This window comes from Marinobacter albus, from assembly GCF_030238305.1.
In the GTDB taxonomy this organism is placed as follows: Bacteria; Pseudomonadota; Gammaproteobacteria; order Pseudomonadales; family Oleiphilaceae; genus Marinobacter; species Marinobacter albus.
Map to the genome: position 1 here is coordinate 1,825,352 of NZ_JASSQD010000001.1, position 115,343 is coordinate 1,940,694.

Below are 115,343 nucleotides of genomic sequence, written 5' to 3' on the forward strand. Positions count from 1 at the left end.
TGACCGCCACCGCCGGTTGAGTCGTAGTTGAATCCCTCGGGAAAATAGGTGTTGACGCTGAACCAAACTTCATCGCCCTTTCTTAACAACTCCGGGTAATTGATGATCCCTCCCCACTCACCAAAGGCCGTCGAGCCTCCGGTCACAGTCAACTTAGCGGCCTTGCTGCCAGTCAGAACCCGCTCGTCGGTAATGTAGGATCCTCCGGCTGCGTCATCGAAATCCTGATCACTGCCGCTCTGCGCTTTGGAACCGATCGCCCCTTGCTCGAAAGTCAAAGCTCGCGTCCAGGAGTAAGCGGGAAGGGAAAGGGCCACTAACAGCGAAAGTACCGCTGTTTGGACGAAAACATTGGAGTGTTTCATGTTAACTCTCTCCATGTTGCGGACTTGGGAGGCGTGTCTGATGCAGAGGCAGAAACGCGGTTTGACGTTGGAACAATTATAGCTGATTGTCCTTTAGTCGGAGCAATAAATTTTCTGGTTTCCGTCGCAACTTTAATTGTTCGTTCTGGTTCTCCCGGACAATAGAAATCTCACTATCTGAGTCGTATAAAAGACGGTTTCATATAACCTCTTGTTTTTAACCGAGTCTGTGTGGGGCGTTTATCGGTGAAGTTGGCTAGTAATCGGTCATTAAGGAATTGTCATCATTAAAAGAGCATTACCAAAATGCTAATCATTTGGTGTCGAGTACTACGTAAGTGCAGACAATATTACGACTCTACGTAATGGTCATTTCGGTCTCCGGAATGGGAGAATTTGAAACTTTTCGAAGTATTTAATTGAGCGCTACAGAAGAATCAGTTAATGTTTCTTGAAAAATCCTATTACATAGTCTTTCGATCCTGAGAGTTCATTTTTCTCAAACAGTGAGAAAAGAACTGCTAGTGAGAATGTTATTGCAAGTAAAATTTTACTGGATATTGAAGGGATAGATAAATCTTGATTAATAAAGGACTGGTCAACTATTTCAGCTAGCAATAATGCCACAATGCCGGTAAGCAATGATTTTTGGTTTATCTTCATAGGATAGATTTTATTTGCAATATGTAGTGCATACGCGTATTGGACAATAGAGCCAGCTGCCAGCGCAATTGACGCCCCAACGAAACCATAATCGGGTATTAAAACGAAATAGAATATGGTAATAAAGGCCGCGGTAACGATGTTATTCTTGGTGAGCTCGAAAGTTCGGTTTCGATACATAAAACTGAAGTTGTTGAAGATCGTCAAGCTTTGAAAAATCCCCGCCAGTACAAGAAACGGGACGGCGTCAGTTGCAGGGTGGAATGGCGGGGCAGACATAAACTGAATAATTATCGTCGAGAATGTGTTTACGCTGATGCCTGAAACCAGCAAGAGTGCAGTGATCATCCGAAATGCCAGTGAGTATGAGGGGTAGGGGTTAGCCGTTTTGGCAATGGCAAAGCGCTCAGTTTGCCAGTATTGCGAGAACGGACTCCAGACTAGGACACCTACAATCGCACCGAATTTTGATGCTAATTCGAAAAGTCCCACATCATCCAGGGACGAGAATATACGGATAAAATAACGGTTGGATGAACCAATATAAAGTCCAATGAGGCCTGATATCCACAATGGCCAGCTGAATTTTAAAATTTTAACGGCCAGAGATTTTGTTAAATGGAAGCCGGTATGATATATCGTGTAGGTCGTTAAGGTAATAGATATAATGACTGAAGATATAAGGCTGCTTAGTGCAAGGCCCATTAGGCCCCAGTCTAATATAACGATTGTCAGAATGTTCAGGCTTAGCTGGAGGGCAAGCTTAGCCATGCTAAAGTTAAAGAAGGTCCATGGCTTTTTAACTATTCGTAAATAGGTGAGGCTATATTGCTCTAAGGCATGGGTAAGTATCAATGCGGAGAAGATGATTATGTAGATGCTGTATTTTTCGTCTCCGAATACGAGTGACGATAGGGGAGTTGAAAAACTGGCCATTATCAAGCAGGCAAAACCACTGAAAAAAGAGGTGATCAAAAAAGCAGTAGTGACTACGGAGTTTTTTCGTCTCCGACTATCTTCTTCGTGAAAAAACTTCGGTACGGCCTGAAACATGTGGCCACCTAAAATAATTTCAAAAAGGCTTACCAAGAATATTAAAAGGCCAATAACACCATAGTCGGCAGGCGTTAAGTAACTTGTGTAGATTGGGAGCATCAAGAACCCAACAAGCTGTCTGGATATATTTCCGACAGCGTAGATTGTTGAGTGTTTGACCATTTGTTGGGTTTGGCTCACAACACAAGCTCCTGCTCGCGTTCCAGTTCTCTGAAAATATTGATTATTCCCTTCGCTTGAGCGGTTCGGGAGTAATGTTTGATGACACGTTCTCGGCCTTTACTTCCCATGGTCTCGAGAAGTTCTGTTTGATTGAGAAGAGTATTCAGTTGCTCTGCTGCCGCGACATGATCGTTAACAGGGAATTTTCTACCAGTGTCTGATGCTACCGCTTCATTCAACCCCGGAAGATCTGATACCAGGAGTGGTAATTCGGTTGCCGCCATCTCAAGTGAAGACATAGGGAAGGAGTCCCATTCAACTGAGGCGATCATCCCAACGGAGCAACTCTTTAGGAGGTCAGGTACATCGGCCCGGTATCCGCCAAAGGTGATGTGTTCATTGACCTCAGGGTCCTGCAGATATTCCAGGAAGTTCTCACGCTCTCCCGGTCGGTTTCCGAGGATAAGGAACTGAACGTTCTTTTGTTTTAGCTTGCGGGTCAGGATTTCTGCGGCCTGAAGGATAACGTGCACACCCTTTCTTCTTTCCATATGCCCCGAAAATACAACGATTTTTCGGTCCCTTGGTATGTCAAAACATTCGTGGGCGTACCAACGTCTTGACGGGTCCGGTGCATACTTCCGAGTGTCTATTCCGGTTTTAACAATGGAGGTTTTCGAGAAGGGGATTCCTCTACCATTAACAGCGGTATCACGCATTCCGTCAGATTGAAAAACATAGTGATCGGGGCCGTAACGTTTGGTTGAAACCTCGAGCTTTTTTAGGAAGAGTTTTAGGCCGCTGTTTAGTGAGCTCATTGGCGCCCCCCAATATGATACGAAGGTTTTTACACCGCCCTTCCGAAGCGCCTGATACATCGGACGTGAGACAGGCTGATCAAATCCGAGGAGGCGCTGGATCCGGTGTTTCCTGACATAGGATTCGATGCTCCTGAGTTGATCGGGGTCTGACCACTGTGTATCAAGGTGAAGGATATTGGTCAGCTCCGCCGGCAGTGAAGAGGTCATTCCGCCGGTCAAATCTGAGTAAGCGTAATGCACGTTTTGAATATCGCCCGCCAGATTCCTCGCAACATCTAGGAACGTGTGTTCATGGCTTGATGCTGCATACCCGGGGTTCGACTCACAGTGAAAAAGAACCATCATTCCTGTCACGAGCCCTTTGCCTCCGTTGGCTTCCCGATGGAATCGGCGAGCGGTTCCTCCAATACATCTGCGAGTAATCGGTAGGGGCGCTCGCTGACTTTTTTTTCTTCCTGCTGAATCTTGTGAGCGGCGGCTTCGAAACTCTCCCGGGATTCAAGAGCCTCGGACACCAAGGCGTCCAGATTGTCATCGACGTGATTTATGGATGTAACCAATGGCTTTAGCCCCAGGGCCTCAAAAGACCCCGTAAGTTTTGCCTGGGTATACTCATCAACATAAATTCCGACCGCTGGGACGCCTATCGACAGGGCAAATACGAGCTGATGGTACCGCATGGATATAACAAACTGACTGTCTGCGGTGAGAGCCTTTAGTTCGGATGCCAGAGGTATGGGATCCACGAGGTGGAAGCTCTCCTTCTTCCACAAATGCTTTATTTGATTCGCCAGCGCGATGTCACCCTTGGTACCCATGGGCGCATGGTGAGGAATAAAGACACTATTTAGGTTATGCGACCGAACGGCTTGTTCAATGGCTGCAGCCACTCGGAGAACGTCGGAGTCATCCATGTCCCCAAATTTCCGCATGGAGATACAAGCGAAGTCACCGCTATCGGCGCTGATTGACCGGCTGTACTCGCTGTGACGTTTCTCCAGATAGCAGGCATCATCCAGAGCAAAGTGAACCGGTGAGCTGACTTGCGTGTGGGAAAAGTTGATGTCCCGAACACCGATCCATTTTGCTTTGCGCAGAGCCCGATCGACGGCTTCTCTGTGTGGCTGTTCAAAGGGTCCGATCGTTTGGCTGACGAGGATGACGTCTTTCTTGAAAAAATTGGCGACTTTCAGAAGCCGCAGCCGAGCCTCAAGAACCCCAGGCCAGACACTCGTCATATTCCCGCCACCGCACACCAGGACTTTGTCGCAACGCGCCACCTGGTATACGTTCATGGCAAAGGCTTTGAAATAGGACAGTGGTTTGGTCCAGAGCATGCTTCTGAATTGGTTGTCCGTTATGTGGTAGAACGCAAAGGCGCGAATTCCATAGGTTTCCGGAACCTGGGCGGGACTGGCGCAGCCCAGTATCAGGTTCTCCTTTCCTACCAACTTGCCGAGGCGTTCTATAGCCACCTGCGCCATTGCTTCGTCCCCGACATGGTAATCGGGTCCGAGTCCAGTGATGTCCGATAACATGAGAATTTTTGGCATTTCCCTATACTCTGTAATTCACAAACAAGTTAACGATCCTTGTCGCTCTCGGAGCTTCCGGGTAGTGTAAATCCCTGGATCGGTATTTAAGTCGCTTCAAACTCGCTCAGGCCTGTATATCTATTGTAGAGCCCCAAGTACTTTTCTGTATTCGATTGCTTTCCAAAAATGCCGGTGGCGTGTGCCAATCCTCTCTGGCATTTCCGCGCGCGCTCCTCGCAGGCGTTGAGGGCCATTGACGTAACTGACGCATAGGCTTCCGGTGTTTGCTCGTCCACGAGCCAACCACATGCTCCCTGATCGAGCACTTCGGGTATTCCGCCTACTCGATGCCCGATAACCGGAATCTCAAGCGAGAGGGCTTCCAACAGGGTCAGCGGCAGACCTTCGTGGTCCGATGTCATCAGAAGGGCATCAAGCGTTCTTAGTTCCGTAAATGCGGGGTTCACAAAGCCTCTAAATTCAATTTTTGTAGTGACCCCCAAGCTTTCAGCCAACTCCCGCAGTTCACTATCCAGCGGCCCGGTTCCGATGATGATCCCTCTGCAGTTTTCGCCCGTCCGATTAAGGAGGGCAATTGTTTTGATGAACAGATCCACTCTCTTTACCGGAGTAAGACGGCCAATGATCCCTAACCGTTTTGTTTCCCCAGCTTGCCTGACCAATTTCGGCCACTGAGCCCGGATAGCTTCGACATCTACAAAGTTGAATATCTTGTGTACCTTGCCGGGAAATACCGGCGAGAGACGTTCCTCTAACTGTGTCGACACGGCTACAACAGCCTGCTGCCTAAACCGGCCAAGGAAATGATCAAGCTTGTGAATCAACCATTTGTGGGGGGCGCTCAATTTAAACGCGGATTCCGGATTGCCGTGGACAGTTCGGACTGAGTAAGGGACATGAGCGAGATCTTTGCCGACTATCCCCAGGATGTTTTCCTTGAACCCGTGGGTGTGCAGCAATTGTGTTTGATATTTCCGGCAGTGATCCCGTATTACCTGGATCATCTGGAGGGCGTTCAGCCGGGATTCGTCAGCCAGGTCCACTGGGATGCCGAGCTCGCGAAGCTTTTGACTGAGTATGCCTTCGTTAAAAACGATAGCCGTCAGGTTTAGTTCGTTGGATGCCTTCAATGCCCGACACAGGCTAAAGACCTGTACTTCGGCGCCAGCCCACAGGTCTCCGGATACGACATGAGTGACAACGCCGGGAATGTTCATAGCTTTCATAAAATTCCCCGACCGATCGTGGCCAATAAGTGTCGGGCACTGCCACTGTTTCCGTCATGTAGATTGAATCGGTGTAGGTCAAACGGATCGCGGTTTCCGAGATTCCACCCTGTCTTGGTGGTACAGGCCGCTCGATAGCGATCTTCTACCAGCTTCCTGCCTTCAGCGGTAATGTCCCCATTGGGGTAACAAAAAATGGGCACTATTCCCGTCCCGAATTCGTTCAAGTCATCCAGACATCCAAGAATCTCTCGCTTCAGCGTGGCGGGATTATCAAGACGATTAAGACGGAAATGATGCTGAGTATGAGCGCCATAGCGAACAAGATCGTCAGAGGCCATTTCCGTTAGTTCCTGACGATTCAGTATCGACCTGCCGTCTCCGCTGGCGTCTGAGGACGGGGATCTTTGGCTGGCCTCACTGAGGTGGGCCATGATCGTGGCGTCATCAAGGCTCTTCAGTCGGTTTATAGCCTGGTCAGCCTGATACAGTGTCAGCGGCGATTGATTAGACTGGGCATTCGGCAAGTACGGGGTGAGCCATTGGTATTCAGGCCCTGCCTCATTGATGGGCTTTGAAGTAAGCAGTTTAAGGACCTTCTCCGGCCAGAAAACGTCGTTTGTATCGACAAGGCGCGTCACCAAAAAAACTGTTGCCGGCACATTCTCTGATTTGAGGATAGGGTAGGCATACTGGAAGTTGTCTTTCCAGCCATCATCAAACGTCAGGGCTACGGAAAGCTTCGGCAATGCCCGGTCGCTTGCGCGAAGCCGCAGCCACTCGTCGAGATGTATCGGGATGGCCCCGAGAGATTTCATAAGATGGATGTGGCGCCTTAATACCTCTGGCGCCGTCACCATTCCCGGTTGTTCAAACTCACGGTCGGGATGATGTTTAGGCAGGATCCGGTGGTACGTCAGGATGATCAGTATTGGCTCAGATGCCAGCTTCACTCTCAGCCAGCCATAAACAGCGAGAGCGGCAATGACCAAAAATTTCAAAGCAGAGCGTAAATAGGCCAAGACCATGCCTCCTTGAAAGCCACCAGTGGTGTTGGCTTTATCGTCCCTGTATAGTCTGTAACCATGATTCTGCCAGTAGAAGGCGGAGTTGTCATTAATGCCGGTGCACAGGGATTGAGAGCTATGCTGGTTTTATTGTTTTGGTTGGCCGTCTTCGGCGTTTCGTTCAGCTATTTTATTTATCCCCTCCTGTTAGCTCTGGTCCCTAAACGAAAACACACCGGTCACAAGCGGTCCAGCCCGGAAGACGAGTCTCCAGCGGTTTCCCTCATCGTGACTGCCCACAATGAAGAATCACGAATACGTGAAAAAATCGAAAACTGTCTGCAAATCGATTATCCCAACCTCGAGATATTGGTCGCTTCGGACTGCTCTACCGATGCTACCGATCAAATCGTAGGGGATTATGAGAAAAATAACGTTCTGCTTGCCCGCGCGGAGGAGCGAAAGGGTAAGGAGCATGCGCAGTTGCAGGGAATCCTGAAATCCTCCGGCCAGATCTTGGTGTTCTCCGACGTTGCCACCTCTATTCCGAAAGATGCGCTTCACAAACTCGTTCGATATTTTAAGGACCCTGCTGTCGGCGCGGTCTCGAGCGAGGACCGATTTTTCAGTCGGGACGGCAGTATCGTTGGGGAAGGGGCCTACGTGCGCTACGAGATGTGGTTGCGTGGGCTTGAGTCTGACCGGGGCGGTGTTGTGGGCCTGAGTGGTTCTTTCTTCGCAGCCAGAAAAGAAGTCTGTGAGCGCGACTGGGATATTTATTCTCCCAGTGATTTTAACACCGCCTTAAACTGCGTGAGAAAGGGGCTGGTAGCAGTTACCGCGCCGGATGTTCTTGGCTTCTACCAGGATGTCAGTGATCCGTCTCGAGAGTATCAGAGGAAGATACGGACAGTAATCCGGGGGCTTACGGCCCTGAGTCGGCACCTGGAAGTGCTGAACCCAAAACGTTATGGACTTTTTTCGTTCCAGGTTTTTGGGCACAAAGTCATGCGCTGGGCAGTGCCGTGGTTTCAGCTACTATTGCTCGGCACTTCTTTGCTCTTGTCGAGCGAGGGGGTTACCTATTTCGTGGCGCTTCTCGGTCAAATTGCGTTCTATGGTTTGGTCATTTTGGCGCGTTTTGTTCCGACAGTAAGGGGCAAGACCTGGGGAAAGATCCCGTATTTCTTCGTTCAGGTTAACCTTGCCATAGCCCAGGCGACTCTCTCCTTCCTGACTGGTCGAAGGATGACAGTGTGGACTCCCTCGAAACGTTAGATACTCGGAAGGTAGGTCTATGTTGGGCAAGCTAAGACCGGTGGGCAGCCGGATCCCGAATCCAGATGCTGTGTCGACAACCGAAAAGTTTCCCTGGCATCGCGATTACCGTGCCGAATTCACCAGTTCTGGAACTGCGGCGCTCGCAATGGCTATTTCCCTGGCCGTTTCCCGAAAGGCGGCGATTTCGCCTCCTGAAGTCATTATTCCAGCGTATGGCTGCCCTGATTTGGTGGCAGCAATTGTGGCTAATGGGGGAAAGCCCGTTCTGGCTGATCTCATTCCCGACACCGGTGTCATGGACGAATCTCAGGTGAGAGGTGCGGTGACGTCCCAAACGGTTGCCGTGGTGGCGGCGGGACTGCTTGGGTTTCCGGAACGTCTTGAGGTGCTTGCGAAAATCTGCAATGACCTTGAGCTTTTCCTGATTGAGGACTCCGCCCAGTGCTTTCCTCCGGCGAGCACTGAGAACCCCTGGGCAGATGCCGTTGTAGTCAGTTTTGGGAGGGGAAAACCGATTAACTTGATGGGAGGAGGGGCTCTGCTGGTCAGGGTTGAACTCGAAAAAGACGCGAGGGACGTTATCGAACGATTTCCACTGCTAAAAGCCAAAGCCGGAGTGATTTGGCGGCTCAAACGGCGCCTCTTTCACCTGCTCATGGCCCGTTACCCTTTCTTTGTCTTGGAAAAACTTCCTTTTTTAAACATCGGCGACACGAAATATCAGGAATGTTCCGCGATATGTCGAGTTGCAATGTCTGAGTTAATGGTTCTTGCGGGAATTGATGATTTTTTTTCTCGGCCCCTGACTTATCCGCTTTATGATCGAGAGTTAAAGCCCTTGGAGCAATTCGGCTGGAAAAAACTGGAAGGAGAGGGCGCCTCAGTTCAAAACCCGCGGATTCGCTATGGTTTGCTCGCGCCAACGGAAGATGTTCGTGACCAGGCTTGCCGGGCACTCAATAGCTCAGGAATTGGCGCAAGTCGTTTTTATGGGCAGACTTTGGCGAAAATCGAAGGCTTGCAAGACCTCTGTGGCTCCGGATATTTCCCGGTTGCCGAGGATTTTGCTTCCCGATTGTTAACCCTGCCATGCCACGAAGATGTCAAGGCAGATGACGTGGCCCTGGTAGCCCGGATCCTTTTAGGTTTATACGAGAACTAAGTCCAAAGGGCCATGAGGCAGGGACTGGCCGTCTCGCCTATATCACCACCTTCAATTTCAGTTACTGGACAATACTCGTTTCTACACCTGAGTATTCTCCAGCCACACCATCGGTATCAATTGCCCTGATCTTGAACTGCCATTCGCCTGCTTCAAGGTCTTTGACCAGGTAGCTGTTGGTTCCGGTAGGCTCTATTATTTGCGTTTGCGCCGGAGCTCCCTCTGCATTCACTCTTATCGCGTCGGCAACTACGTAACCATCGGCGTCGTTATCGATCCGAACAACGACCCCGACATCGTTTGTGGTGAAGGTGCCCAACAACTGGAACGAACCGCCGTTTTCACGTTGGTCAACGGTTGCGGCATCGGTAGTCTCACTGCCACTGCTGTCTGTGTAGGTGTACTCGTAAGTCGCATTGGACGCGCGCAGACCTGACGACACCCAATGGGCGTAGAGTTCGTAGGTGGTTCCAGGAACCAGGTTTGTGACGCGCCACTCCGCTGCGGTTTCTCCGGAACCCGGCTCCATGATGAAGTAGTCGCTGCCAATAAATCCGCCATAGCTGCTTGAGGTCCGTCCGCCTCCTGAACTCATAAAATTGCCTGATTCGTTGTCAACGACTATCTCCGCTCCAGCCACGGCCAACTGATAGGAGAGTTCATACTGGGCGATATCGCTCTCGCTTAGAGGACTACCATCGGTACGCTGAGTGGGTGGAGTCCATGTCACCAGAACAGAAGTAGTGTCCGGTACGCTAGAGGCGTCATTCGGGTCAGTTCCGGCGGTGTACTCCTCTAAATTGGAGAAGCCATCGTTGTCCGAGTCGGCACCTGAATCGTCGGTCGTTGGGTCGAGGCCGACGGAAACCTCATAACCATCCGGAGAACCATCGCCGTCCGTATCTGAATCGGTGGGATCAGTCAGGGTCAGGAATTCGTCGAGATTGGTCAGATTGTCGCCATCAGGATCGAGATCGGCGTCTGCGGCAGAGTTCGGATCAAGTCCATAGGTGAGTTCCCACTCATCAGGAATACCATCACCATCCGAGTCATCGGTTACTTCGCCGCCAGAGATCCCTACTTCCCTGAAAAGAACGGCATCGGCGATTACGTAACCATCCGCATCGTCGTTTACGGTTACCCGCCCGGTTAAAGTCGACATTCGGTAAGTACCAAGCTTGAACCACTCGCCCCCGTTTTCTCGCTGATCGACGATCACCGTCTCTGTTACCAGGTTGTTTCTGCTGTCCAAGTGGTGGACAGTGTATTTGACATTCGATCCACGTCTTGGTGTTGACGACCACTTTGCGTAAATATCAAAGGTTCTGATTATGTTTAAGTTCCAGGTCGCGACATTGTCTCCCTGACCGGGAGGCACGATCAGATAGTCACTGCCCTGATAGCCTGAAATAGAACTTGATATTCTCCAGTCGCCGTCGGCGTAAAAGCCGATATCCTCCCGGTCAATAATGTGTTCAGAGAGGTCACCTGCCGCAGGGGGACCAAGTTCTTCGACGTCTAAGGGCGTTTGAATGGCACAACCGGCGAACAGTGAGCTCGAAATAGACAGAAGTAAAATCCTATTATTTCTGACCATGAGAGCATCCTCAGACCTAAATAGAAAGTGCGGGGTAATTCACTGAAGCATGGCACAGGGCTGTGATAAATAAATATGTAGGTTAGTTTTTCTACTTTTATAAAATGGGTTTTGATGAAGAAATAGAATTTCCAAATACTGTCATAGCCAGTCCTTGATGCTCGCGAAAAGAATTTTGCCGGAGCATCCGGTTTTCCTGACAATCTTTCAGGTTGGATTGTATGCGATACGCCTTGGCTTGAGCCGATCCCGCATAGGGGCTTCGAGGAGATGGTAGGTTAGGTGTGACAGTCCCAGGACAATCAGCGTTAGCCCTGCCATAACGATGAGCTGCTCAGAGAAAGACAGCGCCTCGCTCACGGGCACCCCCGTAAAAAACACAATACTTTCTCGAACCAAGTCCATGATGAACCAGTGTACGAGGTAAATTGAGTAGGAAATTTTGCCTAGATAGACCAGTGCCGGGTGATTCAGTAAGTGCGGTTCAGAGCCTGGTAGTCTGGCCGCACAGAGTACCAGCCACATAAACCCGGCGACGGAAATCACGCCGGGGATGGGGAGTGCAAGCAGGACCAGATTCACGGCCAAGGCCGGCATAAGAAGCCGGCCGGAGGCAAAGTCACTGAAAAGCCCCACTTGATAGCATCGGAATAACATCAAACCCAATGCCGCCTCGCTCAGGCAGCGGACCAGCATCGGCCATCCCGCGTATTCAAGGCCAAGGTCGCCAAAATTCCATTCAATGATGGCCAGCGGTAGTAGTGCAAGGCCAGTCAGGAAAGCGGGGCTTCTGTGGGCAACTGGGAGCAGCCAGCGCATCAGGAAAGGAAGCGAAAAATAGATGATCCATTCGGCGCTGATGGACCAGGCAGGCTGATTCCAGTAAGCCTTCCAGTGTAGCGTTTGCACCAGGAACACGTTCGTCAGAAGGGTGTCCGCACTCTGGTCGCTGGTGAAGGGTTCGGTCAGATTATTCATGCCCTCGGCGCCAAGCACGCTCAGGAGCCATTGAAGGCTTTCAAACCCGACGAACAGTAGCAGGACGAACAGGTGTAACGGGTAAATCCGTGCAAACCGGGTCTGCATAAACCTTCGATAGGTTGAGCCGTCAACGCCTGCACGGAAATGGTTCTGATAGACATAGGCAAGTACGAAACCGCTGAGGATAAAGAACAGGTCAACCCACAGGTAGGATTTGTAGAAGAGTTTTGATGGGATTATTCGGCCGATGTCGAGGAGCAGGACAAACATGAAGTGATGGCACATCACTAGAATCGCGGCAATCCCCCTCAGAGAGGTTAGGGCAGATAGTTCCGATCTGGTTTGGTGGGGCGCCTGCGTTGCTGTTTCCATGGCCTTTAATGTAACCCATTCAATAAGCTGGCAATTTTTCGTTTACCCAGTCCGTAATTGCCTCAATGACACGCCTTCGATCCTCTGGTTCCGAGAGGATGTGCGTTGCATTGGGGCGATGAATGACGGTGAGATTGTCTTTGAACGATACGTCGTCGAAACAGTCCTCGAACTGTTTGTGGTATTTGTAGTGTTCGTTGCCAAGAAACACATACAGCATATCCAACCCCCTATCATTCAGGGTCTTGAGACCTTGTTGTACGTCTTCCTTCGGCGGGTAACTGGCAAAATCCGGGACCTCGAAAAACTGCTCTTCGATACCTGAAACTTCCACCCCCTTCTTGACCTTCCGCAAACCTAGTTTGCGTAATAGCCAGGTCAGCCATCGGGTAGGTGAGAGCAACCTCGGTGAATAGTGCATCATATGGCTCTTCCAGGTCGTGTAGCAGTAGCCGTCCAGTTGCACTGTGCCTAGAACCCGTTCGTCAGCGATGGCGGTGCGGTAGGCTGCGAATGCCCCGGAGCAGAGGCCGTAGAGGATGAAGCGGTCAATCTTCTTCCATTTCCCGAGGTAATCCATCACTTCCTGCACTTCCTCAATCGCCGACTGGTTCGCGGTCAAGGTGCCCCGCCGTGCGTCACTGTCACCAATACCGGAAAAATCGAACCGAAATGTGGCTATGCCCGCGTGTTCGGCCAGCGCCCGCCCCAACGATACCGACAGGCGGCAGGAACCAACCCGGTGGATAACACCTGAGTTCAGTAAAATCACGGCCGTTTTGGAATCCGACACCCGATCGGCGTCTGGTTCACAGAAGATGCCCACCAGAGGCAGATGATCTCCAACTGTGACTACCCGTTCTCGCATGATCTTCCCTTTATGAAGAGGTTGTCCGGCCGAAATACTGCTCGATCGCATCGATCACCGGCTTTGGCCACAGAATTCCTCCGACGTGATCAACATAGTTCCAGTCGTGGGGCGCCGGGGCCAGTTCTGAGTAAAAGCCCGGCTGGCTGGACAGGAAACGTTTCAGTTGAGCGAAGGTCTCGGATTCATGAGACATGATCTGTGCAATAGGAACCCCGACCCGGGGTGCCAAGTCCTCGAGATGCCAGCTCGAGATGGATTCTTGAAAAAGTGGCGGCATACAAAAGCCATTGAAATGCAGGGTTCCATCCGAAGCGATGATTCGGGATCGGCTGCCAAGAGGTTGGGCATCAACAATTGCGGACCGAATGCCCTCAACATAGGCTGAGCCATCAACGACGGGATCCCACATTACCAGACGGGAGACCTGATCGTTCTCCAACGTTGCCTTTGCCGCCAGTAAGGCCCCCAGTCGCAGTCCTATCAAGGCAACCCTGGGTACCGCGGCCATGTCCTGTAGTTCCTGGATGGCGTGTCCGATGTCGGTTACCCATTGATCGGCGGATACGCCGGAAATATCACCCGCGGAATCCCCCGTCCCCCGGTAGTCGAACCGAAGCACCGGGTAGCCGAGGCTTGCCAGATTAATCGCCAGTCGTCGTATGGACTTGTGCGCCCTCAAATACTCCTGGCCGAATGGATTACACAGGACAATGGCCTCATTGCGGCTGGCACCCTGTCTGGGGTGGAACGCCCCGAACAGATAGCTCTCAGACGGACCGAAGTAAAACGCTTCCAATATGCTCTCCCGATCACACTGCAATTTGGCACGAGGAACGTTTATCGACTTGTTGGGAGCACCAAGAGGAACCGAAGCCATCACGATGCACCGAAAAGTCGCCTGAACATACCTCGTCCGGTTTTCATGGGTTTATTGTTATCTGACTGCGCCCCGGACTCGGCTTTCACCGAAGCCTGTTTCTGGTCGATCAGGTTGGCTAGTTGCTCCAGTGTATTCACCCAAAGGTCCTGCGGCATTAACCTCGCACCGAAGGCTTTCTCAATATCTACGATAACCTTTAACGCGAGAAGGGAATGCCCTCCTATGTCAAGAAATTGATCGTTCAGAGCCACTTCGTCACGCTTGAGTAGTTCCTTCCATATGGCCATCACGCGTGCTTCGGTTTCGCTCGGTTCCCGATGGGATGCGACACGACTTGGAGACTGGTTGCCATTGGCTTCGGCCAGTAGTTTCCGGTTGACCTTACCTGAAGGCAGCAACGGAAGGCCCTCATGGGCCGAAAATTGCTGCGGAATCATGTAGTCCGGCAAGAACTTGCGGAGGTGTTTGCGCAACTCACTCCCGGTAGGCTGTTCTTCGCCGCAATAGGTAACATGCGCGACAAGGCGCTGGTCATCCGAGCTGAAACTCTGGACGACAACGGCCGCATCGGCGACGTTTGGATGGGCGCGGAGATTGATCTCGATTTCCCCAAGCTCGATTCGATATCCCCGCACCTTTACCTGATTATCGAGACGATCTGCGAACTCGATCTGGCCGTCCAGTGTCCAGCGAGCCCTGTCTCCGGTGCGGTACAGCCGCTCGCCATCCGGAGCTTTGGGAAATCGCTCTGCTGTTTGCTCAGGCTGGCCACGATACCCGTTAGCGAGCCCGGCACCGCCAATCCATAGCTCGCCATAGACACCGATAGGGAGTGGGGTGCCCTGCTCATCAAGAACATGCAACTGAGTGTTTGCCAGTGGCCTTCCAATCAGGATTTTTGGCCAGGTTCCGGCTTCACCCTCTGGAATTCGGTAACAGCTGGTCCAGACGGTTGCCTCGGTTGGGCCATACATATTCCATAGCTCAACGCCCTGATCGACCAGGCTTCCTGCCAGGTCCGGGGGAAGCTTCTCTCCCCCGATCAAGCCCTTGATAGAGGTTTGAGGCTTGAACCCCGCGTTGATCAACAAACGCCAGGTTGCGGGAGTTGCCTGTAAGGTCGTGATGCTGTGCTGTGCGATCAGCGGGAGGAGTTGGTGAGGGTCCGCACTCTGGTTTGCCGAAGCCACAAACACGGTCGCGCCGACACTGAGTGGCAGGAAAAGCTCAAGCAAAGAAATATCGAAGGCCAGAGTGGTGATGGCTAGCAACCGATCATCCGCGTTGAGGCCGGGTTCCACAGCCACGGCCTTGATAAAGTTATGCAACGCGCCGTGACTGATTTCCACACCCTTTGGTATGCCGGTGGACCCGGAGGTGAAAATTACATAGGCCAACTGCTCTGGTTTAAGCAATGTGGAAACGGTGTCCGATCTCTGATCGGCAATATCAGACGCCACCTGATCCAACAGGATAGTTCTTCCCTCATGTGCCGACTGGGCAGCAGCGTAACCTGAGTAAGTCACCAGTACCTGAGCCTGGGCGACTCCGAGTATGGCTCTGATCCGCTCTTCCGGGTAAACCGGGTCCAGGGGGACATAGGCGGCACCGAGTTTCCAGAGTGCAATGACGGTTGCGGGCAAATCGACATTCCGGTCGAGCAGCAGTGCGACAATATCGCCCTCTCCAACGCCGTTGTTGGAGAAGAACCGCGCAAGTTGGTTGGCACGCTGTTCGAGCGTGCGGTAACTGTAACTCGAACGTTCGTCCTGGCAGGCTGGTTTATCGCGGTTAACAGCAACCTGCCGTTCAAAGTCGGTGAGAAATCCCTGTTCAAACTTCCATGAGGTGTCGGTCTTATTCCAGACTGAAATTTGCTCCAGATCCTGCGCCGTGGCACCAACCATTTGCCGAAGATCCAGATCATCCTGCTGTTCGGTAAGTGCCAGAACGCTTTCTTTAAAATTCGTCACTAAAGCCTCGATAGTTTCGCGTTTAAAGAGTTCGATCGGGTACTCGAAACCGGCCTGCATCCCGCTGACCTGTCTCTTGAACCAGACATCAAGGTCTGTCTCGACTCCCACCCGGTCGAGGTTGATCTGGGATCGATGGATGCCGGTCATCTGGTCTTGGCGGTTACGTACATCCTGATAATTGAATAATGTCTGGGCAATCGGATTGCGCGACGGATCCCTGGGCGGATTGATCGTGCGCACCAGAAGATCGAAAGGTACGTCCTGATTGTCTATGGCATTAAGAATGGTTTCCTTTACATGCTGCACAATGTCATCAAAAGACTGGGTCCCGGCCAGCCGGAATCTGCAGACCAGCACGTTGATCATTGGCCCGATGACGTCACGCAGTTCGTCCTGGTTTCTGGCATAGACCGGGACATTTATGATCAGATCAGACTGTCGACTGAATCGATGGAGCATCAGGACATAAAGGGACAGGAGGACCATGAAAAGGGTGGTTTGATGCCGGGTTGCAAGTGACTCGAGTGCATCCACGGCCGTCTCGTCGATGTCGAATTTGACCCCCTCCGATCGGTGAGCCTGGGTGAGCGGTCGATCAAAATCAGTTGGCAGATCCAGCACCGGCAGTTCTCCGGCCAGCTGCTCTTTCCAATAGGATAATTGGTCATTAACGGCATCGCTGTGCAACCAGTCCCGCTGCCAAAGAGCGAAATCCTGGAACTGAACGGGCAGGGCGGGAAGGGGATTGCCCAGTCCTTTGCTGTACGCGTTGTAAAGCGCACACATCTCTTTCAGGAGCAGATCGAACGACCAGCCATCGAACACCAGATGGTGAATCATCAAAAAAAGTATGTGGTCGTGATCGTCGATACGGATCAGCCAGACCTTGAACAAGGCACCTGACGCTACGTCAAAACTCTCGGCAACTTTCAATCGCAGGGCCCGCTCCAGAGTTTCGAGGTCCTCGGCACCATAGTCCGACAGGGTTTGTGGTTCGAGGCACACTGACCGGGACTCGTCGATGAGTATCTGTACCTCGCCATCGGGATTGATAAAGTTGGCCCTCAGTATCTCATGCCGCTGCAGGATCGTATTGAAGGCCCGCTCAAGCGCCGCGGTATCCAGATCACCCTGAAAACGGAACACAGCTGGAAGATTAAAAGCATAGGAGTCCGGGACGATCTTTTCGTAGAGGTACCAGACCTGCTGTTGGGGGATTGCATAAACGGTGGCATCTGGCTGGCGCTTTTGAATCTGTTGCACCTGCCGGCCACTCTGCAGTTCCTGATCTATTAGTTTAGCCATCGTTCGGACCGTCGGTGCTTCGAACAACTTACCCAGGCCCAGGGTAATGCCGTAACGGCTTTTGATCTGAGCCAGCATTTGTGTCCCCAGAAGGGAGTGCCCACCCAAGTCAAAGAAATTGGCGTCCACGCTCAAAGTGGGAACACCAAGTACTCTGGACCAGATGTCACAAAGATCGGACTCCGTCAGGGTTGCTGGCGGAACGTAATCGGACTCTGCCGCCATGGAGAGATCCGGTAAGGGAAGCGCGTTGCGATCCACTTTGCCGCTGGAGGTAAGGGGCAAAGCGGTCAGCTGAATGAAATGTTGTGGCATCATGTAGTCGGGCAAACTTTGCCCGATATGCGCTTTCAGCTCTGCGAGCGAATCCGCGACCTTTGATTTTGCCACAAGGTAAGCGACCAGGCGCTGATCATTCTTGCGATCTTCCCGAGCGAGAACTGCGCATTGGGTAATATCGGGGAACCGGAGAATGACGGATTCAATTTCGCCGAGTTCGATCCGCAGTCCTCGAAGCTTGACCTGGAAATCGTTTCGCCCGATGTATTCAAGCACCCCATCCGAACGCATTTTCACCAGATCCCCGGTCCGATAGGCTTTGAACGGCTCATCGGAGAACGGGTCCTCAATAAAGCGCTCGGCCGTGAGGTCGGGGCGGTTCATGTACCCCCTAGCAACCTGAACGCCGGCAATCAGAAGCTCCCCAACCAGGCCCGGAGCAAGCAGCTGCATCTGGTTATTCACCACATACAACCGGGTGTTGGGCGGTGCTTTCCCCATGGGCACGGTATGGGCAAAAATTTCTTTGCCGCATTGCCACAGACTGGCGTGCACGGCGGCCTCCGTCGGTCCGTAGAGGTTCCAGCACTCGGCATCTGGAAACGCTTCGGTTAACCGGGATTCCAGTTCCGTACTGACGGCTTCGCCCGCCAGGATGAACCGGCGAATGGAGGGGCAGTCGGACTGCTTGCAGATATCAAGGAACAGGTACGCCAGGGAAGGTACAAAATGAATGTGAGAGATCTGGTGTTGGTTAATCAGGGCTGCGAGATACTCTGGATCCTTGTGACCTCCGGGGCGGGCAATGATCAGCCGGCTTCCCACCATCAGAGGCAGGAAAAGTTCGCACAGCGATACATCAAACGTGTATGGGGTTTTCAGCATCACAGAGTCCGTTTCATCAAGTGGAAACGTCTCCTGAAGCCATAGCATGTGATTGCAGATAGAGCGGTGTTCCAGCATCACACCTTTGGGTGTTCCAGTCGATCCGGAGGTATAGATCACGTAGGCGAGCTGAGAGCAGGAAAAGGGCACGTCGGGGCGCCGTTCTGGATACTCCGTCAGGTCAATGTCATCGGCATCCAGGGCGATGGCTTGAGCGTCAGCGGTAATCCGGTCTGCGAGAGCTGATTGTGTCAGTACAAAGCGGGCGCCAACCTCTTCCAGGATAAACGCCAATCGGTCGTGGGGATGATCTGGATCCAGTGGCAGGTAAGCGCCACCCGCCTTCAGAATGCCATTAATTGCGATCAGCATATCGAGGGAGCGGTCCATCAGAATGGGGACGACCGTTTCCGTCATGACCCCCCGGTCTATCAGCCAGTGTGCGAGCCGATTAGCCTGTCGATCCAGTTCTCCGTAGGTCAGTTCGACGTTCTCGAACACCAGTGCCGTCCGATCCGGGAACCGTTCTGCCGCAGATTCGACCAGTCCGTGCAGGCTTGTGTGCTCAAGATCGTACGGGCGATAAGCCGTTGCCCACTGGCTGCGATAGAGCAACAGGTCCTCGTTCCTGATCAGGTTATGCCGATTAAGAGGGGCGTCCGAATCGTCGAGAACACCCCGCATGAGAAGCAGTAACTCCTCCATACGGCGATCCATGGTCTCGGTATCCCAGAGCTGCAGATTGTGAGTGCACTCCATTACTGCAGCGGAATCCGACAACGTAATATTGAGGTTCAGGTCGAAATTTTCGAACGCGCGAGGATTGGATTGAAACGAGGCCGTCAGGCCAGAGAACTGGAAATCCGATTCGTTGGCCTGATCCACATTGAAAATGACGGAGACCAAGGGCGGTTTCGAGGGATCACGGGCAACCCCCAAGGTCTTCAGAAGCGTGCCGTAGGTCAGGTACTGGTGCTCGAACGCTTCGAGCATGTTCTGTTGGGTCTTCTGGAGCAGTGTCTTGAATGAATCGTCCCCCGAAACAGTGATGTAGAGCGGGATAATATTGACGCAATGGCCGACCAGGTTGTGCTCTTCTTTTGCCATCTGCCCGGCAAACGGGATACCGAGGACGATATCCTCGCACCCTGAAATACGATTCAGGTACGCGACGAACGTTGCAATCAAAGCCGTGGTAATGGTGCTGCTATTTCTCGCTGCCAGCGTTTTCATACCACCCAGAAGTTCCATGGGCAGGTCTTTGTCCAACCGGAATGCATCAAAGCTTCGGGAGAATGAGCGGGGTCGGTCATAGGGAAGATCAAGCGCCGGGATTCCCTGGGCAAAACGTTTCGTCCAATAGTCGATGCTTTGTTCCCGCAAGGGCCGGGTATCCTCGCTGCGCTCCCAATCGGCGTAGTTGCTGAATCTTGGCGCGGGGTCCAGCAAGGATGTTTCCGATGGCTCAACAAAGTCGGAGTACAACTTGCCAAGCTCGCTGGCGAGGATATAGAGCGACCAGCCGTCACAGATCGAATGATGTAGGGTCAGCAGGACGCGGGTCTCCAAAGCGGAGCACTGAATGACGTCCATTCGGGCAAGGGGGCCGTTAAACAAATCAAACGCATCGACAACGGCGCTGCGAGCCAGTGCCGCGATCTGTTCATTTCGCAAATTGGGCGGCTTTGATGAAAAGTCGTGTGTGTAGATCGGGGCAGGGCGATTCTTGTAGATCACCATTTCTTCCCCGTCATCGCTGAAACACCCACGCATGGCCTCGTGACGGTCCCAAAGTGCCTTCAGCGCGTTGGTCAATGCGGTTTCGTTGACCTGTCCCTGTAGGTTGACGAAAACCGATTCGTTGAAGGCCGCACTTGCGCCTTCACCGAACTGTGCCGCCAGCCAGACTTCTCGCTGGGATTCGGTGGAGATGATGACCCCTTCCAGTTCACCGAACTGGAAGGGGTCATGTCGGTCAACGTAATTCAGAACGGCAGTATTCATAAGCGGTTAACCTGCCCATTTCTCGAATTGGTTCTTGTTCGTTTTGGAAGGGATATACCAGGCGGCCTTTCCGGATTCATCACGACCGAGTCGAGCACCCTCGACCGGAGGCCGTTGACCGCTCCCGTTTGCCGCCTGTACCGAATCCTGGGTGGTCGGGAAAAAGTCCATGGCAATCATCTCGTCCATGGCCTGTTTGAAAGCGTTGACGATACCGCTTATGTCTTCGTCACTGTGGGCGGTGGTGATGAACATTGGGCGCGCATCCCAGATATGGATGCCTTTCTCGCGCAGGAGGATATAGATCAGCTCCTCGAACGCTATGTCCTGCGGAATCTTTACCTTGCACATAGATCCGCAATTTTCGATTTTCAGCGGGGCGCCAACCAGTTGGGCGTAGTGGTTGATATCGCTCACCATCTGACTGGCACGCTGGTTCAGGTCGTCCTGAAGCCCTGGCTCTTCGGTCAGGCGCTGCAAAACAGCAACTGCGGCGGCCAACACCAGGGGGTGACGAACGAATGTGCCGGCAAAATAGGTCACACCGACCTCGGGAGCAGAGTCGTCACCGAATTGCCATTGGCCGCCGTCCAACGCGTCCATGAACTCGGCTTTTCCGGATATGGCGCCGATAGGGAGACCACCGCCGACAATCTTGCCGTAGGTACAGATATCGGCATCAATACCGTAATAACCCTGTGCTCCGCGTGGGTGGATTCGAAACCCGGTGATTACTTCGTCAAAAATGAGCGCAATCTGCTTTTCTGAACACAGTACCCGGGCCTTCTGAAGAAAGCTTTTTGGCTGCAGGTCAGGGTTGCGGCTTTGAACAGGCTCAACCAGAATGGCCGCGATCTCTTCAGCATGCTCTCGAATGTAGGCGAGCGAGTCGTCATTACCATAATCGAGGACAATCATGTTCTCGACGGCAGCTTCGGGAATGCCCGCCGCCGCCGGAACGGCGAATCCGCTGCTTCCCCGGGTAACGATAACGTCGTCGTGGATGCCATGGTAATCGTTCTCAAAGATGACGACTTTCTCCTTGGCGGTCACCGTCCGGGCCAAACGCATGGCCCCAAGAACCGCTTCAGACCCGGTATTGCAGAAGGCCACGCGTTCGTTGCCCGTGATCTGGCAAAACAGTCGGGAGGCATCGGCAACAAGAGGGTGTTGAGGGCCAATCTCGTAGCCGAGATCCAGTTGCCGCGAGATCGCATCCTTGATAAAGGGCGCAGAGTTGCCGAAGAAATTACTGCCAAAACCACAGGTGACATCAATCAGTTTTCCGCCGTCGATATCCCAGAGGTAGGGGCCCTCGGAACGCTCAACCACAATCGGATAAATGACTTCCTTGATCACATTACGAAACCCCGAAACAACCCTTGGGTCCGCCAGTTGCTTGCGGTTGTTCTGGGCAAACTTCTTTGAGCGTGCAAATCGGTTGTTGTAGCGAGTTGCCAGTTCGTCGAAGTTCGCCTGCTGCTTGGGCGTCATCTCATTACTGCGTTTGACATTGATGCGTGTGCCGGCTCCGAAAGGCTTGATCGGCGAAGTCGTTGGCCTCGTCTGGTCATGACTGCCGGTTACACCCTCAGAAGAGGAATGAGTCGAGCCACCCTGGGAGGGCTGGCTCGATAATGACGAAAGCAGTGCCAGCTGGCCTTGGAGAATCTGCATTTGTTGATGCAGTAACGACTGAATCTCGCCGGATACCCCTGCTGTATGGGCGAACGAGGGCAATGGACTGGGTTGGCCGGAAGAAACTGTTGCATTGGCTTCGCCTGGCGTGGCGGTTTGACGCGGTGCCGGAACATCCGCGGAAACGCTCTGGGTCACAGTGTTGACGCCGGTATCGGCCCCCTGACTAATGAGATACTCGCCCAGCTTATCGAGGTTTCCATAATCATTGAGAAGTTGTCGGAAGGTGATGTTTACCTTGAACTTCTTCTTGATCTTGATGGTTGACTGCGTGAGCAATAAGGAATCCAGACCGAGTTCGAAGAATGTCGCGTTTCCATCGGCCTGACTGAGATCAATACCGGATAGGTCAGAAAACAGAGTGCGCAATTTTTCAGCGATGTCATCGTTCATGCTTTGCCCAGCCGAATTCTGTGAAGTAGCGATTGCAGTGACCTGATCGGTGTCAACTGCGTTGATAGCGGTACTTGCCGCCGCCGGGGCAACCGGCTCGGGTTCGATTACGTGGGTCCGATGCTGGAAAGGGTATCCCGGCAATTGAACCCGCAAAGACGGGTTTGCCAATTCGCAGGGCCAGTCGATCACCACGCCTTTGGACCAGGCCTGACCCAGCCCCCGAGAGAATGAAGCGAGTTCTTTGTCGGAGTTGCCGGCCTCTATGGCCAGAGGAATCAATGCAAGATCGGATTTATCGTCCAGGTTCTGCAGAGCCATCCCGGAAACCGTGCCTTGTGGTCCACACTCCAGGACGACCAGATTCTTGAGCGTTCCGAGGGTCTGGCAACCTTTGCGGAACTGAACCGGCTCTCGAATCTGCCGGGCCCAGTAACGGATGTCAGTTGCCTGCTGATCGGTTATCCATTCGCCCGTGACGCAGGAGATAAAAGGCAGGCTAGGGGCGTTAAGTTCCACACCCTTCAAACGCTGACTGAAGGCCTCACTGGCAGCATCCATGGCGGGTGAGTGAAAGGCGTGAGAGGTATTCAGCGCCCGGAATTTGATGGAATTCTGTTCCAGTATTGCTGCTGCCTCATCAATCCCATCATGGTCTCCGGACAGGGTGCAGGCGTCGGCGGTATTTTCAGCCGCAACGACGACTGTCTTAGGCAACAGCGGAGACAGTTGGTCGATACCGGCACGCGCTGCCAACATTGAACCCGAGGGTTGTGCCTGCATGACTTCGCCGCGGGTCATGACCACTCGAATAGCCGTGGGCAGGTCAAAAACCCCCGATATTGTCGCTGCTAACAACTCACCGATACTGTGCCCAATAGCGGCACTTGGCTTTATCCCGATGCTGTGCAGTGCAGCGAAAAGGGCATATCCGAAGCAGAACAGGCTGATCTGGGTTTTCTGGGTATCCTTCAGGGGATCGCCGGACTCAAACACCAGTGAGAGGATATCCAGATCATGTTGACGCCGGAGGATTCCGGCACACTCGTCAAAGGCCTCACGAAACGCCGGGATGCTGGCATAAAGGGCGCGCCCCATGCCCGCTACCTGACAGCCCTGGCCGGGGAAGGCAAAAGCGACTGTGGGGGCTGTGAATGCCGCCTCGGTATCCTCGGCCTCCTCAATCATGGCGATAAGGTCGTGAACCTCGATGTCCTGTGGGAGTGCAATGCGGTAACGAAATTTGCGACGGTTGTGGATCAACGCGGCGGCTAGCTCGGCTCGATACGTTCGGTCGTTGGACTCGTTCAGGAACGGTTGATAGCTTGCCAGCAGTGACGACAGGGCACTGGCAGAGTGCGCACTGAAACAGAGTGGCACCCATTCCGGTGTGGCCGAGTGGTCGGGCCCGGCCATGGATTCGGTGCCCTTGAGCAGAACATGGGCATTGGTGCCGCCAATCCCGAAAGAGCTGACCCCGGCAATGCGCTCTGACCGGGGTTTATTCCAGTCGGTCGCGCTATGCGCGACCATAAACGGAGTCTGGCTCAGGTTCAGTTCCGGGTTAGGGGTCTTGAAATTGATTGTTTGTGGAATCTTGGCGCGATCAACGGCCAGGGCGCATTTGATAAGTCCCGCGACCCCCGCGGCAGCAGTCAGGTGACCAAAATTACTCTTCACTGACCCCAGTTGGCAGAATTGTTTGTTTGGCGTGTACTCGGCAAACGCCGCACTCAGCGCCGAAACCTCAATCGGGTCACCGATCGGGGTAGCGGTGCCATGAGCTTCAACGTAGCCGACGCGGTTAACATCGAGGCGTGCATCATTGATGGCGGCCTGAATGACGGATTTCTGGCCTTGAACGCTGGGCCCGGAAAAACTGCCTTTCTCCGCCCCATCGTTATTGACCGCAACGCCGGTTATGGCCGCGTAGATGTAGTCCCGATCTTTCTGGGCTTCATCCAGCCGTTTCAGTACGACGATGCCGCCGCCATCGCTGAAGACCGTGCCTGAACTGTCTTTATCGAAAGGACGCGTGTGACCGTCACGGGTATAAATGCTGCCTTCCTGGTGGGTATGGGGCTGTTGCTGCGGAAATGTAAGGGATGCGCCCCCAGCGATGGCAATATCACAACGGCCTTGTCGGATGGCTTCAACGGCCTCCGCTACAGCTACCAGTGAGGTCGAACAGGCACTGTGAATGCTGAGAGCCGGTCCGACCAGGTTCAGTTTGTGGGCGAGGCGGGTTGCGGCGTAATCCTTTTCATTCGCCACCATTGCCTGAAGTGCGCCATAATCTTCGAGTTTCTCCTGATTTTTCAGAACATTGTTGAGGTAGTAAGTGTTGTTGCCAACGCCACAATAGACGCCAATCCGACCGGCGAACTGCTCCGGATCGTAGCCGGCATTTTCCAGGCCGTGCCACGCGAGTTCGAGCAGCAAACGCTGTTGCGGATCTATGAACTCGGCCTCGATCGGACTGATCCCGAAGAAGCGATCATCGAAGCCCAGGGGATCGTCCAGGATCCCGCGGGCATTAACGTAACCACTGTCACTGTCTGTGGGCGTGAAGAAGGTGATGCTCTCTGTGCCTTCAAGGAGATTCTGCCAGAAGGTTTCCAGTGAATTCGCGCCGGGAACTCGCAAGGACATTCCAATGATCGCGACATCCCGGGCTGCAGCGTCGGTGCTGCTCTTTGTCTGAGCCGGGCCGTCAGCGGTGCCCGTTACCGGAACACTGTGGCGGGTCACTGCATAGTTCAGGAACTGCCCCAGGGTTCGGTACTGGAACAGGGAGTACACAGGGATGGAAAGCCCCTGCTGCTCATAGAACGACGCAGCAATCCGGTTAGCGGCTAGGGAATCCATTCCGCGATCCTGCAGGTTATCCTCAGTGACCAGATCGGCGAGATCCAGTTCTCGTCTGATAATGGTCAACAGGGATTCGGACAGGTCTTCCTGCCGGCTGGAGGATTCCGTGGCGACGCCGTCCAATGATTCCAGCATTGATTTCCGGTCTATCTTTCCCGAGGGCGTCTTCCTGAGCTTATCAACCCAGTAAAACCGGCTCGGAATCATGTAGCCCGGCATCAGTGCCTGAAGTCTCCGTTTGAGGGAAGCTTCGATGTCGCCGGTCCCGGAGTCAGCAGTGACGAAAGCCACCAGCTTCTTCTGCCCGTTGATTTCCTGAACTGCGGCGGCAGCTTCCTGGATCAGGCCAGTGTCCAGCAGTCGGGCTTCAACTTCACTGAGCTCCACCCGGTAACCACTGATTTTGACCTGGTTGTCGATGCGTCCGCGGTAAAGAAGGTCGCCCGCAGCGTCACGACTAACAAGGTCGCCCGTGCGGTAGGCTCGCTGTCCGTCGAGATTCGAAAGCGTGATGAAGCGTTGTTCGGTCTGTTCGGGGCTGTTTATGTAACCGTGTGCCAAGACCGGGCCCGCGATGTACAGTTCGCCGACTTCGTCTTGATCAACCGGGTTTCGCTCCTCGTCCAGAATTAAGAGTTCTGCGTGGTCGATGGCTTTGCCAATCGGTGGCAAAGCTGGCCAGTCATCCGCCGGCCAATGGAGCGCATATTCGCTTACCACATGGGTTTCGCAGGGCCCGTACTGGTTAATCAGGGTCGCATTTTTCAATGCGTTAAAGGCGGTACGTAATTCCTTGCTAATGACCAGCTGTTCGCCCGCAGTGATAACTTCCCTCAGGGAAACCGGGTATAGCCGCAGGCGGTTCGCCCACATGACCAATTGAAGCAGCGCGATGTAAGGGAGGAAGATCCGCTCAATTCGTTGCTCTTCAATGAACTCAAGTAGGCGGCGGAAATCCTGTTTGAGCTCCTGGTCGATGAGATACAGGGTTCCACCCTGACTCAGGGTGGAAAAGGTTTCCTGAAACGAGACATCAAAACTCAAAGCTGAAAATTGCAGGGTCCGGTAGCGCGTACCGGGCTCATAATGGTTGTTTTGCCAGAAAATCAGGTTGTCCAGCGTGCCGTGATTCATCAGAACGCCCTTGGGCTTGCCTGTTGAGCCGGAGGTATAGATGACGTAAGCATCAGTTTCCGGCGTAATAGGGGCACTCTGCGGCGCTGACTCTGAAACAGGGCCAAAAGCAATATCACGAAGATCCAGGTGGCTACCGACAGGGGATCTGAAATCATCGTTATCGGTAACGGTAAGGGCCGCGCCGGCGTGGCTGACCATATAGTTAAGGCGATCCTCCGGATACATGGGGTCCAGAGGAAGATAAGCACAGCCATGCCGAAGAATGGCGATCATTGCCGTAATGGCCAACTCACGATTGTGGGTGTGGATGGCTATCGGGGTGCCTCGGGGGACGCTTATTGCTGCAATTTCTTCCTGAATGATGAGCGCATTGTTGTACAGGTCCCCATAGGAAACCGTTTGCCCGGATACCCACAGGGCAGGATCTCCGGCACACTCGCGGACCGTGTGTTCAAACTGGGCGAGGAAGCCGGGTACGACGGGGGGAGACTCTCTAGCATCCATCTCTCTGCCTTCCCTAGATAGAGATCAACGAACACAGCTCGGCGGGACTCCATGCCAAGAATCAGGTGGCCTGTAAGACAGCGCACAGACCGGTTGTTACAATATGTAAACTAGCATAGCAAAGAGCATTGCGCTATATCCCGTGCGGGCATCCTGGAGGTATGTCAGGTGGTATAAGCTTTCAGTTCCTGAGGCGGAAAAAGCACGCGCTCAAGAGTCCGAATTCTGTCGCAATTACGATGCAGGGTATCGGGCGAGGGAAGCCATTGACCCGGGCACTGATCCCCTGATCCGAGGCCGTCAGCTGGATGTCCAGAAAATCCATGAAACGGCCAATGTGTACGGAGACAGCTTTAACCACTGCTTCCTTAACACTGAAAGCGACCGCAGGGGCAGGCAGCTCCGGAAAGCGGGCTGCCAGCAGTAGTTCTTCCTCAACGTGCATGATCAGGTGGTCGATTTGGCGGTCAACCTTGCCCGGGTTCTCAATCAGATCAATGCCGATACCCTGAACTTCACTGTCGTGGGTAACAACTGCCATGCCGAAGTGCTGGTCGTGCGTTATCGAGCCGATGATGTGCGCAGGCCAGATCGGGTTACCCAGGGGGCCACGATCAAGCGCCTGGATTGGCCATCCTGCGCGTTTGAGCGCTAGGCGGGCCAGGCAGCGACCGGAAAAAAACTCTTTCTTTCGTTTGGCACCCGCCCTGCGCATCAGTTCTCTTTCAATGACATATTGGGACTGGTCTTGCGTCAGTTCCCCTGCGCAGAGGTAGAGATTTGCCTGGCTGAAGGACCTCAGTCGCCGTTCAATCGCCACAATACTGTCTGCATTCATGAGAGGGGCATTCGCTCGATTGGCGTTAGAAAAGAGTTCGCCTGTCTCCCGGATGAATTTTCCGGGGAAGTATCCAGACTGATGGGGGTAAAACTCCAAAAAAGAAAGCCAGTATTACAAACATTAGGATGTTGACTAGGCTCGATCAAGCGAGGGCCGGGATACTTTATCCAGTTTAAGCGGGCAGGTTGTAGGTTACACCGGTATAAATACGATGAAAAATTGATTCAGCGCTAGCCGTTAATCGCTCAGATCGGATAAGGTTCAGGGAACAAACTGGTTGAGAAGCTGTTGAATATGAAAGCCGTTGGTAGTGCTTGCAGCTTTAGGGACCATGGCATATCGTTAAATTGTCCCTCGCCATCCGGTGAAAAGCAGGGCTAGGCTTTTAAAGGGAATTCGAACAGTTCCAGTTCGTTGAAAAGGGATGTCATGATGAACTTATTTGATCTGTCTGCGCCGGAAGCTATTGAAACCATTCCTTTTCCCTCCGATCAGGAGGGCTTGACCAGATTTATCCAGAAGCGACAACCTGTTTTGCTGGACGGTATCCGGGAGGCGTTGCCGTTTACGCGAAACTGGGACTATGAATTTTTCAGGAATTCACTGAAATCGATCCGGATTCAGCGTAAGTCCGAGGATGGGATTTATCATTACCTTGGCTTCGAACGTATCCCGATGCCCGATTTTGACCAGGTCATGGAGACGACTCAGAACGGTTATGCGCTTGAACCGCTGAGGGGACAGGGCGTGTCGGGCGATCTTCCCCAGGAAATTGACGTCTCTCTACCGCCGTTCGTTCCAGAATCCCGGTTCCGGGTTTCCAACCTGTACATCGGACCGGGGCAGAACAAATCCCTTCTTCACTACGATGAAACCCACAGTCTCTTGATGATGTTGGAGGGACGGAAGCGCTTCATTCTTTTCTCTCCGGATCAAAGCGACTGCATGTATCCATACAGTCCCTTCAGCCTGAAGGCTCTCCTTGAGAACCGGGTGGTTGACAGCAAAATTGATTGTCAGAATCCGGACTTCAGTCGGTTCCCGAAACTGAGCCAGGCAAAGGGATTGTCTGGTTGGCTGGAAGAAGGGCAGGCCCTTTTCATCCCGGCTGGAACCTGGCACTTCATTGAAGCCGAAGGGCGTAATGTGTCGGTCAATTACTTCTGGCTTCAGAACAGCCTGAAGGACTGGCTGAATCAGCCGTTGCTGGACTTCTGGATCAAACGCCGGGCGATCGATGTACTCGACCAGCTTCGCAAGGTCAAACACCGGCTATCTGCAGCCTAGATCCAGCAGAGCACTTGCCAATGACAGGAATGATTCATTTTCCCAACGAGAAAAACGATGGTGGTTTTCTGGATAGGAGAATATCTCATGTTTGGCGCTAACCTCTTATATATTGGCGGGAAAACCTAATACTGTGGAGTTAAAAAGAATCAGGGGGGAGGAAGAGTTTAATCGCATACAACCAGAATGGGATGAATTTGTCGCCAAGCTGGCTCCGACTCCTCTACCACTGACCCATGGCTGGCTTCTTGCCTGGTGGAAAGCGTTTGCCGTCGATATGGAGATGGAATTCAGGTGCGTCTATAGAAACGAGGCGCTGGTTGGCATTGCACCTCTGATTCGTACCCGGGAGCGCTACCGTGGAGTGCCTATTACGCTGTTGAAATTGGCAGCTAACGGTCATAGTCCCTATTCTTCGGTAATTGTTGATTCCGCACTAACCCCCTCTGAAACTGAGGAGGTCTATTCAGCACTGACTCAGATTAGCTCAAAGGAAGTTGGTCTTTTCTTCAAGATAGACCAGACAAGTGAGCTCAAACGCTTTCTTACGGATAGGTCAAAGCCTGGCCATGAGAGGGTGCTGGAAAAGCCCAGTCTACGAACCCCGGTCATTGATATTGATGGCAGTTGGAAAGAGTTTTATCAGTCAAGGTCACGAAGCCTGAAGAAAAGCCTGAATCACAAACTTAACAGGTTTAGGAACGACGGTGACTTTACGATCGACCACGAGATGATCACTGGCGCCGATCAACCAATCATTGATGAGCTCATCGCGATCTCAGCCAATAGCTGGAAGGCCTCTATCGGAAATGACTTGCGATCGAATCAGCGAAGCCGGCATTTTTTGCTCAATCTGGTGGGGACGTTTGGTAAGTCCGGGGATCTTAGCGCCTGGATCGTTCGTCATAAAACCACCCCCGTCGCTTTCGAGGTTCACCTGACTTTCGACAATGTCGTTTATCCCATTCGGGCAGACTACGATGAGCGGTTCAAGGCGTATTCGCCTGGATCAGTCCTGGAGTATTCCGCGCTCAAAGACCTTTTCGAGCAAGGGCTCTATCGGCAGTATTACACCTGCGCCGACGATTACTGGTACCTGAGCAAATGGACCAGCGACTACCGGAGTTTCTGTTCAGTTGAGCTGTTTGGAGACAGCCTGAAGCTGCGGGCTATCTATTTTGTTGAACGCCGCGTGATTCCGGTAATTAAGCGGTTGATCAGATCGACGAAAACCAGGCCTCGGACCGCCTGAATACGCCATAAGGAGATTGGATCAATGCGCACAGTGGTAGTGGTCAGTCAGGACAAGTCGGATATTTTCTTCGCGAATCAGCTCATGAAATCCCTGAATGTCGTCGGGATTGTAGTTGAGAACCAGATCCCCGAGAGGGATGGGTCGTCACTTCTCAGTAAAGCCATGAAGTATGCAAGCAATCCCCTCGTATTTTCGCGGAAAGTCGTGGAAGTCGTGGACCGGAAGTTGATTGAGGGAAAGCAGGATTACAATCGGGAAGAGAATGCCCTCGACTTCGGTGAAGAAGGACGTGTCCTGCATCCGGTGGATGGGGTCGAGGTTCTGCGTACCGAAGGGGTCAACGCAATTAATTCGCCGGAATATCGAGATTGGATCCAGCAGTTGGCGCCCGATGTCATTGCAGTCTGTGGCGCCTCGATTATGAAGTCAGAGATACTCGCCATACCGCCACATGGCACTCTGAATCTGCATGGTGGTTTATCCCAGTTTTATCGGGGATTGTTTACGACGGATTGGGCTATTCACAACCGGGAGCCCGAATGCATTGGTGCAACCGTCCATTTCGTCTCCGAAGGCGTAGACGACGGTGATGTGGTTTACCAGGGAAGGCCGAGCATCAGCGATGGCGACAACCCGAACAGCCTTTACGAAAAGGTGGTGAGATTGGGAGTCAGCATGATGATAAAAGCGATTGAAGATATTGAGAATTCGAGATGCCGCCCGACCCGGTTAACAACAAAAGGACGACTGTACCTGCATGGTATGTTCGACACCCGCGCTAAACGCGACACTTGGCGTCGGATTCGGGAGGGTGTCATTGGTGACTACCTGGTGGAGAAGTCTGAAAGGGATGAACGCGTTTTGGCCGCGCTGATCAACGAGTTCCCGGTGCAGGGAGTTCCTGTGACCCGGCTTTCAGGCGCTGTCTGATTTACTGGAGAAAGCTTTCAAGAAATAGTGTGAACGCCTTTCTCTGCTGTTCACACTCTGAGCTTTTCGAAACCTCGCAACGTCCGGCTAGTGCCCAAAGTGCACCGCGGCTGTCCCCGGTTATTTTTTTGAAGGCTCCAGCCACCTTGGCCTCAAATTTGGAATCGGTCAGGAACCCACCGACGTCATACCAGGACCAGACAATAACCTGCGCCCGGTCTACCTTGTTCCGGATGACCGTCTCATTGACGTGATTGGGGCTTTGGCGGTAAGCATCCCCGATTTCACGTTTCTCAGTTGAAATAAGCTGCCAGTCAGCACTGTCAAAAAGTCGATTCTTATAAAAGATCAACTCCTTGTTCTGGGACTGGTTTCGGTACCCGGTGATCTGTAATTGAACCTGCTTGAGATCATTGGAAACATAGACACCACTGAGATCGATGTCTGGATCTGAGAAGTCGGGCTGCCAAACGTTGGCGTGTTTCAGTGGGCCTCGCCAGTCGGAATCAGCCTCCACCAGCGTCGGATGCCAGGATTGCGCCACTTTCTCGGTTTTCGCTTGAAGGGCGATGGGGACGAGTGGCGGCCAGATAAGCAGAAAAGACGCCACAATGGGCCAGAAGACCGAAGTGTGTTTTCCGCCAACCCGCCCCGATGTCGTACCGGATATCTCGTCTTTCGTGGTTTCCTGCGGCGAGCTCTCCAGCCTGGAAGAGATCAGGAAAACTGGAACCAGGGTAAAGATGATGAAGATAACCCAGCCAAACAGCTCATGGTCCTTCACCAGCGAGGTTTGCATATTGGTATAATGGCCTGCGGCAATGATCCCGAAGACCCTGATCCAGTTAGCCAGCAGGGAAAACAGGCCTGCCGTGATGATCAATAGCACCTTTGACCTTAATGAACGGTAGTAAAGCTGCCCATAGAAGGCGCCAAGGAAGAGCGCAACCATGAGGTAACGTACGCCACTGCAACCGCCTTCAACCAGGAAGGCTCCCACTTCCAGGGTGATCAGAAATTCGTTGATGGTTGCTTCGATATCGGCTATTTGAAGAAAGATATTGTTGAAAAAAACCGTGATGTGCTGGAGCAAAGGTGAGAAATCGTCCCAGATGGGAGCAGCGAAACACAACAGCAAGATGGGGCCGCCGGCTACTTTCAGGAAATCCCGCCCCCAGATGGACCAACCCCAAAGCAAAATGATAATGGGCGCCAAGAGAAGCCGGAAAACCTGTATATCCGCGGCCTGAGAGAACAAAAGGGCGACGCTGGCACCCACCAGCAGAACGATTGCCAGGGGTGAGCCATTGATGGTGAGCTTTTGGAGGGCATGTCTGCGGACAAACAGCAGATACAGCGTACCGGCAAGAACCAGGTAGCCGTGATTGTAAATGATGGAGTCATACCAGAGGCTGAAAAAATCCTGCCATTCCGCCCACAGGCCAAGGATCAGCAGCGGGATAGCAAGTACCCACAGGTAGTGGCGTGAAAACCCGGGACTGGCACTCATAAATTCCTTTTACTTCGACCGTCTTCTGGCTAAACCTGTTTAAAGATACCCCAAAATGACACCTTATCACAGGTTTCGCGAGTCCCGGTTTTGCCGTCGCTGTTAACCTTGTTCGCCAAACTTCTTCAGGATCCTCTGAGCGGCGGAGTTCATACCGACAACACGGTAGGCTTCGGCAAGATGTCGGGCGATCTCTTCTGAATCCGGCTGAAGTGCATGAGCTTTTTCGAGAACCGGTACGCTCTCCCGATGGTTGCCCGATTTCAGCATGATCCAGCCATAGGTGTCTGCGATTGCGGCGTTCTCCGGACTGAGCTCGTACGCACGCTCAGCCAGAGCAACGGCACGCTCGTCGCCTGTTTTGTGGTAAAGCCACGCCAGATTATTCAGAACCACGGTATTGTTCGGCATCGATTCCAGCAGCACCTCGTAATTGGACCTGGCGCTGTTCTCTTTTCCAGTCGACTGCTGTAAAAGGGCGAGGTTGAGTCGGAGCTTGCTATTGCCGGGGGAGTTTCCGAGTTCAGACTCCAGATAGGCCAGGGCGTCGTTGGTGCGTCCGGACCTCTGCAGATTTCTTACGTAACCGGTGATGATGTCCGCACTCGAGGCCTTATCCAGTGCCTCATGATAGAGTTGAGCGGCGCGTTGGTACTCGGCCTCTCTTTCACGAAACTCGGCCTCGGTCAGGTAAGGGCGAGGAGAGTTTGGAAACTGTTCTTTGGCCTTGTTCAGAATATTCATCGCCTCATCGGTCCGGCTATATTCGAACGCCTGCTGGGCAGCCTGGAGCGTTATCTGCTCATTGTCCGGAAACAGAACCTGCGCCCGTTCAAGAACTGAAGCCGCTCTCTCATCATTGCCGGTGCCCTTCAAGTTCGACACAACGTTACTGTAGATGTCTGCAACCAGATGTGAGGCAGGCGAGGGGGTATCCTCTTCCGCGCGTTCCAGCAGCGAGGCCGTGAGAGTGTTCGCGGATTCATTGTCGTTTTCGAGCAGGGCGATTTCCAGCAGTATCAGGCGGGGACCGGTCGCATCTGGACGCTGCTCCAGAATCTCGCTCATGAATTGTTCGGTTTCTCCTCGGTCCTGAACGGAGATCAGCCCCTGCAAGGCCTGCGCACTGTCGGGAGCCAATTGGGCCGCCTTCTGGAACTGTTCTCGGGCTTCCGCTCGGTCATTCTGCGCCAGGGCCAGCTTACCGAGGGCGATCACGGGCGCAACGGACTGGGGCGCTTTTGCTTTGGCGGCCGCAAAATACTTACGGGCTGCCTCCGGATCACCAGCATTCAGCGCAAGATTACCTCGCATAATCAGCGCTGCAATACTTTCAGGCTTGGCTTTGATCCAGCTGTCCGCCGTTTCAACGGCAGCCCTTCTGTTCCCGGAGCCAAGGTGGGCCTGGATGATAATGCTTCGGGCCTGATCCAGATCTGGTGCTGCTTTTCTGATCAGATCGGCCTGGTTGATCGCGCGCTGATACTCGCCGCGTTGATTGAGGTAGCTGGCATACCGTAACCTGAGTTCATGGTTGTTGGGGTTGATGCTCAGCGCTTTTTCCATCAGTGCTTCGCCTGTTTCCACGTCTCCGTTTTCCAGTGCAGCAATCGCCACCAACGTGAGAATTTCGGGGTCGGAATCGCCGTTTTCCAGTTCCGCCAAGGTGGTCTGTGCGCCTTCGGGATTCCCCATCTGGAGCATGGTGGCAGCAAGCATCTTACTGGCGATCTCGGAGTTGCCCATTTTTGCGATGGGACCCAGCAGTTCCTGTGCCTCTTCAGCCCTGCCTTGCCTGAAGCGCACAAGGCCAAGCATCAGAACCGATTGTTCGTGGTTAGGTGCCTGGGCCAGAATCTCCTCAAGGTACCGTTCTGCCTTGGCCAGATCACCTTCCTTAAGGGCGTCATCCGCTGCAATCAGATTGCTTCGGATTTTACCCGGTGGTGATTTGGCCAGGATTTCTTCGTAGACAAACGCTTCCGAGAATTTGCTCTGGGCGCGGAGTACGCGAATCAGCGCTGAAATCGTGGAGTATTTCCGGGCGGTCATCACATCGAACTGGCCAATATCCTCCAATGCCCTGATATAGGCGTCTTCGGCTTTCTGCCACTCTTCTTCGAGGTGGGCAAATTGCGCTTTCCACAACCACAGCTCGGCGTTTTCCTTGTCAATTTCTTCCGCTTCCGCCAGGAATTCCTTGGCCTTGGCCTTGTCGCCCTCGGCCAGGGCAACCTTCGACAGACCGATCAAGGCTTCAACTGAAGCTGGATCGGTTAAGCGAGCCTCCCCGAAGGTCTGTCCTGCTTTGGCGAGGTTACCCGCGCCCAGGAGGATCTGGCCTTTGAGCAGGAGTTCCTTGATTTTGGTGTCTGTGTCTGTCGAGGAGAGTTTGTCCAGGGCTTCGAGAGCGTCGTCGAATTTACCTTGTTTCAGTTTGGCTTCCGCCAGAATGAGGTTGGCCCGGTTCCGAATGGTCTCGCTGACGTCTTTCTCGGAGATTCGCTCCATCAGGCGCCCCAGCTGCCGCTCAGCGTTGACGGCGTCACCGGCCGTAAGCAGGTTGTCGATGATCAGGAAGTAGGGTTCAAGATTATTTGGCTTCAGTTCTATGGCGCTTCGTGCTTCCTGTGTGCTGGCCTTGAGTTCTCCCTGGCGCTGAAAAAACCGCGACTGGTCCAGATGGCTCAGGAACTGAATGTCTGTCTGGGTCATATCGTTGTCGTCATTGCCACAGCCCACCAATGACAATGCGATGACGAGGGAGAGGAGGGTGGCACGTACTGCTAAAACTGATTTCATGGCCCTGGTCCTTTTCCTTTCGGGTCTTATTATGAACATCCTGATGTTCAGGTCTTTGACGGCGCGGTCGATGTCTCAATCCGGTACTTGTCCGTCAGGTTGTAAAGAGTCGGTCGAGTCACGCCAAGTAACCTGGACGTCTGGGCGATGTTGAAATTACAGGTTCTAAGTGCCTGAACAATGGCCTGGCGTTCAGCATTTTCGCGGACCTGTCTCAGGTTCAGTTGGTGATCTTTTGTTGGATTTTCGGTCGGAAGTTCCAGGTCCTCCGCGGTCACTCTTTTTCCATCGGCCATGATGGTGGCCCTTTTCACCTTGTTGATCATTTCCCTGACATTACCTGGCCACGAGTAGTTGTTGATGGCATCTATGGCGTCCTCGGTGAAATTGAGGTTGGGGCGATCCATGTCCTTGCTCAGTGCCTTGAGGAGAGATTGTGCAATCACAATCGAATCCCCATTCCGCTCCCTCACGGCGGGAACATCGAGGGTTATCTCACTGATCCGGTAGTAGAGGTCTTCGCGGAAATCGCCGCTTTCGATGAGGGTTTTGACATTGCGGTGGGTGGCACACACCACCCTTACATCGACCGGAATCGGCTGAACGGACCCGACCCGATCGACAACCCGCTCCTGCAGAAACCTCAGAAGTTTTGCCTGCAGGGCCATAGGCATGTCGCCAATTTCATCGAGGAACAGGGTCCCGCCGTTGGCACTCTCGATCTTGCCTTTTTTGGTATGGGTTGCTCCGGTAAAGGAACCCTTTTCAAACCCGAACAGTTCGCTTTCCAATAGGTTCTCAGGAATCGCGGCGCAGTTGATGGCGGCGAACGGCTTCTTGGCTCGGTGGCTCAGGTCGTGAAGCGCGCGGGCGAGCAGCTCCTTGCCTGTACCCGTTTCGCCGGTGATCAGGGTCGTCACGTCGGTGGGGGCCACCTTTTCCAGGGTCCGGCAGATGGCTAGCATTTGAGGGCTGGCAGCAATGATACCCTTGATGTTGGTACCGTTTCGATGCTGGGCCAGATCCTGGTTTTCCCGTTCGAGCTCGGCGAGTCTGAACGCGCGATTCACAACAAAGGTGAGTATCTCGGCATCCAGAGGCTTCTGGTAAAAATCACAGGCACCCATACCGATCGCCTTGACGGCATTCTCCTTGTCCTCGCGACCGGTCACGACGATGACTTTCGTCATGTGTGCAAGGCGCAGTATGTCCTCCAGCAGACCGAAGCCTTCGCTCGCACCTCCCGGGTCAGGAGGTAGGCCCAGGTCCAGTGTCACCACGTCGGGTTCGACCCGTCTGAGCGCGGCGAGGGCGGAATCCCGGTCGGAAGCAACGGTAATATCCAGGTCGTCGCTGAAACACCACCGCATCTGGCTCTGGAGGCCCGGATCGTCCTCTACTATCAAAAGTCGTCTAGTCACGACAGCAACAATTCCCTTGTTTTAGAGACCCTGTTCGATTATCGAGACACCCTTCTCCCTAAGTGCCCTGTATTTGATTCTCGACCGAAGATTGACGCTTTGCAATGATTTCGTCGAGTGTTAATGAAAAACGCCGATTAATTGGCGCTCTCTCTGGAGTGTCCGTCCTCGGACAGAAACCCTCCGGGAGTCTCCTGATCGACGTCGAAGCCGGTTTCGGCAAGCGGAAAGCGGAGCGAAAAGCAGGAGCCAACTCCGGGCTCACTGGTAACATCAATACTTCCACCCAGTTTCTGAAGGTATTCTCGGGCCTGGAATGCCCCGATCCCCATCCCGGTCAGGCCCTTGGTGCTCTCGAAGGGTTTGAACAACTGATAGTTGATGAACTCTTCCGTCATCCCGCAACCGGAATCGTGGATAAACAGTACGGCATTACCCCTGGAGATCTTGAGCGTCAGGGTTATCTCGCCGTCCGGGGGCGTCGCGTCCTGGGCATTCTGAATCAGGTGTCCGAGAACGCTTCTCAACTGCTCATCATCAGCCATAATCAGGGCTTGGGGTGGATCTCCGTCGAAACGCGGAACCGGGCGTTGCTGGACGTAGTGCTCCAGAAGTTCGGTGACCAGCGCGGTAAGATCCAGCTCTTTAATGTCCCCGCCGGTATCACTGGAGGGCCGGCGCATGTGATCAACCAGATTCGACATCTTGCGCACGGCGTGATCAGTGGTATTGATCATGTCGTCGATGAAGGCCGGATTGTTCCTGTGTTTGGACGCGTTCTTGACCAACAGGGACAGCTGGGCGATGACTGTTTTCAGGTCATGGATCATAAAGGCCGAAGCCTTGCTTACCGCTTCGAATTGCATTGCGCGCGATAGTCGGTGTTGGGCATCTGCCTGGGCCAGCAGATTGCAGGTCTGTCGGGCAACCACCTTGACCAGATCGAAGTTCTCCCAGTTCAGTTCAACCTTTGCGTAGGGGCTCCCCACCATGGCGATTCCATAGAGTTCGTTGTCAAGGTAAAGGGGAATGATCAGCCAGGCATCGGGCATCTTGGCAATGGCATCGGGAATCTCGAGCAGGTCGTAGCTGATAGGGTCGGCGCGGTATTCCCGAAGATCGACGACCCATTCCCGGTGCTTGAAAAAGCGCACGAGCTCGGAGTCCTTGTCAATGACGGTGTACCGGGGCGGCGAAAGGTTGACCGAAGCTTTCAGGGCATAGCTGTCCTGTTCACCCTTGAGCCAGATTGCGCCCGCATTGCTCTCCACCAGACCCGCGAGGATTCTCGTCACTCGCTCGGGAAGGGGCGGCTGGTCACCAAGATTGGCCAACTCCTTGGTCATCTTCAGCCATTCGTCGCGATAGTCGTACTTATAATCGAAGAAATTCCGACTGATGAGCACCATGAGTTTGGCGCGGATACGGCGAGACAGAATGAGCGTCGCCAAAAAGGCCAGTGAAATGGTGAAGAATAGGACCTGAAGGGCATCTCCCCAGTCACCTCCAAGTACCCGGACATAATAGCCGCCAATCGCCAGGCACAGTAAATAAGCGCCGGCAAAGATCAGCGTCCCGGCGTGGAAGACGGCAGCATGGGACAGCTGAAAATCAACGGGTTGTTTGCGGGTATTGATCACGTTGATGGCGAACAGGGGAACGAGAAGGGCGTTCACAAAACCGCGGGCATTCCAGAACGAGTCTGCCACCTGGCCAAACAGCAAGGCATCTGCATACATGAAGAAGTCGAACGCAAACAGGGTGGCCACGCCAATACAGAGATATTTAATGCTCGAACGGCCAAAGCCGGGGGAGTTTCGCCAGATCTGCTCGACCAGAGACAAGCCGAGCAGTGACAGTGCAATCTGCCCAAGGAGTCGTGTCTTGCCATTCAGAATGGATAACCCGAAAACGTACTCGAGTATCCCGAAGCCAAGCAAGAGTATGAGAAGGATGGTGGTGGATATTCCCAGGACCTGTTTCAACTGGCCAGTCAGGCTGCCCTGGTGAAAGGCATTCCGGAGCATGGCAAAAAGCAGAATGATCCAGGCCGCATACCGCAGCAGTTCCAGCAGGTAGCGGATGAAAAATCCGGGATATCCGAGAAGACTCTGCATGACCAGCGCAGACGACCAGAGGGTTGTAACAATTGCGGCCAGGAAAAGGGCACGGTCGACATCGCGCCGAACGTAACGGGTGGCGACAAGAATGGCCAGCAACCCGAAGGTCAGGGCCGCCGCTACATGGCTGATTACGCTAAAGTCGCTTAGCATTCCTCGCATCCTGCGTGAATGTCATCTGGTCCCTGACGGCAGAAACGTTACACGGGTTTCTTGTTATCCCGATAGAAGCGGAAGATTTCCTTGAGCGGCCGCTTGGGTTCGAAGCCGAATTCTTTAGCGAATGCCCTGCCGTCTATAACGACAGGATACTTGAAAAACGCCATTAGATACGAAGGAAAACTTTTCAGATTCAATGTGCGCAGGATCAGTGAGGGAAGAACCGGCGGCACCGATGGGATTGGTATCCGTCTGCAGCTACATAGTTTCAATGCGTGCTGATAGGCAACCCAGTCCTGAGGTGCAACGTTGAAAACTCCCCGAACGGGTCGTTTATACGCGAGCACAATCGCGTCCGCCATATCGTCGATATGGATGAATTGCATCATGGGCGAGAACCCGGCCAATACCGGTGCCCGCTCACTGGCAAGCAGGGTACTTATGGAGTTCTTTACGCCGGGACCAACAATATTGCAAGGCCTCAAGATGGTAATATTGAGCTCCGGGTAGCGCCAGAGATAGATGTTGGCAAGGTTCTCAAGTTCCACCGAATCTATCAGGTCGGCACTCAGGCCAGCGCTCTTCAATGGCGCCGATTCATCAATCAGCGCCGGGTTATAGGCGACAGCACCGTAAACGTGAAAGGTGGACAGCACAACAACCCGTTTGATGCCGTACTTGTGGCTCAGATCCAGCAACTTCTGAGTGCCAAGCACGTTGGCATTATACCGTCGCATGCGGGTGAGCTGGCTCGACATGATTCGGCCAAGATGTATGACCCCATCGAACTCATAGCGGCGAAACAGGTCCTCGAAGACCCGTTTGTTGAAATCAATGCAATAACTCGGGATGTCATCACCCAAGTAAACCTGCTCCCGGAAATCGACGGCCACGAGATCGCAGTGGTCGCGCAGTTGGTTGATCACTTGCTGGGCCAAGGCACCCGCGGCGCCGGTAACCAGAATGTGAGGTCTGCGTTGCTGTGTCATCAGAAAAGCCTTTTCCGTTCACTCAATCCCTTGTCTATCAGCCGGCTGATCTCAGCTTTCACCTTTTCTACCCGTTCCGTGACTTGTTCTTCCTGTATTTCAAGGTCATCGAAGTACATGGGGTCGCCAAAATTCAGGTGAACCTTGGCCGGCAGAACCACGGGCAGGGCAACCGGCGCGTAGGGAATTCCCAGAGTTTTGGCCAGCGGCTTGATGTTGGCGATGGCCGGGATGGTTTCTTCGCAGCCCACGACACCCACTGGAACAATCGGGGCCTTGTACTTCATGGCCAGGTGCATGAAGCCGTTGCCGAACCGCTTGAGTTCGTAACGGTCGCGATACAGTTTGCCGGAGCCCCGGATGCCCTCGGGGAAGACAATGACGGCTTCATCATTGGCCAGCATCTTGGCGCAATTCACCGGATCTCCGAGTACAGCGCCCACTTCATTCAGTAAATTTCCCAGCCAGGGCACCGTGGGGAAGAACCGTTCGATCATCGCTCGCGGCATACGGGGCTTTTCTTTGCGGGACGCCAGCGCATAGCCAATAAGAAGTCCATCAATGGGCAACTGACCACTGTGGTTGGCGATGATGAGAACGGGACCTTCGGACGGGACCTTCTCGACGCCATGGGCCTGGACGCGGAAGTATTTCTCGTAGATCTGTTTGGTCAGAGCAAGCCCGTATTTGACCGCTTCATTGTTGTAGCCCCATGGGTCATAGCCCAACGTGCCGATGGGTTTACGAATGCGATTTACGTGGTGCTCCAGATCTTCAGAAATCAGCCTGGATTTCAGGAACGATGCCAGACTCATGCTGACTCCCTGTTGGTTAGCGGATTCGATCGTAAGTTCAACTGCGCCCAATCAGAACGCCAAGCGTGTGGCTCTGGCCTTCATAGAGCACCCGGTAATCGCCAGTTGCATTGGCCGTTTCCACACAAAGCATGTTTTTCCAGGCATAGTCCGGAAAATCGGAGAGCCGTGCCGCTTTATCCGGGCCAGGATTCCAGACCACCGTGGAGTCGCTGCCCACTGACTTCAGCTTGCGGCTGCCGGCAGGTGTGATGATCGTAAGAGGCTCCCCGCTCTCGTAAATCCTGTCGGTTTCCCCTTCAAAATACACAGGGCCTTCCTGGCTGAAATACTCCCAGTTTCTGAGGGTATCAATATAGTTGCTGCTCCCCAGGCCCAGGACGCGGCTCCTGGAAATGTCGGATGTGGGGAAGTAGCTGTGCAGGGCCTGGCTGAACGCCAATGGATCACTACCGAGGTTGGTTGTCGTCAGCGCCACCTGGCAGCCGCGAATGGAAAAGCTGAAGGTAATGAGGGCAATCGCGTGGCCGGTCCACACTTCCGCGAAATCTTCGTTGGCGTCAAGTGACAGACTGATTTCAACCTCGTGGGCGCTTTCCCTAACGTCTTCCAGTTTCCACAAGGCAGTTCTGGCAAAGCCATGAGCGCTGTCTGTGTGAATACGTTTCCGGACTTCCGGAGCGTTTCGGGCGGGATCTCCAAACCAGGGCCAGCAAATCGGAATGCCGCCCCTTATCGCTCGCCCGGGTTCCAGGCGGGCAGTGTCACTCAGGAACAGCCAATCGGCTTCATCCCTCGGGACAAAGTGCGTCAGGTGGGCCCCCTGAAGGAAAACGGTCGCTTTGAACAGGGGGTGGTGAACATCCAGTGCTTCAAGCTGCCCGATTGTTTTCCAGCGCGTAAAGGACCACTGGCCGGGAGAGAGTGAAAGTGGTGGTCGGTTACTGCTTTCAGACATGGTTCGGATCTAAATCTTCAGGGTTAACGGTATTTGCCTATACAGAGAGTAAATTAAATCTCCCTCCCCGGCGAGAACTGTGGATAAAATACAATGAGATGTTCAGGGAGCACTTAATGGATCAGCCAGTTGTTATTCCCCTCACCGCGCCGCGGCTGAATCAGATCAATTCCGGCCAGGGTATTGATGCCGTTGCCAACGGCGCCTGTCTGGCGGGCGTGGACGCCGGAGTTATCGGGCGTGTCGACAGTCAATGGTTAGAGACGATTGCAGATGGGCTGAGCGAGCATGGCTGGATCACCCTTGATGTGCAGGAGCGCCTCGGTCGTCCACTGATGGCCGCCCTGGCGTCAGAGGTTGCACTGCTGGACCGGTCTGACGCCATGAAGAGCGCCGGCATTGGGCGCGGCAGTGATCTGATGCGTGACCGTTCGGTGCGCCGGGATAAGATTGCCTGGCTTCAGGGAATCACTGCGCCTCAAGCGGCTCTCTTTGAATTTTTCGAGGAGATACGTTCCGGGCTCAATCGACGGTTGTTCCTTGGCCTGAAGCGCTTCGAGAGCCACTATGCGACCTATCAGCCGGGGGATTTCTACAAGAAACACGTGGACAGCTTTCATGGCCGGGCCTCAAGGGTTGTGAGCCTCGTGCTTTACCTTAATGATGGTTGGCGGGCGGAGGACGGTGGTGAGCTCCGTGTTTTCAACAGGGAAAGCGATAGTGAAATTTGCGGGTTGGTGCGGCCGGAAGCAGGTCGACTGGCACTTTTTCTGAGTGAAGAGATTCCCCATGAAGTGTTGCCTGCCAACCGCACCCGTTACAGCCTCGCGTGTTGGTTCAGGCAGGATGAGGTGCCCCTGCCGCTATAGGGCGATGCCCTGCTTCTGACATTTCCGAATTGTCGTTGTAGTCGTCAAACCCTTTTGCTACTATGCGCGCCGCTTTCAGGGAATTGTCCTGAAACGCCGTTATGGTGGCCCCATTGGTGCCTCCGCAACATGAAACCGTGAACCCGGTCAGGCCCGGAAGGGAGCAGCCGCAGCGGTGGAATTGTGTGCCGGAGTGTCGCTGGTGGGGTCACCCCCAGATTTTTCCCTCCTTGTCTGTAATTACCTGATTTTCCCCGGTCTGAAGGCTCTTTCTGCGCTTTTTCCTGGTCGATCTTTGCTTCTTCTCAAGTCGGGTCCATGCTAAGGTTAAGCCCGTTTTTCACTGCAGTTGACGGATCATGAGCTACCAGGTACTTGCCCGTAAATGGCGCCCCCGAACCTTCGAAGATATGGTGGGCCAGGAACATGTTCTCCAGGCATTGATTCATGCTCTGGAAAATCAGCGTCTGCATCACGCCTATCTGTTTACCGGGACCCGGGGTGTCGGTAAGACCACGATTGGCCGATTGCTGGCGCGGTGCCTGAACTGCGAGACAGGAATCACCCCGAAGCCCTGTGGCGAGTGCTCGAGCTGCACAGAAATCCAGGAAGGCCGGTTCGTCGATCTGATTGAAATCGATGCTGCGTCCCGCACCGGCGTGGACGACATGCGGGAGCTTACCGACAACGTTCAGTATTCGCCCACGCGCGGTCGTTATAAGGTGTACCTCATTGACGAGGTTCACATGTTGACCAACCAGTCGTTCAACGCCTTTCTGAAAACGCTGGAAGAGCCCCCCGAGCACGTTAAATTCCTGCTTGCCACCACCGATCCCCAGAAGCTTCCGGTAACGGTGTTGTCTCGCTGCCTGCAATTTAACCTGAAGCGCATGACGCCTGAACACATTGCCGGCCATCTCCAGCACGTCCTTACCGAAGAGCAGATACCGTTTGAAGAGCCAGCCTTGTGGCTCCTTGCCCGCGCTGCTGATGGCAGCATGCGGGATGCCCTGAGTCTGACAGATCAGGCCATCGCCTTCGGGAACCAGAAGCTTGCCGCAAGCGATGTCAGCAACATGCTGGGTACGATTGATCAGCGTGATGTGGAGCGACTGGTGCATGCGCTGGTTGAAAGGGATGGCCCGGGTTTGCTGTCCGAAATCAACCGGATCTCCGACTTTGCCCCGGATTACAGCGTTATCCTCGCTGATCTGCTGTCATTGTTCCATCGGGTCACCATGGAGCAGGTGGTGCCGGGCAGCGCAGACAACGCGCTCGGAGACGCTGGCCAGGTCCAGGCATTGGCCAGGAAGCTGAGCGCCGAAGACGCCCAGCTTTTTTATCAGGCGGCGCTCATGGGGCGGAAAGACCTCTCCATCACACCGGACGCTCGCATGGGTTTCGAAATGACCTTGTTGCGCATGCTGGCTTTTCGCCCGGGTGCCGACAGACGGGATCCGCCGGCGGTAAGCTCCGGCGGGCAATCGGAGGGACGAGCGTCCTCTGACGAACCTGACCCTGCGCCAGCTTCTTCGGCCGTGTCCGAGGCCTCCGCTGTCACCCTGCCGGCCGGCGAGCCCGGGGCCGGCGCCGAACCTGATCAGGCCGTTGACGTCGTTCCGGAAAGCGCAGATGAAATCGCGCAACCTCAGACCGTTCCCGAGGTTGATGGATCGCACGACGACTCCTGGCTCGCGAGTCTTGACGCTCAGGCGTCTGCCGAGCCGGAATCCGAACCGGAGGAGCCCCAGCCCCAACGAGGTATGGCAACGTCGCAGGATGCCCCAATCTCCGAGGCGAAATCCGAGCCTGTTCCAAGTGCCCCGGAATTCAATGAACAGGGCATGGTTGGAACCCAGCCTCCCCAAGAAATAGAGCCCAACATACCGGCGGAGCAGGAACCGGTCCCCGAGTTGGATGGCGAGTTTGTCTGGGAGCGGGATTTCAGGTCATTGGGCATTGTGGGGATGCCGGGAAATCTGGCGAGCCATGGAGCGTTGTCGTGGCAGGGGGATACCGTCGTTCTGACCATTGATGATGGCCACGCGCGGCTTTTGAACGCGCGACATGAAGAAAAGATTCTGGCCGGCTTGAGAAATCGCTTTGGTGCTACCACTAAGTTACGTGTAGAACCGGGTGAACCCGGCCCGCAGACACCGGCGGCCTATGAGGAACGTCAGCGAAAGGCCCGGCAAAAGGCAGCGGAAGAGTCAATCCGTAAGGATCCGGCCGTGCAATCGATCGTTGAACGTTTCGGGGCGCGTGTAGTCGAAGATAGTATTCGGCCGGTCGAGACAAACAGGAGATGACAGCATGATGAACAATATGGGCGACCTGATGAAAAAGGCCCAGCAGATGCAGGAAGAAATGCAGAAGGCGCAGGAAGAAATCGCCAAGGCGGAAGTCACTGGTGAAGCCGGAGCCGGGCTGGTGAAAGTCACCATGAACGGTCGTCACGATGTTCGCAAGGTGGAGATCGACCCCTCGCTCCTCACTGAAGAAAAAGAGATTCTTGAGGACCTGCTGGCGGCAGCGGTGAATGATGCTGTCCGCCGGGTGGAGGCAAATCAGAAAGACAAGATGTCCGGGATGATGTCAGGCATGGGAATGCCGCCCGGCTTCAAGATGCCGTTCTGAATGCCGCAAGATTCGTGATCAGGAAGTTTGAGGACGTTTAATGGCCTTCAGCCCGCTCGTAGATGAACTGGTGGAATCGCTTCGTTGTTTGCCCGGAGTGGGGCAGAAGACCGCCCAGCGCATGGCGTTTCACCTGCTGGAACGGGGGCGCAGCGGTGGCAGCCGGCTCTCGGAAGCCTTGAGCAGTGCCATGACAGGTGTAAGGCGCTGCGACAGTTGCCAGAACTTCGCGGATACCGAGATTTGCGGAATCTGCGATAATGACGCCCGGCGTAACGGTACGCTGTGCGTGGTGGAAAGTCCCTCGGACCTGCTGGCCATCGAGCAGGCGGGAGACTACCGCGGTGGCTATTTCGTCCTGATGGGGCATCTCTCTCCCATTGATGGGGTTGGCCCCGAAGAAATCGGTATCGAACGTTTGCTTGCTCGCGTCATTTCCGAGGGAATAACGGAACTGATTCTGGCGACCAACCCCACGGTAGAGGGAGAGGCGACCGCTCATTACATTGCCGACCGGCTCGATGCTCGCGATATCCTGATTACTCGCCTGGCCCATGGCATTCCCGTGGGTGGCGAGTTGGGGTACGTTGATGGCTTCACCCTGACTCACGCCTTCCGCGGTCGCAAACCACTCTCCGAATAAAATAACACCAGGCTTTTCTATGACACATTCGATTCCGGCCGTTGACGTTCCCCCGGCACCAGACACTGTTCATTGGCTCCGGGATCCGGCCACTCTGGACCAGTGGCTGGAAAACGTCAGGGGAGAGCCGTTGGCGCTGGACACCGAGTTTGAACGTGTAAGTACCTTTTATCCGATACCCGGCCTGGTGCAGCTTGGCTTCAGGGGTGAGTTCCGGCTGGTTGACCCTGAGGTTGCCGAGGCATCGTCCCGATTCCGGGAGGTGCTTGCGGACCCCAAAACCCCGAAACTGCTCTACGCCATGAGTGAAGACCTGGAGCTGTTCCGCCAGTGGCTGGGTATTCAGCCCAAGGGCGTGCTTGACCTTCAAATAGGCGCGGCTTTGGCTGGGGCCGGCTTTTCGCTTGGATACGCCCGTTTGGTTGAAACTCTGTTCGGCGAAACCCTGGACAAATCGGCCACCCGGTCTGACTGGCTGGCAAGACCACTGTCCGAAGCCCAGCAGAGATATGCCGTAGAGGATATTCGGTTTCTTGAACCAATGTATCGGTGGCTTCAGTCACTTCTGCGTGAACGGGAGCTGGAATCGGCCTTTATCGAGGAGTCGGAGCGCTTTGCCGAGGAGTTGGGACGGCAGGACGATCCCGGCAAACATTATCTCAAGCTTCGCGGAGGTTGGACGCTGACAACCCAGCAGCAGGGTATTTTGCGGGAGCTCGCTCAGTGGCGTGAGCAGGAGTGCCAGCGCCGTGACCGGCCCCGGAATCGGGTGTTAGCGGATCCCCTGCTGATCGCCATCGCGGAGAAAATGCCCGAGTCGACGGGGGCTCTTTCAAACATTCAGGGGATACCCCCGGGCGCTGTGAGGCGTTATGGCGATGTCCTTCTGCAGCTTGTTGATAAAGGCCGGACGGCGGATAATTCCGGGCTTCAGCGCATAGCGCCACCGCTGACACGTGATCAGCAGGCGTACTTCAAATTGTTAAAGCGCCTGTTCGTAAGATCAGCGGAAGAGGCTGATATACCGGTGGAATTACTGGCACCGAGAAAACGTTTGGAGAAGGTTGTCCAGGAGCGCAGTTTAGTGGATCAGCCTTTTTTCCAGGGTTGGCGCGAGCGGATTCTGGCGCCGGCAAGGGCAGATATCGAGGAATTACTGGCATCATGAAAGAGCGGGAATTTGTTTCTGTATTTCGCAGCAGCAAGAAAAGCGATACCTATATCTACGTCCGTCGCGGACAGGTCTGGGAGGATCTGCCGGAGAGTCTGCGGGGGATTTTCGGCCAGCCCGTACACTCCATGGATCTGATCATGACACCGGATCGGAAACTGGCGCGTACCACCGGCAAGCAGGTTTTGGAGGCGCTGGCGAAGAAGGATTTCTACCTGCAGATGCCCGAGGAGCACGACAGCTACGTGGTCGATTTCCGCAAGAAACCGGAGCACCGTGACAAATGATTACCCAGATTCCCTTCTGGCAGCGAAAACGCCTCCACGAGATGAGTTCGGCCGAATGGGAATCCCTGTGTGATGGTTGCGGCAAATGCTGCTTGAACAAACTCGAGGATGAGGACACCGGCGACGTCTATCACACCGATCTGGTGTGCCGTTACATGGATGAAGCGACCTGCCGGTGCACCGTCTATTCCGAGCGACTGAAGAAGGTCCCCGGGTGCACGGTGCTGACAGCGGATACTGTCAACGACTACCATTGGCTCCCATACACATGTGCATACCGCACGCTGGCCGAAGGCAGGCCGCTGGCGGACTGGCACCCATTGCGCAGTGGCGATCCCGCTTCGGTCCACGAGGCCGGCGTCTCCATTCGCGACAAGGTGGTCTCTGAAGATCAGGTCCCCGAGAAGGACTGGGAAGAACACATTATTCACTGGATTATTTGATGATCGATACCGACGCACAATTGGCCTATGGAATTTTCTGGGCCGCTTACGCCTTTGCCTTTGTTGTGTTTTTTTACATGATGAAGCACCTGTTCCGCTTTTTGCCCTTCTACGGGTTGAGGACTCTTCTCCTCGCTGCACTGGTGGCGTTGTTGCTGACGCCCGTGGAGTCGCCGGAATTCGCCGATTGGTGGATTCCTGCCTGGTTGTACGGTGGCTACGAGCTGGTCCTTGGCGAGGCGGAAGCGGCGGGAAGAGCCCTTTTCAACCTCGGTATCGCGGCACTGGTGATGCTACTGGTCTGGGTGCTCGATCTCGTGCGCTACCGTTTGGTTCGGCGTTAACGTGGCGAGTCGGTAGCACTGGACGGACCTATTCTCGAGAGTAACGATGCCAAAACTCCTGACGCTGCTTATTGTTATCGTCACTCTGTTTCCGGCCACTGTTCACGCTCAGGAGATGACAGCGCCCGGTCTTCCGGATCGATCCGATATCCGAATCATCGTTGATATTTCCGGGTCGATGAAAGACAACGATCCGGAAAATCTGCGGCAGCCCGCCGTCAGGTTATTGGCCCGGATGGTTCCGGAAGGGACAACGGCAGGGCTCTGGACCTTTGGCCAATACGTGAACATGCTGGTTCCGCACCGGGTTGTCGGTGATGATTGGCGCGAACAGGCGATAGAACGGTCTCGTCAAATCAACTCGGTGGCGCTAAGAACCAACCTTGGCAAAGCCATTGAAGTCGCAAGTGATGGCTTTTATACCGGCGGTGTTCTTGAGAATACCCATTTCATTCTGCTGACCGATGGCAAGGTCGATGTTTCGGACAACGCAGACACTAACCAACAGGAAGAAACCCGGATACTGGAAACCATTGTTTCCGGGCTTGCAGAACAGGGCGCGACCTTCCACCCGATTGCCCTTTCGGAGGAAGCGGACGCCGAATTCCTGCAAAAGCTCGCCCGTGAGTCCGGCGGACGTTATCAGGTTGCCGATACCGCAGAAGCACTGAACCGAGCTTTCCTGGAGGCCTTGAACACGGCCATACCCCAAGAGCAGATACCTATCGTCGGGAATGCATTTTCGGTTGACGAAGGGGTTTCCGAGTACACGGCACTCGTGTTCTGGGGCGAACGGGAAACCCGCGAGACACGGGAGCTCGAGATGGTTCGACCGGACGGCAAGATCATTAATCTTGACCGCCGGCCTGAAAATATTCGGTGGGCACGGGAAGCCGGGTACGATCTCATGACCGTCAGCGAACCGATGGCGGGTGATTGGCGTATTAATGGCGAACTGGGCGACGGTAGCAGGGTTACCGTTGTCAGTGATCTTCGCATGGCGGTAAGTCCGGTGCCACCAACTTTCTCCAGCGAGGAACCCATCAACCTGGAAATTGCGTTCTTCGAGAATGGCGAGAGAATTACGAACCGGGACTTCTTGCAGGTTCTTGATGTCCGACTCAGAATAACCTCGGAGGACGGCCGGAGCGGTACCAAGGTGCTTTCCGGCGACGAACCGCCTGAGAATGGCGTGTATGAAGACACCATTGGCAGGCTGCCGGCCGAGGGACTCTATCAGATAGAGGTCATCGCTGACGGTCAGACATTCGGCCGGAAGTTTAGCGTTCGCACTGGCTTTGGTTCCAGCCAACCAACTTCAGACAATCAAGCGGATGTTGTGTCCCCAGAACCGCCCGAGGCTGGCGCGTCGACGTCGGGGACGTCCTCGGTTCCTCTAAAACAGGCCGAAGTGTTCGGATCGGAGACTGAGAAAACAACCGGGCCGGCAATCAAGAATCCGATTGATGTCAGTGAGGTGGAAAAGCCCGCCGCCCCGGAACCTGAGGAGCCCGTGGCTGTCGCCACGCCACCTGCCGGGCCAGAGGACGAGGCGGTGAGCGCACTGCCGGTTCCAGTCTGGACAATCGGGGCGGGTGTCGGAGGTATGGGGCTGATGGCCGTTATCTGGCTTGCCATGAGGAGGCGCCAGTCGCAGCGTTCGGAGCAGGCGAGGGCGGCAGCCGAGCGAGAGACGGTCGCGGATCTGGACGAGGAGCCGGAACCAGAAGTGGAACATGTCACCGACCCACTTGCTCAGGAGCCTGTCGAGCAGGCATCAGAGGATATTCCAGAGGTGACCGAAGAGGCGCAGGCGGTGGATGCCATTCCCGAGCTCGACAATAAGGTCGATGAAAACGGGCAGGCTGATGAAGAGGAGTTCGGGCTGGATGACTTCGATCTGTCGGAATTTGATGATCTTCCCGAGTACGATGAGAATGATCCCGAGCCTGCGGACGACGAGCCCCAACAGCAAGCTGAAGATTCAGATCAGAAAAAGTAACCAACAGGACATTTAGACATGAAGTTTACCGGTACCGATAAGTACGTAGCCACCGATGACCTGCAAATGGCCGTCAACGCGGCGATATCGCTTCAGCGCCCACTGCTGATCAAAGGCGAGCCCGGAACCGGCAAGACATTGCTGGCGGAGGAAATGGCCGCCGCACTGGGTATGCGTCTGATTCCCTGGCACATCAAGTCAACCACCAAGGCGCAGCAGGGCCTGTACGAGTACGATGCCGTCTCCCGCCTTCGTGATTCCCAGCTTGGCGATGAAAAGGTCAAGGACATCAGCAACTACATCGTGAAGGGCAAGTTGTGGGAGGCCTTTGAAGCCGACGATCAGGTCGTGCTGTTGATTGATGAAATAGATAAGGCCGACATCGAATTCCCCAACGACCTGCTGCTGGAACTGGATCGTATGGAGTTCTTCGTCTATGAAACCCAGCAGTCCGTGAAGGCCCGCAAGCGTCCGATCGTAGTCATTACCAGCAACAACGAAAAGGAACTGCCTGATGCTTTCCTTCGCCGCTGTTTCTTCCACTACATCAGTTTCCCGGACCACGACACAATGAAGGACATTGTTGATGTTCACTTTCCGGGTCTGCAGCAGGAAATAGTCCGTGACGCGCTGGAAGTATTTTTCGACGTTCGCAAGGTTCCGGGATTGAAGAAAAAACCGTCCACGTCCGAACTGATTGACTGGCTGAAGCTGCTGATGGCGGATGAATTGTCTGCGAAAATGCTACAGGAGAAAGATGCCGGTTCTGCGCTGCCGCCCCTGTACGGAGCACTGGTGAAAAACGAGCAGGATGTTCACCTGCTGCAAAAACTGGCATTCATGGCCCGTCGTCGCAGCTGATACTCAGCAAGAGTCTCGTTTTATGTTGATTGATTTTTTTCTCGAAGTGCGGCGGGCAAAAGTGCCCGCCAGTCTGCGCGAATTCCTGGACCTTCTGGAGGCCCTCCAGAACCGCTTGGCGTTTGCCGATATGGAAGACTTCTATTATCTGGCACGCCTGTGTCTGGTTAAGGACGAGCGCCATTTCGACAAGTTTGACCGGGCGTTCAAGGCTTACTTTGAGGGTATCGAGAACCTTGAAGACCTGATGGAGATGCTGATTCCAGACGACTGGCTGCGGGCTGAATTCGAAAAGCACCTGTCTGAGGAAGACAAGGCAAAGATCGATTCTCTGGGCGGACTGGAGGAGCTCATCGAGACCTTCAAGAAACGCATGGAAGAGCAGAATGAGCGCCACGCCGGCGGCAATAAGTGGGTCGGGACAGGTGGTACCTCGCCTTTTGGTGCGGATGGCTACAACCCGGAAGGCTTTCGTATTGGCCAGAAAAACGGTCGGCACGGTCGAGCGGTTAAAGTCTGGGAGAAGCGGGCGTTCAAGGACCTTGATGACAGCATTACCCTGGGGATCCGAAACATCAAGGTAGCCCTTCGTCGCCTTCGAAAGTTCGCCCGCCAGGGTGCTGCCGACCAACTCGACATGGATGACACCATCCGTTCGACTGCCCGCAACGCCGGTTACCTGGACCTCAAAATGGTGCCGGAGCGCCATAATGCAGTGAAGGTGCTGATCTTCTTTGATGTCGGCGGGTCAATGGATCCCCATATCCGGGTGTGCGAGGAACTGTTCTCGGCGGCGAGACTCGAGTTCAAGCATATGGAGTATTTTTACTTCCATAATTTCGTCTACGAAAGTGTCTGGACCAACAACATTCGGCGGATGAACGAAACCACAAGCACGTGGGACATCCTTCATAAATACTCCCCGGATTACAAGGTTATTTTTGTCGGGGACGCCACCATGGCACCCTATGAAATCTCTCACCCCGGGGGCTCGATAGAGCACTGGAACGAGGAGGCCGGTTCAACCTGGTTCCAGCGGATTTCCGATCATTTCCGAAAAGTGGTCTGGCTCAATCCTCTGCCTGAAAGCTATTGGGGCGGTGGGGGTTCCCTGGGTATGACCCGTCAACTGGTCAACGACCACATGTATCCATTGACGATCGATGGCCTTGAATCGGCGATGAAGTACCTGAGCAAATAAAAAAAGCCGATGCGGTTGAGAGCATCGGCCAAGCTCGGCATATTTAGCGGGGTGCCCGGATGGGTTCCCCGCGAAATTTCCCAAAGCAATTCCAGGGCCATTAAACAAAAGTCTCTATAAAACAGCGTCCTGAGCGTGAAGTCGATAGATTTCACGAGCACTGTCACATTTTTCTTTCTTACCCTGTCAAATAAATCGACACTGCTTGAAATTCCTTTCCGAGGATTTGCATTTGGTGATCTGGATACCGTTCTTGCAGGTTACCAAGTGTTACGATTTCTGCCAGCTTGTTACAAAACAATGCCCGTCACCACAAGGGCAGGAGGCAGAAACGGCTTTATGTTCGGCAAAAAACCAACAAAAGAACGCCGGATAAACGCATGGCGTGCGTTGCTTACCGGCATTTGCAGCTTGACGGTGCTGTCCCCATTGGCGTCAGCATCAACGGTCGATCAGGAAATAGACCAGTTGCGGGCCGAGATTTCAGAGCATTCCGCCCGGGTGTTCGCCCTGGAACAGGAGCTTCTTCATCCCGCCGATACGCGGATGGCAGTTTTCCTGACACTGGGCAATCGGGAGGCCCTGGATCTGGATTCCGTCGAGCTGTTCGTTGACGGTCAACCCGTGGCTTCACACCTCTATTCGCAACGGGAGCGGGATTCCCTTGAGGCAGGCGGCATTCAGCAGCTGTTTGTCGGCAATCTCTCGAACGGCGAACATGAGTTAAAAGCCGTAGTTACTGCACGTTCGGCGAAGGACCATTTCGTTCGCCGCGAGACAACCCACCATTTCCAGAAACACCCCGGAAACCTGCGGCTTCAGATGAGTCTGGAAGCAGAAGCACCGAGCTATGATCCCCGGGTGTCGTTTGTTGAATGGAAGTAACTGCCATGATGTGCCGGACACTCAAAGCCTCCATGCGCGCCGCATGCAGCCTCCTTCTGTTTGTTATGGCGCCGGCGGGGCTGGCCGCAACTGTCGGGGTGCCGGGTGAGCTCGCGGCAGGGCTGGCCAGGTATGCACTCGCGACCGACCGTGTAGCGCCCGCTCTCGGGCTCGCTGACAGCATCAAGGGCGAATCGGCATCCTTTCTCGGGGCTCAACTCCTGTTGAGCAGCGGGCGGACGGATCAAGGTCTTGCCGAGCTCAGGCAGGTTGCCAATGGACAGCACCACCGCGCGGAAGCGGCCTTGATCCTCGGTCGACATCTGCTGGCGGGTGACCAGCCCAGCGAGGCGGAGCAGTGGCTCGGCAAGGCGGTGCGTTTCGGATTTGGCGAGACCCGACAACAGGCATCCTATGAGCTGGCGGAGTTGGCCAGAAGAGCCGGGCGAACGGACAGGGCCGGGCGGATTCTGGCCGGAATGGAAGAAGGCTATTGGGCGGCCGTGGGTTATCTCAACCTTTCCTCCGATTACGCGAGGGAGGACCTGAATCCGAGCCGCGCGTTGGTTGCCCTTCGGGTGGCATTAGCCATGGCAGAGAAAGACGGTGTCGGTGAGCGCAGCCGTCATCTGAAAAGCCGCTTGCTGGTTCGTGCCGGCTATCTGGCGTACCAGAATGGCGAGCATGATAAGGCCATTGGCTTCCTTGATAAAATTCCGCTCGACAGTTACAGCACTCCGCAGGCGCTCTACCTCCACGGTCTGGCGCTGGCCGCGAAAGGAAATCACCGGGCTTCGATGCAAAGCTGGCACCGGGCAAAGAAATATCCACTGGCGTACCCGGGTGTTGCAGAAGCGTGGATTGGCATGGGACGTGGCTTCGACCTGTCAGGTTATCTTGGCCAGGCCGGCGAGGCTTATCTGGCGGCCAATGCGGCCTATGAAAGCGAACGGGTCACGCTTCGGAAACTGGCAGACCGGATTCGTCAACAAGGCGCCTATAAAACCTTGGTTGAGGACGCCCGTGACTCTGACCTGGAGTGGTTCCTGGCGGACAGCCGCACGTTGACGCAACCGCGAATGGCGTATCTGCTTGAGTTTGTTGAGCATCCCGATGCCCAGAAAAGCGTGAGGCGGGTTGCTGACCTCGTTCAATTGGCGCGAACGCTTGAGCGGCAAAAAGGCGACCTGGCCGTCTTCATTCAGGCCCTGGAAGACCAACTGGCAACATTGGGCACCGAGCGGGGTGGTGCCGCTTCGACATTGAAGAAGAAGCAAGAGTCCCTTGAAACCGCGCTTGAGCGGTTGGCCGGTGCGAACCTCAGTGCTGAGCAGAAACGGCAGATGCGCCGGATGAGCGAAACCCTGTCGATGTCTGCAAAGAGTCTCAAGGAGCTCGGAAGCCGAATCCAGAAACGTCCCTCAGTGCTCAGGCAGCAGCTGCGTGAGGCCCGGGCGTTAAAGGCACAAACCACCGGGTTGCAGGATCAGCTCGCCCGATTGAGGCAGCAGTCAGAGGAACGTCTGAATAGGCGCGCCCTCGATTTTGTCGCCGAGCAGGATCGCCAAATGGCGTTTTCGCTGGACAAGACCGAGCAGCAAATTGCCCATCTCTATGAGTACCTGGCTCTCGAGAACCTGCAGGAGACCAAACCTTGAAACGTCTGCTGCTTGCTCTTTTATGCTTGTCCCAGATTGCCGCGCCGTCCTTCGCGCAGGAATCCTTCCGTGTGGAGCTCGGACGAGACGGCGAGACGATTGGGGATATGCGCCCGGTATTCCTCAAATTCGAGTCCCGGCCGTTACCGGCAATCTCGCCTGCTGAGGTTGCCCGTCGATATCAACGCCTTTTCGATTCCTCGGATGAGCCGGAAGTCCGGATTGATGCCCTGAACCGTCTCACTAACATCCGGGATCGATCTGGACAGGACGTCGGGTTTTCACCGGCGGAAGAAGAACGGGTGTACCGGGAGGTGATCGACAGTTACGAGTCCATCTTGTCCCGCGGATCCTTCAGCGGTCGACTGGACGAGCTGCTGTACCAGATGGCCAAGGCGCATGCATTGACGGGACAGGCCGATCAATCCATTGAGCGCCTGAAACAGCTGGTGGGTCTGTACCCCAAGTCCGAGCTGGTACCTGAAGCCCGGTTCCGAATCGCCGAGTCTGCTTTTTCTGCCGGCGACTACTCAGAGGCCGAATCGGTTTACCTTACCTTGATCGACTCCGTCGAGCGGGGTGCGCTGAAAACAAAAGCCGGATACATGCTGGGCTGGAGCCAGTTCAAGCAGGGGCCTTCGGCCTGGGAGCGTTCAGCGAAAACCTTCCTGTCCGTACTCGATGATTTTTTGCCGACGCCGCAAAGTATAAGGGAAATTGACCGGTCCAGCGTTGATACGATCGACGATACCTTACGTGTTCTGGCGTTGATGTCAGCGAGAAAAGATGGTCCCGAAAGTCTCATGGCCTGGCTTGATGATGAGCCCGAAAGGCACTGGGCGTACCTGCTGTTCGACAGACTCGGGGATTACTACGCGATCCGTGGTGAATTCGACGCGAGCGTCCAGGCTAACCGTGCGTTCGTTCGATACTCCCCGAACCATCCGATGAATCCGCTGTTTATGGCTCAGATTGCAGAGGTTTGGGAGCGGGCAGGGGACAGGTACAGGGTTCGGGAAGCGCGGGCGAACTACGTTGCAATGTTTGAGTCGAAATACGCGGATCTTTCCGGCTCCGATCAGCAGCGCTGGCGGCAGTTCAGCCGGGGTCTGGCAGACTTCTATTACGAACAGGGAGCGGCGGCGTCGGCAGACGGTGCCCCTGAGAAGTCCCGTCAGGCGTTCTCGACCGCGGCAGAATACTACGAGGCTTTGGCGAACCGTAGCGATACGTACGGAGAGCTGCTAAGGCTGGCAGGGGATGCCCGGCTGCAGTCTGGCGAATACGCCGAGGCCCTTTCCGATTTTCAGAAAGCCGCCTATGAAGATGCAACCTATCAAGAGGCCGACGATGCCGGTTGGGCGGCTGTGGTGCTGCTCAGGGAGGGAGTCGATGGCAAAAGCCAGGCCCCGGAATTCCGACCGGATCTGGCGGCGCTTTCGCTGGAGTCCAGCCGGTTTGAAGAGCATTTCCCCGAGGATTCTCGGTTGCCCGGTTTGACCGCGGATCTGGCATCGCGATGGTATGCGGCGGCGGGCAATGCCGAGCGGGCCCTCGAGTATGGTGAGAAAACCGTGGTGAACGGGCGGGCCTCTCCGTCCGAACGGTACGCGGGCTGGCTCACCATAGCCAAGGTCCGGCAGCAGCAGGGTGAATATGAGCTTGCGGAACGCTCCTGGAATCACGTTCTGGACCTCCTGTCTGAAAACAAGATCAATGGTCAGGAGGCAGAGGCAGGCGCATCGGTGCGGCAGCAACTGGCGACGGCGATCTATCGGCAGGGTGAACAGGCTGCCGCCAATGGTAGCGTGGCTTCGGCTGTCGACCACTTCAAGAGGGTGGGAGCTGCGCTACCCAACTCCGAGATTGCGATCAGGGGCCGCTACGATGCCGCTAACACATTGTTGAAAGCATCGGAGCTGACCGCTGCCATCACCGAACTCCGTCTTTTCCGCCAAGATTTCCCGGAGCATCCATTAGCCGAAGAGGTCAGTGCCAAGCTGGTCCATGCTTATGTGGCCTCTGACCGTCCAGCTTCCGCAGCTTTGGAACTGCTGGATGCGGCCGAGGAGGCCGAGAACTCCTGGCCATTGAAGCTGAGGGCCGCAGCCCTTTTCCATCAGGCAGGTGATACGGCCAACCGCAATGGGGTGTATCGGGAGTATCTGGCGGCGCACACAAGCGCGGATACTGCCGACCAGCACATTCAGATGCAGACCATGCGGCATCGGCTTCTTGAGAACGATACCAACAGCCTGAAACTGCAGCAGGATCTGGTTGACCGTGAATTGGCGAGTCAGTGGCACTCGGAAGACACCCTTGCCTGGGCATCGCGGAGCTCACTGGCGCTCGGTGCCAGGGCCGCAGCTTCCTTTGCCGGCATTGCATTGACTCACCCCCTACCTGAATCCCTTGATCGGAAACAACGGGCATTGGCGCTCGCTCGCCAACGCTTTGTGGATGCCGAAAAGCTCGGCGGGGAAGCAGTTCGGTCCGAATCGCTATATCGCCGGGCGGAGCTATACCGCGTTCTGGCGAGGGATCTGATGGCATCGTCGGTTCCCGCCGACCTGAACGAGCTGGAAACCATGCAGTACCAAATGCTGCTCGAGGAAGAGGCGTTTCCGTTCGAGGAGAAAGCAATTCGTCTGCACTCCGAAAACCATCAGCGCGTTACCTCGCGGGGGTATGACGCCTGGATCGGGAAAAGTCTTGAGGTGCTTGCGGAGCTGAACCCCGGCCGTTATGACCGGTCGGTTCGCTGGATGACATGGACGCTGGAGACCAATGATGATGCTGGATAGAGACATTATTCGCCGGGCCTGCCTGGTCGCGGGTTTCGTTACGTTTACCGGCTGTTCGGCGCCCGCAGTACAAGAACGGGACCCCGTCAGCGCTAGCCCGGAAATGGCACTGGATTTTGCCCGCCAGGGCAAGCAGGCCTATGAACAGGGGCGGAAGCGAGCGGCTGAGCAGGCCTGGCGGCATGCCGTAGAACTCAACCCCGAAGATCCGGTTGCCATCAATAATCTTGCCTTGTTGTTGCAAGAGGAGAAGCGGTTTGCGGAAGCCGTTACGTTGCTGGAGCGAGGCTTGGATTATTCGCCCGATGTTGCACAGCTGCACTACAACCTCGCCGTCATCGCCGAACTGTATCTGCTCGATCTCGAAAAGGCCCTGACCCATTACCAGAGATACCGCGAGATTTCCGGGGCGGAAGATAAAACCGTGGCCGGGTGGATTGCAGATCTGCAAAGAAGGTTGGACTGAGTGATGGGATACCGGGATTTGATGGGCAAACCCAATTCTGCGCTGCTTGCCCTGGTCGGCATGTTGGCTTTCGCGTGGAATTCTGGCATTGCGGCGTCAGAAGCCTCCGGTGATTCCTCACGCGATGGGAACCCTCTGACAGTGGAGGGTATTTCGGCGAGTGTCGGAGAGGACAACCCCAGGGTTCTTTACATTCTTCCCTGGCAGGCGCCCAGCCTTCCTCGCCGGCCGAGACAAGAACTCGAAGACAAGGCACCGGAACTGGTTCAACCGGTGAATCCGATCACACTGGAGCAACACCGGGTATTTCGACAAACCCTCAACCCCCTGGTTCTGAGTCCTGGTCGGGACTCAACCGTGACGACGCAGTAACAATGGAGAAGAGACATGCTGGATACAGTGCTTCGGTTTTTTCAGGATGGTGGTCCCTTCATGTACCCCATTGCGGCCGTGCTGGCCGTGGGTCTTGCTATCACCCTGGAACGCTTTTTTTATCTGGCGTCGGTCCGGCGCCGGAACCGTATGGCTTTTGAGAAGGGAATCCTGCCGCTTCTCCAGAAACGGGATTACCAGCGCGCCATGAAGGCTGCGAGCAGTTCGGACAGCGCCATCGCTTCAATCATGGGCGCGGGCATCGGCCGTCTCCTGAATAACAGCCGTCGAGAGGACATCGAATACGCCATGGAAGAAGGCTTGATGGAGGTTCTGCCACGTCTGGAAAAGCGGACCCAGTACCTGGCGACTCTGGCCAATATCGCGACTCTGCTGGGCCTGCTGGGCACGATAATTGGTCTGATCTCGGCGTTCACCGCTGTCGCTGCAGCGGATCCCTCGCAGAAGGCAAGCCTGTTGTCCGAAAGCATCTCGGTTGCCATGAATACCACTGCGTTCGGATTGATGTCAGCTATCCCTCTTTTGATGTTCCACGCATTACTTCAAACCCGCACCAATGAAATCGTGGACAGCTTCGAGATGGCGGGTGTCAAACTGCTCAACATCATCTCGGACCAGAACAGCCAGGGTGCCGTTGCCTGATGATGGGAAGCGGACATTGGGTCGAAAACAGTATGGGTGATCCTGTATGAGGCGCCGACACCGCAAGTTCTCCGGTTCACCGGAATTGGACATTACTCCGTTCATGAATCTGATGATCGTTCTTGTTCCCGTTCTGTTGCTGGGAATGGTGTTCAGCCAGGTAAGGATGATTGAGCTGAACTTTCCGGGTACAGAGAGCGGAGAGGCTCCATCACCGGAACAGCTCACTCTGGTCGTCACACTGATTCCCGAAGGGATTGAGGTTGCCGACAGCAGCCGTGGGGTTATCCAGGCATTGCCGGTTGCCGGAGGTGAGCAGGACTTTGATGGGCTGAGGCAGGTTTTGCGGCAGGTTAAGCGCAGCTTTCCAGAGAAAACCGACATCGTCCTGGAGGTCGGTCCGGACATCGACTACCAGACTCTTGTGACTGCCATGGATACGGTCCGATCCTACCCTGCGGTGGTTGCCGCCAGCGTCGTTGAAGGAGAGCTATTTCCGGATGTGGCGCTGATGGATGCACCGGAGGACCGAAAGCTGGCGGTCCGAGAGGGTTTGGATAGGGGGAAGGGCGCATGAAGGCCTCGCGAAAGGCACGCAGGATACGGCGTCATTATGGCCGGATGCACAAAGCGGGGGGGTTGAACCTGGTGTCGCTGATGGACATTTTTACCATCCTCGTGTTTTTTCTGATGGTTAATTCATCCGACGTCAAAGTCATGCAGAACGCCGCCGACGTGCCCCTGCCCGAATCCTCAGCCAAACAGGCGGCAGTGGAGAATCTTACGGTTCAGGTTATCGGCGATGCCATTCTGGTGCAGGGCCGCGAAGTGGCAAGGCTGAGTGCAATTGAAGCCGGCGATACCCACATCCGGGGCCTGTCGGACGAACTTGCGTATCGCCGGGACCGGTGGTCTGAAATTCCCGAACAAGGCCTGGAGGTCACCATTATGGCGGGCAGGGAAACCGACTACCGTCTGTTGCGCAAGATCATGCAGACCTGTGTTGACGAACAGTTCCGTCAGGTTCGCCTGGCAGTCGAGGCGGAGGTGCGCAATGGCTGAAGCCAGGGACGATCGGGGACAGGGAATGGGGCTGCCCTGGAGACCCGCTAAAGGAGAAAATCGTCGGTTCGTATTGATGTCGATGTTCGTGTCGGCCGTTTTCCTGCCCCTGGCCGTGTTGATCCCCACACTCGAGGTCCCGGAAATCGAACGTTCCCAAGCTGAAAAGGTCCCTCCGCAGTTGGCTCGTCTGGTTGATCGGCCGGAACCTGTGAAGCCACCCGAGCCGCAACGTCCTGAACCCGAGCCGGAGCCAAAACCGGAAAAATCGCCGGAACCGAAAAAAACCGCTGAATCCGCCGAGCCGCCGGCGGTTGCAAAGCCGACTCCGGCACCTGAGAAGCCCAAGGCGACTCGGCAGAGCGTCGAACAAGCTCGTGAAAAGGCATCACGCTCCGGTCTTCTGGCCATGAAAGACCGCTTGGCCTCGCTGCGGAAACCGGATAATGCCTCCGTGGAACAACTGCAGGCTAACACTGGGGCCGGTGGGTCGATTGTCGGCACCGAAGCCACCGGCGCGGACGATGTGCTGAAGGGCAGTGGTGGAGTGAAGGATACTGCAGCCCCTGACGCAAAGGTGGCCGTTGAGGGCCATCGGGTGAAAGAGGTAGAGGCCGCACCGGAGCCGGTGGCTCAGCAGGTGGCGAGTGCGCAGCCGGCGAAGCCGACAACTGGCGAACGTGCAATGAGCAATATCCGGCGGGTATTTGATGCCCAGAAAACCGCCCTGTACTCCCTGTATCGACGGGAGTTGCGACAGGATCCGACTTTGGAGGGCAAGGTGCTGCTTGAACTGGTGATTGAGCCAGACGGGTCTGTTTCGGCTTGCCAGGTCGTCAGCTCGGAACTGGAAAATCCAACCCTTGAACAGCGTATTGCCATGAGAGTACGTCTGTTCAACTTTGGCCCGGACAACGTCGAAACCCGGAGGGTCAGGTTCCCCATCGACTTTCTCCCCGGTTAACCACCAGGGGAGCGTTCCAATACCGGTTCCCCGGTCACCGTCGACCCATCAGCTCTCGATGGTGATCTTGGGTAGACGCGGTTTTTGCAGGGACACTTTTTCCGTCGGAGCGATGACCTTTGCCTCTCCGGAAACCACTTTCTGCCCATTCTGGTTCTGGACATCGCACTGGAACACCACCCGGTTCTTGGGTTCCTTGCTCAGCACAGTGAGCGTCACCGTCAACGTGTCATCCAGTTTGACCGGTCGCTTGAAGGCAAGGCTCTGTTCCAGATAGATGGTGCCCGGCCCAGGCATAACCGTCGCCAGCGCCGCGGAAATGAGCGAGCCACTCCACATGCCATGGGCGATGCGTTCCTTGAACATGGACTCGGCCGCGAATTCCGAATCCAGATGAACCGGATTTACGTCTCCGGATACCGCGGCGAATAGTACCAGTTCTTCTTCAGACAGGGTGCGTGTGAAGGTGGCGGTGTCGCCCTCGTTCAGCTCGTCATAGGTAATATTTTCAAGAGTATCAAGGGTGTCGCTCATGGTGTGCTCCGCACGATTGGCATTTGAGTACAGGTGTTCAGAGTTGTTTTCTGAAAACTACCTCATCGTTAACAAAACTGCTATTCTCTCCCCTCTTTTTTGAGGCTGAGACTTTTGTAGGGTTGATTTTTGACCAGCCTTGCATTGGTGAATATTACAATCAGAAGCGCCAAACAGGAGATGGTGATGGATTTGGAGCAGTTCTATCAGGACAAGTACCCCGCCGGCGTCCCTCGCGAGGTCGACCTGAACAAGTACAACAGCATGGTTGAAGTGTTTGAACAGTCCGTAAAGAAGTACGCGGACCGTCCGGCATTCACTGCTGTTGGGGCGACTCTCACATACCGTGACCTGGATACCCAGAGCCGTAATTTTGCCGCCTGGCTGCAGAACAAGACCGATCTTAAGCCCGGTGACCGGATCGCCGTCCAGATGCCCAACGTGAGCCAGTATCCTGTGGTTGTTTTCGGCGCCATGCGTGCGGGTTTGATTGTGGTGAATACCAACCCGCTCTACACCACTCGGGAAATGGAACACCAGTTTAACGATTCCGGTGCCAAGGCTCTGGTTGTTCTTGCCAATATGGCAGAGAACGCCGAAAAGGTTCTGCCTCACACCGGTGTTGAGCACGTGATCATCACCGAGATCGCAGACATGCACTCGCCCATCAAGCGCACACTGATGAACTCGGTCATCAAGCACGTCAAGAAGATGGTGCCACCGTTCAACATTCCCGGTGCTCACAAACTGCCGGCAGTGCTTAGCGCAGGCGCTCGTGAAAAATTCACGCCGGTTGAGTGCAAGAAAGACGACATTGCCGTGCTCCAGTACACCGGTGGCACCACCGGCGTTGCCAAGGGTGCCATGCTGACCCACGGTAACCTGGTGGCCAACCTGCTCCAGACCCGCCCAATGATGGGCGACATTGTTGTTGAAGGGCAGGAAGTCGTGGTCGCACCTCTGCCGCTCTACCATATTTATTCCTTCACCCTGAACTGCGGCATCATGCTGGAAGCAGGGGCCCATAATGTGCTCATCCCGAATCCCCGTGACATCCCGGGGTTCGTCAAAGAACTCAAGAACCACAAGTTCACTGCGTTCCTGGGCCTCAATACCCTGTTCGTGGCGCTCTGCAATAATGAAGAGTTCCGAAACCTCGACTTTAGCAGTCTGAAGCTGACTTCGTCTGGCGGTATGGCGCTGACCAGCGATACCGCGAAAATGTGGGAACGGGTTACGGGCTGTGAGATCTCCGAAGGCTACGGCATGACCGAGACGTCACCGGTCGTGACCTTCAACCCGCACGTGGCCATCCAGTTGGGCACCATCGGTCTTCCGATTCCGTCCACCATGATCAAGACCATTGATGATGAGGGTAACGAGACTCCGCTGGGTGAACCGGGCGAGCTGTGTGTCAAAGGTCCCCAGGTCATGCGCGGTTACTGGCAGCGGCCCGAGGACACGCAGAAGTCCTTTACAGAAGACGGATACCTCAAGACCGGTGACGTTGCGCTGATCCAGGAAGATGGCTACATCCGGATCGTTGACCGTAAGAAGGATATGATCATTGTGTCCGGCTTCAACGTTTACCCCAACGAAATTGAGGATGTGGTGAGCAGCCATCCCAAGGTTGTTGAGTGCGCAGCCGTAGGTATTCCGGACGACAAGAGCGGGGAGGCCGTCAAGGTATTCCTGGTTCCGACAGCGGAAGGCGTCACTGAAAACGAGTTGAAGGAATTCTGTCGGGAACGCCTCACTGCCTACAAGGTTCCGAAGCATTATGAGTTCCGTGAGGAGCTGCCAAAGACCAACGTTGGTAAGATCCTGCGCCGTGAATTGCGCGACGAAGCCAGCGCCAGTTAGTATCGGTCGGGCACCAGCGGTGCCCGGTCCCTCGGTTGGGACCGTTGGTAAGGATGACCCCGCCTCGGCGGGGTTTTCCGTTTTTAAGCGAGGGGCTTTCCCGCTAGACTATCGCCAATCCCGGAAAACCGACCTTGAACGAGAGCAATCCCGCATTTTGATGACAAACACCTCCGCCGATAACGCCAGCGCTTCAAACCGAAAGTCCGACGGGCAGTCAGCAGTCAAAGCTTTTATGGGCCAATTGGACGCCTGCAACCAGCTGGAGGCGGCCCGAATTTTGAAGGCCGTCGCGCGCTGTAAGGGAAATCCCGGTCCGAAGGATCTGGAGAAGATGGAGCGGTGGCTGAGTCAGGGGCTTGAGACAGCGCAGCGACGCCGCGCGCTGCACAAGCCCGCCTCATTTCCGGAAGGACTCCCGGTTTCGGAACGGGTCGATGACATTCGGGAAGCCATCGAACAGCATCAGGTGGTCATCATTGCCGGGGAGACCGGTTCGGGTAAGACCACGCAGATTCCCAAAATCTGCATGAACAGCGGCCGGGGCATTCGCGGACTGATTGGCCATACCCAGCCCCGAAGGATTGCCGCCCGGAGCGTTGCAGCCAGAATTGCGGAAGAACTGGGAGAGCAGACAGGCCAGCAGATCGGTTACCAGGTTCGATTCACCGACACTACCTCAGAGCAGTCCCGGGTCAAGGTCATGACCGACGGCATACTATTGGCCGAGGTCCAGCATGACCGATTTCTCGATCGCTACGACACGATTATCATCGACGAAGCTCACGAACGAAGCCTGAACATCGATTTCCTGCTGGGTTATCTGCGTCAGCTGCTGCCCAAGCGTCCAGACCTTAAAGTCATCATCACCTCCGCCACCATCGAAGTGGAACGGTTCAGTGAGTTTTTTGATCAGGCGCCCGTCATTGAAGTCAGCGGCCGGACCTACCCGGTGGATATTCGTTACCGACCTTTGACTGGCGACGAGGATGACCGAGACCAGGGCTGGACGGATGGTGTCCTGGGCGCGCTGGATGAGATCGAACAGCATGAGCGTGCCCAGAAGCAGCCGCCGGGTGATGTTCTGGTATTCCTGCCGGGCGAGCGGGAAATACGCTCGCTCAGCAAGGTGCTTCGCCACGTGGACCTGAAGCACACGGAAGTCCTGCCGCTGTATTCGCGCTTGAGCAACCAGGAACAGAATCGGGTTTTCCAGTCCCACAAGGGGCGCAGACTTGTTCTCTCGACCAACGTGGCCGAAACGTCGCTGACCGTACCGGGTATCCGCTATGTCATCGATACCGGTGTGGCTCGGATCAGTCGATACAGTGTTCGATCCAAGATTCAGCGGCTCCCGATTGAGCCGATTTCACAGGCCAGTGCCAATCAACGGGCAGGGCGATGCGGGCGCGTTGCCCCGGGTATCTGTTTCCGGCTCTACGACGAGACCGATTTCATCAATCGGCCGGAGTACACTGACCCGGAAATCCTGCGGACCAATCTTGCCTCCGTCATCCTGCAGATGGCTACCTCCGGACTGGGTGAAATACGACACTTTCCGTTCCTCGAGTCACCGGATCGCAGGCAGGTTAATGATGGCTACAAGCTGCTCGAAGAACTTAGTGCGGTTGATGACAAGCGCCGGGTCACCAGGCTGGGGCGGACCATGGCCAGGTTGCCGCTGGATCCACGCCTGGCCCGTATGCTGGTTACGGCAGCCGGGCACGGCAGTCTGGCGGAAACGCTCATTATCATTGCCGGCCTGAGTGTTCAGGACCCGCGCGAACGCCCCCAGGAAAAACAGCAGGCCGCAGACCAGGCCCATGCCCCGTTTAACGACAAGGAATCGGACTTTGTCACCCTTCTGAATATCTGGAACTTCTACGAAGAACAACGCCAGGAACTATCCCAGAATCAGATGAAGAAAGTGTGCCAGAAGCATTTTCTTAGCTGGATGCGCATGCGGGAATGGCGGGACATTCACCGTCAGCTCACACTGATTTGCCGTGAGCAAAAGCTGGCCTTCAATAAAGACGCTGCAAGTTACGAGGCGCTTCACACGGCGATCCTTGCCGGGCTCCTGGGACAGGTTGCCGTAAAAGTTGAGAAGAAGGAGTACCTGGCGACCCGAAACCGGAAGGTGCTGATTTTCCCGGGGTCCAAAGTGGCCAAAACGGGGCCCAAATGGATTGTAGCCACTGAAATTGTGGAAACCAGCCGGGTCTTTGCCCGCATGGTTGCGGCTATCCAGCCGGAATGGATTGAGCCGCTTGCGGAACACGTCATCAAGCACCATTACTTTGAGCCGCACTGGGAGCAGAAGCGCGCCCAGGTGATGGGCTACGAGAAAGTGACGCTCTATGGCCTGGACGTTGTTCCGAAGCGTCGCATTGCCTATAGCAAAGTAGACCCTGTGGAATGCCGGAACCTGTTTATTCGGCGAGCTCTTGTGGAAGGGGACTACCAGTCCAGGGCACCATTTATTGCCCGCAACCGGGAAATGCTGGACACCGTTGAGAATCTGGAAAAAAAGACCCGCCGCAGGGATCTGTTGGTCGACGACGAAACATTGGTCGCCTTCTATGACGAGAGGTTACCCCAAGACATAGTCAGTGGTCGGCATTTCGAGAGTTGGTGGAAAGGCCTTTCTGCTGACCAGTTAAAAAGCCTTGAATTGACCGAGGAAGACATTCTGCAGCGCCCGGTGGACGCCCGCGCCGGAGAACTCTACCCAGACTATCTTGAGTGGGAAGGGGTACGGTATCCCCTGAGCTACGAATTCGAGCCCACCAGTGATCGCGATGGGGTTACCCTGCAGGTGCCGCTTATGGCTCTGAAACAGATTCCGTCCCGACGGCTGGAGTGGCTTGTGCCAGGGCTGCTTCGAGAGAAGTGCGTGGCACTGGTTAAGGGCTTGCCCAAATCGCTTCGGCGCAACTTTGTGCCAGTACCCGATTTCGTGGATGCAGCGCTTGCCAACCTTCAACCCTCCAACGAGCCCTTGGCTCTGCAACTGGGGGAACAGCTCCGGCGCATGACCGGCGTCCAGATTGATCCGGATGCCTGGCCTAATGCCGAACTGCCCCGCCACCTGCGGATGAATCTGCGGGTCCTGGGAGACGGCGGCAAAGTAATGGCGGAGGGTAGGGAGGCATCCCGGCTACAGGACCAGTTGGAGGGTAAGGCCGAAGAGGCCCTGGCCTCGGCAACCAACGATTCCGGAGCGACCGAGGCAGCCCACGAACACGATGAATGGCTGTTCGGGGACCTGCCGGCGCAGGTTCAGACTGAAAAAGGTGGAATGCAGGTTACTGTTTATCCGGCGCTCGAGGATCTGGGAAAGACGGTTCGCGAGATCCGGTGCCTGGACAGGTTGACTGCCGAAGACACCACGCGTAAAGGCATCGCACGGCTGATACTGAACCGATTTGGCAGGACGCTGGACGATCTTGAACGCAAATTGCCCCGGTTCAAGCAATCGGCGCTCATGTTTGCACCCGTCGGGCAGGCCAAGGTGTTACTAGACGACCTCCTGCTTGCCACCGCCATTCAGCATTTCCTGGGAGAAAAGCTGCCCCGGAACCGGGACGATTTCGAAAGGCTTTTCGATCACCATCGTGGCGATTTTATTCCGGCCCTTGAAGAAGCGGATGACCGTCTTTATCAAGCCATGTCCGGTTATCAAAAGGTGGCAAAGCAGTTGAAGGGTAAAATACCTCTGGCCCTCGCCAACAGCATGGCCGACCTCAAGTTCCAGTTGCAGAATCTGGTTTACCCGGGGTTCCTTGTCGCCACGCCGTCGGAATGGCTGGGTGAATTCGGTCGGTATTTTGAGGCTGCCATGATCAGGCTCGAGAAGATGCCCAGGGAGTTGGGCAGGGAACGGGAGTTCCTGCACACCATCGAACCCTTGTGGGCACGCTATGCTGCCAAACGGGATGAGCAGCAGCGCCAGGGTATCCGTGATCCGGAATTGATTACCTATCGATGGATGCTGGAGGAGTTCCGGGTGTCCTTCTTTGCACAGCAACTGGGCACGTCGATGACCGTTTCAGTCAAAAGGTTGGATAAGCAATGGGAACTGACCCGCGTGTAGTGGCTGGCTCCGACTTGCACTAATGCGGTGCCCTTTGCACGGTTTGCTGGCGGGCAAACGCCAAAGACTGTGTTAGTATTTCGGGCAGCGTTACATACAAGTTTTCAGTTTTCACAACCATGACGTGGGGTTAGTGTGATTAAAGCCGTCATTAGCGGGACCGGTCTCTATACGCCACCGGAAACCATCGATAACGACGAACTGGTCGAAGCGTTTAATCAGTACGTTGAGCTTTTCAATTCCGAGCATGCGGATGACATTGCACGAGGTGAGGTGGCCCCATTGCAGCCTTCTTCCTCAGCCTTCATCGAGAAGGCGTCGGGCATCAAGCGCCGGCATGTTATCAACAAGGACGGCATTCTCGACCCAAAACGGATGACTCCACTTATTCCCGAGCGCAGTAACGATGAGCCCTCGGTCCAGTGCGAGATGGCGTTGTCGGCTTGCAAGCAGGCACTGGAACAAGCCGGCAAGACAGCAGACGACGTGGACGCCGTCATTGTTGCCTGTTCGAACCTGCAGCGGGCGTACCCGGCTATTTCCATCGAAGTCCAGCAGGCGCTGGGCGTTAACGGATTTGCCTACGACATGAACGTGGCATGCAGCTCCGCTACGTTTGGGCTTCAGGCCGCCGTCAACTCCGTTGAAAACGGGGCCGCACGATCGGTACTTGTGGTCAGTCCGGAGATCTGCTCCGGCCACCTGAACTTTCGCGACCGCGACAGCCACTTTATTTTTGGCGACGCCTGTACCGCCATTCTGGTCGAGCGGGAAGAAGACACCGCCGCGGGTCAGGGCTTTGAAATCCTGGGTACCAGCCTGAAAACGCAGTTCTCGAACAATATCCGTAATAACTTCGGTTTCCTTAACCGGGCGGATGAATCGGGAATCGGCAAACCGGACAAGCTCTTCATTCAGCAGGGCCGAAAGGTCTTCAAGGAAGTGTCTCCGCTGGTGGCAGAGACTATTCAAAAGCAGCTTCAGGGCTTGTCGCTGGCGCCAGAGGACCTGCGCCGCATGTGGCTTCACCAGGCTAACCTGAATATGAATCAGCTCATTGCCCGAAAGGTTCTGGGTCGTGACGCCTCAGAGGATGAAGCGCCGGTGATTCTCGATGAATACGCCAACACCAGTTCAGCTGGCTCGATCATTGCCTTTCACAAGCACAAGGAAGACCTGGAGGCCGGAGAGATCGGTGTTATATGCTCGTTTGGAGCTGGCTATTCGATCGGCAGCGTTGTTGTACGTCGACGTTGATTTCGTGCCTACCCCGCTGCCAGCGCCCTGAGGGTGTCTGGTAGCGGGGTCGAGGTTCGGGTTTTTCGATCGAACCAGACCACCTTGGCGTAACCTTCCGCGTATACATTCCCGGTCTCAGCGTCTGTGATCACGTGGTAGGTATCCAGACTGGTATTCCCCGCCTTGTCAGCGTATGTTTCCACCAGCACTGTTGCCGGATGATTCAGTTCCTTCAGAAAGGTTGCACTGGTCTTTATAATAATAGGTCCGGTCGGCTCCTCGGGGCCACCCAGATCCAGTGAGGAGAGCCAGACAATCCGCGCCTCCTCGAAAAAACGGAAAAAAACCGTATTGTTGGCGTGGCCGTAAGCGTCCATGTCGCCCCAGCGAAGCGGCACCGTAAGGGTGCTGACATGATTACCCGGTACTGACATTGAATCTCTCCAGAGCAATGATTTGAATAATGATAAGAAAAGCGCCGGTATTTTCGACGAACCGAAACGACTTAGACAACCCAAGAGCAGAAAATGAGACAACTTTTTTCTCGGCGCTGGCCGCTTTTCTTATTGATAATGGCCATGGCGATCGGGCTCTCGAGCGGCAACGTGTATGGGCAGGCCATGCAGGAACCCGCGCCCGAGGGTTCTGCGCCCGTAACCCCTTCGGATCCATATGAAAACTGGAACCGAAAAGTTTTCCGGTTTAACGAAACCATCGATCAATGGTTCTTGAAACCCGTTGCGCAGACGTATCGGACGTTCACGCCGAACGTCATCGATCGTGGCATCACAAACTTCTTCAATAATCTGCAGGAAGTGCGAAATTTCGCGAACAGTCTGTTGCAGCTTAAAGGAGAGTCGGCCGTTGTTGCTGCGGGTCGCTTCACCTATAACACGGTTTTCGGACTGGCCGGCTTTTTTGATGTTGCGACATCGTTTGACTTGCCGGAACGTCCGGAGGATTTTGGTCAGACCCTTGGATACTGGGGAGCCGGATCTGGCCCCTATCTGATGCTTCCTGTTCTTGGGCCTTCCAGCCCACGGCATTTTGGCGGTCTTGCCACTGATCTTTTCGTCCTACCGTCGCTTTGGGATAATGTCGAAAGTCCGGAGAACTACTATGCACGGGCTGTTCAGATTGTGGACACCCGCGCAGACTTGATCCCCGCCGAGGGTTTTATTTCCGGCGACAGCTACATATTTGTTCGTAATGCGTTTCTTCAGCGCAGAGAATTTCTCATCAATGATGGCCGGCCGGTGGAAGATCCGTTTGCCAGCGGCGATGAGGAAGACCTGATGCTTGAGGATTTCTGAGGCTGCGCGGTTCGCACAGAAAAGGAGAAAATCGGTGATCAGGGACCCACGGATCCGAAAATTCCGCAAGATGCTCGCCGAAGCACCGAACTACGAAGTTTGGAAAGCCGCAGCATTGGAGCTGGATTTCCTTGAGGGCAAAGCTGAGTGGAAAGAAGACTTTGCCTCCGATCTCTATCATTACGAACTGATCTATGAGCGCCTCAGTAACCTGAAACAATATCGTCAACAGAACGACTTTGACCGCCTGAAACGCGCCCTGCGGGAAGGTCTGCACCATGATCTTGGTAACATGGGGAATCCGGCCCTCTACACCCAGTCGAAGGTCGGTACCAAACACCTGGTGGAGGAATACATAACACAGGCTTGTGAGGCGCTGGATTTCCTGTGTGATCACCCGGTTCCGGGGTTCTCGGTGGCCGACAAGCTTCAGTTCTTCCGCGATACCCTGACCAGCTACGGTCGTCCAACCCTTCTGCTTAGTGGCGGAGCAACACTGGGCATGTTCCATTTTGGTGTCATCAAGGCGCTCTGGGAAAAAGGGCTGTTGCCTCAGGTGATTGCCGGGTCCAGTATTGGAGCGATTATTGCCGGTATTCTTGGTGTGCACACTGACGCCGAGATTCCGGAAATGCTGGTGCCGGAGAACCATAATCTGAAGGCATGGAAATGGCGCGGGTTGCTGAGCGCCGTCCGAGGTGACGGTCTGATGGACCAGGAGCAGTTAAGATCCTGTTTGCGGGCCAATATAGGCGAGTACACCTTCGAGGAGGCCTACGAAAGAACCGGCCGATCCATCAACGTTAGCGTTTCGCCCATACAGGCACATCAGAAGGCACGATTGTTGTGCGGTTATACCTCACCGTATCTGTTGGTCTGGAGTGGCGCGCTCGCCAGTGCCGCGGTCCCGGGTATTTTTCCGCCAGTCACCCTGATGAAGAAGGATATCCACGGCAATGCGCTGCCCTACATGCCGCGACTCAAGTTCGTGGATGGCTCGGTGGTAAGCGATCTTCCGATAGAACGACTGATGCATCTGTACGACGTTAATTTCACCATTGTCAGCCAGACCAATCCCCATGTCGTGCCGTTCCTCGCCAATCGCGGGCGTGATGAGAAGCTCTCAGTCGCCAACCTGCCGTTGCATCTGCTGAAGTCGGAAATCCAGTTTCATGGGCAGGGTGTTTTTGATTACCTGCGCAAGCGCGTCAAGCCCGAGTTGTTGCGACAGATGTCAGGTCAGTTTTACACCATCATGGCCCAACGCTATTCGGGTGATGTCACGATTGCACCGTCTTATTCGCTCAAGGATTATAGGCGGATGTTATCGAATCCCGACCCTGCCTATGTGAAAGAGATGATTCTCGCGGGCGAGCGTGCGACCTGGCCCAAGATCTCGATGATACGCTCTCACGCCCGGATATCGAAAACCCTGGAGCGCTGTGTCAGACGGCTGAAGCAACAGAACCGTCGTACCGCGGAGCTTCGGCTGGTCAGTAATTCGGGTTCCGAAGATTCCTGAGATGACAGCTCAGCTCAGCGGGCGGTATGATACCGCGATAGAGCCGGGATCGGTTGACTGCCGCCGGTCCTGACGCCTGAGTACCAGACTGGATGCCCATGTACTACGACTTCTTCGGCTTTCGGGAACCCCCCTTTTCCATTGCCCCGGATCCCCGTTACCTGTATCTGAGTGAACGCCACAAGGAAGCACTGGCGCACCTGATGTACGGTGTGCAGGGGCAGGGCGGCTTTATCGTCATTACCGGAGAAGTGGGAACCGGAAAAACCACCGTTTCCAGATGCTTCATTGAAAATGCGCCGGATCACGTAGACATAGCCCTGATCCTCAATCCGCGTTTGTCGGCCCGAGAACTGCTATCGTCGATTTGTGGTGAGATGGGGGTGTCTCATAAGGGCAACGCCAGCGTCAGGGAAATGGTTGATCTCATCAACAAGGATTTGCTGCAAGCCCACGCCGCAGGACGCCACAAGGTCCTGATGATTGACGAGGCACAGAACCTTTCCGCGGATGTGCTTGAGCAACTGCGACTGTTGACCAATCTGGAAACGGCCGAAAAGAAGTTGCTGCAGATAGTTTTGCTTGGTCAGCCCGAGTTGCAGCAGATCCTGGCTTTGCCCGAACTTCGGCAACTGAACCAGCGGGTCACCGCCCGATATCATCTGGACGCAATCGGTAAATCTGAACTCCCCAACTATTTGCGATACCGGCTGAGTGTTGCCGGCATGCGCGGCGACATTTTCACCGCCGGTGCAGTGACAAAGCTTTATCGGGAAAGCCAGGGGATTCCCCGTCTCATCAATCTGATCAGTGATCGGGCCCTGCTCGGCGCATATGCCGAGGGGGAGCACGAAATTACTGCCACGCATATACGACACGCTGCGCGGGAGGTCCGGGGAGATTTCTCCGCACCGGCGTCCAGCAAGTCCGGGGGCGCCGTTCAGCCCGCCCGGTATTTAATGTTGACCGCCTCTTTATTGGTGGCAGTGATCGGAACCGCCTGGCTGGTTGATCGTTGGCCGGTGACGGTTACCGACATTCGATCGGAGTTGGCTGCGTCCGCCATACAGGCAGGCATCGTTGAACGGGAGGAACCTGGGGAGCCAACAGCTCCACCTGTTTCCGAATCGGAAAGCTCCGGGCACGAGGCTGCGGAATCGGCTGATGCCGGCAAGCCCAAGGCATTTCGCTTCCCGGAACAATCCCGAAGTCTGCCAGATGCATTTCGGTCGTTGTTTAAGCTCTGGGAGCGGGATTACAGTCCCGCATTGTTTCCGGTTGCGTGCCAGTTTGCTCTCGAAGATGGTCTGGGCTGTCTTGAGCGGCAGGGCTCGAGGCGTAGTCTGGAGTTTCTTGACCGTCCCGCCATCCTTGAGCTGCAGGACGGCTCCGGTAATCGCGGGTATGTGGTCCTGAGTAGCCTGGAGGGTGAGGTCGCCGAGATCCGGCTTCCGGACGGGTCACATGAGGTTTCCTTCGCCAGTATCGAGCCCTTCTGGTTCGGTGGCTATCGGGTGCTGTGGAATCGTCCCGAGTTTCTGTCCGAGGGACCGGCTAACGGGAGTCGATCTGAGCAGTTGTGGCTCGGGGCCAAGATGATGGAACTGGCGGACAGATATAGCACGTCGGTGACGGAAAATGGACGTATCAAGCGAATGTCCACGGAGGAGCAGGTTCGTTGGTATCAGGGCATCAAGGGGCTGACCGTAGATGGCATTGCAGGGGCCATGACCATTATCCAGATCAATAATGATCTGGATGCGGACGTGCCCAGGCTTGCTCCTTCGGCGTCCCCGGAGGGGCAATAGGCGATGTCGTACATACTTGATGCGCTCAGAAAATCGGAAACCGAGCGTCGGCAGGGCAAGATCCCGGATCTCGGCCATCAGGTCCAGTTGATCCATCGACCAAAGAAAAAACGGTTATCGGCGGTTGGCTGGATTGCCATTGCCCTGGTGTTGAACGCGGCCGTGCTTGCTGCGGTTTTCTGGCCGCGTCTGGCACCGGTCACCGCGGAGTCACCACCTGTCTCACCTGCTGGCGATGAGGTCAGCGCCAGTGCGCAGCGGGAGGCGTCACAGCAGCAATCCGGCCGAACCGTTACCGACGAGATTGCAGCTGAGCCCCCGATGCCTGCCGACACTGAAGCGCCGGCCTTGCCGGAGGCCCAACCGGAGACTGCATTGGCGGAGAGTGGGGGCAATACCAGTGACGAAGCGGTTCGTGAACGGCCCACCATTATCGTGCCGTCCTCCCGTCCGGACAGGGACAATCCGGTATTGCCAGATTCGATGTCGGCTGGCAGGGTACCGCATCTTGTCGAGTTACCCCTTTCCTTTCAAAAGAGCGTTCCGGATTTGACCTTCAACAGCCATATTTACTCCTCGGATCCCTACGCCAGTCGCGTCATGATCAACAACAACTACCTGCGCAGGGGCGACAGCTTTTCCGGGCTTCGGGTGGAGAGGATTACCGAGGATGGCGTGATTCTCAGTAAGCAGGGCCAGCGATTCCGGGTGGGGATTGTACGGGACTGGGTGAGTCCCCGCTAATGGCGTTAACTGACGAGATCAAACAGCAGATTCAACAGGGTTATCGAGACGTACTGGCGGGCAAGGAAATCCGGGCCCGCTATGGCCAGCGTCTGATGATTGCCGAGATCGCCCGTTACATGGGGGACATCACGGATAACGATGGCCAGCGCACCTCGCCTCCATCGACCTGTGTGGTCGAGGCTGGCACAGGTACGGGCAAAACCCTCGCTTACCTGATCGCCGCCATACCGGTCGCCAAGGCACTTGGAAAGACTCTGGTAATTTCCACTGCCACCGTTGCGCTGCAGGACCAGATTGTTCTGAAGGATCTGCCGGACCTGCGAAAGCACAGCAAGATGGATTTCAACTGGACCCTCGCCAAAGGCCGCGGCCGCTATTTGTGCATGTCCAGACTGGAGGCCCGTCTCCACGACGAGGGCAATGGCGACAGTGATACCATGCCGCTGTTCCTGCTTGATGGCCCGCAGGGTGAAGAGCCGGGCACGCGGGCGTTCTTTGAGGAGATGCTGGCCAGCTATGGCTCGCGGGAGTGGGATGGTGACCGGGACCACTGGCCGGAGCAGATCCCGGATGATGTCTGGCGCCAGGTAACCACCGATCACCGCCAGTGCACCAATCGCCATTGCAGCTACTTTGACAGCTGTGCGTTCTTCGACGCCCGAAAAGACCTCGACGATGCAGACATCGTGGTCGCCAATCATGATCTTGTCTTGGCCGACCTGGCCCTGGGTGGCGGCGCTATCCTGCCCGAACCGGAAAACGCGCTGTTCATCTTCGATGAGGCGCACCACCTGCCTGACAAGGCGCTGAATCATTTTGCCGCATCGGTACCTCTGAACTCGACACGGCAATGGTTAAAACAGCTCTCGCAGGCACTGACGAAGATGCAGCCATATCTGGCGCCGGCGACTCAGGCGGCCAAGACGCTCGACCGCATCAGTACGGCGTCGCGGGACGTTGATCTCGTGCTGGCCCGGGTCTATGAAGAGGCAGAGCAGAATACCGGCTGGGAGTTCAACGAAGAACGGCGGACTGCACAATGGCGCTATCCGGAAGGAGAGTTGCCTGAGGCGCTCGGGGAGCTGGCGGGCGAAACGCGACTTGCCACGGCCAATCTGGCTCGCCATCTTGGTTCCCTGGCTGACGAACTTCAGGGCGCCTTTGACGAGCGCAAGGCACACGAGATCGATCGAGATACCGCGGAGGCCTGGTTTCCGGTGATTGGAGCGTTTCACAGCCGATCCGAGGAACAGCTTCGTCTCTGGACCGCCTGGTGTGAGCAGACCGGGAACCAGCAGACCAATGGCGAGACAAGTCCAACAGAGGGTTCGGAGCAGGTTGAGCCCCAACGCACAGGCTACAAGAGTCCCGCAGCGGCACGCTGGGCCGTGAAGCAGCGCTGGGACCACGCCGAGGACATTACCCTCTACAGCTCCCCGGTGCTCGCCGATAACCTTCTGTATGCGCGACTATGGTCGCGAGCCTACGGTTCGGTATTAACCAGCGCCACTCTCACCGCGCTGGGCAGGTTCGATCGGTTGAAGGCGCGGGCAGGGCTTCCGGAGTCGAGCAGGTATCTGGTGGTCCCCAGCTCCTTCAAATACGGGGAAATGGCCACCGTCGAAGTTCCAGCGATCTCGGTTATGCCCACTGACAATGCGTTTACTGACGAACTGGTCACCCGTTTGCCGGATTTGTGGGCCGGGGAGAAGGCGACGCTGGTGCTGTTTACTTCCAGGCGCCAGATGCAGCAGGTTCGTGATGGCCTGGCGCCGGAATACCCGGATCTGATTATTACCCAGGACGATATGGCCAAGGGTGAGGTGTTGCGGCAGCACTGCAAACGGGTGGATGAGGGCAGGCCCAGCGTATTGTTCGGCGTTGCCAGTTTTGCGGAAGGCATCGATCTGCCAGGAAAGTACCTGCACCACGTTGTGATCACCCGACTGCCATTCTCGGTTCCGGACGATCCTATTGAGGCGAGCCTGGCCGAGTGGGTCACCCAGCGCGGAGGCAATCCATTTATGGAGATTACCGTTCCCGACGCTTCTATCAAATTGGTGCAGGCAGTTGGGCGGTTGCTCAGGACCGAACAGGACACCGGCCGGGTAACCATTCTGGACAGGCGGATCATCGCGAGGCGTTACGGCCAACTTCTGCTGGATGCGCTTCCGCCATTTCGCCGGATCATTGAGTACTGACGGGCAGATGCCGGTGCCTCGCCCATAAAAAAAGAGCCAGCCCTTGCGGGTTGGCTCTCGTGAAAGGGTTCTTACGAACCCGGGGCGTCGAAACAACGCGGAACAAGAAGTCTGAAGGCCTGAAGTTTCAGAATTCGAGGTGACGGTTTTGCCTCACCGTTGGAAAGATAATAGGGGATTAGAGGGCGTAGCCGGATCGTCCAAAGGGCGTAGTGGACATCATTAGTTGCCAGAAAATGAGATGTGCGTCACAAAAACCTCCGTTGGACCTCAGGGGTTCAGTAGCCCCAGATCCCTGGCTTTTGCGAGCGCCTCGGTCCGTCGGCCCACGCCAAGCTTACCGTACAGGTTGCGTATATGAGCTTTCACGGTCGCGGGTGCCACGTCCATCTTTGTCGCAATTTCCTTGTTGGCATGCCCCTCGTGGATTAGGGCAAGCACTTCCATTTCCCGGTGGCTCAGCGGTTCCTGCAACTGGTTGCCCGGGGGAGTTTGTGGTGGCGCCACGGAAGTTGGTCCCGTGGTGTCAGCCATCACGGATGCCTGCTGTTTTAGCATCTCCAGGAGTGCCTGGTTCCAGCGGCCGGGAGTTTTCAATACTGAAAGTTCCTGAATCAGATGGCGCAGCCGGGGACTTTCCTCTGCGAACAGGCGCATAAATCCTGCCTCCGACGCCTTTAACACCGCGCGATTCAACATTTCGGTGGCCTCCCTATGGCGGCCCTGCAGGTCCAGCGCCTCGCCGTAAACCAGGAGTATCTCGACGAGGTGGCGATTGTGAGCATTGCGCTCAGCCAAGGGCAGCAGATCCTCGAGTATTTGCTGGGCTTTTTCAGGGCATTTTTTAGCCACCAGAACTCTGGCGATGCTGATAAGATTCTGCTCGCGATTCAGTGGGTTGGTGAACTGGCGATCGTCCGGCGACCCGAGGCATGCCTCTGCTTTTTCCGGATGCCCGGTGGCCAGATAGCATCTGGCCAGAAGGGCGGAGCTTGCCGGCGGTTCAAACACAATGTGGTCCCGGCGTTTGCGCCCAGTCAGGACGGCATCCTCAAGCACTTCAATCGCATCCTGGAGTCGGCCTTCGCTGAAGGCGAGGTGGCCACGAACGTATTGGATAATAACGTGCTGCCCAGGCTCTGTGCCCCGATTAACATGCTCCAGCAGGGGCGCAAGGTGCGTTGCCGCCAGTTGAGGTTCATTCCGTTCCCGATAGATCTCGGTCAGGGCGCTGTTTTGCCAACATGAAATGAGCCGCGGTTGGCTGGGGTCGGAGTAATGTTTGTCGACCCACCTGCGTATCTCCATGCAGGTTTCCAGGGCCAGGTCGACATCGCCTCGGTTGTATTGTATCCACGCCAGCAGACCTCCGCTGGAGAGCACGGTGCTAGGCTTTCGCTCAACCTGACCGTATCGGACAGCTGATTGCAGCGCGTCTTCCGCGTCGGCGAGAAGTCCTTCGCCATGGTAGTCCAGCCCCAAGCCGTAATAGGTAACCGACTTGAGCGGAATCTGGGTGTGGTCGATGTCTTTGAGTACCTGTCTGGTCAGGTCGCTGGCACTCTTGTCGTCACTTCGTGTGCGGGCCAGGTATGACCGAATGAGAGAGATTTCGCTCTGAAGGCCCAAGGCGCCTTCAGCATCGGGATGCGAGTCGGCGACCCGACGGTCTAGCAGGTCTTCAACCGAGGCCAGCAGCGGGGCGAGGGCATCGAGGCGATTGGCAAAAAAGAGGCCCCAGATTCGGAGCATCTGTAACTGTGGGCTGTCCTGAACGAGGTGCTCCGGCAGCGACTCAATCCAGTCCAGCACCGGTAAGTGATACCCTCCGTGAATCAGGTTGTTGCCATGTTCTGCAAGCACGGTTGCCAACCAGTCCCAGTCTTGCTGATTGACTATCTGGGTAATGCCTTCCTGAACCTGTCCATGGTCCAGTAACCATTTAACGGTTTTCTGCCAAAGTGTCAGCGCCCGGTCCGGATCTGAGTGCCGGATACGCTGCAGTAGTGCGTCCCGGAAGAGGTCGTGATAGCGAAACCATTGATCGTGATTGTCCAGGGGAATCAGGAACAGGTTCTGACTGAGTAACTGCTCCAGTCTCTGCTGGCTGTCCTGTTGGCCGCGAATGGCGTCGCAGAGTGAGGCGCAGAGCCGCGGACAGCAGGCGGTATCCAGAAGGAAGTTTGCCACCTCGGCCGACTGCTGTTCGAGGACTTCAGCCAGCACATAATCACTGATATGCCGCTCATCGATATCCAGCTGAGCCTGGCTCTCGCTGGCCAGGTGACTGCCTTTGCGGACATCGCTGATCTGGCCGCCGCCCGACAGCGCCGTGAGCTGCATGGCGGCAACCCAGCCCTCGGTCCTCCGACATATGGAGCGCACCTCCGCGTCAGGGAGGTTTATCCCCATGGTGTCGTGAAAGAAACGGCGACATTCGTCCTCTGAAAACGCGAGTAGGCCCGGGTGGATATCTTCAATCCACCGCCGGACCCGCCAGCGGGCAAGGGGGAGCGGCGGTTCAGTTCTGGAAGCCAGCGTGACGGTGATTTCGGGTGGCAGGTAGTCAATGAAATAGGCGAAGTCCCGCAGAATCTGCTCATCCTGAACCAGATGAAAATCGTCGAGCACCAGATTCCAGGGGCTCTGGTCAGCAGACAGAACATTCAGGAGGCCGGTAATTGCGCCGGTCGCTGCGTCGTGGGAATCCTGGCTGAGCTTTTTCCGGCATTCATCCAGCCCGGCCAGCCCGGAGTATTCGAACGCTCCAATGACGTACTGCCAAAACCGTCGCCGCTCATCGTCATGGTCATCCAGTGAGAGCCACGCCGTGGGAGAGGGCGTGCTTGCGCACCACTGAGCAACGAGAGTCGTCTTTCCGAAACCGGCCGGCGCTATAACCAGGTTCAGCCTCTTCGGGCTGTGAGGCTCGAGCATCGTGCTCAACCGGTCACGGCGAACAGCACGATGGTCAGAGGTCGGCCGAAGGAATTTGGTGGTCAGCAGCATTGTATCTCTGAATGCGGAAAGTGTTGATAACGGATTGTGTGCTTTGTCACAGCCAAGTCAAGGGGATTTAAGGCATTAGGGCAGGTTGAACGACGCTTTAATTCATTTTTGGTCTAAACTTAGGATAAAGCTTCTTCTATACTAAAAAAGCATGAAAAATAGATTCGTTATGCGTAGGCTGGGGCAGAATTGCGAGAACAGGCCGCTAGCCGAAGGCCGGGAATCCAGGGAGCAACAGACTCAATGAAATTACAACAGTTGCGATATATATGGGAGGTTGCCCATCACGACCTTAATGTGTCCGCAACCGCTCAAAGCCTCTTTACCTCACAGCCGGGAATTTCAAAGCAAATTCGCTTGCTGGAAGATGAACTTGGCCTCGAGGTTTTCGCGAGGAGCGGAAAGCATCTGACCCGGATAACCCCGGGCGGTGAGATAATCATCCGCGAGGCAGGAGAAATCCTGCGCCGGGTAGAAGGGATCAAGAAAATTGCCCAGGAATTCAGTAACCAGCGCCAGGGAGATCTGAGTATTGCAACTACTCACACCCAGGCACGGTATGCCTTGCCGCCGATAATCAGAGGCTTTATTGAATCCTATCCTGACGTTTCCTTGCACATGCATCAGGGGACGCCAATGCAGATTTCTGAGATGGCAGCCAATGGAGCGGTCGATTTTGCCATCGCCACTGAGGCCATGGAGTTGTTTAACGATCTCATCATGATGCCCTGCTATAAGTGGAATCGCAGTGTAATCGTTCCAAAAAACCATCCGTTGGCCAAAATCGATGAGCTTACACTGCCCGACCTCGCCGAGTACCCACTCGTGACCTACGTATTCGGTTTCACCGGGCGCTCCAAGCTGGACGAAGCCTTTCAGTCCCAGGGACTCACGCCCAAGGTGGTGTTCACGGCCGCCGATGCCGACGTCATCAAGACTTACGTTCGCCTGGGGCTCGGTGTTGGCATCATTGCGAGCATGGCGTTTGACCCGGAAACCGACCAGGACCTGGTTGCCCTTGATGCCAGGAAGCTGTTTCGTCCAAGCATCACCCGGATCGGGTTCCGGAAAGGCACTTTCCTGCGCGGTTACATGTATGACTTTATTGAGCGCTTTGCGCCGCATCTTACCAAAGAGCGAGTCGATGAGGCGGTGGCCCATCAGGGAAGCAGGGCTGAGATAGAGGAACTCTTCAAGGATGTGGATCTGCCCACCTACTGAGTCGGTGGGCGATTCGATAGCACGGCCGGTTTAATTCTTGGCGATCAGGTTGTCGGCATGCAGGCCACACTCTTTCTTGGTGGCTTCTTCCCACCACCAGCGTCCTTCCCGTTCGTGCTGGCCCGGCAGAACGGGGCGGGTGCACGGCTGGCAGCCGATACTGACGAAGCCCTTTTCGTGCAGCTCATTGTAGGGTGCTTCTGACATCCGGATATAGTCCCAGACCTCCTTGGACGTCCAGTCTGCCAGCGGATTGAATTTGACCAGGGTTTTCTCGTCTGTCGAAAACGCCGAGTCTTCCTGGACCACGGGCACATCATTGCGGGTGCCCGGACTCTGGTCCTTCCGCTGCCCCGTAATCCACGCATCGACGGTTGCAAGTTTGCGCTTCAAGGGATTGACCTTACGAATACCGCAGCATTCGGAATGACCATCCTCGTAAAAACTGAACAGCCCCTTTCGGTGAACAAGGTCCTGTACTTCATCGGCGTCCGGGAACAGCACTTCGATGTCGATGCCATAGTGCTTCCGGACCTTCTCAACAAACTCATAAGTCTCGGGGTGCAATCTACCCGTGTCCAGGGTGAAGACCTGAAGGTTGTCGGTAAGTTTGTGGGCCATTTCAATGAGCACTACGTCCTCGGCGCCACTGAACGAGATGGCTATGTTGTCGTACGCCTTGAGTGCGGCCTTAAGGATGGAGCGGGGGCTCTGTCCTTCTAATTCGTCCCGGAGCTGTTGGATATCGGTCATGTCCTGCAGGTACCTGATCTAAATGAGTGAAAAGGCTACCATTAAATGCCTCATAGCATGAAGGAATGAGCGTCTATATGGTTATGCCCGATGCAATCCTCGCGGTATTTTCTTATCATACGGCGCAAACCAGAGCGGGGCCGTTGCTCCGACATACCTAACTGTCTATCAGGAGACCATTGTGGAACTCGCATGCCTTGACCTTGAGGGAGTACTGATCCCGGAAATCTGGATCGCGTTCGCGGAGAAAACCGGTATTGAAGAGCTCAAGGCGACGACTCGTGACATCCCTGATTACGACGTACTTATGACCCAGCGCCTCAAACTGCTTGACCAGCATGGCTATGGATTGCCACAGATTCAGGAGGTGATTGGCGAACTGGACCCGCTGCCAGGCGCCCGGGAGTTTTTGGACTGGCTGCGGGAACGATTCCAGGTGGTGATTCTGTCCGATACTTTCTACGAGTTCGCCATGCCGCTGATGGCAAAGCTCGGTTTCCCGGCGTTGCTCTGTCATAAGCTTGAAGTGGCAGACAACGGACAGATTACAGATTACCTGCTGCGCCAGCGCGACCCGAAGCGGCAGTCTGTCCGAGCTTTCCAGTTGCTCAACTACCGGGTGATCGCTGCCGGTGACTCGTACAACGATACCACTATGCTGGGGCAGGCTGAGGCGGGGATTCTGTTTCATGCGCCCCAGAATGTGATTGACGAGTTTCCACAATTCCCGGCGGTGCACAACTTTGACGATCTGAGACAGGAATTTCTCAAAGCCAGCGCCAATCACAGCGCCTGAGCGGATTCTCTGGCGGGGGGAGGGTTCGTGGCTCCCCCTTACAGGTTTTCGAGGAACTCCATCAGTGGTCTGACCTTCGTCAGCGTCTCCTGATATTCACTCTCGGGTTCCGAATCCGAGACAATTCCCCCGCCTCCCCAGCAGCGTATGGTGCCGTCGCCTTGGCACAGCATGGTCCGAATGGCGATGTTGCTGTCCAGTGTGCCGTCCAGGCCCCGATAAAAAACAGAGCCGCAATAGGGACCGCGCCAGTGTGGTTCCAGTTCCCGGATGATCTCCATGGCCCGAATCTTGGGGGCGCCGGTGATGGAGCCGCCCGGGAAAGCGTCGAAGAGCGCCTTTAGCGGCGTTACGCCCGGTGCGAGTCGGGCGTGTATGTGGCTGACCAGATGGTGAACGTTCCGATAGGATTCGAGGGCAAAAAGCTTGTCAACGATCACACTGCCGGTTGCCGAATTCAGGCTCAGATCATTCCGCAGTAGGTCGACGATCATCAAGTTCTCGGCCCGGTCTTTGTCCGATGCCTCAAGCTCTTCCGCCAGTGCTCTGTCTTCTTCCGGGGTTGTACCCCTTGCTCGGGTACCCTTGATTGGGCTGGTTGTGATCGTGTTTCCGTCAATTTCCAGGAACCGTTCCGGTGAAATGGAGAGAACGGCATCATCTCCGGCCCGGATAAAGGCGCTGTACGGTGTCGGGTTCGCCTCTGCAAGTGCCTGGAACGCGGTCCAGGGCTCACCTTGATACCGGCCTACAAACTCCTGAGACAGGTTCGCCTGATAGCAGTCTCCCGCCTCTATGTATCGGCAAATAGCCTCAACGCTGGCCTTGAACGCCTCGGGGGATTGGCGGGGCCTGAAGCAGGAGGGCATGGCCCAGGATGAATCAATGGCTACGGGTTCGGAGCTCAGCCAACCATCCAGTTTTTCGCGCACCCTTGCCGGGCATTGTGGGTGTACCCAGAGGTAGTGCGCTTCGGTCTTGCGATTATAGCTCGCAGTCCAGAGGTAAAACCCGGCAGAGACAAGAGGCACCGGCGACCTGGGGCATAGCGCTGTAAGATGCGCTTCCCTTGCGTAGCCGAGTTCGTAGCTGAGAAAACCGATCCATCCACCCTTGAGGCACTGTTTATTCCCTTCGTCACGGAGCTCGAAGTCTGAAACGATTGACTCCATGTCCGCAATCAGTGTTTTGACTTCCGCTGGGCCGGCGTCCGGCGAAAACAGGATCCGGGATTCCGAGGCAGTTGCCGAGAATCCACTGAATGAGCCCCGGGCTTCCCCTGCACCCACACTTCCCACATACACGAAATCACGTTCTTTGGATGCGTGGGTCAACAGACGTTTGTACTGATGCTCACTGATGGGAGTGGTTACGGAAAGAGTCAATTTGCCCTCGGAAAATTCGGAAGAATGATAATCAGGCCACAAAACGGACATTGTCGGTTGCGGATTAGCGCTGATTTAATGATGTACTTAAAAACAATCAACGCAAATGGCAATAACGGCACGGCCTATTCTATCGAAAGAGGCCGGGCTTCGCGTCTGTTTCATGAACCAACAACAGGAAATAAACCATGCAGCTTTTCTCTCGGGCAAAAATTACCGCGACCTTGTTATCTGGCGTTATTACGCTCGGTTCTGGGGTTTCTCTGGCTCAGGAGGAGACCGTTGAGGTGAAAATTCCGAAGAACAGTGTGTTATCGGATGGGGTGATCTCAAAGAAGGAGATGGCAAAGTATCTGGTGATCGGGAACAAGCAACTAGCTTACCTGGCCAGAAATGCGACGGAAGAGTATGCGCCTGAGTTGGAGGGAAAGGGACAGGCGATGCCGTCAGCCTGGATGCTTATGTCAGATGGCATAACCGTCAAGAAGGTTTCGTTGGATGAATCGGCTGATGGTGCGCCCCCCCAGATCCGGATCGCCATGTTCCGGGCAGCGCTGAAATCCATCGCACGGAGGGGAAAAATTAATGCTGCGGTTATCGTCTATGCAGGCAAGCTCAGTGAGGACAATCCTCAAGAGGTGCTTGTGCTTGAACACGAACATCGCCTCGGTATTTCTGCGACAAAGATTGTTCCTTTTGAGATTGATGGTGGCAACGTCAAATACGCGGAACCTGTGACCAACAATAAGCCATTTCAGATGTTCTACGATGATAAAGGTCAGGCACCTAGCACCAGTTAAGGGCATTTTGAGAAATAGTCGTGGTTTGTTTCAGGTTGTAATTGGTGGGTTAAGAACTGTGAATGAAGTCACGGACTAGGACTGTAAAACAATCTTAAATGGAATTGTGGAGTAACGAAGTCCACACCCAAAACTAAAAAGCTCAGATAAGAACAACATGAGTTTATAAGGAGATAAGAATGAAAGGCCTGAATAAAATTGCTCTTGCTACAGCTATCGCCGCGGCTCCTTTTGCAGCCAACGCAGAACTGAAAGCCATGAACGACAGCGCCATGGGTAACGTTACCGGTCAGGCCGGTGTGACCATCGAGCTGGAAACCAAAGTAAGCATCGGCCAGTTCAAGTACACCGATGAAGGCTCCTTCGCGGTTAACGGCATCGTGCTTGGTGGTTCTGGTGTTGCCGGTGGTACTGGCACTGACCTCCTTGACCAGCTGAAGATCGATATTGACGTTGCTGACGATGGTGACGCCATCATCCACGTTGGGTCACTTCAGACCGATCCGGCCACCGGCGCACCTGTTCCGATCGACTGGGGTATGACTGTTGATTCCATGGAGCTCCTCGCGGGTTCTACTGGTACAGACAGCACTACTCTGATCTCCAACATGAGTATGCACGGTGACCTGGCGGCTCTGGATATGCGCGTAGACACTGCGACTGATCACCTCAACGTAGCTGTTGCGTTCGACATCGACGATATGGACTTCGACGTTGATTTCCTGGCTATCGGTATCCGTGACCTGACCGTTACAGGTGCTGGCACTAATTTCGACTACGATGGTAACGGTACAACTGCTGATGAAGAACTGGCAGCAAGCAGCGGTGCGTCTGCAGAGGGCTACGATCTTACTAACCCGCAGCAACAGCTGGCGTTTGGTAAGTTGACCAACTATGCGAACGTTAACCTGGACGTTTACAAGGGTGCTGGCCTGGGTGCCTCTACCGCTGTTGACGTACTGCGCGTTGACGTAAACAACGTCTACATGGACGTTGCTATCGGCGCTGTTGAAATTGGTGGTACCTCCATCGGTTCCGTGGCCCTGGATAACCTGGCCGTTACCGACACCAAGATGGCTATCTACGGTCACTAATCTGACCTGATACCAGAACTGGTGAAGCGCCCCGCCTAGCGGGGCGTTTTTTTTGCACCTGAAAAGTTGGAATCGAAAAAAAACGGCAACCCTGGGGCTGCCGTCTTGGTCTTGAAATGGGGCCAGATTATTGGTCGGGCACTGCAATGGAAAGATCAAACCCGCCACCGGGACGGGGGGTAAGGGTGACGGGCCCTTCGTTGATCGCCTGGGGTACCTGAATCTGATCAATGCCCGGCGGATTGCCAATGGAGAAGTTGAGGTTCTGGCCGTCAAACCCAATCCCCAACTGATCATTCAGGAAAGTCTGGGAAAATGGTTCATCCGGTATCTGGGCCTGCTGGCCGAAAATCAGCGGAGGAATCGTAGGTGTAAACTCGGCGGGGGGCTGTGCCCGCGCGAGCTCTTCCTGGGGCAAGAGCAGGGCGCGTCTCAGGAATTCGTCTTCAGCGCTTTCGAGCGCATCCGTTTTTCCTTCCTCAATGTACCTTTGCAAGGCTTCCCGATAGGCTTCCTCTTCGGCCTCGCTGAGCACCGGCTCGCCGGGGGAAATCGTGAGCGAGCGGATGATTCGTTGGCGGTCCGCTTCTGATTTCTGTTGCTCCTTGGGGACGACAATAACGGCAGAATCCTTAACATAGGTTTCGACCATCTCGTCTGAAGTCAGTGCCTGAACACCTGCCAGGGCAGGGAGGGATGCACTAATCCCTGCGACTGAAGCAGCGAGCAGATTTCGGCGTTTCATAATCAGGCCTTTTGGGAAGATAAACGCTGATTCATGGCATGTCTGACCTTACTGCAGTCAGGATGCTTCCAATATCAAGTATTCGGTTTGTAGGACAGGTTTTCAAGCTGGATTGATTGCATTTGTGATCAGAATCGTCGAATTTCCAGTATTGTTATTAAGCTGTCGCTACACGGTTTATATTGCCGGAACTTTTAATGCTTTTACTGGCCCGAAGGGCACCATGAAGAACCTATTCAAGAACCGTTGGAAACGGTGGGTGAATCGACGAATTCCCCGCGCGGACGTCCAGTTGCTCAGTCAGAAGAATATTTTCATTTTGCCTACAGGTGCCGGCACGGTATTCGGTGTCCTGTTGCTGGTGATGTTGATCACCGGCATTAACTATCAGAACAGTCTGATTTACCTGACGACCTTTCTACTGGGGGCGGTTTTCGTTGGTGCCATGCATCAGACCCATCGAAACCTTTCCGGGCTGGAAGTGACTCTGGTCCAGACAGGCGAAGGGATTGCGGGTGAAGAGCTACCTTTTCGAATTCGCGCGACGGCCGGTCGCGATAATGCCATTGCTATCCGTTTATCCTGTGACGGTTCCGGACTTGGGGCCGCTCACATTTCCGCAGGGCAGGCGAAAGACCTGACGTTACCAGTCCCTTCGGTGCATCGAGGCTATTTGCGCCCGGACCGGATCCGTATCGAGACACGGTTTCCTTTCGGTCTGCTCAAGGCCTGGTCGTGGATTCGGCCTGCCTCCTACGGCATCGTGTTTCCTCGGCCGGTTCCTGCTCCCGATGTGGGCAGTTCGGTAGAAGATGGCAGTGATTCCGAAAATTCCAGCCCGGCGGAAGGCAACGACCACGCCGACCTGAGGCCGTGGCGCGAAGGGGATATGAGTCAAAGGGTGATGTGGAAGCGTTACGCCCGAAGTGGCCAGATGGTGGTCGCTGAATGGGAGGGAGAGCAAGGCAGTCCCTACTGGCTCGATTTCAATGCCTTCCCCGGCACAGATCATGAGTTACGGCTCAGTTACCTCGCCTGGCTTGTGGCCGAGCGTGATCGATCCGGCATCCCCTTCGGTCTCAGTTTGCCGGGTCAACTTGTTGAACCCGATTCAGGCGCATCTCACGTCAATCGTTGCCTTAGGGCCCTCGCCGTGTATGGGGAGAAACGTCCCCGCGAGATGGATTCAGTGCGCCACGGAACCAGACTCCGACCGGACGCTGCAGGCTCAGGATTTGCGGAGGAAGGTGTATGAGAGGGCTAAAGGAACGATCCGGCGCTGTGTCGGAGGTACCATCCCCCACCTCCGGCCTGCCTTCCAGGGCCGTGCTTTGGCTTATCGGCAGTTTCGCATTATTGCTGACGCCGCAATTGGATCGCCTTCCAATCTGGTTGATTGCGGCGTGTGCCGTGTTGGCGGTTTGGCGCTGCCTTGCCCAGTACGGACGAGTAAGATTGCCGGGGCGGTGGTTGCGAGCCGGGATTATGCTGGTGTTGATCTCGGTGTATGTTGCGACCGTGCGGGGCCGGTTTTCCGTTGATACTGCCGCGTCGTTCTTTGTGCTTGCGGTCGGTCTTAAGTGGCTTGAAACCCGCTCATCCAGGGACTTCTACGTCCTGTTTTTCATCCTGGTCTATCTGAGTACGGTTAATTTTCTCTTCCACCAGGAGATTCACTGGACCCTGGTAAACCTGGCGGCGATTGCGGCACTGCTGGTGGGCCTGCAGGTGCTTAATGCGCCGGACTTTCCCGGTGCCATGAAAGCGAGTTGGCGGAGGCTGGGGCTGTTGTTGGCGAAAACCTTGCCGATTGTCGTGTTCCTGTTTGTTTTCTTTCCCCGAATGTCGCCTTTATGGAGCGTACCACTGGTTTCCGGCGAAGCAAGGTCGGGTATCAGTGACACTATGCGCCCGGGCGACATCTCAAGCTTGGCACAGAGCAGCGAGCGGGCGTTTCGGGTGACGTTTGGTGGCGAAATGCCTGCCTACAGGGACCGCTATTGGCGTGGCCTTGTGCTGGATTACCTGGACGGTGAAACCTGGCGGCAGGTCGCTGGTGGGGGGTATCAGCGCCCCGGGCGTGTGGCGCTGGACGGTGGCGTAGGTGATCTTGGGCCCCGACAGTACGATGTGCTTCTGGAACCCACCGATAAGCGTTGGGCCTTTGCACTGGAAAACTCCCGGGCGGTGTCTGCCAATGTGGTCGAGGAATCCGAGGATCTGTTTCGATTCAAACGGCCAGCCGACACATCAGTTCGATACCGCCTGGAACGGGAAGCAACCGAGAATCGGGGGGCAACCTCGTTGCCACCGGCGGAGGCCCGACGGTACCTTCAGTTGCCGGCCACCGGGAATCCAAGAGCCCGGGATCTGGCTGACGATTTGCGCCGACGTTTGACGGATAGCGAAGTCCTCCAGGCATTGCTGACCCGATTCCGGGAACAGCCCTATTTCTACACACTCAGACCACCTCAAATGCCTGACAATGGCATCGACACACTGCTTTTTGACGCCAAGCGGGGCTTTTGTGCTCATTATGCCGGCGCGACCGTGTTCGTTTTGAGGGCGGCCGGCATTCCGGCGCGAGTGGTTGTCGGCTACCAGGGCGGTGATCGAGGAGCCGGTGGCGACTACCTGATCGTGCGGCAATACGATGCACACGCCTGGGTTGAGGCCTGGATCGAGGGCAGGGGCTGGGTTCGGGTAGATCCAACTGCTGCGATTGCACCGGATCGGATTGAGTCGGGGCTCCGTGAGGCTGTGGCGGAGGAGGGCTCCTTCCTTGAGGATGACTGGACATCGCCGCAACGGTACAACGATATTCCCATTATCCAATGGGCAAGCCTTCAATTGGATCGCATTAATTATCAGTGGCAGCGCTGGGTCGTGGGTTACCAGGGACAAAGTCAGATGGACCTGATGTCACGCCTACCCGGAGGTTTTGGCTTGAAAGAGTTAGGCTATCTGAGTGCGGGAATTGTTGGCGCCGGTTTGCTGGTGGCTGGTCTGATGTCCGCGTGGCAAGTGCGCATGGGCGAACGTCGGGATGCCTTTCGGAGAATTGTTGATACCTGGCACCTGCTCTGTTTCCGGGCGGGAGTGCCCGTTCGGACTGGCGAGACACCCACTGCGCTGGCTGAGCGCCTGGGCCGGGCGGAACCTGCGGTGGCTGAGTCTGCGCGGCTCTTTGCCCGAACCGTCAACAGCCATTACTATAGCGACAACCCGACCGAAGGCAGGGATGACCAATTGCAGCGTCTCCGCCGTTTGCTGGCCACTATGAAAAAGCAAATGCGCCGTTCTCATTCAACAGCAGGTAAACGCCCGTGACCGATATCGCACGCAACATGCCCTGGCACAAACGGGCCTGGTCAGCGGTTCAGCACCGTCTGTCGGAAGGCCGGCTCCCGCACGCACTGATCATCACGGGGGAACGGGGTGTCGGAAAACGGGCATGGGCCGAAGCCGTTGCCGGCCTTTTACTGTGTGATAGCCCTGCAGATCAGGCACCCGGTGAACCGGTTGCCTGCGGTCGCTGTAAGCAATGCGAGCTGTACGCAGCGTCCAGCCACCCGGATGTTCGTGTCTATGCCCCTGAAAAATCACGAATGGTCAAAGTGGATCAGATCAGGGCACTGTCGACGTTTGCCGTGGCGTCCCCACAGGTTGCCAATCGAAAGGTGGCAATCATTGATCGCGCCGATCAACTGAATATCAATGCGGCCAATGCCCTGTTGAAGACTCTGGAGGAGCCTCTTCCGGACGTCACACTTCTCTTGTTGCAGGAAAGCGGCAGGCCGGTTCTGCCGACCGTTCGGTCGCGCTGTCAGACTCTGACCATCCCGACGCCGGATTTGGAATCCGCAAACACGTGGTTGGTGGAGAGAGTCCAGGCACTGGAAGAGGCGGACCGCCCACCTGCCGACATTCTGGCTAAAGCCCTCATGCTCTCGGGCAATGCCCCGCGGCTGGCGCTGGAATATGCCACCGGAGATTTCCTTAGCCTTCGAGATGAGGCATTTACCCGGTTCAAGCAGTTCATGAAGGGGCAGATGCCCGTAGCTGAGGCCGCCAAGGCGTTCAAGGCCCTGGGTCTTGAGGGGAGTCTGTGGCTATTCGAGGGTTGGGCTGCAGACCTGGCCCGATTGAGCTCCGGGGGGAGCGCCCATGATCACGAAGCGGAAGAGATGTTGGCTTACCTTGCTCGAATGAATCCGGCGTGGCGAGCCCACGATTTGTTGGATATGGTAAGGGATTCCAGAGCAGCGGGTGTCTACAATGCCAACCCGGAACTGGAAGCCAGCCGGCTATTGATCGCATGGCAAAAGCTGATGCCGGTTAAACGGCGGGTTGGCTGAGGGTCGCAATCCCGGTGCATTGCGCCTTTAGCGTTCACAACTGCTATGATTGCGAAATGACAGGGATTTTTGGTCCCTGAAACGACAAATTATCGAGATAACACAAGAAAGGTGTCAGTTATGGGGCCCGGATTTGGTGCACGCAGTGGCATTCTTACCCTGACCATCAAGGACAAGGCGGTACTCTATGCCGCTTACATGCCGTACATCCGACAGGGCGGACTCTTCATTCCGACCCAAAAGCAGTACCAATTGGGCGATGAGGTTTTCCTGTTGTTGAATCTGATGGATGAGCCGGAAAAAATTCCGGTGGCCGGAAAAGTCATCTGGATAACGCCAAAAGGGGCGCAAGGAAATCGCGCAGCCGGCATCGGCGTGCAGTTTAATGGAGATGATGAAACCGCCCGTACGAAAATTGAATCCTACCTTGCAGGGTCTCTGAGTTCCGATCGTCCCACCCATACAATGTGAGGGCGATTTCGCCATGAATGATATCGCCATGTCGTCGGAAGCCATCAAGAGTGCCGCAGGGTTTCGGGAGTCCAAATGGCGCCTCAGAAGCTTGTCCCTCGCCGGATTGACCTGGCCCGCCAGAACGCGCGCGACCGAACCAAAAACGGTGCTCATGCTCCACGGGTGGCTGGACAACAGCCTGTCCTTTATCAAGCTAGCCCCCGAGTTGACTGACTTGGCGAATGTGCATGCTATTGATATGGCAGGGCATGGTCAGTCTGGCCATCGGCCAGAGGGCCAGAGCTACCTGCTTATGGATTACGTCGCCGATCTCGCGGAAGTCGTAGACGGGCATTTCTCCGGCACGGGCGAAACCCAGGTGGATCTTGTCGGGCACTCCCTTGGCGGAATCGTCTGTGCGCTTTATGCCGCTGCCTTTCCAGAGAACGTCCGTAAACTGGTCATGATTGACAGCCTGGGCGCGATCAGCCGGCCCGTTGAAGAAACGGTGCCCCAGCTCAGGCGCGCCATCAAGAAGCGGCTCGCGGGGTCCGGGCGCCAGACCGTCTATCCGGATATTCAATCCGCCGCCAAAGCCAGGGAGGGCGGTTTGAGCCCGCTCAGTCCCGAGGCAGCGCTTACCCTTATTCCACGCAATATGAAGCCCGAGGGAGACGGTTTCGTCTGGCGGACCGATCCAAGACTGAGGCACCCTTCGCCCCTTATGATGAGCGAGGATCAGGTTATAGCGTCGTTAAAGGCGATTGTTACACCGACACTCTTTGTCCGTGCGGAGAAAGGCCTGCTTGCCTTCAGGAAGGGGCTCGATGAGCGTCGTGAAGTAATCGCCTCCCTCGACATTGCCAACGTTCCGGGCGGGCATCATTGTCATCTGGATGGCGACACCCGGCCAGTTGCCGAGGCAATCCGAAACTTTCTTGAAGATGAGTAGCTCCTTGCCGAACAATCGTTTTGTCCATTGCATTGCCTTTCTCTCTGGCTTTTTGCCCGGGCTGGCGGCTGCCGCCATCCCCGCGGAAATGCCCGAACCCTTTCCCCAATCGACGCTTGAGACCACAACAGCCATAGAGTCGCCCGGGCACCTGGTTCTGTTCAGTCCTGTGCGGGAAGTGAATAACCAGATCCGATCGGAAACCATGGCCAGACTCCCGGTCGCCGGCGAGGGCCGGCTTTACGAAATTGCCCGGGATTCCGGTCGGGATAAGGCGCGGGAGCACTATCTCCGGCTTTTGCAGGACCGGGGCGCCCAGATTCTTTTTGACTGCACGGGCCTTTCCTGTGGACGCAGTAATGTCTGGGCCAATCAGATTTTTGATCAAAGAGAGTTGTATGGACGAGATGCCACCCAGGATTACCTGGTTGCCGGGACGACGGCGAGTGATGGCAGTCGCTGGTTAACCCTCATCTACACAGTCACACGGGGTAACCTGAGAGAATACGTCTGGATTGAACATCTTGCGGTGGCTTCGGGGGCCAGGGTGCCAGGCTTGGGCAGCGTTGACAGCCGTATTCGCGGGCCCGTGATTGTGCCCTGGACGGGGGGCATAACCTATCGGTTTGACTGGTCCGCAACTGATCGTCGCAAGATTTCCGAGTGGTCGGGTGACGAGGGCGCCCTCGTGGTTCTTTCCGGTTTTTCCGCGCTGGGCACGGACGAGAGCTTCGAAGATGCCATGGCGCGGGCTTCGGAGGCAACCAAATCGCTGTCTGAAGTGTTGGCGAAAACCGGCGTATCGTCGGAGCAGCAGAAGCTCATCATTGTGGGCCCGAGTGTTCCCCTGGATGATCCGGACCGCCAGGGTGATCGGGTGGAAGTGACGGTCATCACGAGGTAACTCCCATGAGTAAATCCAGGGATGGCAAAGGTCCCAAGACTGAAAAAACGGTAGAATCGGGAACGGAGGATAAGGCGTCCAAGGTCCTGAAAAGTGCCGATGTGGCCCGGCCCACCTCCAAGGGGTCACCAAAGCAGACCCGGACCGCCGGCCAGCGCAAGACGGTTGCGCTGACTCTTGGAAGCGGCGGTGCCCGGGGCTACGCCCATATTGGCGCGATAGAAGTCCTCGTTGAGCGGGGCTACGACATTGTGGCGATTTCAGGGTGCTCGATGGGCGCATTGATTGGAGGCATGTTCGCTACGGGAAAAATGCAGGACTACAAGGATTGGGTGACTGGTCTGGGCCAGTTTGATGTTCTGAAGCTTCTGGACGTCACCTTCAACTCGGTGGGCGCGATCCGCGGTGAGAAGATATTCTCGGTAGTTCGGGAAATGCTGGGTGATACCCGAATTGAAGATCTGCCGATTGCCTATACCGCTGTGGCGACGGATCTGCTTGCGCACAAGGAGATCTGGTTCCAGGAAGGACCGCTGGATCAGGCCATTCGCGCCTCCGTGGCTATACCGAGTGTGGTAACGCCCCTGGTGCTGAACGGTCGCGTCCTGGTAGATGGCGCCTTGCTCAATCCGCTTCCGATCATCCCCACCATTTCGTCCCACGCTGACATCATCGTTGCGGTAAATCTCAGCGGGGAGGATGAGCGTCGCCAAAGGGTACCGGATGCGGCCTTCAATCAGGAGGGCGAGGAGTCCGAAATGGATGAGTGGGTTGATACGATTCGAGAGAAGGCTTCCCGATGGTTTGACTGGGACACGCTCAAGTCTTTCGCCGCCCGGAAACCCGACAGCGGCGAGACCCCGGAGGAAAAGATCTCAAGGGAGATGCACAAGAAGGATGATGATAAGCAAAAAGACACGAAGCCTTCCGATAAAAAGGCTCAGGAAGAACACGAGACCATCGACTGGGACAAGCTCGGTATCGGCAAGTTCGATGTGATGAACCTGACGGTTGAGACCATGCAGAGTGCCCTGGTGCAGTACAAGATCGCCGGGTATCCCCCGGACTTGCTGGTCAACGTGCCCAAAAATGCCTGCCGTAGCTACGACTACCACAAAGCGCCCGAGCTGATTCAATTGGGTCGTGAACGCATGTCGGCTGCACTGGACCGTTTCGAGGCGAACAGAAACAGTAGCGGACCTTTGGCGATTTAACTCCCATTCCCCGGCGTGATGTTGCAGAGGCTGCAGGACGGTAGCCAAAGGGCGTATAATCCCGCGCTGACCATTTCCAGTACAGGATTGAACTCTGTGACCAGCCACATTGATGATCTTTATACCGTCCGCGACTACCTGCGGTACGCGTCTTCGCAGTTTGCGGCTTCCGGGCTGTACTTTGGTCATGGTACGGATAATGTCTGGGATGAGGCCGTCCAACTGGTTATGCGCAGCCTTAACCTGCCATTAGAGAACAATACACTGTTCCTGGATGCCCGGTTGGTGCGGGAAGAACGCCAACTGATTCACGAGCGCATTGAACGGCGGATCAGCGAACGAATTCCGCTGGCCTATTTGCTGGGCGAGGCCTGGTTCATGGGCATGCCATTTCATGTTGACGAACGTGTCCTCGTTCCACGGTCGCCGATCGGCGAGTTGCTCGAGAACGGTCTGCAGCCCTGGTTGGGTGACAAGCCCGTGCACCGCATTCTGGATCTGTGTACGGGCAGTGGGTGTATTGGAATCGGAGCGGCCAGTGTGTTCGGTGAGGCCGAGGTCGAGTTGGCGGACATATCAGACGACGCCCTGGCGGTCGCTGAGTCCAACATTGATTTCCATGGCCTGCGGGACCGGGTTCGAACGATCCAGTCCGATGTCTTCAGCAACATTGACGGCCAGTACGATGTTATTCTGAGTAATCCCCCCTATGTGGACGCGGAAGATCTTGCGGATATGCCGCAGGAATACCGCCATGAGCCCGAGCTCGGCCTTGCAGCGGGGGCAGATGGGCTGGACATCGCGCATCGAATTGTTGCCCAGGCTCTGGATCACCTTTCGCCCGGAGGGTTGCTGATCGTCGAAGTGGGCAACAGTTGGGTCGCTATGGACGAAGCCTATCCTGATCTGCCGCTGACTTGGCTGGAATTTGAGAATGGCGGTAGTGGCGTATTCCTGGTAACGGCGGAAACGCTGCAGGAATGGCAGAGCTGAGCTTAAACAGATTTCTTATATTAACTGGATAAAGTACTGAATCATGTCGGGAAATACCTTCGGAAAGTTGTTTACTGTCACCACGTTTGGTGAAAGCCACGGCGCCGCGCTCGGCTGCATCATAGATGGCTGCCCGCCGGGGCTGGAGCTTTCGGAAGCCGATATGCAGCGTGATCTGGATCGACGTAAACCGGGAACGTCCAGACACACGACCCAGCGCCGGGAAGCCGACGAAGTGCGGATACTCTCCGGTGTGTTCGAGGGCAAGACGACAGGTACCCCAATCGGTCTGTTGATTGAGAACACCGATCAGCGTTCGAAAGATTATTCCAAGATTGCAGAGCAGTTCCGGCCGGCTCACGCCGATTACACCTACATGCACAAGTATGGCGTTCGTGACTACCGCGGCGGTGGACGTTCGTCTGCCCGGGAAACGGCGATGCGCGTTGCCGCGGGTGCGGTGGCACGGAAATTCCTGGAACAGAGACTCGGCATCGTCATCCGTGGCTATCTGTCCCAGCTCGGGCCGATCAAGGTTGAGAAGCTGGATTGGGCGCAGGTCCATCAGAACCCCTTCTTCTGTCCTGATGCAGACAAGGTCGCGGAAATGGAATCCTACATGGATGCCTTGCGTAAAGAGGGTGATTCCATCGGCGCCCGCATTAATGTTGTCGCCGAGGGAGTGCCGCCAGGGTTTGGCGAGCCCGTGTTTGATCGCCTCGATGCTGACCTTGCTCACGCCCTCATGAGCATCAACGCGGTCAAGGGCGTTGAAATTGGTGCAGGGTTTGACAGTGTGGAACAGAAAGGAACGGAGCATCGGGATGAGATGACGCCCGAGGGCTTTCTTTCCAACAATGCCGGTGGTGTATTGGGCGGCATCTCTTCCGGGCAGCCGATCCTCGCGAGCATCGCCCTGAAACCGACCTCCAGTCTGCGTTTGCCGGGACGGGGTATCGACGTCCACGGAAACCCCGCGGAGATCATTACCACCGGGCGCCACGATCCCTGTGTTGGCATCCGGGCCACGCCCATTGCGGAAGCCATGATGGCCATCGTGCTGATGGACCATTACCTGCGTCATCGCGGACAGAATGCGGACGTTTCCGTGTCCACCCCCGTGATAGGCCAGCTCTGATTCACGGCTAGCCACTGCGTTGGAGAGCAGAGTATCTACTGGCGACTTTCCAATCTCTACTTCTGGTTCTTTGCCCTCCTCGGAGGGCTGTTACCCTATTGGTCCCTCTATTTAGAGGGGCAGGGCTTCTCCTACCTTCAGATCGCCACGTTGATGGCGACGATACAGCTGACCAAGATAATCGCACCCAGTGTCTGGGGCTGGCTCGGCGACCGGACCGGACAGCGCGTGCGACTGGTTCGGTTTGGCGCTATTACCGGGTCCCTTTTCTTCGCTGGCGTGTTTCTGGAGCCGGGGTTTTATGGCCTTTTGCTGGTTATGCTGGCATTTACCTTCTTCTGGAACGCCATTCTTCCGCTCTACGAGGTCATCACGCTCCGAACGCTGGGAGCGCGCAAGGAAAAGTACGGTAAGGTCAGACTGTGGGGGTCTGTCGGATTTATTTTTGCGGTCGGGCTAGTGGGGGGCGTCCTCGAGTTTGTTCCGGTTCAGACCCTGCCCTGGCTCTTGTTGCCGGTGTTTGCCGGTATTGCTGTCTCGGCATTCCTAGTGCCTTCAGAGGTTGGAGAGCCGAAATCAGCGGCTCCAAAAGGAAGCCTGAAAAAGATCGTGACGCACCCAGCCGTTGTCACCTTCTTCTTGATGAATTTCCTGCTTCAAGTGTCCCACGGCGCCTACTACACGTTTTTCAGTATTCATCTGGAGCAACACGGCTACGGCAAACTTTCGATCGGCTTGCTCTGGTCACTTGGTGTCATCGCCGAAATAGCCCTTTTCCTGATCATGCATCGACTGTCCCGAAGATTCAGCGTTCGACAGATTGCCCTGGGTGCTTTAACGCTGACGATGATCCGGTGGGTGCTGATTGCTGAGGTAACCGACGTGGTCGCGGTGCTGGTGTTTGCACAGTGTCTGCATGCGGCATCCTATGGAGCGCTCCACGCCATATCGGTCCAGTACATTCAGGGATTCTTCGGTCGCCACCACCATGGTCAGGGACAGGCACTCTACAGCGGGCTCACCTTCGGGGCGGGCGGCGCGTTGGGCGCCTGGCTGTCTGGTTTTCTGGTAGAGGGCTTCGACACGTCGGCGGCTTTCTGGGGTGGTGCCGGTGCCATGCTGGTGGCCATTGCCGTCACTTGGCGAGGGCTGAGGCCCCCGCCAACCGAGCAGTGACTGAGTCTCGTTACTCCGCTGATTCGTCCTCGTCGTCCTCGATCTGAAGCGACAGCCCGCTGCCGCTCGGCCCTCCGGATGATGCCGCCGATGGGCTTTCGTTCCCTTCCTGTCCGTGCAGCTTGATCTTCAGGCGAAGGTTATTGGCGGAGTCGGCATTCTTGAGTGCTTCGTCTTCCGAAATCTTGCGATCCTTCCAGAGATTGAAGAGTGCAAGATCGAAGGTCTGCATACCAAGGTTTGCGGATTTTTCCATGATCTCCTTGATGCCCTCGATTTCTCCCCGAAGGATCAGTTCGCTGATGGTTGGAGTTCCCAGCAGAATCTCGATGGCTGCGCATCGTTTTTTGTCGATGGTGGGTACCAGCCGTTGGGAGACAAAGGCCCGTAGATTCATGGCGAGATCCATCAACAATTGCGACCGGCGTTCTTCCGGGAAGAAGTTGATGATGCGGTCCAGCGCCTGGTTTGCATTATTCGCGTGAAGTGTGGAGATACACAAATGGCCCGTTTCGGCAAAGGCTAGCGCGTGTTCCATGGTTTCCCGGTCACGGATTTCCCCGATCAGGATGACGTCAGGGGCCTGGCGCAGGGTGTTTTTGAGGGCTTTCTGGAAGCTCCGGGTATCCACGCCCACTTCGCGCTGGTTAACAATGCTTTTCTTGTGCCGGTGGATGTATTCCACCGGATCTTCGATGGTGATGATGTGCCCGGCCGAGTTGGAATTACGATGGTCAATCAGAGCCGCCAGCGACGTTGATTTCCCCGATCCGGTCGCACCGACAAAAAGTACCAGGCCGCGCTTGGCCATCACGACGTCTTTCAGGATGGCCGGAAGACCCAGGTCATCTGCATTGGGAATTTCGGCGACGATGTTCCGCGCGACAATGGAGATTTCATTCCGTTGCCGGAAGATGTTGATGCGGAACCGGCCAACATTGCGAATGCTGTAGGCAAGGTTCATCTCCAGCTCTTGCTCGAATTCGGTAATCTGTTCGTCGTCCATCACCGAATAGGCAATATCTTTGATGATGCCAGGAGCCAGGGGAGTTCGGTCAATGGGCTTGAGGGAACCGTGAAATTTCGCGCAGGGCGGAGCGCCGGTGCTCAGGTAAAGGTCCGAGCCATCGTGTTTGGCCAATATTCGCAGATAATCGTCAAAGCCCATGAAATCTCCTAAGCGTGTTGTATCGGTGGTTCATGATTCTGTTTCTTCCTGGCGGACAATTTCCAGGAGTGTCCTCGCAGCGAGGCTGAGCTGACGCCCGGAAAGCCCGACTGCACCAAGTACTCTCGAGACTGAAAAATTCGTGGCCAGTCTGTGCGTGCTTTCATCAAGCATGGTGATGGGCAGAACGCTCCATCCGAGCCCGACGCTGGTCATCATTTTGATTGTCTCGAGATAGTTGGTCGGGATCTGTTGTTGTAGCGCCAGGTTTGCTTCCAGGAACAGGCGGCTTACCGCCCGGTAAGTGGCGGTGGTCGTGTCCGGAAGGATTGCCGGGTAACGTGCCAGGTCCTCCAGCGACACCGATTTTTTCAAGGCAAGCTCGTGCTCCGGCCCTACAACGAACGCCATCGGATCTGGCCAGTGCTGATATACCATGAAGTGGCTTTCCATACTGTCACTGAGTGTGACAAAGGCGAGTTCGGCGTTACGCTTTTGCATCTCAGCGTAAGCGGCATCGGATTCCATGAACTGAAGGTTCAGTTTTACCTCCGGGTAGTGACTGGTGAACTTTCGAAGCCAGTTAGGCAGGTGGTGGAGCCCGATGTGGTGGCTGGCAATAATCTCCAGTTCCCCTTCAAGTTTTTCGTTGTCCGGCGAGAGTGCAATCCGGGCGTTGTGGATTTCATCAAGAATTCGCCGGGCGTGGGGCAGAAGTCGGACGCCGGCATCCGTGAGCCGGATCTGTCGGTGGCTACGGTCGATGAGTTTCACGTCCAGTTGGCTTTCCAGGGCTGCAAGGCGCTTGCTTATGGCCGGTTGCGTGAGATGAAGTAATTCGGCGGCTTCCGAAAAAGATCCCTGATCAACAATTGTCAGAAAGGCGCGAAGCGCAGTCGGTTCCATGGCGTGTCCTGCTATGTTGTTAGCCGTCGATCCTCTGGGGTGCTGGCCGTATGTCAAACGCTATAAGATGCCAAATAGGAATGCAAAGGATAAAAAACATGAATTGAGGTTATTTTGGTATGGGGAGTATGATAGTTCGATATGAAGTCAAAACCAGAAACCCGGGATAATGAGAGAGCAACCATGGCCGGCAAAACCTTATACGACAAATTGTGGGACGATCATCTGGTCAAGCAACGGGACGATGGTTCTGCGTTGATCTATATCGACCGGCAATTGCTGCACGAAGTAACCTCTCCGCAGGCATTCGAAGGCCTGCGTCTGGCGGGACGAAAACCGTGGCGTATCGATGCCAACATTGCCACTCCCGATCACAACGTACCGACGACGGACCGGGACAAGGGCATTGATGGCATTGTCGATCCGGTTTCGCGAACACAGGTCGAAACCCTTGATAAGAACTGCGATGAGTTTGGCATCCTCGAATTCAAGATCAAGGACACCCGTCAGGGTATCGTCCATGTGATCGGGCCGGAGCAGGGTGCAACCCTGCCGGGCATGTCTATTGTCTGTGGTGACTCCCACACCTCCACCCACGGAGCATTCGGATGCCTCGCCCACGGCATTGGTACCTCCGAAGTTGAGCATGTGCTGGCAACCCAGTGCCTTGTGCAGCAGAAAATGAAGAACATGCTGGTAAGGGTGAATGGCAAACTCGGAGCGGGCATAACGGGCAAGGATGTGGTTCTCGCGATCATCGGCAAAATCGGAACCGCTGGCGGGACTGGTCATGCCATTGAGTTTGGCGGCGAAGCCATTCGGAACTTGAGCATGGAAGCGCGGATGACCATCTGCAACATGGCCATCGAGGCCGGTGCCCGGGTGGGAATGGTTGCGGTGGATGATACCACCATCGATTACGTTCGCGGGCGACCTTTTGCACCCAAAGGCGACCAATGGGATGCGGCGGTCGAGTATTGGCGGACCCTGCACAGCGATGACGATGCAGTCTTCGATAAAGTGATAGAGCTTGAGGCGGCGGACATAAAGCCGCAGGTGAGCTGGGGAACTTCACCGGAAATGGTCGCCGGCGTTGATGGCTTTGTGCCGGATCCCGCCAAAGAGCAGGACCCTATCAAGCGAGAAGGCATTGTACGGGCCCTGAAGTACATGGGGCTGGAGCCAAATATGCCGATTACCGGAATCCAGCTGGATCGGGTTTTCATCGGTTCCTGCACCAACAGTCGGATTGAGGATCTCCGGGAAGCCGCAGCGGTGGTGAGGGGGCGTAGGGTAGCACCGAGTCTCAAGCAGGCCATGGTGGTTCCGGGCTCGGGTCTGGTGAAGGCCCAGGCAGAGAAGGAAGGACTCGACCGGATTTTTATCGAAGCCGGACTGGAGTGGCGCGATCCTGGCTGTTCGATGTGCCTTGCCATGAATGCCGACAAACTGGGGCAGGGTGAGCATTGTGCCTCGACCTCCAACCGCAACTTCGAGGGGCGTCAGGGCTTCGGTGGTCGTACTCACCTGGTGAGTCCGGCGATGGCGGCCGCAGCAGCCGTGACCGGGCACTTTGTCGATGTCCGCGAATTGACCCACTGATCCACAGGAGAGAGACCATGCGAGCATTTACGCAACACCAGGGCCTGGTAGCCCCCATGGACCGTTCCAATGTGGACACGGACATGATCATCCCCAAGCAGTTTCTGAAATCCATCAAGCGTACGGGGTTTGGGCCCAACTTGTTTGATGAGCTTCGATACCTCGACGAGGGCAAGCCGGATCAGGATTGTTCCAGCCGCCCGTTGAACCCTGACTTTGTGCTCAATCAGGACCGCTATCGGAACGCGAGCGTGCTGCTGGCTCGGGCGAACTTTGGTTGTGGATCCAGCCGTGAGCATGCCCCCTGGGCGTTGGAAGACTATGGCTTCCGGGTGATTATTGCCCCGAGTTTCGCCGATATTTTCTATAATAACTGCTTCAAGAATGGCTTGTTACCCATTGTTCTTGATGAAAAAATTGTTGAACAGCTGTTTCAGGAGGCGGAAGCAAGTGAGGGGTACGAGCTTGCCGTCGATCTTGAAGCGAAAACCGTTACTACTCCAGGCGGTGAGTCCTTCGGGTTCGATGTGGACGATTTCCGTCGGCATTGTCTGCTGAATGGCCTTGACGACATTGGTGTGACGCTCGAGGATGCCGGCGCGATCAGGACCTATGAAGAACAACGCCGCAAGACAGCTCCCTGGCTGTTTGGTGCCGGCAACTGAGTTTTACAAATTGAAGTGATCTGACACAGGAAAGGATTATGTCCAGAACCGTATTGATGTTGCCAGGCGATGGCATCGGGCCGGAAATCGTCGCAGAGGCAGAGAAGGTCCTGCAAAAAGTTAACGACCGTTTTGCGCTGAATCTCAGTTTTGAATCTGGTCTTGTCGGTGGTGCCGCGCTCGACGCCGCCGACACCCCTTTGCCCGAAGAAACGCTGGACAAGGCCCGGAAAGCGGACGCCATTCTGCTCGGCGCTGTCGGTGGACCGAAGTGGGACAGTCTGCCCATGAGCCAGCGTCCGGAGAAGGGTTTGCTGGGCCTGCGTTCCAACCTGGAACTGTTCGCCAACCTGCGCCCGGCCATCCTGTACCCGCAGCTTGCCTCCGCATCTTCCCTGAAGCCGGAAGTGGTTTCCGGCCTGAACATCATGATTGTCCGGGAACTGACGGGCGGTATCTACTTTGGTCAGCCCCGGGGTGTAAGGGAACTGGAGAGTGGTGAAAGGCAGGGCTACAACACCTACGCCTACACAGAAACCGAGATTCGCCGAATCGGCCGGGTGGCGTTTGAGGCGGCCCAGCAGAGAGGCAAGAAACTTTGCTCGGTTGATAAGGCAAATGTGCTGGAAGTGACTGTTCTGTGGCGCGAAATCATGAATGACCTGTGTCGCGAATATCCGGATGTTGAGCTCTCGCATATGTACGTCGATAACGCCGCCATGCAGCTTGTCCGGGCGCCCAAGCAATTCGACGTGATTGTGACTGGCAACATGTTTGGTGATATTCTCTCTGACGAAGCGGCTATGCTGACCGGATCAATTGGCATGTTGCCATCTGCGTCACTGAACTCCGAGAAGCAGGGGATGTACGAGCCCTGTCATGGTTCGGCGCCTGATATTGCAGGCCAGGGCATAGCCAATCCGCTTGCCACCATACTGAGTGCAGCCATGATGTTGCGGTACAGTCTGGGTGAAGAGGAAGCCGCAGAGGCTATCGAGGCAGCGGTCAGCACGGTACTGGATCAGGGACTTCGGACTGCGGACATCATGTCTCCGGATGGAACCCAGGTTTCTACCCGGGAGATGGGAGAAGCGGTTCTCGCTGCGCTCTAGGCGCTGATCCGGTTCCGGCTGAATTTGCGACCCGACGGTAACAACATGCTGTTGCCGCGGGATCATCCATCCTGTCCCTGCCAGCGATAGAGGCAGCGGGCGGGCATAAAACGAGGTTCAAAGGTCGCACATGAAGCGAGTTGGACTTGTAGGTTGGCGCGGCATGGTAGGTTCAGTCCTCATGCAGCGCATGCGCGATGAAAACGACTTTGCCGATATCGATCCGGTATTCTTTTCGACTTCCCAGACCGGGAAGCCCGCACCGGACGTTGGTAAGGATGGCGTTCCTCCACTTCAGGACGCGTTCGATATTGATGCCCTGAAAACCCTCGACGTGGTTGTGACCTGTCAGGGTGGGGATTACACCACCAAGGTCTACCAGAAACTGCGCGACGCGGGCTGGCAAGGCTACTGGATAGATGCCGCCTCGACTCTGCGCATGGTGGATCACTCAGTGATTGTCCTGGACCCGGTCAATCGCGACGTTATCGACTCTGCCCTGGAAAAGGGTGTGAAAGATTACGTGGGTGGTAATTGCACGGTAAGCCTGATGATGCTGGCCCTCGGTGGCCTGCTCGAGCAGGATCTGATTGAGTGGGTCTCCCCGATGACCTATCAGGCTGCTTCCGGTTCCGGAGCCCAGAATATGCGGGAATTGCTCAATCAGATGGGTGATCTGCATGGCAGTGTGAAGTCCGAGTTGGCCGATCCGTCTTCCGCCATTCTTGAAATCGACCGTAAGGTGACGGAGACCATGCGAAGCGGTGATTTCCCGACAGAGCACTTTGGCGTGCCGCTGGCCGGTAGTCTGATTCCCTTCATCGATAAGCAGCTCGATAACGGCATGAGCAAGGAAGAATGGAAAGCAGGCGTTGAGACCAACAAGATCCTTGGTCGCAGCGACAACCCGATTCCAATCGACGGTATCTGCGTGCGCATCGGCGCCATGCGCTCGCACAGCCAGGCACTGACGATCAAGCTGAAGAAGGACCTGCCCGTTGCCGAGATCGAATCGATTCTGGCCAAGGCTAATGACTGGGTGAAGGTCATTCCGAATGATCGCGAAGCAACCATGGAAGAGCTTACGCCGGCGAAGGTCACCGGTACCCTGAGTGTGCCTATCGGTCGCATCAGGAAGCTGGCCATGGGGCCGGAGTACATCTCCGCGTTCACGGTAGGTGACCAGCTCTTGTGGGGAGCAGCGGAGCCGCTGCGACGCATGCTGCGGATCCTGCAGGAGCGTTAAGAAATGTTACGCAGGGGTAATTAATGCCAACTGTGTCCGGTTTCAGAAAACCGGTTGGGGGCGAAGGCTGATTTCGGCCTTCGCCCCTGTTATTTTCAAGAGCGCTAGGGAGTTCCGCTCGATTGATAAAAAAATGGTACAAGGATTGCGGCTGATTGATTGATAAAAGAGGTATTATCAACAATACTTGCCGCACCAAGCGTCAATAGAACGACACTATAACTAGAACGATCCAGACGGAAGTCATCCAACCTCGTCCGATTCTGTTTTTATAAAGCAGTAACGAATAACGGAGACTGGAAAGGAAAAAGCATGAAGGTACGCAAGCTTGCGGTTGCCCTGGCTCTGGCGGGAGGGCTCGGATCCAGCGTTGCACAAGCCCTGGGGCTGGGAGAAATTGAACTTCAGTCCTATCTGAACGAGCCTTTGGACGCAGAGATCAATCTGCCCCAGAGCCGAGGTGTGGATCCGGGCGATGTATTCGTGAATATAGCCCCCGAATCTGCCTATGAAACAGTCGGACTTAGCCGCAACCAGTTTCTGAGTAAACTCAGGTTCCAGGTTATTACCCAGAGCGACGGGTCCCTGGCAGTCAACGTATCTTCACGGGAGCCCTTGCGTGAACCGTATCTGAACTTTCTGCTCGAGCTGACCTGGCCGAATGGACGGTTGATGCGGGAGTATGCTGTTCTGGTCGATCCTCCTGTCTACGCGGAGGACTCCGGTGTCGAGGAACGGGTGAGTGCGCCAGCGGTCACCTCCGGAGCCAGCCAGCCGTCTACCAGTCGCAGTGCCGAGTCTGTTCGTCGTCAGGCGCAGGCGGAGCAGTCGTTGGGGCGAGGGTACCAGGGCAACACCTTCGGCCCGACTGGTGCGTCAGATACCCTTTGGACCATTGCCTCCAGTGTTCGTCCGAACAACAGTGTGACCACCCAGCAGGTCATGCTTGCCATTCAGGATCTTAATCCTGATGCCTTCATGGGGGAGAATATCAACCGCCTCAAACGGGGCGAGGTACTTCGGGTACCCACGCTTGATCAGATCCAGTCCCGGACCAGGGCAGAAGCCACACAGGTTGTCAGGCAGCAGAATGAGGAATTCCAGTCTCCGCAGCGCACGGTTGATGCGACTGACAGCCAGCAAGCCCAACCAGCATCCACACAGGCATCCGCCGGCGGCGATGAGCTGAAACTGCTTGTTGCGGATAATGAAAGCACGGAATCCAGTGACGGTGGCTCCGCGGGTGGTGATGGAGAACTTCCGGGTGGAGTCGACGCGGGTACCGCAGTTGCAATGGAGGAGCTGGAAAGCGCGCGTCGTGAGAACGATGAGTTGAATAGTCGCGTTAACGATCTGCAGGATCAGGTACAAACGCTGCAGCGACTGCTTGAGCTGAAAAACAGTCAGTTGGCAGATATGCAGCAGATGACGGGTGAATCCGAAGAGGTTTCCGCTGACGCGACAGCCCCTGTTGAGGGCGAAGCGAATGAAGAGGGTGCTGAAGGCTCCGACCCGGCAGTAGCGGCGCCTGATGAAGCGGCTCCCGGTGAAGTCGACGAGACAGAAGGCACTGTCGGTGTCGAAAGCCCGGATGCTGACGCGACTGCCATGGATGAAGAAGGCGTGGCCGTAGAGTCCGACGAAGCTGGGCAGGCAGAAGAGGAGTCGGGAGCGGCTGCTAATGGCGATGCTGCCGACCAAATGGCGGAAGGCTCTGCTGAGGAATCCGAGAGTGGCGCTGATGAAGCGGCCATGGAAGAGGTTGACGAAGCTGATGCGGGTGCTGGTGCTGGTGCCGAGGTAACTGAGCCAGAAGAAACAGTCGTATCGCCCGAAGCTGAGCAGTCGGCAAGTCAGGAACCCAAACCTTCGGCGCAACCGCCAGTCGCGGAAAAAGGATTTCCGGGCAACATCATTGATGCCATTACCGGCAACTTGCTCTATCAGGTTGCGCTGGGCGGAGGTCTTATCCTCCTGCTCCTTCTTCTCCTGTCGTTGGCGCGTCGGAATGCCAACCGCGAAAAGGCGTTTTATGAGCAGCTGAACAGTGAATCCGGTGATGAATCGGACTCCTTCGAGTTGAGTCTGGACGAAGAGGACGCGGATCACGGTGCCAGTGATGAAGCACTGGCAGAAGCGGACTCCTACATTGCCTATGGACGCTATGATCAGGCTGCCCAGACTCTGGAGGCGGCCATTTCGAGGGAGCCAAGCCGGAAGGACCTTCGACTGAAGCTGCTGGGTGTCTATGCCGACAATCAGGACCGTGAGTCGTTTGAGAAGCAGTTTGGTGAAATTGAGGCACTGGATGACGATCAGGCCTTGGCTTCGGCCAACGAACTGCGCGCTCAGTTGGACGAAGCGGAATCGATGCCCAGTATCGATGACCTTGAGTCCCAGCTTCGCTCAGATTCATTCGGAGGCTCACAGGCTGAAACTGCGGAAAGCGTCCCCGGTTTGGGAACAGAAAATGATTCCCAGCTCTCGGACGAGTTGCTTGCGGACCAGTATGACGCCGGGAAAGAGGAACAGGTTGAAAATGAATTCGGTGAGCTGGACACGGATTTTGCGGACTTTGATCTGAACGAGCTTGAGTCGAAAGAGGACTCTGCGGACGCCGGGACAACGGAGTCTCAGGAAGCCTCAGAGCAAGAGAACAGTGACGATTCAATTGAGTATGACCTGTCCGGTCTGTCTCTGGAATCCGAAGAGGAAAACGCGGTTGAAGGCCAGGAATCTGGCACTGAAGGCAAAACCGATTATTCTTCGTTTGAGATGGATCTCAGCGATCAGGCCGAAAGTGAAATCGATGACACTGACTGGTCCGACGACCTAGGTCTCGAACTGGACAGCGCTGTTGAAGATGAGTCTGGCGCCAACGCATCTGGAGAAAAACGTTCCGCAGAGGTCGCTGACGATTCAGCCGACAGCGACACTGACTCTCTGGACGAATCCTTCCTGGATGAGCTGGATGCCGAGTTGGATAAGGTTGCCGGCGAAGAAGACGAGCTGGGCGGGGATGAGATGGAGGAGTCGTCTCTGGATGATCTCGAGCTGGATGTCTCCGATGAAGACCTCGCCTTGATGGAGGAGTTCTCCGATTCCGCCGATTCAGCCAGTGCCGACGAGGGCGAGGCTCCCGCTCTGGATGAAGAGCTAAACCTTGAGGATACTCTTGGTGAGGGTGATGTCCTCGGTGAAAGCGCGGCTGCCAGCCCGGAAGAAGAAGTGGCCGGCACTGAAGAGCTGGAGGACCTTGGTTCTCTGGATGAACTGGCAGAGCAGAATGACGAGGCTTCCGAAGGTAGTTCCGAGATCGAAGAGCAGTTGCCCGTGGCGTCAGACGAAATTGGTGAGGATGTGAACAGATCTGGCACCGTCGAGATCGACGAAAACGAGCTTGGCGACGATGACGATTTCGACTTCCTCGCAGGAACTGACGAAGCTGCAACGAAGCTTGACCTCGCCCGTGCCTATATCGAGATGGGAGACAGTGACGGCGCCCGGGATATACTCGAGGAAGTTGCACTGGAAGGAGATGAGGATCAGAAAGCGGAAGCGCAGGATCTTCTTAAAAATCTGTCCTGATTCGTTATAATCGCCTTGATCAGGCGGAAAGCGCCGGCCGTCGAATCCATTTCGACACAAGCCGGCGCTTTGTTTTTTTCAGTATCATTCATTCCGGATAGGCGTTTGTTTCTCGAACCTCAACAGCTTACCACCGAAATTGACATAGGCGATGGTCGCGTTGCCCTTGCTTTCGAATACGACGGCCGTGATTTTCACGGCTGGCAACTTCAGAAGTCCGGCGTTCGCTCCGTCGAGTCAGACCTGACGGCGGCGGTCTCGAAAGTTGCAAACCATCCCGTTGACCTGGTCTGTGCAGGACGGACGGATGCCGGCGTACACTCCAGTTATCAGATTGCCCACTTTGAAACTTCATCCACCAGGAGTCTCCGATCCTGGGTAATGGGGATAAATACGGCACTACCAGGCGATATTGCCGTTCACTGGGCGGGCAATGCCCCGGGCGACTTCCATGCTCGTTTTTCTGCCGTTTACCGGCGCTACCGGTACGTGATCTATAATCATCCCGTGCGGCCTGGAATTCAGCGGGGGCAGGTCAGCTGGACGTTTAGGCCTTTGGATGCCGGATGCATGCATGAGGCAGCGCAGGCACTGTTGGGCGAGCATGATTTTTCAGCTTTTCGGGCAGCCGGATGCCAGTCCCGTTCCCCGATCCGTTTTATGGAGCAGGTGACAGTAACCCGTAAGGGAGAGTTCGTCGTAATAGACATCCAGGCGAATGCCTTTTTACACCATATGGTTCGAAATATAGCCGGAGCTTTGATGGCAGTAGGATCAGGGCAGCAGCCAGTTAACTGGATTCGTGAGATACTCGAACAGCGGGACAGGAAACTTGCTGGCGTGACGGCACCACCGCATGGCCTTTATCTCGTGGATGTCGGTTACCCGGAGCGGTATGGGATACCCCAGGCTGAATGCGGGCCCGGTTTCCTGAGGCCCTGGTACAGTGAGGGGGAAAACCATCCGATTCCTCCAACCCACATACATCCGAAGCTATCGGTACAGAAGCCATGAGCGTGCGAGTCAAAATCTGCGGACTGACACGTGTCGAAGACATCGAGGCGGCGGTCAAAGCTGGCGCCGATGCGTTGGGACTTGTCTTCTATGAGCCGAGTCCAAGGTCGGTCAGTATCGTTCAGGCTGCGGAGTTGGCGCGCCACGTTCCCGCCTTCGTTGCGGTCGTTGGCCTGTTTGTGAATCCGACAAAGGATGAGGTCCGGGAGGTGTTGGATCGGGTTCCTCTGGATTTGCTGCAATTCCATGGCGACGAAAGTGCTGAGTTCTGTGCGCAATTCGGACGGCGCTGGATCAAGGCCATTCGGGTCCGGCAGGGACGGGAGATACAGGCGGCCTTCACAGACTATAGCCAGGCTTCCGGGCTGCTGGTGGATGCCTGGGATCCTGATCGGTTCGGCGGAACGGGGCAGTCATTCAACTGGGATCTCATCCCTTCTGATCGGCCTATGCCGCTCATATTGGCCGGTGGGTTGTCTTCTGATAACGTATCCCGCGCGGTCGAGCAGGTGAAACCCTGGGCCGTGGACGTCAGCGGCGGTGTTGAGCAAAGTAAAGGCATCAAGGACATCGAAAAAATTTCCGATTTCATTAAAGAGGTTCACCGTGTCTGTAAAACTGACTGAAGAAATGCTGAAAGCACTGCCGGATGCGAGGGGGCACTTCGGGGCCTTTGGCGGACGTTTCGTTTCCGAGACGCTGATGGATTCGCTCATGACGCTCGAGAAGCAATACAACGAGCTCAAGCACGATCCTGAGTTTCAAGCGCGGTTCGACAAAGAGCTGGCCGATTATGTAGGCCGACCCACCCCCCTGTATTTCGCTGAAAGGCTTACCCGCGAAACAGGCGGTGCGCAAATCTGGCTGAAACGGGAAGATCTCTGTCATACCGGTGCCCATAAGGTAAACAACACCGTTGGTCAGGCACTGCTGGCCAGTTTTTTGGGGAAGAAACGGATTATCGCTGAAACCGGGGCAGGTCAGCATGGCGTTGCGACAGCGACAGTCTGTGCCCGGCTAGGTCTGGAGTGTCATGTTTTCATGGGCGCCGAAGATGTTCAGCGCCAGTCCCTGAATGTTTTTCGCATGAAGCTGCTAGGCGCCGAGGTCCACGCGGTCGAGAGTGGTAGCCGAACGCTTAAGGACGCAATGAATGATGCCATGCGTGACTGGGTCTCCTATGTCGATGAAACGTTCTATATCATCGGAACAGTTGCGGGGCCACACCCCTATCCCATGCTGGTGAGGGATTTCCAGTCTGTAATTGGTCGCGAGACCCGCCGTCAAGCGTTGGAGAAAACCGGCAAGTTACCCGATGCACTGGTTGCCTGCGTTGGTGGCGGCTCGAACGCCATTGGCATGTTCTATCCATTCCTCGCCGACGAATCCGTTCAGCTCTACGGTGTCGAGGCGGGTGGTCTCGGTATTGAAACCGGCAAACACGCCGCGCCCCTGTGTGCCGGTCGTCCAGGGGTACTCCACGGCAATCGCACCTATCTTATGGAAGATGAGAACGGCCAGATTGCCGGCACCCATTCGGTCAGCGCTGGTCTGGATTATCCGGGGGTAGGTCCTGAGCACAGCTGGTTGAAGGATATTGGCCGGGCGAATTATGTATCCGTGACCGATGATGAAGCCATGGAAGGTTTCCGCAAGCTCACTCGGGTCGAAGGCATAATGCCCGCCCTGGAGACAGCTCATGCCGTGGCTTACGCCATCAAGCTCGCTGCAACCATGGACAAGGATCAAACCGTCGTGATCAACGTATCCGGCCGGGGTGATAAAGACATTAACACGGTTGCCAAGTTAGAAGGCATCGAGATCTGAAGAATCAACAGGAGCAGGCATGAGCCGAATTGAAGGGGTCCTGAAAACCCTCAAAGGACAAGGTCGCAAGGCACTTATTCCCTACATCACTGCCGGAGACCCCCATCCCGATGTGACTGTGGATCTGATGCACACGCTGGTGGAAGCAGGTGCCGACATTATTGAACTGGGCGTGCCGTTCTCTGACCCCATGGCCGATGGGCCGGTCATTCAGCTGGCCTGTGAGCGAGCCCTCAAGCACGGCACGTCCTTGCGTCAGGTGTTAGCTATGGTCAAGGAATTTCGGACCAAAGACATCGAAACCCCGGTGGTTTTGATGGGCTACCTCAACCCGATGGAGGCAATGGGGTACGAAGCTTTTGCCGATGCGGCTGTCGATGCGGGCGTTGATGGAATACTGACCGTCGACCTGCCCCCGGAAGAGGCGGACGATGTTGCGCCTCTGTTCACTGAGCGCAAACTGGACGCCATCTTTCTGCTGGCGCCGACCACAACAGATGAACGGATTCGCGCAATCAGTGAGCACTCCTCCGGCTATGTGTACTATGTTTCATTCAAGGGAGTCACCGGGGCCGGCAAGATCAACGTGGAGGAAGTGGCTACCAAGGTGGCCCATATTCATCAGCTCACAGCTCTCCCAGTAGGTGTGGGTTTCGGTATTCGTGACGCAAAAACGGCTGCAGCGGTGGGTCAGGTATCCGATGGTGTAATTGTTGGCAGCGTTCTGGTCGATACAATAGCCAGAAATCAGGCAGATACCGACGAGCTGAAGCGGGCGCTGAAGGATCTGCTCCACCCGATGCGCGAAGCGCTGGATAGCCTGGACTCCTGAAATATGGGCCCGGGCCGACAGGCATCACAGGACAGGATGAAATCATGAGTAACTGGCTGGACAAGATCATGCCGAGCAAGATCCGCTCGGAATCCAAGCAGAGAACTGGCGTTCCCGAGGGGTTGTGGAAAAAATGCCCCAAGTGCGGCGCCTTTCTCTACAAGCCGGAACTTGAGAAGAATCTCGATGTTTGTCCAAAGTGCAACCACCATCTTCGGGTGAGCGCCAGGCGTCGTCTGGATGTTTTCCTCGATTCCGATGGTCGGGAGGAGATTGCTACAGAGCTGGAGCCTTGGGACCGGTTGAAATTCAAGGACAGCAAGCGCTACAAGGATCGATTGTCCCACGCGCAAAAGTCCACAGGTGAGAAAGACGCACTGGTGGCGATGAAAGGCACAACGCTGGGTGTACCCCTCGTTGTCTGCTCATTTGAGTTTAATTTCCTCGGGGGCTCTATGGGGCAGGTTGTGGGCGAGAAATTTGTCCAGGCCGCCAATGTCGCCCTCGAGCACCGCATTCCGCTGGTCTGTTTCTCTGCCAGCGGCGGTGCCAGGATGCAGGAAGCGATTCTATCGCTGATGCAGATGTCCAAGACGGCGGCAGTGCTTGAGCGTATGAAGCAGGAAGGCATCCCCTACATCTCCGTGTTGACGGATCCGGTGTTCGGCGGTGTGTCGGCCAGTCTGGCCATGCTTGGTGATTTGAACATTGCTGAGCCGTACGCCTTGATCGGTTTCGCCGGCCCGCGTGTCATCGAGCAGACCGTCCGGGAAAAGCTGCCGGAAGGTTTTCAGCGTAGCGAGTTCCTGCTTGATCACGGTGCCATCGACATGATTCTCCATCGCCACCAGTTACGCGAGCGCATTGCGCACGTCCTGGCGAAGTTCACGGGTCAGGAGCGGCCCGAGACCGAGGAACCGATTGAATTTGAAGTTACGGAAAAACCGGAAACCGATGCCCCCATCGAGTAACATCTCTGGCCAGTCCCCACACCCGCCGGGGACTGGCGCCACTGTCGACCGGTGGCTTACCTACCTTGAAGCCCTTCATCCAACCGAAATAGATCTTGGTCTTGACCGCGTGCTTATGGTTTTGCGGCGGCTTTTTCCGCGTAAGCCATCTGCCCGGATCATCACCGTTGCGGGTACGAATGGAAAGGGGAGTGCGGTTGCGTCGCTTGAGGCATTGCTTCGTGCGGCCGGACGACGAACCGGCGCTTATACTTCGCCGCATCTGGAGTCTTACAACGAGCGTGTCCGGTTAGACGGTTCCGATATCGACGACGCGTCGTTGGTCTCGGCTTTTGAGCGGGTTGAAGCTGCCCGCAGAAACATTTCGTTAACCTATTTCGAATTCGGCACGTTGGCTGCGTTTGTAGCGTTTTCCGAAGCCGAGGTCGAGGACTGGCTGCTCGAGGTAGGCCTCGGGGGGCGGCTGGATGCCGTTAATGTCCTTGATGCGGATATCGCAATCATAACCTCGGTGGACATTGACCATGTCGCCTTTCTTGGCGATAACCGCGAGGTTATCGGTTTTGAAAAGGCCGGAATACTCCGGCCGAAGATACCCGCCGTCTATGCGGATTCCGATCCACCCCGGTCGGTCCTCCAACAGGTAGCTGCGCAAAAGGTCGATCTGGCGCTCGCCGGACGCGATTACCGATTGCTGGACGCGGAAGACGGCGAAGGGCAGGTGCCGGCCAGACTGGTACTGGATTATCAGGGTTGGAAAGTGAAACTGCCCAATGGGCCGCTCCCCGTTCCGAGCGTCGCTGCAGCGGTGGTGGCACTTCGAGTTCTTGAGCCGGGTATGGATGTGTCCGTCATTGAGCGGACGCTGGAGTGCCTGAAAGTGCCGGGTCGGTTTGAGCAGATGTCGGCAAACCCGGATGTCTTTGTCGACGTGGGTCACAATCCTCATGCTGCAGGCTGGCTTGCGGGTCGGTTGGCGGCCCTGAAATCGGCAAATCGCCGGGTTTTGGCAGTTTACGCCGCGCTGGGTGATAAGGACGTGGAGGGCGTCTTTGACGCCATGAAGTCGGTCGTGGATAAATGGTGGCTGGCTGGACTGGACGTACCCCGGGGGCTCTCCTCCGACATGTTAGGTGACAGGGCCGCAGGTGCCGGGCTATCGGAATGCCGGCAGGCCGAGACGGTTGATGCGGCGATCACGGCTGCCCAGGCCAGTGCCCGGCCCCAGGATCTGATCGTTATATTCGGGTCCTTTTTCACGGTGGCTGAAGCTCGCACGCGGCTGACACCGATCAGTGCCCGTCGGCGCCTTGAGCTGTTTCTGGATGTGGATGATCGCCGGGAGATAGCTCCGGGCCTTGAGGTCACGGATGTGCTCCGGTCCGACGCCAGCGAGCTCTACCAGGCACAGCTGTCCCGATTCCGGAAGTCCTCCGGTGAGGCCGATGCGCTGGTTGCCATGGAGGGAGCTACCCTTGGTGTGCCGCTGGTTGCCTGCGCTTTCGAGTACAGTTTCATGGACGGAACCATGGGGGAAGTCGCGGGAGAAAAGTTTGTCCAGGCGGCAAACGTCGCTCTTGATCGTCACATCCCGCTGGTATGCTTCTCTGCCAGTGGTGGTGCCCGGGTCCAGGAGGGGTTTCTTGCGCTGATTCAGATGGCGAAAACCGCTGCAGTGCTCGAGCGGATGAAGCAGCAGGGGATTCCCTATATTTCAGTGATAACAGACCTGGTGTATGGAGAGGTGTCTGCAAGCCTCGCAATGCTTGGCGATCTGAATATTGCCGAACCGGATGCAAGAAGCGGGGCCTCCTACCCCGAGGTCATTCAGCAGGTTGAGCTTGAAGGTTTGCCGGATGGTTTTCAGGGCAGCCAGTTTCTGCTTGAGCGGGGGGCTGTTGATATGATTCTTGACCGTCGACAACTGCGCGAGCGCATTGCTCACATTCTGGCAAAGTTTGCCGGGCGGGATCAGCCGGGGAGGGCGGAGGAAAATTCACATCCCTGAAGTCTGATGCCAGGGACGTCGGAGCGCCTTAAACTTTGTCCATAGCCTGGGGTGGTGCTTTGAGTTCTGTGAAGATGCCAGTTAGTATCAGCTGCTAATGCCAAGAGTGGTAAATCACCAAATTACGGGAGCCGGGAATCGTGGATGGATTGAAACAAAGAATAATCGGGGCGCTTGTTCTGGTTTCCCTGGCGGTTATCTTTGTTCCGATGTTGTTTGACGAGCCGCATTCCGAGCGAACCTCCACCAGCATCAAGATTCCAGAGGAGCCGCCTTTCCCGGAGGTGACGTCACCGGAGGCAGACACTTCGATGCCTCCGTCCTACGAGGAACCCGCCTCTGCAGCGGAATCCGAAACCCCGGCACAGGTTGAATCCGCGGCAGATGCTCCGGATTACCGAATCGTTGAAGATAGCCAGGACCCCTTCGACAGTCCTCCCGAGTCGAGTCAGCCGGAGCCAGTCGACCCAGTAGAAGAAACAGCTGATGAAGTGGCCGAAAATACGACCCCGGCGGACGAGCCATCCAAAGCTTCCGGAAATGAAAGTGAAACTGAGTCGGCTGAATATACCCGCTCGCTGGAAGGGGCGTGGGTGGTTCAATTGGGTAGCTTTGGTAA

Annotated in this window: 87 protein-coding genes and 1 other RNA gene (2 of these 88 running past the window's edge); 60 read left to right on the forward strand and 28 right to left on the reverse strand. The window is 55.5% G+C overall.

All coding sequences use genetic code 11. The annotated features are described in order from the left end of the window. The 6 genes from QQF73_RS08570 to QQF73_RS08595 all read right to left on the reverse strand — a co-directional run. On the reverse strand, positions 1–365 hold the 5' end (the start) of the coding sequence (locus tag QQF73_RS08570) for a polysaccharide lyase family protein (protein ID WP_285367863.1). It extends 508 nt beyond the left edge of the window; 365 of the gene's 873 nt are visible here — the first part of the coding sequence; the start codon lies at positions 363–365; the stop codon falls past the left edge of the window. Between the two features lie 441 nt (positions 366–806). Next, on the reverse strand, positions 807–2,264 hold the full coding sequence (locus QQF73_RS08575) for a lipopolysaccharide biosynthesis protein (RefSeq protein WP_285367864.1): 1,458 nt from the start codon (positions 2,262–2,264) through the stop codon (positions 807–809). Further along, complete coding sequence (locus tag QQF73_RS08580; protein WP_285368289.1) at positions 2,261–3,412, reverse strand: glycosyltransferase family 4 protein; 1,152 nt, start codon at positions 3,410–3,412, stop codon at positions 2,261–2,263. Before QQF73_RS08580 ends, QQF73_RS08575 begins: the two co-directional genes overlap by 4 nt. 5 nt (positions 3,413–3,417) lie before the next feature. Beyond that, entirely contained in the window at positions 3,418–4,620 is a 1,203-nt protein-coding gene (locus QQF73_RS08585; protein WP_219865866.1) for a polysaccharide pyruvyl transferase family protein, read from the reverse strand. Between the two features lie 86 nt (positions 4,621–4,706). After that, complete coding sequence (locus tag QQF73_RS08590) at positions 4,707–5,849, reverse strand: glycosyltransferase (protein WP_285367865.1); 1,143 nt, start codon at positions 5,847–5,849, stop codon at positions 4,707–4,709. Next, on the reverse strand, positions 5,846–6,871 hold the full coding sequence (locus tag QQF73_RS08595) for a polysaccharide deacetylase family protein (protein WP_228743206.1): 1,026 nt from the start codon (positions 6,869–6,871) through the stop codon (positions 5,846–5,848). The genes QQF73_RS08590 and QQF73_RS08595 overlap by 4 nt, the downstream gene beginning before the upstream one ends. Positions 6,872–6,934: 63 nt before the next feature. On the opposite strand from QQF73_RS08595, the gene QQF73_RS08600 reads away from it, so the two are divergent. After that, positions 6,935–8,134: a glycosyltransferase family 2 protein gene (locus QQF73_RS08600; RefSeq protein ID WP_285367866.1), complete on the forward strand. Its 1,200-nt coding sequence runs from the start codon at positions 6,935–6,937 to the stop codon at positions 8,132–8,134. Positions 8,135–8,153: 19 nt separating this feature from the next. Next, entirely contained in the window at positions 8,154–9,299 is a 1,146-nt protein-coding gene (locus tag QQF73_RS08605) for a DegT/DnrJ/EryC1/StrS family aminotransferase (RefSeq protein WP_219865863.1), read from the forward strand. Positions 9,300–9,360: 61 nt separating this feature from the next. On the opposite strand, the gene QQF73_RS08610 is transcribed toward QQF73_RS08605, so the two are convergent. The 7 genes from QQF73_RS08610 to QQF73_RS08640 all read right to left on the reverse strand — a co-directional run bounded on the left by QQF73_RS08610 (position 9,361) and on the right by QQF73_RS08640 (position 27,890). Then, on the reverse strand, positions 9,361–10,896 hold the full coding sequence (locus QQF73_RS08610) for a golvesin C-terminal-like domain-containing protein (protein WP_219865862.1): 1,536 nt from the start codon (positions 10,894–10,896) through the stop codon (positions 9,361–9,363). Between the two features lie 207 nt (positions 10,897–11,103). Beyond that, complete coding sequence (locus tag QQF73_RS08615) at positions 11,104–12,249, reverse strand: acyltransferase family protein (protein WP_285367867.1); 1,146 nt, start codon at positions 12,247–12,249, stop codon at positions 11,104–11,106. A gap of 19 nt (positions 12,250–12,268) precedes the next feature. Then, positions 12,269–13,168, reverse strand: coding sequence for an alpha/beta fold hydrolase (locus QQF73_RS08620; RefSeq protein WP_285367868.1), 900 nt, complete (start codon positions 13,166–13,168; stop codon positions 12,269–12,271). Then, positions 13,128–13,916 (reverse strand): serine aminopeptidase domain-containing protein, encoded by a 789-nt coding sequence (locus QQF73_RS08625; RefSeq protein WP_285367869.1) that lies wholly within the window; start codon positions 13,914–13,916, stop codon positions 13,128–13,130. The genes QQF73_RS08620 and QQF73_RS08625 overlap by 41 nt, the downstream gene beginning before the upstream one ends. Positions 13,917–13,996: 80 nt before the next feature. Further along, on the reverse strand, positions 13,997–20,449 hold the full coding sequence (locus QQF73_RS08630) for a non-ribosomal peptide synthetase (protein WP_285367870.1): 6,453 nt from the start codon (positions 20,447–20,449) through the stop codon (positions 13,997–13,999). Positions 20,450–20,455: 6 nt separating this feature from the next. After that, entirely contained in the window at positions 20,456–27,052 is a 6,597-nt protein-coding gene (locus QQF73_RS08635) for a polyketide synthase (protein ID WP_285367871.1), read from the reverse strand. Positions 27,053–27,233: 181 nt separating this feature from the next. After that, complete coding sequence (locus QQF73_RS08640; protein ID WP_219865856.1) at positions 27,234–27,890, reverse strand: 4'-phosphopantetheinyl transferase family protein; 657 nt, start codon at positions 27,888–27,890, stop codon at positions 27,234–27,236. Positions 27,891–28,322: 432 nt separating this feature from the next. Here QQF73_RS08640 and QQF73_RS08645 point away from each other — a divergent pair, with 432 nt between their 5' ends. From QQF73_RS08645 to QQF73_RS08655, 3 genes are all read left to right on the forward strand, one after another. Next, entirely contained in the window at positions 28,323–29,180 is an 858-nt protein-coding gene (locus QQF73_RS08645; RefSeq protein ID WP_219865855.1) for a cupin-like domain-containing protein, read from the forward strand. A gap of 91 nt (positions 29,181–29,271) precedes the next feature. Further along, positions 29,272–30,432: a GNAT family N-acetyltransferase gene (locus QQF73_RS08650; protein WP_219865854.1), complete on the forward strand. Its 1,161-nt coding sequence runs from the start codon at positions 29,272–29,274 to the stop codon at positions 30,430–30,432. 24 nt (positions 30,433–30,456) lie between these two features. After that, positions 30,457–31,365, forward strand: coding sequence for a formyl transferase (locus QQF73_RS08655; RefSeq protein WP_285367873.1), 909 nt, complete (start codon positions 30,457–30,459; stop codon positions 31,363–31,365). A 1-nt stretch (position 31,366) separates the two neighbouring features. On the opposite strand, the gene xrtA is transcribed toward QQF73_RS08655, so the two are convergent. The 7 genes from xrtA to QQF73_RS08695 all read right to left on the reverse strand — a co-directional run bounded on the left by xrtA (position 31,367) and on the right by QQF73_RS08695 (position 42,139). After that, positions 31,367–32,875 carry an exosortase A gene (gene xrtA, locus QQF73_RS08660; protein ID WP_345782950.1) on the reverse strand — a complete coding sequence of 503 codons (1,509 nt, stop codon included), beginning with the start codon at positions 32,873–32,875 and terminating at the stop codon, positions 31,367–31,369. A 102-nt stretch (positions 32,876–32,977) separates the two neighbouring features. Continuing rightward, positions 32,978–35,677: a tetratricopeptide repeat protein gene (locus QQF73_RS08670; protein WP_285367874.1), complete on the reverse strand. Its 2,700-nt coding sequence runs from the start codon at positions 35,675–35,677 to the stop codon at positions 32,978–32,980. 47 nt (positions 35,678–35,724) lie between these two features. Continuing rightward, positions 35,725–37,098 (reverse strand): PEP-CTERM-box response regulator transcription factor, encoded by a 1,374-nt coding sequence (prsR, locus tag QQF73_RS08675; protein ID WP_219865850.1) that lies wholly within the window; start codon positions 37,096–37,098, stop codon positions 35,725–35,727. A gap of 137 nt (positions 37,099–37,235) precedes the next feature. Beyond that, a complete protein-coding gene (gene prsK, locus QQF73_RS08680) occupies positions 37,236–39,371 on the reverse strand; it encodes an XrtA/PEP-CTERM system histidine kinase PrsK (protein ID WP_285367875.1) in 2,136 nt (711 codons plus the stop codon). Positions 39,372–39,418: 47 nt separating this feature from the next. After that, positions 39,419–40,366 (reverse strand): SDR family oxidoreductase, encoded by a 948-nt coding sequence (locus QQF73_RS08685; protein ID WP_285367876.1) that lies wholly within the window; start codon positions 40,364–40,366, stop codon positions 39,419–39,421. Continuing rightward, positions 40,366–41,181 carry a lysophospholipid acyltransferase family protein gene (locus QQF73_RS08690; protein ID WP_285367877.1) on the reverse strand — a complete coding sequence of 272 codons (816 nt, stop codon included), beginning with the start codon at positions 41,179–41,181 and terminating at the stop codon, positions 40,366–40,368. The genes QQF73_RS08685 and QQF73_RS08690 overlap by 1 nt, the downstream gene beginning before the upstream one ends. Positions 41,182–41,218: 37 nt before the next feature. Further along, positions 41,219–42,139, reverse strand: coding sequence for a D-hexose-6-phosphate mutarotase (locus QQF73_RS08695; protein ID WP_219865846.1), 921 nt, complete (start codon positions 42,137–42,139; stop codon positions 41,219–41,221). 116 nt (positions 42,140–42,255) lie between these two features. Here QQF73_RS08695 and QQF73_RS08700 point away from each other — a divergent pair, with 116 nt between their 5' ends. The 21 genes from QQF73_RS08700 to QQF73_RS08800 all read left to right on the forward strand — a co-directional run bounded on the left by QQF73_RS08700 (position 42,256) and on the right by QQF73_RS08800 (position 61,471). Next, entirely contained in the window at positions 42,256–43,008 is a 753-nt protein-coding gene (locus tag QQF73_RS08700; RefSeq protein ID WP_285367878.1) for a 2OG-Fe(II) oxygenase, read from the forward strand. A gap of 111 nt (positions 43,009–43,119) precedes the next feature. After that, positions 43,120–43,216: signal recognition particle sRNA small type (gene ffs / locus QQF73_RS08705), an RNA gene on the forward strand. A gap of 151 nt (positions 43,217–43,367) precedes the next feature. Then, complete coding sequence (gene dnaX, locus QQF73_RS08710) at positions 43,368–45,317, forward strand: DNA polymerase III subunit gamma/tau (RefSeq protein ID WP_285367879.1); 1,950 nt, start codon at positions 43,368–43,370, stop codon at positions 45,315–45,317. A 4-nt stretch (positions 45,318–45,321) separates the two neighbouring features. Continuing rightward, on the forward strand, positions 45,322–45,645 hold the full coding sequence (locus QQF73_RS08715) for a YbaB/EbfC family nucleoid-associated protein (protein WP_219865843.1): 324 nt from the start codon (positions 45,322–45,324) through the stop codon (positions 45,643–45,645). Between the two features lie 40 nt (positions 45,646–45,685). Continuing rightward, positions 45,686–46,288, forward strand: a complete 603-nt coding sequence (gene recR / locus QQF73_RS08720; RefSeq protein WP_285367881.1) for a recombination mediator RecR — start codon at positions 45,686–45,688, stop codon at positions 46,286–46,288. A 19-nt stretch (positions 46,289–46,307) separates the two neighbouring features. Next, entirely contained in the window at positions 46,308–47,456 is a 1,149-nt protein-coding gene (locus QQF73_RS08725) for a ribonuclease D (RefSeq protein WP_285367883.1), read from the forward strand. Further along, positions 47,453–47,746: a YcgL domain-containing protein gene (locus QQF73_RS08730; protein WP_285367884.1), complete on the forward strand. Its 294-nt coding sequence runs from the start codon at positions 47,453–47,455 to the stop codon at positions 47,744–47,746. Before QQF73_RS08725 ends, QQF73_RS08730 begins: the two co-directional genes overlap by 4 nt. Beyond that, on the forward strand, positions 47,743–48,189 hold the full coding sequence (locus QQF73_RS08735; RefSeq protein ID WP_285367886.1) for a YcgN family cysteine cluster protein: 447 nt from the start codon (positions 47,743–47,745) through the stop codon (positions 48,187–48,189). The genes QQF73_RS08730 and QQF73_RS08735 overlap by 4 nt, the downstream gene beginning before the upstream one ends. Beyond that, positions 48,189–48,533, forward strand: coding sequence for a hypothetical protein (locus tag QQF73_RS08740; RefSeq protein ID WP_219865838.1), 345 nt, complete (start codon positions 48,189–48,191; stop codon positions 48,531–48,533). The genes QQF73_RS08735 and QQF73_RS08740 overlap by 1 nt, the downstream gene beginning before the upstream one ends. 46 nt (positions 48,534–48,579) lie before the next feature. After that, positions 48,580–50,535, forward strand: a complete 1,956-nt coding sequence (locus tag QQF73_RS08745; RefSeq protein ID WP_285367888.1) for a VWA domain-containing protein — start codon at positions 48,580–48,582, stop codon at positions 50,533–50,535. Between the two features lie 18 nt (positions 50,536–50,553). Then, a complete protein-coding gene (locus tag QQF73_RS08750) occupies positions 50,554–51,396 on the forward strand; it encodes an AAA family ATPase (RefSeq protein WP_219865836.1) in 843 nt (280 codons plus the stop codon). Between the two features lie 22 nt (positions 51,397–51,418). Further along, entirely contained in the window at positions 51,419–52,597 is a 1,179-nt protein-coding gene (locus QQF73_RS08755) for a vWA domain-containing protein (protein ID WP_219865835.1), read from the forward strand. Positions 52,598–52,732: 135 nt separating this feature from the next. After that, on the forward strand, positions 52,733–53,482 hold the full coding sequence (locus tag QQF73_RS08760) for an AraC family transcriptional regulator (protein WP_228743200.1): 750 nt from the start codon (positions 52,733–52,735) through the stop codon (positions 53,480–53,482). Further along, on the forward strand, positions 53,473–55,140 hold the full coding sequence (locus tag QQF73_RS08765) for a tetratricopeptide repeat protein (RefSeq protein ID WP_285367891.1): 1,668 nt from the start codon (positions 53,473–53,475) through the stop codon (positions 55,138–55,140). The genes QQF73_RS08760 and QQF73_RS08765 overlap by 10 nt, the downstream gene beginning before the upstream one ends. Next, on the forward strand, positions 55,137–57,944 hold the full coding sequence (gene bamD / locus QQF73_RS08770; RefSeq protein WP_285367893.1) for an outer membrane protein assembly factor BamD: 2,808 nt from the start codon (positions 55,137–55,139) through the stop codon (positions 57,942–57,944). The genes QQF73_RS08765 and bamD overlap by 4 nt, the downstream gene beginning before the upstream one ends. Then, positions 57,928–58,410, forward strand: coding sequence for a tetratricopeptide repeat protein (locus tag QQF73_RS08775; protein WP_219865833.1), 483 nt, complete (start codon positions 57,928–57,930; stop codon positions 58,408–58,410). Before bamD ends, QQF73_RS08775 begins: the two co-directional genes overlap by 17 nt. Before the next feature lie 21 nt (positions 58,411–58,431). Continuing rightward, the gene (locus QQF73_RS08780) at positions 58,432–58,782 is read left to right on the forward strand and encodes a hypothetical protein (protein WP_219865832.1); all 351 of its coding nucleotides are present in this window, start codon (positions 58,432–58,434) and stop codon (positions 58,780–58,782) included. A 15-nt stretch (positions 58,783–58,797) separates the two neighbouring features. Next, entirely contained in the window at positions 58,798–59,445 is a 648-nt protein-coding gene (locus tag QQF73_RS08785; RefSeq protein ID WP_219865831.1) for a MotA/TolQ/ExbB proton channel family protein, read from the forward strand. 46 nt (positions 59,446–59,491) lie between these two features. Then, entirely contained in the window at positions 59,492–60,022 is a 531-nt protein-coding gene (locus tag QQF73_RS08790) for an ExbD/TolR family protein (protein WP_219865830.1), read from the forward strand. After that, a complete protein-coding gene (locus tag QQF73_RS08795) occupies positions 60,019–60,507 on the forward strand; it encodes an ExbD/TolR family protein (protein ID WP_285367896.1) in 489 nt (162 codons plus the stop codon). The genes QQF73_RS08790 and QQF73_RS08795 overlap by 4 nt, the downstream gene beginning before the upstream one ends. Continuing rightward, entirely contained in the window at positions 60,500–61,471 is a 972-nt protein-coding gene (locus QQF73_RS08800; RefSeq protein ID WP_228743196.1) for an AgmX/PglI C-terminal domain-containing protein, read from the forward strand. Before QQF73_RS08795 ends, QQF73_RS08800 begins: the two co-directional genes overlap by 8 nt. Positions 61,472–61,519: 48 nt before the next feature. Here the strand turns inward: QQF73_RS08800 and QQF73_RS08805 are convergent, their stop codons facing one another. Next, positions 61,520–62,005, reverse strand: a complete 486-nt coding sequence (locus tag QQF73_RS08805) for a MaoC/PaaZ C-terminal domain-containing protein (RefSeq protein WP_219865828.1) — start codon at positions 62,003–62,005, stop codon at positions 61,520–61,522. Between the two features lie 186 nt (positions 62,006–62,191). Between QQF73_RS08805 and QQF73_RS08810 the strand changes: the two genes are divergently transcribed. The 3 genes from QQF73_RS08810 (at position 62,192) to QQF73_RS08820 (ending at position 69,221) form a co-directional block, all read left to right on the forward strand. Beyond that, positions 62,192–63,868, forward strand: coding sequence for a long-chain fatty acid--CoA ligase (locus QQF73_RS08810; protein WP_219865827.1), 1,677 nt, complete (start codon positions 62,192–62,194; stop codon positions 63,866–63,868). A 235-nt stretch (positions 63,869–64,103) separates the two neighbouring features. Next, a complete protein-coding gene (gene hrpA, locus QQF73_RS08815) occupies positions 64,104–67,964 on the forward strand; it encodes an ATP-dependent RNA helicase HrpA (RefSeq protein ID WP_285367900.1) in 3,861 nt (1,286 codons plus the stop codon). A 135-nt stretch (positions 67,965–68,099) separates the two neighbouring features. Then, entirely contained in the window at positions 68,100–69,221 is a 1,122-nt protein-coding gene (locus QQF73_RS08820) for a beta-ketoacyl-ACP synthase III (RefSeq protein WP_219865825.1), read from the forward strand. 8 nt (positions 69,222–69,229) lie between these two features. Here QQF73_RS08820 and QQF73_RS08825 read toward each other — a convergent pair whose 3' ends face one another. Further along, positions 69,230–69,637, reverse strand: coding sequence for an acyl-CoA thioesterase (locus QQF73_RS08825; protein WP_219865824.1), 408 nt, complete (start codon positions 69,635–69,637; stop codon positions 69,230–69,232). Positions 69,638–69,730: 93 nt separating this feature from the next. On the opposite strand from QQF73_RS08825, the gene QQF73_RS08830 reads away from it, so the two are divergent. The 5 genes from QQF73_RS08830 to dinG all read left to right on the forward strand — a co-directional run bounded on the left by QQF73_RS08830 (position 69,731) and on the right by dinG (position 76,794). Continuing rightward, on the forward strand, positions 69,731–70,516 hold the full coding sequence (locus tag QQF73_RS08830) for an MlaA family lipoprotein (RefSeq protein WP_285367904.1): 786 nt from the start codon (positions 69,731–69,733) through the stop codon (positions 70,514–70,516). Positions 70,517–70,550: 34 nt separating this feature from the next. Next, complete coding sequence (locus QQF73_RS08835) at positions 70,551–72,038, forward strand: DUF3336 domain-containing protein (RefSeq protein WP_285367906.1); 1,488 nt, start codon at positions 70,551–70,553, stop codon at positions 72,036–72,038. A gap of 98 nt (positions 72,039–72,136) precedes the next feature. Beyond that, positions 72,137–73,846: an ExeA family protein gene (locus QQF73_RS08840; protein WP_219865956.1), complete on the forward strand. Its 1,710-nt coding sequence runs from the start codon at positions 72,137–72,139 to the stop codon at positions 73,844–73,846. A 3-nt stretch (positions 73,847–73,849) separates the two neighbouring features. Then, positions 73,850–74,590: a general secretion pathway protein GspB gene (locus tag QQF73_RS08845; protein WP_219865821.1), complete on the forward strand. Its 741-nt coding sequence runs from the start codon at positions 73,850–73,852 to the stop codon at positions 74,588–74,590. Continuing rightward, on the forward strand, positions 74,590–76,794 hold the full coding sequence (dinG, locus tag QQF73_RS08850; RefSeq protein ID WP_219865820.1) for an ATP-dependent DNA helicase DinG: 2,205 nt from the start codon (positions 74,590–74,592) through the stop codon (positions 76,792–76,794). The genes QQF73_RS08845 and dinG overlap by 1 nt, the downstream gene beginning before the upstream one ends. A gap of 270 nt (positions 76,795–77,064) precedes the next feature. On the opposite strand, the gene QQF73_RS08855 is transcribed toward dinG, so the two are convergent. Next, positions 77,065–79,803: a winged helix-turn-helix domain-containing protein gene (locus QQF73_RS08855; protein WP_285367908.1), complete on the reverse strand. Its 2,739-nt coding sequence runs from the start codon at positions 79,801–79,803 to the stop codon at positions 77,065–77,067. Between the two features lie 243 nt (positions 79,804–80,046). Here QQF73_RS08855 and cysB point away from each other — a divergent pair, with 243 nt between their 5' ends. After that, positions 80,047–81,024, forward strand: a complete 978-nt coding sequence (gene cysB, locus QQF73_RS08860) for an HTH-type transcriptional regulator CysB (RefSeq protein WP_219865818.1) — start codon at positions 80,047–80,049, stop codon at positions 81,022–81,024. A 30-nt stretch (positions 81,025–81,054) separates the two neighbouring features. Here the strand turns inward: cysB and QQF73_RS08865 are convergent, their stop codons facing one another. Further along, the gene (locus QQF73_RS08865; RefSeq protein WP_285367911.1) at positions 81,055–81,777 is read right to left on the reverse strand and encodes a phosphoadenylyl-sulfate reductase; all 723 of its coding nucleotides are present in this window, start codon (positions 81,775–81,777) and stop codon (positions 81,055–81,057) included. A gap of 181 nt (positions 81,778–81,958) precedes the next feature. On the opposite strand from QQF73_RS08865, the gene thrH reads away from it, so the two are divergent. Then, positions 81,959–82,573, forward strand: a complete 615-nt coding sequence (thrH, locus tag QQF73_RS08870; RefSeq protein WP_219865816.1) for a bifunctional phosphoserine phosphatase/homoserine phosphotransferase ThrH — start codon at positions 81,959–81,961, stop codon at positions 82,571–82,573. A gap of 38 nt (positions 82,574–82,611) precedes the next feature. Here the strand turns inward: thrH and pabB are convergent, their stop codons facing one another. Further along, on the reverse strand, positions 82,612–83,958 hold the full coding sequence (gene pabB, locus QQF73_RS08875) for an aminodeoxychorismate synthase component I (RefSeq protein ID WP_285367914.1): 1,347 nt from the start codon (positions 83,956–83,958) through the stop codon (positions 82,612–82,614). 188 nt (positions 83,959–84,146) lie between these two features. Between pabB and QQF73_RS08880 the strand changes: the two genes are divergently transcribed. Together QQF73_RS08880 and QQF73_RS08885 are read left to right on the forward strand one after the other, a co-directional pair. Next, on the forward strand, positions 84,147–84,758 hold the full coding sequence (locus QQF73_RS08880) for a hypothetical protein (protein WP_285367916.1): 612 nt from the start codon (positions 84,147–84,149) through the stop codon (positions 84,756–84,758). Positions 84,759–84,937: 179 nt separating this feature from the next. After that, entirely contained in the window at positions 84,938–85,852 is a 915-nt protein-coding gene (locus QQF73_RS08885) for a DUF6160 family protein (protein WP_219865813.1), read from the forward strand. A gap of 127 nt (positions 85,853–85,979) precedes the next feature. On the opposite strand, the gene QQF73_RS08890 is transcribed toward QQF73_RS08885, so the two are convergent. Further along, on the reverse strand, positions 85,980–86,597 hold the full coding sequence (locus tag QQF73_RS08890) for a hypothetical protein (RefSeq protein ID WP_285367919.1): 618 nt from the start codon (positions 86,595–86,597) through the stop codon (positions 85,980–85,982). 223 nt (positions 86,598–86,820) lie between these two features. On the opposite strand from QQF73_RS08890, the gene QQF73_RS08895 reads away from it, so the two are divergent. From QQF73_RS08895 to QQF73_RS08940, 10 genes are all read left to right on the forward strand, one after another. Continuing rightward, entirely contained in the window at positions 86,821–87,852 is a 1,032-nt protein-coding gene (locus QQF73_RS08895) for a DUF58 domain-containing protein (RefSeq protein ID WP_285367920.1), read from the forward strand. Then, positions 87,849–89,927: a transglutaminase TgpA family protein gene (locus QQF73_RS08900; RefSeq protein WP_285367922.1), complete on the forward strand. Its 2,079-nt coding sequence runs from the start codon at positions 87,849–87,851 to the stop codon at positions 89,925–89,927. The genes QQF73_RS08895 and QQF73_RS08900 overlap by 4 nt, the downstream gene beginning before the upstream one ends. Then, positions 89,924–90,955, forward strand: coding sequence for a DNA polymerase III subunit delta' (locus QQF73_RS08905; protein WP_285367924.1), 1,032 nt, complete (start codon positions 89,924–89,926; stop codon positions 90,953–90,955). Before QQF73_RS08900 ends, QQF73_RS08905 begins: the two co-directional genes overlap by 4 nt. A gap of 120 nt (positions 90,956–91,075) precedes the next feature. Next, positions 91,076–91,426, forward strand: a complete 351-nt coding sequence (locus tag QQF73_RS08910) for a PilZ domain-containing protein (protein ID WP_008171779.1) — start codon at positions 91,076–91,078, stop codon at positions 91,424–91,426. 13 nt (positions 91,427–91,439) lie between these two features. After that, on the forward strand, positions 91,440–92,360 hold the full coding sequence (locus QQF73_RS08915; RefSeq protein WP_219865809.1) for an alpha/beta fold hydrolase: 921 nt from the start codon (positions 91,440–91,442) through the stop codon (positions 92,358–92,360). 4 nt (positions 92,361–92,364) lie between these two features. Continuing rightward, a complete protein-coding gene (locus QQF73_RS08920; RefSeq protein WP_285367926.1) occupies positions 92,365–93,264 on the forward strand; it encodes a DUF4892 domain-containing protein in 900 nt (299 codons plus the stop codon). A gap of 5 nt (positions 93,265–93,269) precedes the next feature. Then, positions 93,270–94,478: a patatin-like phospholipase family protein gene (locus tag QQF73_RS08925; RefSeq protein ID WP_285367928.1), complete on the forward strand. Its 1,209-nt coding sequence runs from the start codon at positions 93,270–93,272 to the stop codon at positions 94,476–94,478. A gap of 96 nt (positions 94,479–94,574) precedes the next feature. Next, a complete protein-coding gene (gene prmB / locus QQF73_RS08930; RefSeq protein ID WP_219865806.1) occupies positions 94,575–95,471 on the forward strand; it encodes a 50S ribosomal protein L3 N(5)-glutamine methyltransferase in 897 nt (298 codons plus the stop codon). A gap of 43 nt (positions 95,472–95,514) precedes the next feature. After that, the gene (gene aroC / locus QQF73_RS08935; RefSeq protein WP_219865805.1) at positions 95,515–96,609 is read left to right on the forward strand and encodes a chorismate synthase; all 1,095 of its coding nucleotides are present in this window, start codon (positions 95,515–95,517) and stop codon (positions 96,607–96,609) included. Between the two features lie 87 nt (positions 96,610–96,696). Then, positions 96,697–97,785 carry an MFS transporter gene (locus QQF73_RS08940; RefSeq protein WP_228743272.1) on the forward strand — a complete coding sequence of 363 codons (1,089 nt, stop codon included), beginning with the start codon at positions 96,697–96,699 and terminating at the stop codon, positions 97,783–97,785. A 10-nt stretch (positions 97,786–97,795) separates the two neighbouring features. Here the strand turns inward: QQF73_RS08940 and QQF73_RS08945 are convergent, their stop codons facing one another. Continuing rightward, complete coding sequence (locus QQF73_RS08945; protein WP_219865804.1) at positions 97,796–98,953, reverse strand: PilT/PilU family type 4a pilus ATPase; 1,158 nt, start codon at positions 98,951–98,953, stop codon at positions 97,796–97,798. A gap of 30 nt (positions 98,954–98,983) precedes the next feature. Continuing rightward, positions 98,984–99,859, reverse strand: coding sequence for a LysR family transcriptional regulator (locus tag QQF73_RS08950; RefSeq protein ID WP_219865803.1), 876 nt, complete (start codon positions 99,857–99,859; stop codon positions 98,984–98,986). 183 nt (positions 99,860–100,042) lie between these two features. On the opposite strand from QQF73_RS08950, the gene leuC reads away from it, so the two are divergent. From leuC to QQF73_RS09015, 12 genes are all read left to right on the forward strand, one after another. After that, on the forward strand, positions 100,043–101,461 hold the full coding sequence (gene leuC, locus QQF73_RS08955; protein WP_285368291.1) for a 3-isopropylmalate dehydratase large subunit: 1,419 nt from the start codon (positions 100,043–100,045) through the stop codon (positions 101,459–101,461). 17 nt (positions 101,462–101,478) lie between these two features. Continuing rightward, positions 101,479–102,126 carry a 3-isopropylmalate dehydratase small subunit gene (leuD, locus tag QQF73_RS08960; protein WP_219865802.1) on the forward strand — a complete coding sequence of 216 codons (648 nt, stop codon included), beginning with the start codon at positions 101,479–101,481 and terminating at the stop codon, positions 102,124–102,126. Between the two features lie 38 nt (positions 102,127–102,164). Continuing rightward, positions 102,165–103,238 carry a 3-isopropylmalate dehydrogenase gene (gene leuB, locus QQF73_RS08965; RefSeq protein WP_219865801.1) on the forward strand — a complete coding sequence of 358 codons (1,074 nt, stop codon included), beginning with the start codon at positions 102,165–102,167 and terminating at the stop codon, positions 103,236–103,238. A 130-nt stretch (positions 103,239–103,368) separates the two neighbouring features. Then, positions 103,369–104,484 carry an aspartate-semialdehyde dehydrogenase gene (gene asd, locus QQF73_RS08970; protein ID WP_219865800.1) on the forward strand — a complete coding sequence of 372 codons (1,116 nt, stop codon included), beginning with the start codon at positions 103,369–103,371 and terminating at the stop codon, positions 104,482–104,484. Positions 104,485–104,796: 312 nt separating this feature from the next. Further along, entirely contained in the window at positions 104,797–108,072 is a 3,276-nt protein-coding gene (locus tag QQF73_RS08975; RefSeq protein ID WP_285367936.1) for a FimV/HubP family polar landmark protein, read from the forward strand. Between the two features lie 105 nt (positions 108,073–108,177). Continuing rightward, on the forward strand, positions 108,178–109,086 hold the full coding sequence (gene truA, locus QQF73_RS08980; protein WP_285367939.1) for a tRNA pseudouridine(38-40) synthase TruA: 909 nt from the start codon (positions 108,178–108,180) through the stop codon (positions 109,084–109,086). Then, positions 109,083–109,712, forward strand: coding sequence for a phosphoribosylanthranilate isomerase (locus tag QQF73_RS08985; protein ID WP_285367941.1), 630 nt, complete (start codon positions 109,083–109,085; stop codon positions 109,710–109,712). Before truA ends, QQF73_RS08985 begins: the two co-directional genes overlap by 4 nt. Further along, the gene (gene trpB, locus QQF73_RS08990) at positions 109,705–110,913 is read left to right on the forward strand and encodes a tryptophan synthase subunit beta (RefSeq protein ID WP_267460722.1); all 1,209 of its coding nucleotides are present in this window, start codon (positions 109,705–109,707) and stop codon (positions 110,911–110,913) included. The genes QQF73_RS08985 and trpB overlap by 8 nt, the downstream gene beginning before the upstream one ends. Before the next feature lie 19 nt (positions 110,914–110,932). Next, positions 110,933–111,745 (forward strand): tryptophan synthase subunit alpha, encoded by an 813-nt coding sequence (gene trpA, locus QQF73_RS08995; RefSeq protein WP_285367943.1) that lies wholly within the window; start codon positions 110,933–110,935, stop codon positions 111,743–111,745. Positions 111,746–111,789: 44 nt separating this feature from the next. Continuing rightward, positions 111,790–112,716: an acetyl-CoA carboxylase, carboxyltransferase subunit beta gene (accD, locus tag QQF73_RS09000; protein ID WP_219865794.1), complete on the forward strand. Its 927-nt coding sequence runs from the start codon at positions 111,790–111,792 to the stop codon at positions 112,714–112,716. Next, complete coding sequence (gene folC, locus QQF73_RS19240) at positions 112,700–114,724, forward strand: bifunctional tetrahydrofolate synthase/dihydrofolate synthase (RefSeq protein ID WP_345782951.1); 2,025 nt, start codon at positions 112,700–112,702, stop codon at positions 114,722–114,724. Before accD ends, folC begins: the two co-directional genes overlap by 17 nt. 140 nt (positions 114,725–114,864) lie before the next feature. Further along, positions 114,865–115,343, forward strand: partial view of an SPOR domain-containing protein gene (locus tag QQF73_RS09015; protein WP_219865792.1) — the 5' portion only. It continues 202 nt past the right edge of the window; only the first 479 of its 681 coding nucleotides appear in the window; its start codon is at positions 114,865–114,867; its stop codon lies off the right edge, out of view.

Bases quoted from the DNA above. Each gene is read 5' to 3' on its own strand.
- QQF73_RS08580 (WP_285368289.1), bottom strand. From the start codon at position 3,412: ATGATGGTTCTTTTTCACTGTGAGTCGAACCCCGGGTATGCAGCATCA.
- QQF73_RS08585 (WP_219865866.1), bottom strand. From the start codon at position 4,620: ATGCCAAAAATTCTCATGTTATCGGACATCACTGGACTCGGACCCGAT.
- QQF73_RS08590 (WP_285367865.1), bottom strand. From the start codon at position 5,849: ATGAAAGCTATGAACATTCCCGGCGTTGTCACTCATGTCGTATCCGGA.
- QQF73_RS08600 (WP_285367866.1), top strand. From the start codon at position 6,935: ATGATTCTGCCAGTAGAAGGCGGAGTTGTCATTAATGCCGGTGCACAG.
- QQF73_RS08605 (WP_219865863.1), top strand. From the start codon at position 8,154: ATGTTGGGCAAGCTAAGACCGGTGGGCAGCCGGATCCCGAATCCAGAT.
- QQF73_RS08610 (WP_219865862.1), bottom strand. From the start codon at position 10,896: ATGGTCAGAAATAATAGGATTTTACTTCTGTCTATTTCGAGCTCACTG.
- QQF73_RS08615 (WP_285367867.1), bottom strand. From the start codon at position 12,249: ATGGAAACAGCAACGCAGGCGCCCCACCAAACCAGATCGGAACTATCT.
- QQF73_RS08620 (WP_285367868.1), bottom strand. From the start codon at position 13,168: ATGCGATCGAGCAGTATTTCGGCCGGACAACCTCTTCATAAAGGGAAG.
- QQF73_RS08630 (WP_285367870.1), bottom strand. From the start codon at position 20,449: ATGAATACTGCCGTTCTGAATTACGTTGACCGACATGACCCCTTCCAG.
- QQF73_RS08635 (WP_285367871.1), bottom strand. From the start codon at position 27,052: ATGGATGCTAGAGAGTCTCCCCCCGTCGTACCCGGCTTCCTCGCCCAG.
- QQF73_RS08640 (WP_219865856.1), bottom strand. From the start codon at position 27,890: ATGAATGCAGACAGTATTGTGGCGATTGAACGGCGACTGAGGTCCTTC.
- QQF73_RS08645 (WP_219865855.1), top strand. From the start codon at position 28,323: ATGATGAACTTATTTGATCTGTCTGCGCCGGAAGCTATTGAAACCATT.
- QQF73_RS08655 (WP_285367873.1), top strand. From the start codon at position 30,457: ATGCGCACAGTGGTAGTGGTCAGTCAGGACAAGTCGGATATTTTCTTC.
- xrtA (WP_345782950.1), bottom strand. From the start codon at position 32,875: ATGAGTGCCAGTCCCGGGTTTTCACGCCACTACCTGTGGGTACTTGCT.
- QQF73_RS08670 (WP_285367874.1), bottom strand. From the start codon at position 35,677: ATGAAATCAGTTTTAGCAGTACGTGCCACCCTCCTCTCCCTCGTCATC.
- prsK (WP_285367875.1), bottom strand. From the start codon at position 39,371: ATGCTAAGCGACTTTAGCGTAATCAGCCATGTAGCGGCGGCCCTGACC.
- QQF73_RS08685 (WP_285367876.1), bottom strand. From the start codon at position 40,366: ATGACACAGCAACGCAGACCTCACATTCTGGTTACCGGCGCCGCGGGT.
- QQF73_RS08690 (WP_285367877.1), bottom strand. From the start codon at position 41,181: ATGAGTCTGGCATCGTTCCTGAAATCCAGGCTGATTTCTGAAGATCTG.
- QQF73_RS08695 (WP_219865846.1), bottom strand. From the start codon at position 42,139: ATGTCTGAAAGCAGTAACCGACCACCACTTTCACTCTCTCCCGGCCAG.
- QQF73_RS08700 (WP_285367878.1), top strand. From the start codon at position 42,256: ATGGATCAGCCAGTTGTTATTCCCCTCACCGCGCCGCGGCTGAATCAG.
- dnaX (WP_285367879.1), top strand. From the start codon at position 43,368: ATGAGCTACCAGGTACTTGCCCGTAAATGGCGCCCCCGAACCTTCGAA.
- QQF73_RS08715 (WP_219865843.1), top strand. From the start codon at position 45,322: ATGATGAACAATATGGGCGACCTGATGAAAAAGGCCCAGCAGATGCAG.
- recR (WP_285367881.1), top strand. From the start codon at position 45,686: ATGGCCTTCAGCCCGCTCGTAGATGAACTGGTGGAATCGCTTCGTTGT.
- QQF73_RS08725 (WP_285367883.1), top strand. From the start codon at position 46,308: ATGACACATTCGATTCCGGCCGTTGACGTTCCCCCGGCACCAGACACT.
- QQF73_RS08730 (WP_285367884.1), top strand. From the start codon at position 47,453: ATGAAAGAGCGGGAATTTGTTTCTGTATTTCGCAGCAGCAAGAAAAGC.
- QQF73_RS08735 (WP_285367886.1), top strand. From the start codon at position 47,743: ATGATTACCCAGATTCCCTTCTGGCAGCGAAAACGCCTCCACGAGATG.
- QQF73_RS08740 (WP_219865838.1), top strand. From the start codon at position 48,189: ATGATCGATACCGACGCACAATTGGCCTATGGAATTTTCTGGGCCGCT.
- QQF73_RS08745 (WP_285367888.1), top strand. From the start codon at position 48,580: ATGCCAAAACTCCTGACGCTGCTTATTGTTATCGTCACTCTGTTTCCG.
- QQF73_RS08750 (WP_219865836.1), top strand. From the start codon at position 50,554: ATGAAGTTTACCGGTACCGATAAGTACGTAGCCACCGATGACCTGCAA.
- QQF73_RS08755 (WP_219865835.1), top strand. From the start codon at position 51,419: ATGTTGATTGATTTTTTTCTCGAAGTGCGGCGGGCAAAAGTGCCCGCC.
- QQF73_RS08765 (WP_285367891.1), top strand. From the start codon at position 53,473: ATGGAAGTAACTGCCATGATGTGCCGGACACTCAAAGCCTCCATGCGC.
- QQF73_RS08775 (WP_219865833.1), top strand. From the start codon at position 57,928: ATGATGATGCTGGATAGAGACATTATTCGCCGGGCCTGCCTGGTCGCG.
- QQF73_RS08780 (WP_219865832.1), top strand. From the start codon at position 58,432: ATGGGCAAACCCAATTCTGCGCTGCTTGCCCTGGTCGGCATGTTGGCT.
- QQF73_RS08785 (WP_219865831.1), top strand. From the start codon at position 58,798: ATGCTGGATACAGTGCTTCGGTTTTTTCAGGATGGTGGTCCCTTCATG.
- QQF73_RS08790 (WP_219865830.1), top strand. From the start codon at position 59,492: ATGAGGCGCCGACACCGCAAGTTCTCCGGTTCACCGGAATTGGACATT.
- QQF73_RS08795 (WP_285367896.1), top strand. From the start codon at position 60,019: ATGAAGGCCTCGCGAAAGGCACGCAGGATACGGCGTCATTATGGCCGG.
- QQF73_RS08800 (WP_228743196.1), top strand. From the start codon at position 60,500: ATGGCTGAAGCCAGGGACGATCGGGGACAGGGAATGGGGCTGCCCTGG.
- QQF73_RS08805 (WP_219865828.1), bottom strand. From the start codon at position 62,005: ATGAGCGACACCCTTGATACTCTTGAAAATATTACCTATGACGAGCTG.
- QQF73_RS08810 (WP_219865827.1), top strand. From the start codon at position 62,192: ATGGATTTGGAGCAGTTCTATCAGGACAAGTACCCCGCCGGCGTCCCT.
- hrpA (WP_285367900.1), top strand. From the start codon at position 64,104: ATGGGCCAATTGGACGCCTGCAACCAGCTGGAGGCGGCCCGAATTTTG.
- QQF73_RS08825 (WP_219865824.1), bottom strand. From the start codon at position 69,637: ATGTCAGTACCGGGTAATCATGTCAGCACCCTTACGGTGCCGCTTCGC.
- QQF73_RS08830 (WP_285367904.1), top strand. From the start codon at position 69,731: ATGAGACAACTTTTTTCTCGGCGCTGGCCGCTTTTCTTATTGATAATG.
- QQF73_RS08840 (WP_219865956.1), top strand. From the start codon at position 72,137: ATGTACTACGACTTCTTCGGCTTTCGGGAACCCCCCTTTTCCATTGCC.
- QQF73_RS08845 (WP_219865821.1), top strand. From the start codon at position 73,850: ATGTCGTACATACTTGATGCGCTCAGAAAATCGGAAACCGAGCGTCGG.
- dinG (WP_219865820.1), top strand. From the start codon at position 74,590: ATGGCGTTAACTGACGAGATCAAACAGCAGATTCAACAGGGTTATCGA.
- QQF73_RS08855 (WP_285367908.1), bottom strand. From the start codon at position 79,803: ATGCTGCTGACCACCAAATTCCTTCGGCCGACCTCTGACCATCGTGCT.
- cysB (WP_219865818.1), top strand. From the start codon at position 80,047: ATGAAATTACAACAGTTGCGATATATATGGGAGGTTGCCCATCACGAC.
- QQF73_RS08865 (WP_285367911.1), bottom strand. From the start codon at position 81,777: ATGACCGATATCCAACAGCTCCGGGACGAATTAGAAGGACAGAGCCCC.
- QQF73_RS08880 (WP_285367916.1), top strand. From the start codon at position 84,147: ATGCAGCTTTTCTCTCGGGCAAAAATTACCGCGACCTTGTTATCTGGC.
- QQF73_RS08885 (WP_219865813.1), top strand. From the start codon at position 84,938: ATGAAAGGCCTGAATAAAATTGCTCTTGCTACAGCTATCGCCGCGGCT.
- QQF73_RS08890 (WP_285367919.1), bottom strand. From the start codon at position 86,597: ATGAAACGCCGAAATCTGCTCGCTGCTTCAGTCGCAGGGATTAGTGCA.
- QQF73_RS08895 (WP_285367920.1), top strand. From the start codon at position 86,821: ATGAAGAACCTATTCAAGAACCGTTGGAAACGGTGGGTGAATCGACGA.
- QQF73_RS08900 (WP_285367922.1), top strand. From the start codon at position 87,849: ATGAGAGGGCTAAAGGAACGATCCGGCGCTGTGTCGGAGGTACCATCC.
- QQF73_RS08910 (WP_008171779.1), top strand. From the start codon at position 91,076: ATGGGGCCCGGATTTGGTGCACGCAGTGGCATTCTTACCCTGACCATC.
- QQF73_RS08915 (WP_219865809.1), top strand. From the start codon at position 91,440: ATGAATGATATCGCCATGTCGTCGGAAGCCATCAAGAGTGCCGCAGGG.
- QQF73_RS08925 (WP_285367928.1), top strand. From the start codon at position 93,270: ATGAGTAAATCCAGGGATGGCAAAGGTCCCAAGACTGAAAAAACGGTA.
- aroC (WP_219865805.1), top strand. From the start codon at position 95,515: ATGTCGGGAAATACCTTCGGAAAGTTGTTTACTGTCACCACGTTTGGT.
- QQF73_RS08945 (WP_219865804.1), bottom strand. From the start codon at position 98,953: ATGGGCTTTGACGATTATCTGCGAATATTGGCCAAACACGATGGCTCG.
- QQF73_RS08950 (WP_219865803.1), bottom strand. From the start codon at position 99,859: ATGGAACCGACTGCGCTTCGCGCCTTTCTGACAATTGTTGATCAGGGA.
- leuC (WP_285368291.1), top strand. From the start codon at position 100,043: ATGGCCGGCAAAACCTTATACGACAAATTGTGGGACGATCATCTGGTC.
- leuD (WP_219865802.1), top strand. From the start codon at position 101,479: ATGCGAGCATTTACGCAACACCAGGGCCTGGTAGCCCCCATGGACCGT.
- leuB (WP_219865801.1), top strand. From the start codon at position 102,165: ATGTCCAGAACCGTATTGATGTTGCCAGGCGATGGCATCGGGCCGGAA.
- asd (WP_219865800.1), top strand. From the start codon at position 103,369: ATGAAGCGAGTTGGACTTGTAGGTTGGCGCGGCATGGTAGGTTCAGTC.
- QQF73_RS08975 (WP_285367936.1), top strand. From the start codon at position 104,797: ATGAAGGTACGCAAGCTTGCGGTTGCCCTGGCTCTGGCGGGAGGGCTC.
- QQF73_RS08985 (WP_285367941.1), top strand. From the start codon at position 109,083: ATGAGCGTGCGAGTCAAAATCTGCGGACTGACACGTGTCGAAGACATC.
- trpA (WP_285367943.1), top strand. From the start codon at position 110,933: ATGAGCCGAATTGAAGGGGTCCTGAAAACCCTCAAAGGACAAGGTCGC.
- accD (WP_219865794.1), top strand. From the start codon at position 111,790: ATGAGTAACTGGCTGGACAAGATCATGCCGAGCAAGATCCGCTCGGAA.
- folC (WP_345782951.1), top strand. From the start codon at position 112,700: ATGCCCCCATCGAGTAACATCTCTGGCCAGTCCCCACACCCGCCGGGG.